This is a genomic window from Alteraurantiacibacter buctensis, assembly GCF_009827655.1.
In the GTDB taxonomy this organism is placed as follows: Bacteria; Pseudomonadota; Alphaproteobacteria; order Sphingomonadales; family Sphingomonadaceae; genus Alteraurantiacibacter; species Alteraurantiacibacter buctensis.
Genome location: NZ_WTYV01000004.1, coordinates 225,403 through 338,198, shown reverse-complemented (window position 1 = coordinate 338,198; position 112,796 = coordinate 225,403). Strand labels below are relative to the sequence as shown.

Genomic DNA, 112,796 nt, shown 5'->3' with positions numbered 1-112,796 from the left:
AGGCGGCGGCGGGGATCGCCACGGCCACGGCGGCGACGGGTGCAGCGGCAAGTAGGCTGCGGCGGGTGATTGTGGTATTGGTCATTGTCGTGTCCCTCTCATACAGGGTTGCGATAAGGGCCGGGTGGCAAGTCCTACGTTGCTGCTCGGCCCGCCTTGGCTTCGTGCCTTGGCTGATAGGTTTCTATCAGTGATGCAGGGCTTGCGTCAAGCCAGTTTCTGACATATTTCTATCAGCATGAACGCAAGGCAATGTAGGATGGCCCGCTGTGGCCTAGGCTGGAAGTCGCAGGAACTCGCAGACCGCGCGGGGGTGTCTTATCCCTCGGTCCATCGGTTTGAGGCTGGGCAGACGGTGGCCGCTGATACGCGCGACAAGCTGGTGAAGGCTCTAGCCGATGCCGGGGCCACGTTTACCGCTGGCAAGGGCCGCGTGGGCGTGTCGGTGCCGGAATGATCCCGCTGCCATCCACCTTGACGCTGGTTCAACTGCGGGAACGTCTCAGCCTCGCCAACAGCTACAACCGCCTGCCGATCCTGCTCGATCTGGCTTGGCAAGCTGAATGGGCGGACTGGCTAACCGTGCTGGGAGAGGAATGGCAAAGCTGCGATAACATCGGGCTGCACCTTGATGAACTCCTAGAGCAAACGCCGCTGGCCGATGTGATTGATCAACCCAAGGCACTCCGCCAATGGTTGATGACTGCGGACGAAGTCGCGGCGCTCGACGCGCTGCCGGAAGTCGTTACGGTTTGGCGGGGCTGCTATCAGTCGAACAAGTGGGGTCTGTCGTGGTCATTGGATCGTGACAAGGCGGCGGCCTTTCCCTCTTTCAATCGCTACCGGCAAGACGGGCAACCCCTATTGGTAAAGGCCCGCATTGCTCGCGATGACATATTGGCGCTCAAGCTAGAGCGGAACGAAGCGGAAGTGATTGCTGTTCGACCAAAGCACGTCTCCACCTCCCACTTGCCCTTAGATTGACCTAGGGCGCTTCCTGCGCGATATTCGGGCCATGGATGACTGGTCCACCCAGATAGCAGATCCCGCCGCTGTCATGGTCGGGCTTGCCGCCCTTATCGGTCTTGTCGCGGCGCGTAGCTGGTGGAAGGTGTCTCAATCCTTCGGGGTTCAGGGCAAGAACGTCGTCAAGGCACGGGCCACAAGTCACATGCGCGAGGCGGCTTTCCTGACTGCTGGCGCTATCGGCCTTGCGTCGGCGGGCTACCTGTTCCGCATCTTCTTTATGTCCGCTGCGTAAATACGCGCCGGTTACGTTTGATCCGCGCGCCCTAGCGCCAGGACGATTTCGGGGGCCATGTTGCGCAATTCGATTAGCGCTAGGTAGGCATCGCCGCGCACCATGAAGTAACCGCCCCGCGCGCCTGCCTCGGGGAACTCCTTGCAGCGGTCAAAGGCCAACTGCACCCGTTCGGCCAGATAGGCGCTCACAGGGCGGTTTCCGGGCAATCTAGGGCTACTCTGCCGCCGTTGTCCCAATCTCTGCGATAGACCGCATGGCCAGCCGCAATCATGGCGCAAGAGGCGTTGGCCCCATCGGCATAGACGACGGCAAGGGTTCGCCCGTAGCTGTCGTGCCCTACGCGCCCTATCCGTAGCGCTGCGCCTCCGATCAGGCGGGCTATGGCCTGCCGTGCTGCCTCTCCATCACCCACCACGCATTGCCGCCCCTGTCGGCACCCGTGCAGATCTGGCGCGTCGATCCCCAGCAGGCGCACCCGTTCGCCGCCGCAATTGAGCGTGTCACCGTCTGTCGCGGTGCAGGCAAGCAGGATGGCGAGGGCGAGGGGCATGGCCACCAGATGCCAGCCGGGTTGCGAGTCTGGCAAGGGCTTTGTTCTTGTTGCGTTCTGGCAACATGACGGGCCTTGTCCCTGTTCCGCGCGGGGCGGTCGTGTCTCAGTTTGAATTTAGTTTCGAGCGTTGGTGAGAAACTTGAACAGGGTGAGCGCCGCTCCCATGAGCGCCCCAAAGGTGGACCAAGCCAAGGGGTTGCCTTGTGAAAATTCGGTCAGGGAGTATTGGAGATACGTGCCGAACGCCTGGTAGCTGCCTGTGTCGGTTCCAATAGTAAAATAGCCAAAGACAAAGCCAAGCGCCGCACCAGTGACCACGGCGATTGTCAATGCTGCGGTATATCCGCCATCCCACTTAGGCATCTTGCTTAGCCTTCCATGCCTTGAAGTTAGCAGTGCGGATTTGGTCCGAAAGCTGTTGCAGTCGTTTCCAGCCAAATGGAACCTTCTGCGCACAGGTATGGCAAACCATCGCTATCACTGCACCGCGATCAATGTGGGCGACACCCGACAGAAACTTGCGGTTGCACTCTGCGCACACGCGGTCGGATTGTTCAGTCGGTCTTGCCATCCCTACCCCCTTTAATACCGCTACGCATATAGGATGCGCGCGGCTGGCGCAAAGGGCGCTTCAAGCGGGGCTAATATGAAACTGAGACGCTACCCGCGCGGGGCAGTGGCATTGACTTTGTGTTACAAATGTGCTAGCGACGGCCCATCCATCGTCGTGATGACCGAAGGACCGAACATGCACACTGAACACCTGTCTTTTCGTGCCTCGCCTGTTCTCGCTGCCGCGCTCTATTCGCACGCGCGGGAAAACGGCTATTCCGTCTCCGAATATCTGCGCGCCATCGCCCGCGAACGTGTCGGCCTGAAATGACGGCTGGCCATCAATCCGGCCTGTTGGGTGACATACTGGCGGCAGCGCTTTGTGCTGAGCCTGTGCCTGTCTCTGCGCCTTCGTTCGATCCGCAATGGATCGCGGGGCGGGCGCTGGTGGCCGATGTGGCTGGCGCTACCGGCCTGCCATTCGAGGCGCTGCTGGATGAATTGACGCGCGTTCCCGACTCCATGCTTGATCTGCTGGCGGCCCCCGATGGCTGGGCGCGCCTTGCTGATACCGTTGCGGCCCGTTTCGGGGCCTATCCCACCCACTACGCGCCCACTGTGCATTGAGAGGCCCCCTATGGCTATCAACTGGTCCTTGCTGAACGAACCCAACGCCTTTGAGCGGAACTTTGAACAGGGCCGGGCTGCGGCTGAACTGATGCGCCAGCGCCGCCAGCAGGAAGCGGCGCAGAACGCCCTGGCATCGTTCGCCATGAAGCCCAATGAAGCCTCGTTCAACGCGCTGGCGCAGGCGGCACCGCAGTATGCCATGCAGGCGCGCCAGCAGATGCAGGACGCGCAATTTCGCTCCGCGCTGGGTGACTATGCCTCGGCTGGGATGCCCGCCACTGGTGGCCGATCCTCTGTCAATGCGCTGGCACCCTCGCAGCCGGTTACTGCGCCCACGGGCCAGCCGATGCAGGGCTCGCCCGACCCTGCCACCGGTGCCGATCCGTCCACGCCTGCCCCGTTCGGTCCCCCCGATCAGGAGGGGGACAAGTTCGACCTGTCGTTCCTTGGTGAGCCGCAATCTGGCCGTGACCGGGCCTTTGCCCGCATGATGCAGATTGACCCCCTGCGGGCCATGCAGATTGAGAGCGACTTTCGCGAACGGACGGTTGAGCGGCTGCGCGCTGAGCGGGAGATTTACGGCTTTGCCGTGGAAGCTCTGGGCCGCGTGAATGATGAAGCCGGGTGGCAGGAAGCCATGAGCCGGTTCTTGCCGATGGTGCAGGAGTTCGGCGGCGACCTGTCGCAAATCCCTGCCAACTATCCCGGCCCCGAAGCCGTGCGGGAGATCATGGCGGAAGCGCTGCCCATCAAGGAGCAGCTAGACAACTTCATGCAGCAGGCGAACATTGATGCGGACAACGCCCGCGCTGACCGCAACACCAACAGCCTGATAAGCAACCGCGATGCACGGCTGGAAGAAACCCGCCGAAGCAATCGCACGCGGGAAGGTATCAGCGCCAGCCGGGAAGAACGCATTTCCAGCAATCAGGGGCGGGGTGGCAGTCGTCGCGGGTCAAGATCCACGGGCGGGGGTTCGGGCGGCAACATTCCAACCATCGCTTCTCCTCGCGCTGCCAGCAACCTTGCACCTGGCACCCAATTCCGCACCCCTGACGGGCGCGTGTTCCGGGTTCCGCAACGGTGAGGGGGGCGGATGCCTTTTGCCTGATGCGCGATGCCGGGACCGGTAGCATTGAGGCGCAACGGGCCTTGGCTGAGCGTGCCTTGGCGCTTGCCTGCGATCCGCCTGCCGGTGTCGATCCCTGCACGGCCCTGATTGAAGGGGCGGTATTTGCCCGCATGGCTGCCAGCCGTGGCGCGGTGAGCGATCACGAACTTTGCATCGCTATCGCCGGGGAGATGTTCCGCCTCGATGACGGCATGGTCAGCGATGACCTGCTGGCCGAAGCGCTGGCCCGCTGCGAACTGATGGCCGATGCCGGTTCAGAGGAAGCGGCCCAATTTCTCGCCACCCGCCTGCAAGATACCAGCCCCGCCGTGGTGGTGCTGGCCCAGCAATTCCGCGCCCGCCTGACCAACGTAGAGGAAACCAAGTAATGATTGCCACCGCTCCCCCGCAAGTGTCGGGCCTGTTCGGCGTGCCGCCGCAAGTGTTCAGTCGCTCGCCCGCTTCGCGTCGGCCCGCTGCCACGGGTCCGGCCTCGGCTGCCCCTTCTCCCGTCGCTGGCCGCATGGGTGGCCCCTTGGGTGGTTCGATGCGCGCCCCGTTCGATTATGCCGCTGCTTTGCGTGCTATGGCAGGCAATCAGGGGCAGCCCAGCCGCACGCAGATGATTGCGGGAACTGTGGGCGATATCCTGGCGACTGCCGGGGGTGGCCGTGCGTCCTTCCTGCCCGGTCTGCAAGCACAGCGCCATGAACAGGCCCAGCGCCTCAATGCGGCCAACCGGCAAGTGTTGGATTGGCAACAGGCCGATTGGGCGCGCCAGAACGCGGCTGATCTGTCTGCGTCTGCTCCCTTCACGATTGGCCGTTCGCGCCTGCAATTCGATCCCGCCACTGGCCAGACTGACGCGCTCTACACCGGGCCGGAAGATTTCGACCTCTACGCGGCTGGCCTTGGCTTGCAGCCGGGGACGGAGGACTATTTCAACGCGGTGGAGGATTACGTGCTGCGGTCTAACGGGCCGTCCGCCTTCACGCGCGATGTGCAACTGGACGATCACCGCACCGGCAACGATCTGCGGCTTGAAGGTGTGCGCCAGTCCAACCGTATCGGTCTGGAAGATCACCGCCAGGGCAATCGCATTGAGCTTCGGGGCGTTCCTCAGGCCCGTTCTGCTCCTGCGCCTCGCGCGTCTCGGCGTGCCGATGACATTCCCACGGTCAACAGCCCCGATGAAGCCCGCCGCCTGCCGCCGGGTTCGCAGTTCCGCACCCGTGACGGGCGCACCATGCGGGTGCCTGCGCGCTGATATGGCTCGCCGCGTCATCGACCTCCTGAGGGCCGCATGGGAGCGGTTGGGCGGTAGCTGGCGCGTGCGTGCCTTCTACGTGGCTGCTTGCGCCTTGGCGGTGCTGGTGGCCCTTCTTTTCGATCCTGACGCTGGGCTGTTGCTGCTGGCCGCTGCGTTCATCACCCGCGCTACGTGGGTCAATGCAGACTTTACGGGGGCCAAGTGATGCCGGGACAGGATTGGAGCGCGTTTGAGGAAGTCGGCCCTGCCGATCCGTGGGCGGGGTTTGAGGAAGTCACGCCCCGCGAACGGCGCACCCCTTCGCCCACCCCAACGCCGCGTCCGTCCATGCCCTCGATGCAGGGGCGGCAGGTAACCGGCCCGGTCGATGGCGATACGGTGCGGCTGGATCGCGGCCCCAATTTCCGTCTGTGGGGCATTGATGCGCCTGAACTGGCGCAACAGGGCTGGGACAGGCAGGGAGTTGCGGTGCCGGTCGGCCAGCAGTCACGGGACGCGCTGGGCAACTATCTCGATCAGGGAACTATCACCTTCGGGCGGGTGCAGGATCGTTCTTGGGCTCGGCCCGTGGGGCCTCTGGCCGTGGATGGTGTGGACCTTGGGCAATCAATGGCCGCGTCCGGTAACGCCTTCGTGGCTCCGCAATACCTCGCCAGCGATCCGGCGCGCCGCTACGACTACATGCAGGCCGAACGTCTGGCCCGTCTCAACGGGCTGGGGCTGCATGATCTGACGGTCCAGGCCCCGCAAGACTTTCGGCGCGATGTGCCGTTTGTCGCCCCCCGCCAGAACGCAGCGCAGGCATGGGACACGCCCACGCCGTTTGCAGGCATGACGGCACAGGCCGAGCAGGACTATGCCAGGCTGCTGGAAACGGGGTCCAAGCAAGAGATCATGGACTTTGTGGAAGCGCAGGGTTTCCGTCTCGATCCGGCAGACGTTGATAGCTGGATCAGGGGCCGCGAACAGTTTGCCGCCGCTGGCCAGCCGCTCCGTGGTTCGGTGGTCTATGCCGAGGAAGCGCCCCAACCGCTGACCAACCTTGGCGACGGGGCCGAGGGTGCAGGCATTCGTGGCACAGCTTCGGGCCTGCTGGCCAGTGGCCTTGATGAAGCGGGCGCACTGGTCGATGCGCTGGGCGCAACGCCCAACCGCGAAAACGTGTGGAACAGCGACCGCCGGTTCGCAGATATATTCGTCAACAATCAGCGCCAGAACGCGGCGATCCTTGGCTATGATGAAGCCTACCACCCTTACGCCTCGTATGGGGGGCAGGTGGCCGGTAGCCTCGTGGGCGGCGTGCTGATGCCCTATGCGGGGGGCCTTCGGACCACTGGCCAGCTTGCCCGCGTCGGCGCTGGCTTCGGCGCTGCAACGGGCTTTCTCGACACTGACGGGAGCCTTGCAGACCGCGCGACGGGGGCGGCGATTGGTGCCGCTGCTGGCGCTATTCTCGATCCGGCCTTGGTGCGGGGCGCGGAAGCTGCTGCACCTATCCTCTCGCGGGGTGTTGCGGCTGGGCGTGAACGCCTGTCGGGCCTTGGTCAGCGGCTCCGGGGGCCTGCCAATGACGTTGCGCCGGAAGCCGCTGCAATGCCGCGTGTGGTCGCTCCTGACGGCCTAGGGGGCAATTCGCGCAACATTGCCGATCTCCCACCTTCGGAAAGGGCTGCGCTCGATGCGGAAGCCGCGAAGGCGCAAGAGCCATTGGTCTATGATGAGGCGCTAGGCGACTGGCGGAACGAAACCCCTGCGGAACGGCTGGCGCGTCACGCTGAGATTGACCGCGCGCGTGATGCCTCAATCCGGCTGGATAGCCCCTTGGACGGTTCGTCTGCCGCTAGTGCCGATCCGTGGGCTGGGTTTGAGGAAGTGGCCCCTGCGCCTTCTGCCGCAATGGCAATGGACGGTGAGGCAATGCCTTCTGTCTCTCAAGCCATGCCCCAGCCGGTCGGTGCAGCCCGTCCTGCGGGTCTGACCGATCCGTTGACGCAGGCCCAGCGCGAAGCGGCGGCTGCTAACCTATCGCCGGGTGATGTGCTGCCGATTGCCAGCAATGAGATTGGCAGCGCTGCGGAAGCGGCGGCGCGGGACGCTGGCCGGTTCGAGCCGGTGCGCGTGCCGAATGAACGCGGGGAACTGACGCGGCGCACGTTCCGCACCTACAACGGCGGCGAAGTCAAAACCGTTGGCCCTGTCGATCTGGTGGGCTGGCTGCGCCTGAATGGCGGTCTGGTCGATCAGGGTGGCGAACTCGCCAAGATGGGCATTCGCAACAATCGCGCCCGCACCGGCATGGACTTTGTTGGGCAGGAAAGCCGCTTTGGCCCGATGGTCAACGATAACGGTATGCTGCTGGATGATGCGGCGCTGCGGGCTTGGGAAGAAGGCTATTTCCCCGAACTGACAGACCGGCCCACGCTCAACCAATTCCTTGACGCGCTGAATGACACTTACAACGGGCGCACCGGGCGGCGCTTTCTGGCTGACGATCTGCCGGAAATTGAGAACTACTATAACCGGCAATACGATAGGCGGGCGATTGCGCGGCAGGAGTCCGAGACGGGCGCGCCGGTCTATCGGGATATTTCCGAGCCTGCCGATGAACCTCAGCCTTTTGCCCCGCCTGAAGCCTATGAGGAATGGCCCGCTGGTGGTCCTGACCTTGCAGGGAATATCCGTCTGGACCGGCTGGAAAGCCCGCAGGACATCAAGCGCGCACTGGCCCAGACAGAGGCCCGCTTTGGCTTCGATGCTGCCACCCGTGGCCGTGTGACGCAGGCCGAAACCGAACGCCTTGCGGGCGAACTGAACATGACTGCGGACCAACTGCTTTCCCGTCGCCGGGGGCAAGCGCTCAACGCAGAGGAAGCGCTTGCCGCGCGCCAGATACTCGCCAAGTCGGGGAACGATCTGGTCAACGCAGCGCGGCGCATTGCTGGCCGCACCGATCCAGATGGCGAGCTTATGGCGGACTTCCGGCGCAAGCTAATGCGCCACGCGGCTATTCAGGAACAGGTGTCTGGTGCCACGGCGGAAGCTGGGCGGGCCTTGCAGCAATTCCGTATGATGGCATCCAGCCGGGTTGTGCGCGATGACGTGCTGACTGCCATTGTCGAAGGCGGCGGAGGCAAGAGGCGCTTGACCGACGCGGCGCAAGCTGTCCTCGATGCGGCGGAAGTTGGGCCGGGGGTGTTTAACGCGGTAGTGGACAAGACCACTGACCCGCGCTTTCGAGACAAGCTGGCCGAACTCTATATCAATATGCTGCTGAGCGGGCCACAGACGCACGCGGTCAACATCGTGTCGAACACTCTTACGGCAATGGCCCAAATTCCCGAATTTGCGGGCGCGGCGCTGATTGGACGGGCGCGGCAAGCTGTTACCCGCCAAGCGCTTGATCGCGTGCTTGGCAGCGAAGTTGGCGCGCGGGCATTCGGGCTGTTGCAGGGGGCAAGAGAAGGGGCGCGTATGTTCGCCCAGGGCCTTCGCACGGGCGAGCCTGCGGACTTTGTTAGCAAGGTGGAAGGCCAGCAATTCCGGGCCATCTCGGGGTTGAAGGGCGAAGTCATCCGCGTGCCTACTCGCCTGCTCACGGCGGAAGATGAATTTTTCAAGGGCGTTGCCCGCCGCATGGAACTGAACGCGCAAGCTGTTCGGGTGGCCCGTGGCGAGGGGCTGGCGGGCGATGCCCTGCGGGCGCGCATTGCGGAACTGTCGGCCAATCCGACCGATGAAATGCTGGCCCGTGCATTGGACTATGGGCGGTATCTGACCTTCCAGCGCCAGCTTGGCGACTTCGGTTCCAGCGTATCGCGGATCACCACGAACAACCTTGTTGCCAAGGTGTTTGTGCCGTTCGTTCGCACGCCGATCAACCTGCTCAAGTTTGCAATCGAGCGTTCGCCAGCCGCCCCCGTGCTGCGGGAGTGGCGCAAGGAATTTGCCGCTGGTGGTGCCAGCCGGGATTTGGCGATTGCGCGGGCCACCATCGGGACGGGCATGGGAATGCTGGTTTACGAGGCGGCATTGCAGGGCCACATCACCGGATCGCCGCCCACCGATCAGGCCAAGGCCCGCCTGCTCTATGCCGATGGCTGGAAGCCCTATTCAATCCGCATTGGTGACACATACTATTCGTATCGGCGCCTAGACCCGTTCTCGACCACGCTGGGCATGGGTGCCGATATGGCCCTGATGCCGGAAGGCATGAGCGAAACGCAGAGGGAGAATGAGGCGGTTATCCTGACCGCTTCCATTATGGGCAACCTTGCCAGCAAAACGTGGCTGTCGGGTATCTCCGATCTGCTGGAAGCCCTGTCGGACCCGCAACGCAATGCCGAAAGGCTGCTGGAACGTCTGGCAGGCTCGTTCACGGTGCCCACGGGTGTCAATCAGGTGGCCCGCGTCATGGACCCCACGCAGCGGGAAACGGACGGGGTTAGAGATGCCGTGCAGAACCGCATTCCCGGCCTGTCCGATAACCTGCTGCCGCGCCGGAATATCTGGGGCGCGCCGATCACCGATCAGGGCGGGGTGGGGCCTGATATTGTCTCGCCCATCTGGCAATCGGAAGCGGCCCGCGATCCGGTCAACCTTGAACTGATGCGGCTGGACTATGCCCCCGGCTATCCGCAGCGCAAGGTTGGCGGGGTGGAACTCACGCCGGAAGAATATGACCGCTACCTAGCGCTGTCGGGGCAGGCCGCACATGATGAACTGGCGCGGCTGGTGCGCTCGCAGGAATGGCGGGCGATGCCGGATGATGACCGGATCGACGCGGCGCAACGGATTGTGCGGGAAGCGCGGGCCGATGCACGGGCGCAACTGTTTGGTGGATCGCCTGCGGCTGACGAGTGGGCGGATTTCGAGATGGTGGAATGATTGCGGCGCTCGAAAATTTGAGTCGAATATGGGGGATTCAAATCAAGCTTTTTCTGCTATGCGCGCTGGAGGAGCAGGCCATGGTTGTATTTGCGAAAGCTGTAGCGGCGGACAAACGCCCTTTTGATGTGGCTGATTACCTCATCGCAGAATGCCGTGAGCGCGGCGAAATCCTCACGAATTTGAAGCTTCAAAAGCTGCTCTATTACGCTGACGCGTGGAACCTTGCGCTTCGCGATGAGCCACTGTTCGACGAAGAGTTCAAGGCGTGGGTCCATGGCCCCGTTCTGCTTTCGCAATATCACCGCTTCAAAGATTACCGCTGGCACCCAATCACCGAGGAAATAGAGAAGCCCGCGATTGGAGATGTTCTGGCAGGCTTCTTAGATGAGATAATTGAGGTTTTCGGCTCCGAAACAGCAGTTTCGCTTGAATTGATGACCCATCGAGAGGCTCCGTGGATTGAAGCGCGTGGCGATACCCCACCCACCGAGCCATCCACGGCCACAATATCGAAAGAGACGATGAAGCACTTTTATCGCGGCTTCGCCGCCAATGGTTAGAAAGTCAGACGTTCCAGAGAAAGGACGATCCGGCGTAACCAAAATTGGCAAGAACGATGCTCCCTTGCGGTTTTCGTTTGGGATGTTTGATTCCACTGACGAAGAACTTTGCCCAAGAGTTTTTCGCGATGGCTACGTGCAGACCCTCATGGAAAGACTTAAGTCCATGTCCAGTTGGACAGTGCTCGAGTTCGTGACGCCAAGAGGAAAAGCGGCGCGCAATCACCCTATCGCATGGGAGCAAACATCAAGGCCGAAGGGATTCGCCCATTTGCCAGAGCAATTGCGCGATTCGCCCGCGTTTCAATTCACACTCACGGCCAATGCACACGGACGCGTTCATGGGCTTCTCATCGATGATACATTTCACGTGGTGTGGCTAGACCATGACCACCGCTTGTATCCATGACAATACGACGGCTTGGCTGACACTCAATTCCCAACAAAAATTGCTTCATGTGGGAGCGTTTGTGGGAGCGATTTTGCCCCAGCGCAGAAAAAACTAGATTTCTCAATGCGCTATTAGGATGAAGTGGCTCCCCGAGTAGGATTCGAACCTACGGCCATTCGATTAACAGTCGAATGCTCTACCGCTGAGCTATCGGGGAGCAGCCCGAAGGCAGGGGTGCGCCTATATGGGCGGCAAAACCCTTTGGCAACCCCGCTTTTGGCTCAAACCACGAACTGTTCGGCCACGATCCGTTCGTCCAGCGCGTGGCCGGGATCGAACAGCAGCGTCATGGCCATGTCGCGGGCGATTTCCACGTGCACTTCGGCCACGTCGCGGAATTCCTTCTGGTCCGCCACCACCATCACCGGGCGCTTGGCCGGCTCGCGAATCCGGAAGCTCACCTTGCTGCGATCGGGCAGGATTGCGCCCCGCCAGCGGCGCGGGCGGAAGGGGCTGATCGGGGTGAGGGCAAGCATCTGCGAATCGAGCGGCAGGATGGGCCCGTGGGCCGAGAGGTTGTAGGCCGTGGAGCCCACCGGCGTGGCCAGCAGCACTCCGTCGCCCGCCAGTTCGGGCACGCGGACCTTGCCGTTCACGCTGATCTCGATCTTGGCGGTCTGGCGGGTTTCACGCAGCAGGCTCACCTCGTTGATCGCGCAACTGGCGTGGCTGACGCCGTCCTGGTCAACCGCTTCCATCTTGAGGGGGCAGACCTGCATCGGCCGCGCCTTCGCGATCCGCTTCAGCAGCCCGTCGCACCCGCGATGGCGGTTCATCAGGAAGCCCACGGTGCCCAGGTTCAGGCCATAGACCGGCAGCACCCGTTCGTTGTCCAGCATCTGGTGCAGCACGTCGAGCAGGTAGCCGTCGCCACCCAGCACCACGGCGGCCTGCGCTTCCTCAAGCGGCACCCACGGGTGGCAGTCGGCCAGTTGCCCGGCCGCTGCGCGGGCCCGGTCGCTGGGCGAGGCAAGCAGCGCCAGGCGGGCCGTGTCGAGGGTGAAGGTCGGGTCGCTCATGGCGGCGGAACCTAGCGCCAGCGTCCCGATTTGCAACGCGCGGTTTGCGGGGGGAGTGACGCGCGGCCCGCCATGCGTCATAGACCGGACATGACCGTTGCCGTTTCTCCTTCCGACCGCCGCCAGCGGCGCGACCGGCGCGCTGCCAGCCACCCGCTGGCGAGCGAGCTGGCCGGTGCGCTGGAGCGGGATGAGGTGACGCTGCTGTTCCAGCCGCAGTTCGCCGCCGACGGGGCGCTCTACGGAGCCGAAGCGCTGGTGCGCTGGGACCATGGCGAACTGGGCAAGCTGGCAGGTGACGAACTGGTGCTGATCGCACAGGGCTCGCACGGCCTCAGCGAACTGGCGCGCGGGCTGACCGATCACGTGCTGCGCCGGGCCCTGGCGGCGGCGGGGGCGTGGCCGGATCACCTGAGCCTGTCGCTGAACGTGACTGCGGCGGACCTGGCCGCGGCAGACTTCACCGCGGCGGTTACTGCGGCCCTGGCGGATACGGGCTTCGATCCCGCGCGCCTGACGCTGGAGATCACCGAGCAGGCGATGGTGGCCGAACTGGACCGTTCGGCTATGCGGCTGGAGGAACTGGTGGCGCTGGGCGTGCGGGTGGCGCTGGATGATTTCGGCGCGGGCTTCTGCAACTTCCGCTACCTCAAGAAGCTGCCGCTGCACTACCTCAAGCTGGACCGCAGCATGGTGCAGGGCATTGCCGAGGACCGTCGCGACCTGGAGGTGCTGCGCGGCATCGTGGCCATGGCCAATGCGCTGGACCTGAAGGTGATCGCCGAGGGGATCGAGAGCGAGGCCCAGCGCGACGCCGTGGTGCGCGAAGGGTGCGCAGCGTGGCAGGGCTACCTGGGAGGCAAGCCGATGGCCGCAGGGGATTTCGCCGCGCTCTAGGTTGCCGCCTGCTTCCCCGCCTTCCGCGCAATCGCGCTGAGGCCCTTGGTCAACTGGAACAGCCCGTTCATCCGGCTTTCCGGATCGCCCCACGCGCGCTCGATCACCAGCTTCATGTCCGGCCGCAGGCGAGCAGTGCCCTTCAGCCGTTCGACATAGGCGATGAGGCCCGCGGGGTCGGGGAAATCGTCGTTGTGGAAGGTGACCAGCGTGCCCTTCGCGCCCACGTCGATCTTGGCGATGTTGGCCTCGATCGCCTGCTGCTTCACCTCGATCAGGCGGACAAGGTTCTTCGTGGCAGCGGGCAGGGGGCCGAAGCGGTCGATCATCTCGGCGGCCAGCGCCTCCACCTCGGCCTTGCCGCTGCAATCGTTGAGGCGGCGGTAGAGTGCCATGCGCACGGCCAGGTCGGGCACGTAATCGTCCGGGATCATGATCGGGGCATCAACGGTGATCTGCGGGCTGACGCTTTCGGCCTTGCGTTCCAGCCCCATCTGCCCTGCCTTGGCGGCCAGGATCGCATCTTCCAGCATCGACTGGTAGAGCTCGAAACCGACCTCGCGGATGTGGCCGCTCTGCTCGTCGCCCAGCAGGTTGCCCGCGCCGCGAATGTCGAGGTCATGGCTGGCAAGCTGGAAGCCGGCCCCCAGCGAATCGAGGTCACCCAGCACCTTCAGGCGCTTTTCCGCCACCTCGCTCAGCGCGGTGCCGGGCGGGGTGGTGAGATAGGCATAGGCGCGGATCTTGCTGCGCCCCACGCGCCCGCGAAGCTGGTAGAGCTGGGCCAGGCCAAAGCGGTCCGCGCGGTGGATGATGATGGTGTTGGCCGATGGAATATCCAGCCCGCTCTCGACGATCGTGGTGGAGAGCAACACCTCGTACTTCTTCTCGTAGAAGGCGCTCATCCTTTCTTCCACCTCGCTCGGGCTCATCTGCCCGTGCGCGGCGACGAAGCGGATTTCCGGCACCTGTTCGTGCAGCCAGTCGCTCACCTGCTCCATGTCGGAAATGCGCGGCACCACGATGAAGCTCTGCCCGCCGCGATGGTGTTCGCGCAGCAGGGCCTCGCGCATCACCATGTCATCCCACTCCATCACATAGGTCCGCGTGGCCAGCCGGTCGACCGGCGGGGTCTGGATGGTGCTGAGTTCGCGCAAGCCGCTCATCGCCATCTGCAGGGTGCGCGGGATCGGCGTGGCGGTGAGGGTGAGGACGTGGACATCGGCGCGCAGCTGCTTCAGCCGTTCCTTGTGGTTGACGCCGAAGCGCTGCTCCTCGTCCACGATCACCAGGCCCAGGTCCTTGAACCTGGTAGTCTTGGACAGGATTGCGTGGGTGCCCACCACCACGTCCATCGTGCCTGCTTCCAGCTCCTCGCGGGTGGTCTTCATCTCGGCCGCAGGGACCAGGCGGGAGAGGCGGCCAACCTTTAACGGAAAACCTGCAAACCGTTCCGCAAACCCCTGGTAATGCTGGCGGGCCAGCAGGGTGGTGGGGGCCACCACGGCCACCTGCTGCCCGGCCATAGCGGCCACGAAGGCGGCGCGCAGGGCCACTTCGGTCTTGCCGAAGCCCACGTCGCCGCAGACCAGCCGGTCCATCGGCTTGCCGCTGGACAGATCGCCCAGCACGTCGGCAATCGCGGCGTCCTGGTCATCCGTTTCCTGCCAGGGGAACCGGTCGACGAACTGGTTGAAGCTGGCGGCATCAGGCTCCAGCACCGGGGCCACCTTCAGCGCGCGCAGGGCGGCCACCTGCATCAGTTCGCCCGCGATCTCGCGGATACGTTCCTTCAGGCGGGCCTTGCGCCTTTGCCAGCCTTCGCCGCCCAGCTTGTCGAGCACGGCGCCGTCCTCGCCGCTGCCATAGCGGGAGAGGACATCGATATTCTCAACCGGGATGTAGAGCTTGTCGCCCCCGGCGTATTCCAGCATCACGCAATCGTGCTGGCTCTTGCCCACGGTGACGGGTTCAAGGCCCAGGTACTTGCCGATGCCGTGGTCCAGATGGACCACCAGATCACCCCGGCGCAGCGCCTGCAATTCGGCCAGGAAGGCGTCTGCGTCCTTCTTCTTCTTGCGGCGGCGGACCAGCCGGTCGCCCAGCAGGTCCTGCTCGGTGACCAGTTCCAGGTCATCGTTGGCAAAGCCGGTGTCCAGCGGCAGCACCATGGCCACCGGCTTGCCCTTGGCTGCCAGGCCCAGCGCTTCCTGCCAGGTGGTGGCGCTGGCCATTGTGCAGCCCGCTTCCCCGATGATGCTGGCAATGCGGCTGCGGCTGCCTTCGGAATAGGCGGCCAGCAAGGCGCGCTTGCCGTTCTTCGCCAAGGTGGAGAAATGCCTGGCCGCCGCTTCATAGGCGTTCTGCCCGGCGGAGCGTTCGGGGGTGAAATCGCGCGCCGAACGCATGCCGAAATCCAGCACCTTGTCGCTCTCCGGCTCGGCAAATATCACCGCGCGGTGGATGGGGAGGGCGGCAATCGCCTGGTCCAGCTCCGCGCGCTTCAGGTACAGTTCGGCCGGGTCGAGCGGGCGGTACGAGCCCTTGGCCTGCCCGGCCACGTCCTTCCTCTGCCGGTGATAGTCGGCAATGTCGGCCAGTCGTTCTTCAGCCGCCTGTAGCGCCGCCCCGTCGATCACTACGGTGTCCTTGGGCCCAAGGTGATCGAACAAGGTGGCCAGCTTGTCTTCCAGCAGCGGCAGCCAGTGTTCCATCCCGGCCAGCCGCCGCCCGTCGCTCACCGCTTCGTACAGCGGGTCCTGCGTGGCGGTGGCGCCGAAGCGTTCGCGATAGCGGGTGCGGAAGCGCTTGATGGCGGCATCGTCGATCTGCGCCTCGCTGGCGGGCAGCAGCAGGAAGCCGTCCATCGTGCCGGTGGTGAGCTGGGTCGCGGGATCGAACAGGCGCAGGCTCTCCAGCTCGTCCCCGAAGAAATCGAGCCGCAAGCCACCCTCCAGCCCGCTGGGGTGGATATCGAAGATCGAGCCGCGCACGGCGAACTCGCCGGTATCTGCCACGGTATCGGTGCGGCTGTAGCCCTGCCGCTGGAGCAGCGCGATCAGGCTTTCGCGGCCGATCTCGGTCCCCGGCTTCAGCTCGCGCACGGCCTCGCGCACGCGGAACGGGGTCAGCACGCGTTGCAGCGCGGCGTTGATGGTGGTGACCAGGAGCTGCGTTTTCTGCCCGCCCGCCTGCAGGCGATAGAGCGCAGACAAGCGCCGGGCTGAAACGCTGAGCGCAGGGCTGGCGCGGTCGAATGGCAGGCAGTCCCAGGCGGGGAATTCCAGCACCTCCAGCTCCGGCGCAAAGAACTGCGCGGCATCGGTGATCGAGCGCATCGCCGCATCGTCGGGCGCAATGAACACGGCCCGTCCCGTGCTGGCCCGCGCCAGGTCGGCCAGCACCAGCGGCTGGCTGCCGCGCGCCACGCTGGCCAGCGTCAGCGGTTGGCGGGCGGATAGCAGGCGGTTCAAATCGGGCATCGGCGATCCTTGGCGGCGCAAACGCGATCGCCCCCTGCCCGGATGGGAAGGGGGTGCGCGGCTGGCGGCGAAATAGGGATCGGCGGGCCTTTTGGCTACCCTCAGATCGAAACGTAATCGATCCGCTGCATGGCCGCCATTTGCGGGCCGGCAAAGCGGGCGGGCACCGGCGCGGTTTGCAGCGCCCAAGCCAGCACGTCCACGTCATCCTCGTCCAGCAGCGCCTCGAACCAGGCGAGCGCGCCTTCGTCCCATTCGGCGTGATAGCGGTCAAAGAAGCCGCCCAGCATGTAATCCGCCTCGCGCGTGCCGCGATGCCAGGCGCGGAACTTCATGCGGGCCAGACGGATGTCACGGGAAGGGGGATTGCTCATGCTCGCCTCCTACCGCCGCCGTTCGCGATCCGCTAGAGCCAAGCCATGCGTCCCGAAGTCCTCAACGACCTGTTTGCGGAAGTCCAAAGCCTGGAAGGCGTGGGGCCGAAGCTGAAGAAGCCGCTCGACCGGCTGGGCCTGACGCGCCTGCGCGACGTGATCTATCACCTGCCGATGCGCTTCGTGCAGCGGCGCAGCGTGTCCGATGTGGACCAGGCGGTGGAGGGTGAGCAGATCGTGGTGGCCCTGACCCCCACCGAGCACCGCAGCCCCTTTTCCGGCCGCGGCCCCTATCGCGTGCTGGCGCAGGACAATGCCGGCAACTTGATCGCGCTGACCTTCTTCGGCAAGGCCAGTTACACCGCCAAGAAGACGCTGCCGGTGGGCGAAAAACGCTGGGTGGCGGGGAAGCTGGAACGCTATGGCGACATGCTGCAGATCGTCCACCCTGACCACGTGGCAACGGACAGCGCCGGGCTGGTGGGCCATCTGGTGGAGCCGGTCTATGCCCTGGCCGAGGGACTGACCCAGCCGCGCATCCTGTCGATGGCGGAACAGGCCCTCGTCAAAGCGCCCGAACTTGCCGAATGGATCGAACCCAGCGTACTGGCGCAGCAGAAATGGCCCGCCTGGCGCGATGCGCTGCACCTGGCTCACCGGGGCGAGAACGAGCCCGCGCGCGATCGCTTGGCTTATGACGAACTGTTCGCCAACGCCCTGGCGCTCACCCTGGTCCGCCAGAGCAACCGCAAGCGGCGCGGACAGGCATTGGCGGGGGACGGGCGCTTCCGCGACAGGCTGCAACTGCCGTTCCCGCTGACCGGGGCGCAGCGCCGCTCCATTGCCGAGATCGCCGGCGACATGGCGCAGGATGCCCCCATGCTCCGCCTGCTGCAGGGCGATGTGGGTGCGGGCAAGACCGTGGTGGCGCTGGAAGCCATGCTGTTGGCGGTGGAGGGCGGGGCCCAGGCCGCGCTTCTTGCCCCGACCGAGATCCTCGCCCGCCAGCACTATGAGACGCTGCGCCGGATGCTGGCCCCGACCGGGGTGGAAATCGCGCTGCTGACCGGCCGTGACAAGGGGCGCCCGCGCGAGGCGACGCTGATGGGCCTGTTGGATGGCTCGATCCCGCTGGTGGTGGGCACCCATGCAATCTTCCAGGACGCGGTGCAGTATCGCAACCTGGGCCTTGTGGTGATCGACGAGCAGCACCGCTTCGGCGTGGGCCAGCGGCTGCTGCTGACACAGAAGGGCCGCGTGACCCCGCATACCCTGGCGATGACCGCCACGCCGATCCCGCGCACACTGGTGCTGGCCCAATATGGCGAGATGGACGTCAGCCGGCTGGACGAGATGCCGCCCGGCCGCCAGCCGATCGACACCCGTGTCGTGTCTGCCCAGCGGCTGGCCGACGTGGTGGCGGGGGTGGAGCGGCACGTGGCCAGCGGCCAGCAGGCCTACTGGGTCTGCCCGATGGTGCGCGACCACGAGAGCGAGGACATTGCCGCCGCCGAGCAGCGCTATGCCAGCCTGAAGGATCGGTTCGGTGACAGGGTGGTGCTGGTCCACGGCCAGCTTGCCCCCGAACTGAAAGACGCTGCAATGGAGCGTTTCGCCAGCGGCGCGGCCAGCCTGCTGGTCGCCACCACGGTAATCGAGGTGGGGGTGGACGTGCCCAACGCCACGCTGATGGTGATCGAGCAGGCCGAGCGCTTCGGCCTTGCCCAGCTCCACCAGTTGCGGGGCCGGGTGGGGCGGGGCAGCGAGAAGAGCACCTGCCTGCTGCTGCGCGGCGAGGAGCTGTCTGAAACTGGGCGCGAACGGCTGGCCCTGATGCGCGAGACGCAGGATGGGTTCCTGCTGGCCGAGGAAGACCTGCGCCTACGCGGCGGGGGTGAACTGCTGGGCACCCGGCAGAGCGGGGAAAGCGCCTTCAACGTCGCCACGCTGGAACAGGCTGCGCGGCTGGGCCAGATGGCCAACGATGATGCGCGGATGCTGGTTGATGCCGATGCGGACCTGGCCAGCCCGCGCGGCCAGGCGGCGCGGGTGCTGCTTTACCTGATGGAACGCGATTACGGGGTAAGCCTGCTGCGCGGCGGCTAACCCGTCTCAATCGCAACTAATCCACAGCCCCATTGCCGCTTGCGGCAATTGCGTTACAACCTGCCGCCAAAGGGATAGCTCGGGGATCGAGAACATATGCTGCTGGACAGGATCAAGCCGCTGGATGCCATTCTGGCAACGGCAGAAAAGAAGTCGCTCCACCGCTCGCTGGGGGCCGTGCAACTGACCCTGCTGGGCATCGGCAGCGTGATCGGCACGGGCATTTTCGTGTTGACGGCCAGCGGCGCGCAAAAGGCGGGCCCGGGCCTGATGCTGGCCTTCATTATCGCCGGCCTGATCTGTATCGTGGCCGCGCTGTGCTATGCCGAGATCGCCTCGATGATCCCGGTGGCCGGCAGCGCCTACACCTATTCCTATGCCTCGGTGGGCGAATTGCTGGCCTGGACGGTCGGCTGGGCTCTGATCATGGAATACGCCATTGCCGCCGCCGCCGTGTCGGTCGGCTGGTCAGGGTATTTCACCGGCACGATATTGAACGGGTTCCTGGGCATAGAACTGCCCGCCTGGCTGGCGGCCGGACCGCTGGCTTTCGGCGGTGCGGAAGGCGGCCTGATCAACCTGCCGGCCCTGGTCATTGCCCTGCTGGTTACCGGCCTGCTGATAGTGGGCACCAGTGAGAGCGCCAAGGTCAATGCCGTGCTGGTGGCCATCAAGATCGCCGCGCTGCTGGCTTTCATCGCGCTGACTTTCACCAGCCCGGAATTCTCGGCCGAGAAGTTCAACCCCTTCCTGCCAGCAGGCGTGTTCGGCGGCTTTGGCACGGGCGTTGGCGCGGTGGGCGCGGCGGCGACAATCTTCTTCGCCTATGTCGGCTTCGATTCGGTGTCGACTGCGGCAGAGGAAACCAAGAACCCGCAGCGCAACGTGCCCATTGGCCTGATCGGATCGCTGCTGATCTGCACCGTTTTCTATATCGTGGTGGCGGCAGGTGCCGTGGGCACGCTGGGCGGCCAGCCGATCATGGGCCCCAACGGCGTGCCTTTTGCCGCCGGTTCGGCCGAACTGGCGCGCCAGTGCGCCATGCCCGAACATGCCGGGGCACTGGTCTGTTCTGACGAGGCATTGGCCCACGTGCTGCGCGAGATCGGCTTTTCCGGAATCGGCAACATGCTGGGCATTGCCGCCTTCCTGGCGCTGCCTTCGGTGATCCTGGTGCTGCTTTACGGCCAGACCCGCATCTTCTTCGTGATGAGCCGCGACGGCCTGCTGCCCGAAAGGCTCAGCACTGTGCACCCCAAGTTCAAGACCCCCTACATCGTCACCGCTATCACTGGAGTGGGCGTGGCCATTGCCGCCGCCTTCTTCCCGGTGGGGCAGTTGGCCGACATCTCCAACGCGGGCACGCTCTACGCCTTCATGTGGGTCGCCATCGCCCTGCTGGTGCTGCGCAAGAAGGATGCCGGCCGCCATCGCCACTTCCGTGTTCCCGCCGCCTGGCTGGTGGCCCCGCTGACCATCGCGGGCTGCATGTTCCTGTTCTTCAACCTGCCGGCCCAGGCCATGCTGTTCCTGCCGATCTGGGGCGCAATCGGGCTGGTGATCTATTTCGGCTACAGCCGCCGGGCCAGCCACCTGGGCCGTGGCCTGGTGGAAGTGCACGAGGCGGAGATCGGCGAGATCGAACCCGATATCCCCGGCGTGTCGGATCGCGGCCGGCCGTAACTCCGGACAAAATCAACCTACGGACCATCTGCCCGCTTCCCTAGGGAGGCGGGCAGTCCTATCTGGGGCACACGAAATTGCACCAGACAGGACCAGCCATGACCGTCGAAAATCCGTCGCAAGCCGAAATTGCCCGCGTATTCGCCCTGCAACAGGCCAACCAGTGGAACGTGAAGGCCACCGGCGTTGAGGAGCGCAAAGCCAAGCTGGCAAAGCTGAAGGCCAGCATCGAAGCCCACGCCGACGACATCGTGGCCGCCGTGCTGAAGGACACGCGCAAGCCCGAAAGCGAGATCCGCGTGACCGAGGTGCTCAACATCCTGGGCAACATCCAGCTCAATATCGACAGCCTGGACGAGTGGATGGCCCCCACCATGGTCACGCCCACCCGCGTGCAGACCGACAAGGCGATGATCGTCTACGAAGCGCGCGGCGTGTGCCTGATCCTGGGGCCGTGGAACTTCCCACTGGGCCTCGTTTTCGGCCCGCTTGCCGCTGCGGTCGCTGCCGGCAACTGCTGCATCCTGAAGCTGACCGACCTGTGCCCCAACGTGGCGAAGATCGCCAAGGTGATCGTGGACGAGGTGTTCGAGGAGAACGAGGTCGCCGTGTTCGAGGGCGATGTCTCGGTGGCCGAAGCGCTGCTGGAACTGCCGTTCAACCACATCTTCTTCACCGGCAGCACCCGCGTGGGCAAGATCGTGATGGCCGCCGCCGCCAAGCACCTGGCCACGGTAACGCTGGAACTGGGCGGCAAGAGTCCCGTGATCATCGACGAGGGCGCCGATATCGATGCCATTGCCGCGGCCCTTGCCGGGGCCAAGCAGTTCAACGGCGGCCAGGCCTGCATCTGCCCGGATTACGTGTTCGTGAAGGAGCAGGACAAGGCAAAGCTGGTGGATGGCTTCCGCGCCAACGTGGAAAAGAATCTCTACGCCGGCGGCGCAATTGACAAGAGCGCCATCGCCCAGGTGGTGAACGAAGGAAACTTCGCCCGCGTGAAGGGCATGGTGGACGATGCGATCGCGCAAGGGGCCACCGTGGCCGTGGGCGGCACGCTGGAGGCGGATGACCTGACCATCCACCCCACCATGCTGACCGACGTGACCCCGCAGATGAAGATCCTGCAGGACGAGATTTTCGCCCCCGTGCTGCCGGTGATGACCTATGACACGCTGGACCAGGTAATCGAATACATCGAGGAGCGCGACAAGCCGTTGGCGCTCTACGTGTTCAGCCCCAGCCAGGAAAATATCGACAAGGTGCTGGCGCGCACCAGCTCAGGCGGCGTCACGGTCAACGGCGTATTCAGCCACTACCTTGAAAACCGCCTGCCGTTCGGCGGCGTCAACGGCAGCGGCATGGGCAGCTATCACGGCTATTTCGGCTTCAAGGCCTTCAGCCATGAGCGGGCGGTCTATATCCACCAGCCAGCTGCGGCCTGAGACGAGCCCCGCTGCCTTAAGCGGCCAGCCGCACCTGGTCGCGTCCGCCTTTCTTGGCCCGGTAAAGTGCCTCGTCGGCCCGAGAGATCACCGTCTTGCGGTCGTCGCTCGGGTCGAACTGGGCTACGCCGGTGCTGACCGTGACCGACAGGCCCACGCCGCTGGGCAGCAGTACGGGCAGGGCGGCAATGCCCTGGCGCAGGCGCTCGCAGGCGGCCACGGCCTCGTGCGCGGGACAGTCCGGGAAGGCGATCAGGAATTCCTCTCCGCCCAGCCGGCCCACCAGGTCTTGCTGGCGCAGCAGCAGCCGGGCCATCTCCGCCACGCGGCGCAGCACCTCGTCCCCCGCCGGGTGGCCGTGGGTATCGTTGACCTGCTTGAAGCGGTCGAGATCGAGGATGGCCACCGATAACGGCCGCCCGCTGCGCCGCGCGGTGGCGATCATCCGGTCGAGCGATGTGAACATCTCGCGCCGGTTGGCCAGGCCGGTCAGCTCGTCGGTGGTGGCAATCCGGTCCAGCTCGGCGCGGATCGCCTGCTCGCGCTGGATCGCCAGGCGCAGGGCCTGGCTGGAATAGGCGCCGATGGCCAGCAGGGCCAGGCCCGAGACCATCAGCATGCCCTGGAAATCGTCTGACCGGCGGGCCGCCGTAGCCGCACCGTTCTCGCGTTGCTCCATCAACTGGCGTTCCACTGCCTCGATCTGGTCGAGCATGGCCATGACGCGGTTGGTCAGTTGCCGGCCACGGGTAAGCTGCGATGCCGCGACCGCTTCTTCGTGCCGGCCCGCGCGTTGCAGGGCCACCGTCCGCTGTGCCTGGCTGACGAAGGTTGCGGCAATAACCGTAAGCTGATCCACCCGTTCGGCCTGCTGCCGGCTTTCGGCCAGCAGCTCGCGCATTTCCGGCACCTCGCGATCCAGCGTCTCGATGCCGGCTGTATAGGGATCGAGGAAGGCCGGATCGCCGGTCAGCAGGAAGCCGCGCTCGCCCCGGCGGATCGACAGCACGGCCACGCGCACGCTGCTGAGGTTGTCGATCACGGCAAAGGTGCGCTCCTGCCACTTTTCCGCCTGGCGCTGCTGCTCGGTCGCCTCGCGCGCCAGATAGCCCGATCCCGCCAGCATCGCGCCGAGCAATACCATGGTCACCAGTAGCAGCCGCGCGCTGCCGAGCGTGGAGCGGCGGTCGACCAGCTTGCGGGCCCAGGTGGCCAGGCGAAGAAATGTGGTTTTCACGCGGTTTACCTAGGTCCGGCATGGTAAGGATCGGGTTAACGCCGTGCCCACACCGCCAAACCGGTTGCCAGTGCCCGCCACCCGCCCTAAGCCCCGCGACACACCTTTCCATACATGGGTCTGGCCTTGTTTCTCTCCCCTTTCGAATGGACCATCGCCAAGCGCTACATGATGCCTGGCCGCAGCGAGGCGGTGATCGCGCTGGTGGCTGGGATTTCCATCACCGTGGTCATGCTGTCGGTCGCCATGCTGATCATCGTGATGAGCGTGATGAACGGCTTTCGCGCCGAGTTGCTTGACCGGATTACCGAACTGAACGGCCACGCCGTGGTCCAGCCCTATGGCGGGCGGATGGACGACTGGGAGCAGGTGCTGGAGCAGACCCGCGCCACTCCCGGCGTCACCCAGGCCGTGCCGCTGGTGGAGCAGCCGCTGCTGGCCACCTATGGCGGGCGGGCCGAGGCCGTGCTGGTGCGCGGCAACCAGCAGGAAGAAATCGACCAGTTGAAGCGCGACGTGGTGATCGGCAGCTTCGACGGGCTGCAGCCGGGCACGCGCAACATCGCCATCGGCAGCCGCCTGGCGCTGAAGATGGGCGTGCAGGTGGGCGATACGCTGACCGTGATCAACCCGCAGGGCCGCACCACGCCGTTCGGCACGGTGCCCCGTCAGGTGGGCTATACCGTGGTCGCCATCTTCGAGGTTGGGGTTTACGACTTCGACGACACGATGGTGATCATGCCGATGAAGAACGCGCAGACGCTGCTGCTGTTCGGCGATGCCATCAGCGCGATCGAGGTGACCACCCGCGATGCCGACGAGGCGCGCGAGATCATGGCCCCGCTGGCCCAGGCGCTGGAAGGCCGCGCCGTGGTAACCATCTGGCAGGAAATGAACGCTTCGCTGTTCGAGGCGCTGCAGGTGGAGCGGGTGGCGATGGCCTTTGCCCTGTCGATCATCGTGCTGGTGGCGGCGTTCAACATCCTGTCCTCACTGGTCATGCTGGTGCGGTCCAAAAGCCGCGACATCGCCATCCTGCGTACCATGGGCGCGCGGCGCAAAAGCCTGCTCAAGATTTTCGTAACGACCGGCTCCGCCGTGGGTGTTCTGGGGACAGTGGCGGGGCTGGTGCTGGGCTTCCTGGTGCTGCTGTTCCGCCAGCCGATCGTGAACGGCTTGGAATACTTCATGGGCGTGACCCTGTGGGATCCGCAGATCCGCTTCCTCACCGAACTGCCGGCCAAGGTGGACCCGGTGGACGTGATGGGCATTGCCGGCATGGCCATGGGGATGAGCTTCCTGGCCACGCTCTATCCCGCCTGGCGGGCTGCGAATACCGATCCGGTGGAGGTGCTGCGCTATGAATAACGGGGCGGTGATTTCGCTGCGCAACCTGTCGCGCAGCTTCGAGCAGGGCGGCGAAACCATCGAGGTGCTGCGCGGCGTGGACCTGGACGTGATGCCGGGCGAGATCGTGGCCCTGCTGGGCCAGTCGGGCAGCGGCAAGAGCACCCTGTTGCAGGCCGTGGGGCTGCTGGAAGGCGGTTTTGGCGGATCGATCACCATGGCCGGCACCGATGCCAGCACGGCCGATGCCGCGGAACGGACGACGCTGCGGCGCGACAACCTGGGCTTTGTCTACCAGTTCCACCACCTGCTGCCCGATTTCACCGCGATCGAGAACGTCATCATCCCGCAGATGCTGGTAGGCAAGACGCGGGCCGAGGCTGCGGTGCGGGCCGAGGAGCTGCTCGGCGCCCTGGGGCTGGGCCATCGCCTGACCCACCGGCCCAGCCAGCTTTCCGGCGGTGAGCAGCAGCGCGTGGCCGTGGCCCGCGCTCTGGCGAACAGCCCCAAGCTGGTGCTGGCCGACGAGCCGACCGGCAACCTTGACGAAAAGACGTCTGACCGGGTGTTCGACGAATTCATCGCCCTGGTCCGCACCCAGGGCAGCGCCGCGCTGGTGGCCACCCACAATGAGCGGCTTGCCTCGCGCATGGACCGCGTGGTGCGTTTGGCGGAAGGCAAGCTGGTCTGATGCTGGACGCGGCGATGGACTGGTTCCTGTCGCTGGGCGCCAACTATGGCGTCAACCCGTGGATCTTCGGCGCGATCTACGTGGGCGCGATCCCGTTCTTCTTCGCCTCCATCGCTTGGCTGGTGAAGCGGGCGCGGGCGCATCGCAGCACCGTGGTGCCGGCCATGTGTGCAGGGTTCTGTTTCGTCTCCGCCTACCTCTACCTCGCCATTGCGGGCCGCAACATCCCGCTGTGGGTGTGGATCTTCCTGGCCGTGCTGGTGCTCTACGGCGCGGTATCCACCGTGCGTGATACGCGCCGCAAGATTGCCAGGGCCCGAGAAGAAGCCGGGGAATAGGTTGTTGAAACGCGGGGCCGCAGCTTGCTCCGCCCGGCCAATCGCCTACCTAGGTTGGCATGGCCTATGCTCCTTTCGTTCCCCTGCGCGTGCTGTCCAGCTATTCGATGCTGGAAGGGGCGATAGAGCCCAAGGCGCTGGCCAAGTTGGCCAGGGAACGCGGCTTTCCCGCCATCGCCATCTGCGACCGGAACGGACTTTACGGGGCCACCATGTTCGCCGGATACTGCAAGGGCGAGGGCGTGCAGCCGATCGTCGGCGCGCTGCTGGGGGTGTGCCGGGAGAGCGGCGGGCCGATCGACTACCTGCCGCTGTATGTGCAGGACGAGGCGGGCTGGCTGAACCTGTGCCACCTGGTCAGCAAGGCGCACCTGGATCGCCCGCTGGAGCAGGATCCGCACGTTACCCTGACAGACCTGCAGGGCCACACCGACGGCCTGATCGCGCTCACCGGCGGGGGCGAGGGGGCTCTGGCCCGGCTGCTTGCCGCCGGCAAGGCTGACCGGGCGGACGAGATGGCGGACACGCTCTCCGCGCTGTTCCCCGGCCGGCTTTACGTGGAACTCTCCCGCCGGGGTGATCCGGTGGAGGATGCAGCGGAAGAGGGCCTGATCGACCTCGCTTATCGCCGCGACCTGCCGCTGGTGGCCACCAACCCGGCCAACTTCGCCAATCCGCATGAGCATTCCGCGCACGATGCCATGCTGTGCATCGCCAGTTCCACCCACGTGGACAGCGCCGACCGGCCGCGCAGTTCGCCGCAGGCCTATGTGAAGTCCGACAAGATGATGGCGGAAATCTTCGCCGACCTGCCCGAGGCGTTGGCCAATACCCTTGTGGTGGCCCAGCGCTGCGCCTTCGCCCCGCCCAAGCGCAAGCCGATCCTGCCCAGCCTGGCAGGCGACAAGGATGGCGAGGCGCGGATGCTGGCGGAAGACGCGCGGCGCGGGCTGGCGGCCCGTCTCGAACCCTATGGGGTGATGTCGGACGAGGAACTGAAGGTCTATACCGATCGCCTGGATTTCGAGGTGGACGTGATCACCCGCATGGGGTTCCCCGGCTACTTCCTGATCGTGGCCGACTTCATCAAGTGGGCCAAATCGCAGGGGATTCCGGTGGGGCCGGGCCGTGGCTCGGGCGCGGGCAGCCTGGTGGCCTGGGCGCTGACCATCACCGATCTTGATCCGATCAGGCTGGGCCTGCTGTTCGAACGCTTCCTGAACCCCGAACGCGTCTCCATGCCGGACTTCGATATCGACTTCTGCGAAACACGGCGGGGCGAGGTGATCCGCTATGTCCAGCGCAAGTACGGGCACGATCACGTGGCCCAGATCATCACCTTCGGCAAGATGAAGGCCCGCGCCGTGCTGCGCGATTGCGGGCGCATCCTGCAGATGCCCTATGGCCAGGTGGACCGCCTGACCAAGATGATCCCCAACCACCCCACCGATCCGTGGACTCTGCCGCGATCACTGAACGGGGTGTCCGAGTTCAAGCGCGAGTACGAGAACGACAACGAGGTGAAGCGTCTGGTTGACCTGGCGCTGCAACTGGAAGGCTTCCCGCGCAACAGTTCCACCCACGCGGCGGGCGTGGTGATCGGGGACCGGCCGCTGGCGCAGCTTGTGCCGCTATACCGCGATCCCCGGTCGGACATGCCGGTGACGCAGTTCGACATGAAGCATGTGGAGGACACCGGCCTCGTCAAGTTCGACTTCCTGGGTCTGAAGACGCTCTCGGTGCTGCGCAAGGCGGTGGACCTGCTGGCCCGCCGGGGCGTGCAGATTTCGCTGGAAGAGCTGCCGCTGGATGATCCCGCCGTCTACGACCTGATGAAACGCGGCGACACGGTGGGCGTGTTCCAGCTTGAATCCGAAGGGATGCGCCGCACGCTGACCGCGGTGAAGCCGACCAAGTTCGAGGATATTATCGCCCTCGTCTCGCTCTACCGCCCGGGCCCGATGGACAACATCCCGCTGTTCGGCAAGCGCAAGGCGGGGGAGGAGCCGATCGAGTTCCCGCATCCCAAGCTGGAAGGTATTCTGGCCGAGACCTACGGCATTTTCGTGTACCAGGAACAGGTGATGCAGGCCGCCCAGATCCTGGCAGGCTATTCGCTGGGCGATGCCGACCTGCTGCGCCGTGCAATGGGCAAGAAGGTGCAGGCCGAGATGGACGCGCAGCGCCAGCGCTTCGTTGATGGCTGTCTGGAGATTTCGCAAATCCCCGAGGCCGAGGCGAACACCCTGTTCGACCTGATCGACAAGTTCGCCGGCTATGGCTTCAACAAGAGCCACGCGGCCGCCTATGCCTTGCTCAGCTATCAGACCGCCTGGCTGAAGACGCATTATCCAGAGGAATTCTACGCCGCTTCGATGTGCTTCGACATGCACCAGTCGGAAAAGCTGGCGGTGTTCGTGGACGATGCGCGGCGCTGCGGGGTCAATGTGCTGGGCCCTGACGTGAACGCCAGCGAAGCCGAGTTCATGGTGGAGCCGACCGAGGTGGGCCACGCGGTGCGCTATGCCCTGGCCGGCATCCGCAACGTGGGCGAAAAGGCGATGGAGCAACTGGTGGCCGAGCGCGAGGCGAATGGCCGGTTCGAAAGCCTGGAAGACCTGTTCCGCCGCTGCCCTGCCGGCAGCATGAACCGCCGCCAACTGGAAGGGCTGGCCGGGGCTGGGGCCTTCGACAGCCTCGATGCCAACCGCGCCCGCGTGCTTGCCAGTGCCGACATGCTACTGGCCGTGGCCGATGCCGCCAGCAGGGAGCGCAGCAGCGGGCAGGGCGGCCTGTTCGGCGGGGATGACCACGCCGAACCGTCCTTGCGGCTGGTGGAGGCCACGCCCTGGACCCGGTCGGAACAGATGGCGGCGGAGCGGGAGAATTTCGGCTTTTACTTCGCAGCGCACCCGGTGGCGGAATTCCGGACAGTCGCCTCGGCGCAGGGCGCGCGTTCCTATGCCTCGCTGATGGGCGGGGAAGTGGCCGGCGGGCGCACCCAGGCGGTGATGGCGGCGATGGTGGAGAAGGTGTCCAAGGGCCGCACCAAGCGCGGGGCGGAGTTCGTGCGGGCGGATTTCTCCGACGCGTCGGGCCAGTTTTCCGCCGCCTGTTTCGAGGAAGGGCTGGTTGACAGCTTCCAGCGCTGGGCCGCCGATGGCACCTGCCTTCTGCTCAACGTGGAACTGGACAAGCCCGGCCCGGACGATCCCCCGCGCGTGACCGTGCGCGGGGCGCGGCCGCTGGCGGAAGTCTCCGGCGAAGCGCGGATGCGGCTGGACGTGGAAGTGCTCGACATGGAAGGGCTGCATGGCCTCGCCGGCTTGCTGATGCCGGGCAAGGCCGGATACGGTGAAGTGGTCGTTCACCTGGCGATCGGTGAGGAAGAGGAGCCGCTGGTGCGCCTGGGCCGCGACTTTACGCTGAATGGCGAACTGGTGGACCAGCTCGCCCAGATGCCTGGTCTTGGCAGGGTGTCCTTGCGTCCTGTGACAGGAGCAGCCAGACTGCGCCTGGTCGCCTGAGGAGGCAATTCTTCCGGGCCAAGTGGGAGGAAGGCCAATCATGATCGCCACCATGCAGGACTGGGACATGGTCCTGACCCACGTGATTGACCACGGCGCGCGGGAACATGGGAACCGCGAGATCGTGACCCGCTGGTCCGATGGCCGCATCACCCGGTCGAACTATGCCAATGTCCGCCACGATGCGGTGCGCCTGGCGGAAGCCCTGCGGGCAATGGGCATCGCGCCGGGGGACCGGGTGGGGGTGATGGCGATGAACCACGTCCACCAGCTTTCCGCCTGGTACGGCATCATCGGGGCGGGGGCGGTGATCCACACCATCAACCCGCGCCTGTTTGCCGACCAGTTGGCCTTCATCGTCACCCATGCCGATGACCGGGTGCTGTTCTATGATGCCGCTTTTGCCCCGCTGGTGGAGGCGCTGAAGCCGCGCTGGCCCAGCGTGGAGCGCTATGTGTGCCTGGATAACGGCGAGTACGAGGCGCTGCTGGCGGGCTATGCCGGCAATGCCCGCTGGACCCCGGTGGACGAGCGTGATCCCGCGCTGCTGTGCTATACCAGCGGTACCACGGGCGATCCCAAGGGCGTGCTATACACCCACCGCTCCAACATGCTGCACCTGCTGTCTGGCATGCAGCCGATCGTGTTCGGCTATGGCCCGCGCACCGTGGCCCTGCCGATCGTGCCGCTGTTTCACGCCAACGGCTGGGGCCTGGCCTGGGTCAGCCCGGCGGTGGGGGCCAAGCTGGTGCTGAGCACGCTGAACGATCCCGCCATCTGGTGCGAGCTGATGGAGGCCGAGAAAGTTACCGATATCGGCGGCGTGCCCACGGTATTTATCGCCCTTTTCCAGTACCTGGATGCCACCGGCCGCGCCATGCCGCCCACGCTGAAGCGGGCGGTGATCGGCGGCTCCGCTCCGCCACCGGCCATGGTCCGGCGGCTGCTGGAAATGGGCATCGATCCAGCCCACGCCTGGGGGATGACGGAAACCAGCCCCATCGGCACCACCAGCCACCATCCCGCAAACTGGGACGAAATGGACCTGGACCAGCGCGTGGCGAGCAAGGTGCAGCAGGGTCGCCCGCCGTTCGGCGTGGAAATCCGCTGCGTAGACCTGGATGATCCCGCCCGCGTGCTGCCGCGTGACGGCACCACGCCCGGCGCGCTGGAAGTGCGGGGGCCGTGGGTGGTGCGCCGCTATTTTCGGGCCGAGGCCGATTGCGTGAACCCCGACCAGTGGTTCGCCACCGGAGACGTGGCGGTGATCCACCTCGATGGCAGCCTGCAATTGACCGACCGGACCAAGGACCTGATCAAGAGCGGCGGCGAATGGATCAGTTCGGTGGAGCTGGAGAACGCCGCCATGGGCCACCCTGCCGTGGCCGAGGCCGCCGCGATCGGTGTGCCGCATCCCAAGTGGGACGAGCGGCCCGTGCTGGTGGTGGTGCTGAAGCCGGGCCAGGCGGCCAGCGCCGAGGACCTGCGTGAGTTCCTGCGCGGCCGGGTGGCCAACTGGTGGCTGCCCGACGCGGTGCATTTCGTGGACGAAATCCCCCACACGGCGACCGGCAAGATCAGCAAGCTGGCCTTGCGGGCGATGTTCGCTGCGCAATAGGGTTGGCCGCGCCAGCTCCGGGTGGGCCAGAGATGGCGCGGCCAGGGTGGAACGGCCCGTCGCGTGGCCGTTTGCTAGCGGGTAGGCCGATTAGCGGCTGGCCAGCGACGCATCGTCCTGGATGCCGTCCACGGCCTTGCTGACGAGGATGTTCACGGCCACGCGGCGGTTGGCGGCGCGACCGGCCTCGGTGGTGTTATCCGCCGTGGGATCGCTTTCCGACATGCCGGTGGGCGTCATCATCCGCCACGGCTGCCAGCCGCAGCGCTGTTGCAGGAAGTTGGTGACGCGGGCGGCGCGGCGCTCGCTCAACTGCTGGTTGAAGTCCTCGTCACCAACGTCATCGGTGTAGCCGACCACCAGCAGCAGCGCATTGGGAGTCTGCTGGGCTTGCTGGGCCGTGCGGCACAGCTCTGCCTCGGCAGCCGGGGTCAGGTTCCACTTGCCGGTGTCGAAGTTGACGTTGGTGGTGCCGTGGATGTTGTACTGGTCGATGTTCGCCACGCGGCCGCGCAGTGCCTCGGTCGCCGCTTCATTGCGGGCGAAGCGCTGGTTGGTCCCGTGCTGGATCATCTGCGCGGTGCGGGCATCGCGGTTGCTCATGCGCACGCTGCTGGCAATCAGGCCGTTGGTCCAATTGAGCGTTTCCACTTCCACGTTCATGCCGTTGATCAACTGGTCACGAGTCAGGTCGGTGCGGTTGGTGCCCAGAAAGCCACCGGTCGAACGGATTCGCGTGGACGAGCTGAGCCACACTTCCTGCGTGGAGCCATCCGGCGAGGTAATCTGCACCCTGTCGCCGTCGCGGGCCGAAACGATGCCTTCGATATCCGGGCCGGCGGAGAGGCCGTCGATATTGCTCGGCACGTCAGCCGTCACGGTCACGTTGACGCCTTCGTTGGCGTTGTAGCTCTGCGCGCCAGCCGGGGCGGTGAGCGCCACGCCGGCCACGGCGGCCAGCAACAGCGCGGGGGACTTGGTGAACTTCTGCATGGTTACTTCTCCTTTGCGACCCGCCCGATCGACTTTCCTTGTCGGGCGAAATTTCGGTGCCCTGTGGTACGAAGCGACTGTCGCGCTCCGTCATTTGCACTGGATGAACGACCCGCACGCGGGTTCCCTCGGCGCAGGCGATAAGAGGCTGGCTTGCGGCGAAGCGAGGATTTCGGGAGCAGGGCGTGCGGTGTAGGGCGTTGAAACGAGTCTTTCGCGGGAAGTCAAAGCAGGCGCAACTGGCCTTCGGGAGAAGGCGGAATGAAGCCGCTGCAATCCAGTTCGAACCGCTGGCGCTGCAGCCCCGCGCGCTTGCAGGCGAGGCGAAACCGGGCGCGGAAAAGGTCGGCCCAAACGCCGCTGGGGCGCATGCGGTGGAAGAAGCGCGCGTCGTTATCCTTGCCCTGCCGCACCGACTGGACGATGCCCATCACCTTGCCAGCGCGATCGGGGAAATGGACGTCCAGCCATTCGCGAAACAGCGGGGCGACTTCATGCGGCAGGCGCAGCATGATCCAACCCGCGCTGGTGACGCCGGCAGCGGCCGCCTCAGCAACGATCTCCTCCAGAAAGCTGTCGGTGATGGCGGGGATAACGGGGGCGATGGACACGTGCGCCGGCACCCCTGCTGCCGCCAGAGTGCCCAGCGCGGCAATGCGCTTGGCCGGGCTGGCGGCGCGCGGCTCAAGCTTGCCCGAGAGCACCGGATCAAGCGAGGTGACCGAAATGCTCACCGCCACCAGGTTGCGCGCTGCCAGCCCGGCCAGCAGGTCCAGATCATCCAGTACGCGGTCGCTCTTGGTGGTGATGGTCACGGGGTGCCGCGTTTCGAGGCATAGTTCGAGAATGCTGCGGGTAATGCGATAGCGCCGCTCGATCGGTTGATAGGGATCGGTGTTGGTGCCCATCGCGATCGGCCGGGGCTGGTAGCGGGGCTGGGCCAGCGTCTTGCGCAACAGGCGCGCGGCCTGTGGCTTGGCGAAGAGCCGGCTTTCGAAGTCCAGCCCCGGGGAGAGATCCAGATAGGCGTGGGTAGGGCGGGCGAAACAGTAGACACAGCCATGCTCGCAGCCACGATAGGCATTGATCGACCGGTCGAAGCCGATGTCGGGTGACTGGTTGAAGGTGAGGATCGAGCGCGGGTGCTCCTCCGTCACCGTGGTACGCAGCCTGGGCGGATTGCCGTCCAGCGCACGCATGGAGTCACGCCAGTCGTCATCCACTTCGCGCTGGGGCAGGGCGAAGCGGGTGGAGGCAGCCCCGCTCTGCGCGCCGCGCCCGCCAATTCTGTCCCGCTGTTCTGCCATTTATAGAACATACAGGGAACAGCGCTGGAGCGAAACCTATTTCTCGCGCAGGCGGGGCATCAGTTCCACGAAGTTGCAGGGCCGGTTGCGGCTGTCCAATTGCTCGGCCAGGATCCTGTCCCACCCGTCGCGCACCGCGCCGTTGGAGCCTGGCAGGGCGAAGATATAAGTGCCATCCGCCACCACCGCGCAGGCGCGCGATTGCACAGTGCTGGTACCGATCGACTGGTAGCTGACCCAGCGGAACAGCTCGCCAAAGCCGGGAATATCGCGCGTCTTCACCTGGTCCAGCGCCTCGGGCGTCACGTCGCGCCCGGTCAGGCCGGTGCCGCCGGTGGAGACCACCGCGTCGATCCCCTCATCGGCTATCCAGCGGCGCAACTGGTCGGCGATCAGGCCCGCATCGTCCTTCAGGATGGTGCGCGCGGCCAGCACGTGGCCGGCATCGGTTATCCGCTGGGCCAGGATATCGCCCGAGGTATCTTCGTCCGGCCCGCGCGTGTCGCTGACGGTCAGCAGCGCGATGCGGATGGGCTTGAACTGGCGGCTCTCGTCAATCGCCATCACTGGCCTCCGGCGGAAAACAGCACCCGATTGGGATCGTTGGGATCGCCCGTGGTGCCGGGGAAGGCGGGCCAGCGGTTCTGCGCCAGCGCCATGCGGCTGGGCGATGGGGCAGCGGCCTGCCGTTCGTACATCCAGTAGTTGCGCATCACGATCGCCACATAGCTGCGCGTCTCCCAATAGGGGATGGCCTCCATGTACAGCAGCGGATCGTCGAAATCGCGCACCTCGCTCTCCCACCGGCGTATCGGGGCAAGCCCCGCGTTATAGGCTGCCATGATCTTGGGCAGCCGGTCGCGCGTGGCCGCGTCTTCCTGCAGCATCTGCAGGTTGCGCTGGCCGAAGGCCAGGTTGGTGCGCGGCTCGTAAATGTCCACCTGGTCCGGACCCATTTCCAGCCGGGGGGCGTGCTGGCGCACGGTGATCGGGGTGATCTGCATCAGGCCCTGGGCATTGGCGGGGCTGCGCGCATTGGCGCGGAAGTTCGATTCCTGCAGGATGTGGGCATAGGCCAGTGCCGGGTCCACCTGCCAGCCGGTCAGCGGCGTCCAGCGCGGGGTGGGATAGAAACTGGTGGGATCGGCCTGGGTGCCCGGCGGCGCGTTGTAGGCCATGTAGAGCTGGGTCTGCGGGAAGCCAAGGTCGCGCGCCAGGCGTGACAGGGCGGGATAGTCTGCCGGGTCGCCGATGCGGGCCTGGTGCAGCAGCACCTCGCTGGCCAGTTCATCCTCGCCCACCTCGGTCAGGGCAATGGCGACCTGGACGTTCTCGTAGCGGCCCAGGCGCTGCCAATCCTCCGCCGACAGGTCAGCCTGGGCCACCCGGTCGGGTGCGCGGCGGCCAAGCTGTTCGGCGGCCAGCATGCCGTAAAGCGTCTGGTCCTCGCCCGCCGCCAGGGCCAGCAGGGCATTGGCATCGGACGGGCGGCGGCAGCGGGTGGCGGCGCGGGCTGCCCAGTAGAGCGAGGCGCTGCGCAGTTCCACGTTCTCGGCCTTCTCGGCGGCGAGGCGGAAGGCCTGGTCGGCCTCGGCACAGTCGCTCAGGCGGAAGGCGGCCAGGCCGCGGGTGAACTCGCCCTCGGCCACCCACGGCCCGGCGCCTTCGGCCACGGTGCGGGCGGTAAACAGGGCTTCCTGGTCGAAATTCTCGATGAAATAGGACCAGGCAACGCGCTGGCGCCATTCGGCCCGCGCTTCGGGGCTGAGCGTGGGGTCGACCGCCGCCAGCAGGCTGAATGCGCCCTGCGGATCGTCATTGGTGATCCGGTCCTGGATGGCGGCGGCGGTCCCTTCCGGCATCGTCGTATCCTCGATCGATGCGGGACGGGTGCGGCGCGGGAAGCTGCCCACGTTGCGGAACGGCTGCTGGTAAGGCAGGTCCGGCATCTGCGTCATCCCGCGCGTCATGCCCAGCCGCGCGATCTGCGGGGCCTGCGGCAGGTTGCGCCCGCGCGGCAGCCAGGCGGTGATCTGCTCCAGCGAAATACGCGGGCTGCGCGGGTGGACGAAGTATTCCGCCGTGGCCACCGCCTGCAGCAGCCCGTCCTGACGCTGGGCCAGCATCGCCTGCACATCGCCCCACCGCTCAGACCGGATCGCCTGGAACAGGCCGCGGTAATAGGCCGTATCGGCGTCGTTCAACTGCCGCGGTGCGCGGTTCTGGGCGCTGTGGGCCACGAAATAGTCGCGTGACCCGGCCGCCTGGGCGGCGGCAGCGGTTGGCAGTGTCAGCAAGGCGGCAGCGGCGGCCAGTGCGGCAAGTTTCATGCGGTTCCCGTCCAGTCGAGCCAGCGCCGCCACAGGTCGGCGCGCGCACGCGGGGTGCCTAGCAGAATGTCCGGCGCAAGCGATGCCAGCAGCGGCAAAGCGGACTCGGCCAGCGGCAGATTGCAAACGCCTCGTCGCTTTTCCAGGCCCAGCAGGGGCAGCACGTCCTGCCCCAGCACAAGCACGCGGCGCGGCGCGGCCAGCGCCAGGTGGTGCAGCAGCACATCGCCCAGGCCGGCGGCCTTCAGGCCCTCCCAATCGGGCACGGGGGTATGGCGTGGCAGGGCGGCGGCGATGTAGGCGGCATCGGGCGCAATGCCCATGGCGCGCAACATGGCGCTGACAAGCTGGCCGTGCTTGCCGGAGAGGAGCTGCTCGGTATCTCCCGCTTCTGGCATGGGCACCAGCACCAGCAGTTGGGCCCCCGCAACGCCGCGTGGCGGCACGCGGGTGCCGGCGGGGGCGGGGTCAAGGCTGGGTTCGCCCAGCCACCAGGGCGCGAAGTCCGCCAGCGCTGCAGGCCAGCCTCCCCGATCGCCGCCGATGCGCGCAACGGGAGGTGGCGGCGGCTCCTCGCGCGCGGCCTTTGCTGCCACCGGCGCGGGTGGCGGCGGGGCGACGGGCTCCGCCAGCAGGTTGGCGGGTTCCTCCACATAGTCACTGTCCACGCCCGCATCGCGCCACCAGTCGAGGGCGGCGGCGAACTGGTCGGCCAGGGTGGGGGCGGGCTGTCTGTCCATCGGCGGTGCGGGCTGCGGTCTTGACCTGCTGGCGGCCAGCGATCAAGTGCTTTGGCATGATCCGGATAGCAGGAAAGACGAAGGCATGAGCGAACGGGAATCCATGCCGGTTGACGTGGTCATCGTTGGCGGCGGCCCCGCCGGGCTGGCAGCCGCGATCCGCCTGAAGCAGCTTAACGCCGATCTTGAGGTGGTCGTGCTGGAAAAGGGCGCCGAGATCGGTGCCCACATCCTGTCCGGTGCGGTGGTCGATCCGCGCGCGCTGGACGAACTGCTGCCCGATTGGCGCGCTACCTGCTCGCTGGCGAAAACGCCCGTTACCGAGAACCTCCACTGGGTGCTGAGCCGCACCGGCAAGTGGGAGATGCCGCACCTGGCCCTGCCGCCGCTGATGAGCAACAAGGGCAATTACACCGGCTCGCTGGGCAACCTCACCCGCTGGCTGGCCGAACAGGCCGAGGCATTGGGCGTGCAGGTGTTCCCCGGCTTCCCCGCCAGCGAGGTGCTGTTTGACGAGGCCGGCAACGTGATGGGCGTGGCCACGCAGGACATGGGCGTGGCGCACGATGGCAGCCACAAGCCCGATTACCAGCCGGGCATGGAACTGCACGCGAAGTACACCCTGTTTGCCGAAGGCGCGCGCGGCCACCTGACCAGGCAGATGAAGGCCCGCTTCGACCTTGAGGCGGAGTGCGAGCCACAGGTCTATGGCCTGGGCATCAAGGAACTGTGGGATATCGAGCCTTCGAAGCACGAACCCGGCAAGGTGATCCACACCCAAGGCTGGCCCCTGTCGGAAAGCGACACCTGGGGCGGCGGGTTCCTTTACCACCAGGAAGGCGGGCAGGTGGCGCTGGGTTTCGTCACCGCGCTCGATTACGCCAACCCTTGGGTCTACCCCTTCGAGGAATTCCAGCGCTGGAAGCAGCACCCGGCGATCCGCGAAGTGCTGGAAGGCGGACGGCGCGTGGCCTATGGCGCGCGGGCGATCAACGAAGGCGGCTGGCAAAGCGTGCCGAAGCTGGCCTTCCCCGGGGCTGCGCTGGTCGGCTGCGCGGCGGGTTTCGTCAACGTGCCGCGCATCAAGGGCAGCCACACCGCGATGAAGAGCGGGATGCTGGCGGCGGAAAGCATTGCGGCGGCGCTGGCTGCGGGCCGTTCCAACGATTCGCTGGCCGATTATGACGATGCCGTGCGTTCAAGCTGGATTGCCGATGAACTGAAGGCCGTCCGCAACGCGCAGCCGTTCGTGGCCAAGTTCGGCGAAGGGCTGGGCACGGCGCTGGCGGGCGTGGACATGTGGATGCGCACGCTGAAGATCGGCCTGCCGTTCACCCTGGGCCACCACAAGGACAGCGAGACGCTGGGCCGCGCGGACCTGTACCAGCCGATCAAGTACCCCAAGCCCGACGGCAAGATCAGCTTTGATCGCCTGTCCTCGGTGTTCGTCAGCGGCACCAACCATGTTGAGGACCAGCCGTGCCACCTGAAGGTGGCGGACATGGAACTGCAAAAGGTTAGCGAACTGGGCGTCTATGGCGGCCCCTCCACCCGTTATTGCCCGGCAGGGGTCTACGAGTGGCTGGGGGTGGAGGAAGGTCAGCCGCGCTACCAGATCAACGCGCAGAACTGCGTCCACTGCAAGACCTGCGACATCAAGGACCCGAACGAGAACATCACCTGGGTGACGCCCGAGGGCGGCGGCGGGCCGACCTATCCGAACATGTGATGGCCGACCGGTGAAGGAAACCGCCTACGCCAAGATCAACCTTGCCCTGCATGTGCGGCGGCGGCGGGATGACGGCTATCACGAGCTGGAGACGCTGTTCGCCTTCGTCGATGCAGGCGACATGCTGGTGGCGCACCCGGCCGCTCAGGACAGCGTGGCGGTGGTGGGCGAATTTGCTGGCGGGTTGGACAACCCGTTCGACAACCTTGTTGCCAAGGCGCTGAACACTCTGCCGCGCGCGCAAGGGCTGGCGGTGACGCTGGAGAAGAACCTGCCCGTCGCGGCGGGGCTGGGCGGTGGTTCGGCCGATGCTGGCGCGGTGTTTCGCATGGTTCGCGACAGCTATGGCCTGCCCGATAACTGGCGCGACAAGGCCGCGCGGCTGGGGGCGGATGTGCCTGCCTGTGTGGAGAGCCTTACCTGCATTGGGCGCGGGACGGGGACTGAACTCGAGCCGGTGGAAAACGATCTCGCTGGAACCCCGGTCCTGCTGGTCAACCCGCGCGTGCCGCTCAGCACTGGCCCGGTATTCAATGCATGGGACGGGCTGGATCGCGGCCCAATGCCGGAAGGCACCGCGCGCGAAATCGCGCTGGCGGGGAGGAATGATCTGGAAAAGGCTGCAATCGCGATTTGTCCGCAGGTTGCCGACGTGCTGGGAGCGTTCGACGCCACCGAGCCTTGGTTGACCCGCATGTCAGGTTCGGGCACCACGTGTTTTGCACTCTACGAAACAACCGAGTTGCGGGATAAAGTGGCGCGATGGCTGGCAGGGTGGAAGCCCAATTGGTGGCAACTTTCGGGAAAGCTTCGTTGACTACAAGCGAAGCCTTCCGCCTGATCGGCACACCAGTTCCCGGCGGCATTCTTGTCGTCTCCGACCACGCCAGCAACCGCGTGCCGGATGACATCGACCTCGGCGTCGATCCCGCCTTGCTGACCCAGCACGTGGCTATCGATATCGGCGTGGATCCCATCGGCCAGATCATGGCCGAAGTGGAGGGCGTCGCCACCTTTCAGGGCAACGTCAGTCGCCTTGTGTGCGACTTCAACCGCGATCGCGACAGCGCAGGCGTGGTCCCCTTGGCCAGTGACGGCCACGCCATACCCGGCAACGATCTGTCGCCTGAAGACCGCGAAGCCCGCATCGCCCGCTACTTCGATCCGTACCACACAGCGCTGGCAGCGCTGCTGGAGGAGGCGAACCCCGCACTGGTCGTCTCGCTGCACAGCTTCACCCCCGCGCTCGCCACCTGCGAGAAGCCGCGCCCATGGCAGGTCGGCGTGCTGTACAATCAGGATGACCGCGCCGCCCGCGTCGCCATCCGGCAACTGGAAATGGAAGGGTTGGTGGTGGGTGACCAGGAACCCTATTCGGGCGTCCTCCTGAATGCGACGATGAACCGCCACTGCGAGTCGTTTGGCCGCCCCTACGTGGGCATCGAACTGCGGCAGGACATGGCCGGGCGGGAAAGCTGGCAGCCGGGGCTGGCGCGGATGCTGGTGCAGATCGCCCGCCAGGCCGTTCGGGAACTGGAATAGCCGCACTTCGGGCGGCCCAACCGCAAACCGCTTGATTCCTGCCGCCACAGTCGCAAGAGCATGCGGCCAAGGAGTATACCCATGCCTGCCTATCGTTCCCGTACCACCACCCACGGCCGCAACATGGCCGGTGCCCGCGGCCTGTGGCGCGCGACCGGCATGAAGGACGAGGATTTCGGCAAACCGATCATCGCCATCGTCAACAGCTTCACCCAGTTCGTGCCGGGCCATGTGCATCTGAAGGACCTGGGCCAGCTGGTCGCGCGCGAGGTGGAGGCCGCCGGCGGCGTGGCCAAGGAATTCAACACCATCGCGGTGGATGATGGCATCGCCATGGGCCACGACGGGATGCTCTATTCGCTGCCCAGCCGTGACCTGATCGCCGACAGCGTGGAATACATGGTCAACGCCCATTGCGCCGATGCCATGGTGTGCATCTCCAACTGCGACAAGATCACGCCGGGCATGCTGATGGCTGCCATGCGGATCAACATCCCCGTCGTCTTCGTGTCCGGCGGACCGATGGAAGCGGGCAAGGTGGTGATCGATGGCAAGGAGCACGCGCTGGACCTGATCGACGCGATGGTTGCCGCCGCCGACGACAGTTATACCGACGAGCAGGTGACCGCCATCGAGCGCAGCGCCTGCCCCACCTGCGGATCGTGCAGCGGCATGTTCACCGCCAATTCGATGAACTGCCTGACCGAGGCGCTGGGTCTCTCCCTGCCCGGCAACGGCAGCCAGCTTGCCACCCATGCCGACCGCAAGGGCCTGTTCGAGCGGGCAGGCCGCCTGGTCGTCACCCTGGCCAAGCGCTATTACGAGGAGGACGACGAGAGCGTGCTCCCCCGCCAGATCGCCAGCTTCGAGGCCTTCGAGAACGCGATGAGCCTGGACATCGCCATGGGCGGTTCGTCCAACACCGTGCTTCACCTGCTGGCCGCCGCGCACGAGGCGGGCGTGGACTTCACCATGCAGGACATCGACCGGCTGAGCCGCCAGGTGCCGTGCCTGTCCAAGGTGGCCCCGGCCAAGAACGACGTGCACATGGAAGACGTCCACCGCGCCGGTGGCATCATGGCAATCCTTGGCGAGCTCGATCGCGCGGGCCTGCTGCACACCGCGCTGCCCACGGTGCACAGTCCCACGCTGGGCGATGCCATTGCCGATTGGGACATCCGCCTGACCAACAATCCCAAGGTGCAGGAATTCTACAAGGCCGCGCCGGGCGGGGTGCCCACGCAAGTAGCCTTCAGCCAGAACCGCCGTTGGGCCGAACTGGACATGGACCGGCAGAACGGCGTGATCCGCAGCAAGGAACACGCCTTTTCGCAGGACGGCGGGCTGGCCGTGCTGTTCGGCAACATCGCCCGCGATGGCTGCATCGTGAAGACCGCCGGCGTGGATGAAAGCATCCTGAGGTTCACCGGTCCGGCCAAGGTCTATGAAAGCCAGGATGCCGCCGTGGCCGCGATCCTGACCGACCAGGTGGTGGCGGGTGACGTGGTGGTGATCCGTTACGAAGGGCCCAAGGGCGGCCCCGGCATGCAGGAAATGCTCTATCCAACCAGCTACCTGAAGTCGAAAGGGTTGGGCAAGGCCTGCGCCCTGCTGACCGACGGGCGCTTCTCCGGCGGCACCAGCGGCCTGTCTATCGGCCATGCCAGCCCCGAAGCGGCGGAAGGCGGCGAAATCGGGCTGGTGCAGGACGGTGACATGATCGCCATCGACATCCCCAACCGCACCATCAACCTGCTGGTGTCCGACGAGGAGCTGGCCACCCGCCGCGCCGCGCAGGATGCCGCCGGCTGGCACCCGGCCAAGGAACGGCCGCGCAAGGTCTCGGCCGCGCTGCAGGCCTATGCCGCGATGACCACCAGTGCCGCCCGCGGCGCAGTGCGCGATGTGTCGCAGTTGAAGCGTGGCTGACAGCCGCCCGCTGATCGCCGCGCTGCTGGCGGGGCTGGCCGCGGCCTGCTCCGGCGGCGAGGGCGCACCGGTGCCCGAAGGCAGCAACGTGGCTTGCGCCGTGGCCGGGGCGGCAGACTTTGTCGACGAATGCGTGGTTGAGCAGGTGCACGAGGGCGGGGGCGATGTCTTCGTCATCCATCATACCGACGGCGGGTTCCGCCGCTTGGTGGTGCTGCCCAGCGGCGGCCTGATCGCTGCCGACGGGGCCGATCAGGCCGTGGTGAGCGAAGAGCAGGGCCTGCTTGCCGTAACCTTGGGGCAGGACCGCTATCGCATCCCGCGTGCGCTGCTGGCGGGTGAGGGTCAGGACACCGATGGCGAGTAACCAGATCCTCACCGTCAGCCAGATGCAGGCAGCCGAACAGGCGCTGGTCGACGCGGGCGAGACGGTCTCGACCCTGATGGAGCGCGCCGGTGCCGGTGCGGCGGACTGGATCTGGCGCGTAGCGGCCGGGCGAGCCGTCACCATCCTGTGCGGCCCCGGCAACAACGGCGGCGATGGCTATGTGATCGCCCGCGTGCTGGCGGCGCGTGGCCTGACGGTTCGGGTCATCGCGCCGTTCTCGCCCAAGACGCCTGCCGCCCGCGCGGCGCGTGAAGCCTGGGGCGGGGAGCCGGTGGAAACGGCAAAGGGTGGCGTGTTCGTCGATTGCCTGTTCGGCAGCGGCCTTGCCCGCGCGCTGGACCAGGTGCTGGAAACCCGCCTGTGCGAACTGGCCGCCGCGCATGACCTGTGCGTGGCGGTAGACGTGCCCAGCGGCATCGACTGCGACAGCGGCGAGGTGCTGAACGACACCCTGCCGATCTATGACCTGACTATTGCCCTGGGCGCGTGGAAGTTCGCCCACTGGATGATGCCCGCGATGCAATTGATGGGCGAGCGGCGCCTGGTGGATATCGGCGTGGCTTTCGACTGGGACGCGGCGCAACTGGCCGAACGGCCGGTCCTGTCGCCGCCCGAGGCCGATGCCCACAAGTACAGCCGCGGCCTGCTGGCCGTGGTTGGCGGAGAGATGCCGGGGGCGGGCGTGCTGGCCGCCAGCGCCGCCATGCGCGGCGGAGCCGGCTATGTGAAGCTTTATGCCGGGGCCGAACCCGGCCTTGTCCCGCCCGACCTTGTGGTGGTGCATGACGGGCTGGACGAGCTGCTGGCCGACGAGCGCATCGCCGCCCTGCTGGTGGGCCCCGGCCTAGGTCGCAGCGAGGAGGCCCGGGCGCGCCTGGCCTTCGTGCTCGGCTGCGACCTGCCTACCGTGTGCGATGCCGATGCACTGCACCTGCTGACGGCGGACATGCTGGAAGGCCGCCTCAGCCCGCTGATCGTCACCCCGCACGCAGGCGAACTGGACGCGCTGGGCCACACCTTCGGCAGCGTGGGGCTGGACCGGGTGGAACAGGTGAGCGACCTGGCCGAAGCGCTGGAGGCGGTGGTGGTTGCCAAGGGCCCCGATACGATGCTGGGCGCGCCGGGAACGCCGGTGGTGGTCATGCCCCCGGCCTCGGCCTGGCTGAGCACGGCAGGCACGGGGGATGTCCTGGCGGGCCTGATTGCCAGCCGCTTGGCCGTGGGAATGGACAGCCCGCTGGGCATTGCGCTGGAAGGCTGCTGGCTGCACCGCGAGGCTGCGCGCCTGGCCGGGCCTGCTTTCTCTGCCGGTGATCTGCTTGACCATATTCCAGACGCTTACGGGGTATTATTGTGAGCGAACCCGAAGAGGTGATCCGCCTCGCCGCCAAGGGTGACGGGGTGACGGCGAGCGGTCGTCATGTTCCTCTTTCCGCGCCGGGTGACCTGGTGCTGGCCGATGGTACCACGCAACCGGGCCCGCACCGCGTCGTTCCGCCGTGCCGCCATTTTGGCCGTTGCGGGGGCTGCCAGCTCCAGCATTGCGACGAAGATGCGCTGGCAGATTTCGTAACCGGGCGCGTGGTCCACGCCGCCCGATCGCAGGGGCTGGAGCCGGAAACGGTGGCTCCCGTCCATCTCTCTCCGCCGCGCAGTCGCCGGCGGGCCACGCTGCACGCGGTGAACGGCGGGGCGCGCGCCGTCGTCGGCTTCAGCGAGGGCGGATCCCACCGCCTGGTCGACATCAGGGAATGCCACGTGCTGGCCCCGGAACTGTTCGCGCTGGTCGAACCGATGCGCGCCTGGCTCAGCCAGCGGCGCGACAGGTATGCCGCGCAGATTGACCTGACGCTGGCCGACCAGGGCATCGATTGCGCCATCCGCAACATCAAGGTGGAAGGGTTGCACCAGGTCGAGAGCCTGCTTGACTTCTGCCGTGACCAGAAGCTGGCGCGCCTGATGCTGGACCAGGGCTTCGGACCGGAAGCCTTCTGGGAGCCGGAGCCGGTGACCATCACCCTGGGCAATGTGCCGGTGCCGCTGCCACCGGGGGCGTTCCTGCAGGCCACCCCCGATGGCGAGCAGGCGCTGGTTGGCGCCGTGCGCGAGTGGCTGGGCGGGGCAGGGCAGGTAGCCGACCTGTTCAGCGGGCTTGGCACCTTCGCCTTCGCACTGGCCGGACCCGCGCAGGTGCTGGCGGCAGAGGCGGGGCGCGATGCCGTGCTGGCCTGCAAGGCCGCCGCGCTACGGGCCCGCGCGCCGGTGGAGGCCGTGCATCGCGACCTGTTCCGCAATCCCCTGCGACCAGACGAGCTGGCGCGGTTCGACCTGGTGGTCCTGGATCCGCCGCGTGCCGGGACGCGCAGCCAGGTGGAGCAACTGGCGCAAAGCCAGGTACCGCGCATCGCCTATGTCAGTTGCAACCCGTCAAGCTGGGCGCGTGACTGCGCCCTGCTGGCGGAGCGTGGCTACCGCCTGGCGGACCTGAGGCCCGTGGGCCAGTTCCGCTGGTCAACCCATGTCGAGCTGGCGAGCCTGTTCGTCAGGTAGGGCTGCTTCCGGGTCAGCCCTGCAGCATCGCCATCACCTGCGCCTCAAGCCATTCGGCCGCGTGCGGCTCGAGATAGGCGTGGCTGGCGCCCGGGCAGCGGTAAACGGGGCCTTGCTGCAGGTTCCCGTGGGTGGTCCAGAACCGGTCGAACGCCAGGCCGGTGCGGTCATTTCCGGCAATCAGGATGGCATAGGGCTTTGTCGCCCCATCAAGGCCCTTGGCCATTTCCTGCGCCAACCCGGTCGGCCCGGCGGAGCGGGCAGCAGCCGCGCCAAGCCCCTGCCGCAGACGGGACAGGTTGACCTGGCCCCGCAGCAACCGAAGCCATTCCGCAGGATTGCGCAGCTTCGCCCAATAGCGCGCCCGAATCGCCTCCGGCGGGGGCAGGGCATACGCGTCATCCGCCTCGTCCTCGAAGGTCCAGGGGTTCGATAGCACCAGCGCATCGCACCCGTCACCGCGCATCAGCATCAGGGCGCTTGCCGCGTCACAGTTGCCGAAGGCGACGATCCGGCTGACGTTCGGACACTGATCGCGAAAGGCGGCGAGGGCGGCAAGAATGTCCTCGCGGCTCTCGCGAAAGCCGCGGTTCTGGCCGCTGCTGTCGCCTACCCCGCGCCGGTCAAAACGCAGCACGGGATAGCCCTTTGCCGCGATCCGCGCAGCCAGGTGCGATTGGCCTGAAAAGGCCCCGGCGCGGGTTTCGTTGCCGCCGCTGACAATGAGCAGGCCGTCCGTGCCGGAAGCTTCGTCCAGCGTGGCAGCAAGAATGTCGCCCTCGCAATGGAACGTCAGGTGCCGCCGGGTCATGTCGAAAGCCTCCCGGCAACCAGCGCAGCGAGGGTTTCCGCTTGCGCGGCATCGTGGTCAGGCTCGGCGCGCAGCCACAGGCCCGCACCGCCGATCTCATTTTGCGCGATGATGGTGAAAGTGGATGGCGCCAGTTCGCCGTCGGCCAGGTCAGCCACCATTTGCGCCCCCAGGCGGTAACCGGCCAGGTCCAGCCCGTTGGCGAGACCACTGGCAAGCAGGGCCTCGCTCGTCTCCTGCCTGCCCGCCTCCCGGGCGGACAGCACCCGTGCCCGCAGCAGGCCGCGCAGAACGCTTTTGCCGGCGACGGGAGCATAGGCCCAGCCCGGCAGCGAAGGTGCAATGGCCACCGCTGCGCGCATGGCAAGAACGTGCGTCGCTCCAAGCTGTTCAGCGGACGACTGGGCGGCGGCCCGCCACGTGGCCATCGATTGGCTTTCGAACGGGGCCAGGCTTTCGTTGCAGCCCGGCAGGTCGGGCAGCACGCTGGCCACGCCCGCATCGGCCAGGTGCCGCATCACGGCTTGCGTGAAGTGCCGCGTCTTATTCGCTTCGTCGAACCAGGCTGGCAGGACCAGCAGGCGCTGCGCGGCATCGGCCGGGCCGTGGGCGACCACCAGTTCGGTGCTGCCGCCGGGGGCTGTCCAGCCGAGCAGCCGCATGGCCGGTTCAGGCGCCGCCGCGCTTGGCGGTGACGAAGGCCAGCAGGCTGCCATAGGTCTCCAGCAGGTCGCCGTCGATCTCGTCATCCTCGAGAACGATGTCCAGCCGGTCTTCGATCTCGGTGAGCAGCGAGACGACAGCCATCGAATCGAGCTCTGGCAGGTGGCCGAACAGGCCGGTATCGGCATCGAACGCGGCAACGCGCGCATCGTCCAGGCCCAGCACGTCGCGCAGTACGCCGCGCAGGATGGCATCGATGGAGGTGGTTTCGGTCATGACAGTGGCCCTAGGCAGCGTGGCGGTTGGAGACAAGACGGCGGAGCGCCCATTTGCCCAGTTCGGGCCAGTTGGCGGGCGAGGCAGGACGCAGGCAGGTGAGCCGCCAGCGCGGGCGCACGGCTTCCATCCAGTCCCTTTTGTAGCCATCGTCCCCGGTGCCGAAATCGACTTCGGCTACGCCGTCACGGTCGATCACCAGTTCCATCAGGGCGGCAGTCAGCGTGGTGCCGGGTGACAGGCTTTCGGCAGAAGGCAGGTGGGCCAGCTTGTGGATGTAGGCCTTGCCGCCTTCCACCGTCCAGAACTGGGCGGCAACGGGTTGGCCATCGGCCAGGGCCAGGGCAAAGCGATAGTGGCCCAGGTCGCTTTCCAGCATGGCGAACTGGCGCAGGAGGGCGGGATCGCCCTCGGCGGGTTTCCAGCTCTGGCGGTAAATCTCCTCGTAGGCGGCCCAGTCGGCGGCCTCGAACCGGTGCGAGAGGCGCACCTCGACCTTCTTCGCCTTGCGTTTCAGCGTGGTCCGCAGCGGGCCGGGGCGGGCTGCAAGGTAATCGGCATAGGTGCGGCCCTGCACCGGCAGGTAGCGGTTGGTGTCGCACACCTCGCGGCGGACCAGCCAGCCGGCGGCGCTGAAGGTGCCTTCGAGCAGGGTGGCGGTGCCATCCTCGTCGGGCAGCTTGACCAGTTCGATGCGATTGGCTGCTCGCGTCAGGTCGCTGGCCAGTTCGGTCAGCAGCGGCGAAAGCGATGACGGGGCCCAGGTGAACGCATACCAGTTGGTAAGCGCTGTCAGCCCGCGTGGGCCTCTCGTCATGGCGATGCTCACCTGCTCGCGCCCATCATCGGCCAGGGCAACCAGCGGCCTGTGTCCGGCCCGTTCCAGCAGGGCGAACCATTCGCGGCGCGCAAACGGCCCGGTGCCCCCGGGGAACCGCCCTTGCAGATCGTTAACCGTGTCGTGATAGGTAATTGCGGCCACAGTTTTTCCTGCCCGGAGCTCCAACTTGCCAATGCCCGATCCTACCCCGCTGCCGCTGGACCACCTGGCCCTGCGTGGAAGCGACGAGGATGCGGCGCTGGTCCTGCGCGGCGAAACCCTTAGCTGGAAGGACTTAAGAAGCCGTGTCGCTGCCCTGTCGGGGTGGCTGGCGGCGCAGGTGCCGCAGGCCGGCGCACGTGTGGCCACCTGGGCGGCCAAGGGCGAACTGACCTGCCTGATGCCGCTGGCGGCGGCGCGTGCCGGGCTGGTCCACGTGCCGATCAACCCGCTGCTGAAGCGCGGGCAGGTAAAGCATATCCTGGCCGATAGCGGGGCCGCGCTGCTGCTGGGCACGCCCGCGCGGCTCGATACTCTGGAGGTGGGCGATGTGCCCGCCGGGTGCCGTGTATTGGGCGAGGGGGAAGCGCTGGCCCTGGCCGCTGAAGCCGAACCGCTGGGTGAGCCATCGGCGCACAATCCTGCAAGCACTTCCGCCATCCTCTACACCAGCGGCTCCACCGGCAAGCCCAAGGGCGTGGTGCTGAGCCATGCCAACATGTGGCTGGGCGCGGTCAGCGTGGCGCATTATCTGGGGCTGGCAGCAGACGACGTGACACTGGCGGTGCTGCCGCTCAGCTTCGACTATGGGCAGAACCAGTTGCTCAGCACCTGGTATGCGGGCGGGGCGGTGGTGCCGTTGGACTACCTGCTGCCGCGTGACGTTGTGCGCGCCTGCGAGAAGCATGGCGTGACCACGCTGGCCGCCGTGCCACCGCTGTGGGTGCAGCTTGTCGGGCTGGACTGGCCGCCGACGGTGGCTGAGCGAATGCGGCGGGTGACCAACAGTGGCGGGGCGCTGACTTCCGACTTGTCATCAGCCTTGCGGTGCAAACTGCCGCAAACACGCATTTTTGCCATGTACGGTCTTACCGAGGCTTTCCGCTCCACCTACCTCGATCCGGCGTTGCTGGCAGGCAATCCCACCAGCATGGGCAAGGCCATTCCCTTTGCCGAAGTGCTGGTGATCAACGATGCCGGCCAGCTTGCCGCCGACGGGGAGGAGGGCGAACTGGTTCATTGCGGGCCGCTGGTGGCGCAGGGCTACTGGAACGATCCCGTCCGCACTGCCGAGCGGTTCAAGCCTGCTCCGGCGGCAAGCCGGTATGGCGGCACCGCAGTCTGGTCGGGCGACCGGGTGCGGCGCGATGCCGACGGGTTGCTCTATTTCGCCGGCCGGCGCGACGCGATGATTAAAAGCGCGGGCAACCGCATCAGCCCGCTGGAGATCGAGGAAGCCGCGCTCGCCAGCGGCCATGTGGCCGAGGCTGTGGCGCTGGGCGTGCCCGATCCGGCACTGGGCCAGGCCATCCTGCTTGTGGTGCGCGGCAGCGGCGACGAGGCGGCCCTGCGCGCCGTGCTGAAGCGCGAGCTGCCCAATTTCATGCAGCCGCAGGTCATTATTTGGCGGGAGACCATGCCGGTCAATCCCAACGGCAAGCTTGACCGGGCGGCGCTGGTGGCGGAAGTGGCCGCCGCATGAAACCGCACGGTCCCATTCCCGCCGGCTATACCGCGATCGATGGCGAACTGGCCGTAGGCGGTCGCAAGGCCAGCGCGCTGGTGAAGGAGGCGGGCGGCACCCCGCTGTTCGTCTATTCGCGCAGCCTCCTGGAGCAGCGCATGGCCGACCTGCGCGCCGCGATGCCGCCGGCGCTGAAGATCCACTATGCCATGAAGGCCAACCCGCACCCCGCCGTGCTGGAAGTGATGGCCGACCTGGTGGACGGGCTGGACGTGGCCTCTGGCGGGGAACTGGCGATGGCGCGGGCCGCAGGGTTCCTGCCGCGCGAAATCAGCTTTGCCGGCCCGGGCAAGCGTGATGCGGAACTGCTGGCAGCGGTGAAGGCGGGCGTTACGCTGAACCTTGAATCCGCCGCCGAGGCGCGCCGCGCGCTGGAGGCGGGCCTTGCCTGCGGCACCGCGCCGCGCCTGGCGATCCGCGTCAATCCGGAGTTCGAGCTGCGCGGATCAGGCATGAAGATGGGCGGCGGGGCCAAGCCGTTCGGCGTAGACGAGGACCAGGTGGCAAGCCTTGCCCGCACGATCATTGCCGAAGGGTGCGACTGGCGCGGCTTGCATATCTACGCCGGCAGCCAGGCGCTCGACGCCGCGGCAATCAGTGATGCGCAAGGCAATGCCCTGGCCACGGCGGCCCGGTTGACTGCTGAAATCTGCACCCCGCTGCCGCACCTCAACCTTGGCGGCGGCTATGGCATTCCCTATTTCGACAAAGACAAGCCGCTTGATATCGCCGCCGTCGGCGCGCGCCTGCAAGACTTGCTGGATGACCACAGAAATGACCTGCAAGGCACGGAATTCGCGATAGAACTGGGTCGCTATCTTGTGGGGGGGGCGGGCGTTTATCTCACCCGCATAGTCGACATCAAGACCAGCAAGGGGGTTACCTTCTGGGTCACCGATGGCGGGATGCACCACCAGTTGGCTGCCTCGGGCAACTTCGGCGCCGTGGTGCGCCGCAACTATCCGGTGGCGCTGGCCAGCCGCTTCGATGCGCCGGGCGAGGTGGAGGTCAATGTGGTCGGCTGCCTGTGTACCCCGCTCGACCGCCTGGCCGATGATGTGCTGCTGCCGCAGGCGCAAGTGGGAGACGTGGTCGCCGTGTTCTGTGCCGGTGCCTATGGCGCCAGTGCCAGCCCCGCGCAGTTCCTGGGCCAGGGCCCCGCGCGCGAGATGCTCGTCTGAGAATCGCCTGCTGACAGGACGTTAACGGCTGGGCGGCTACCCTGTCCCAATGCGGGACGGCGCTGCTTAAGTGCCGCAGATGGGCCGGAAATAGGCCCAAGGCTAACGCAATATTCACCCTTTCTGGCCACAAGGCACGCTGGACCAGCCGGTCAAGCGGGCAGCTCGTGCACGGATGCCCCGTCCCCGACCGGCCTGCCAGACGATGAGGACGCAAGAACCGATGCCAGTCTCCAAAGCAGCCCGCCTGATGGCCACCTGTGCCACTGCCTCGCTGGTGCTGACCGGCTGCGCATCGGGCAGCAATGCGCCGCAACTGGAACCGGCAACCTTCGTGGCCATGCAGGAAGGCCCGGGCGAGGAATATGTCATCGGCCCGCTGGACGAGCTGACCATCCACGTCTGGCGCAACGACGAACTGGGGGCCGACGTTCAGGTGCGCCCCGATGGCCGCATCACCACGCCGCTGGTGGCCGACATGCCCGCCGTGGGCAAGACGCCGACCATGCTGGCCGAAGATATCCGCCTGCAGCTTTCGCAGTACATTTCCGATCCGCTGGTGACGGTGATCGTGAAGCGCTTTGCCGGTACCTACAGCCAGCAGGTGCGCATCGTGGGCGCGACCGAGCAGCCCGCATCGCTGCCCTATCGCGCCAACATGACGCTGCTGGATGCGATGATCGCGGTCGGCGGCCTGTCCGAATATGCCAGCGGCAACCAGGCCAAGCTGATCCGCTTCGATCGCACCACCGGCCGCCAGCAGGAGTATTCTCTGCGCCTGGGTGACTTGCTGCGCCGGGGCGAAAGCGAAGCCAACGTGATGCTGATGCCGGGTGATGTGATCATCATCCCGGAAAGCATGTTCTGAGCGGCGAGGGGGCGATCCGTTGAACCAGCTCGTCGAGGAAATCCGCGCAGCGCTCTGGTCGGTGTGGAACCGCCGCTGGCTGGCCCTGGGCATTGCCTGGGGCCTGTGCCTGGCCGGGTGGCTGGTGGTGGCGCTGTTCCCCAACACCTATGAATCCGAAGCGCGCATCTACGTGGAACTGGATGACGTGCTGGCCGACCAGATCGGCATCGCCCAGGGCAGCCGCGAGCGCCAGGTAGAGCGCGTGCGCCAGACGCTGGTGAGCGCGGTGAATCTGGAAAAGGTCGTCCGCTCCACCCGCTTGGGCGAGGAGGTGACCACTTCTGCCGCGATGGAACGCGCCGTCGAGCGCCTGGGCGAGGACGTGAAGGTTGTCGCCGACGGCGAGAACGTGTTCGAGATTACCGCCGTCAGCGGCCGCAGCGACCTGTCCGACAGCGAGAACGCGCAACTGGCGCAGACCATTGTCCAGCGCATGATCGACATCTTCCGCGAGGAAAACCTTGGCGGGGCACGCGGCGAGATGGCCTCCTCGCTCGACTTCATCAACCAGCAGCTGGTCGCCCGCCAGCGCGAGTTGGAGGAAGCCGAGCAGCGCCGCCTGGAGTTCGAGGCCTTGCATCCCGAGCTGATCGGCGGCTCCGCCTCGCTTCAGCAGAGCCTGGCCGCGACCCGCAGCGAACTGCGCGGGGTGGAGGCGGACCTGGCCGCGGCGCAAACGTCGCTGGCCGGAATCGAAGGCCAGATCGCCGGCACCCCGCGCACCCTGATCGTGCCGGGCGCCGGCGGCCCGCAGGCCGCGCTGCTGCAGGCGGAGGCGACCATGGCCCAGTACCGGGCCCAGGGCCTTACCGATTCGCACCCCGACGTGGCCGCGCTGACCCGCCAGATCGCCACCCTGCGCGAGCGGGCATCGGCAGACAACGGCACCTCGGGCCAGTCCAACCCCACCTATACTTCGCTGGTCACCATGCGCTCGCAGAGCATGGCGGCCGTGCAGGCGCTGCAATCGCGCGCTGCAGCGCTGCGGTCCGAGCTGGCGGCGACCATGGCCAGCCAGGCGCGCGAGCCGGGTGCGGCGGCCGAGGCCACCCGTATCAGCCGCGACTACGAAGTGCTGCGCCAGCAGTATGACGATCTGCTGCAGGACCGCGAGCAGTTGCGCCTGCGCGGCCAGGTGGAAACCGAGCGCAGCGCGATCCAGTTCGAGGTGGTCGATCCGCCGACGACCCCGCGCGTTCCCGCCGCCCCCAACCGGCCGCTGCTGCTGGCGGGCGTGCTGCTCCTGGGCCTGGGTGCCGGGGCGGGCATCGCCTTTGCGCTGAGCAAGCTGGGCTCCACCTATTCCACCGCCAGCCAGCTTGAGCGCAGCTTCAACCTGCCCGTCGTGGGCACGATCTCGCACACCATGAACAGTGCCGCGCGCGAACTGCGTCGCAAGCACCTGAAATATTTCGCCGGGGCAACGGGCGCGCTGTGCCTGCTGTTCATTGTCCTGCTGGGGCTGGAATTCGTCCAGCGCGGCCTGCTGGCGTGAGGGATAGGCCATGACCGAGCACCGTCGCATCCCCGTTCCCCGCCGCCCGCAACAGGGCCTTTCGCTGTTCGAGCGGGCGGAAAGCCTGTTTGGCGACCAGGGCTTCGTGCCCGCGCCGGTGCCGGGCAACCTGGCCCCGCCAGTCAACAGGATGGCCCCTTCGCGCAGCCAGCCGGTCAAGCGCCTGCCAACCGCGCCGGATGACGAGCCGTTCCGCTTCCCGCCGATGGCCCCGCGCGCTCCGCTGCCGGAAGCAAGCCTGCAAGCCGATCCCGTGGCGGACCCAGCGGTTCAGCCGGTCACCGACCATGGACATCTTACCACTCCGCCCCAGACAGCGCCGGTGGTTTTCGATGCCGTGGCGCTGCCCGATCACCGCTATCCGGTGGACCGGGGCTTGCTGGCCCATCACGGCCTGATCGATCCAGAAGGTCCGGTGACCGGGCTGATGGAGGAGTTCCGCATCGTCAAGCGCCAGCTCCTGAAGGCGGCCCGGGCTGACAGCACCGGCCGCTCGCGCCGCATCCTCGTCACCTCGCCGCTGCCCAACGAGGGCAAGACCTTCTGCGCCATCAATCTGGCGCTGGCCATGGCTGCCGAGCGCGATTGCGAGGTGGTGCTGGTGGATGCGGACGTGGCCAAGCCCTCGATCCTCTCGATGCTGGGCCTGCCCAAGGGCCTCGGCCTGATGGATGCGCTGGCCAATCCGTCGATCCGGGTGGAAGACTGCGTGATCGGCACCGATATCGACGGGCTGCACGTGCTTCCCGCCGGCAACCAGACCAATGCCGACAGCGAATACCTGGCCGCCGCCGAAACCGCCGGCATCCTCGACCGTCTGACGCTGGGCGCGCGGGGGCGGGTGCTGGTGTTCGACAGCCCGCCCACGCTGGCCGCTTCGCCCGCGGCGGACCTGGCCAACCTTGTCGGCCAGGCCGTGGTGGTGACGCGCGCCGACCAGACCGGCCAGAGCGCGCTGGAAGATGCCCTGACGCTGCTGTCCAACTGCCCGGACATCAAGCTGCTGCTCAACGATGCCCACTTCAGCCCCAGCGGTCGCCGCTTCGGGGGCTATTACGGATATGGAGGGTGAGGCGATGACCATTTCGCTCAGCCGCACAGTCATGCTTGCCGCCACGGGCCTCGCCGCCCTGGCCGCCATTCCCGCCGCCGCCCAGCAGGCATCCGCTCCCGTCCAGGCGGGCGCTGAGAGTGAACGCCCGCAGCGCACCGGCGGGGTCGAGATCGTCCCCTATATCGAGGCCGCACAGGTCCTGTCCGCCGAGCTTTCGCCCGGTGATGACGTGGTAACCTACACCCGCCTGGCCGCCGGGCTTGATGCCGGGTTCACCACCCGCAATTCGGCCGCGTCGATCGGCGTGCGCTATGAACGGCGCATCGGCTATGGCGATGTGGAGGACGGCGACACGATCAGCGGCATCGCCCGCGCCAGCCTGTCGCTGGTGCCGCGGCAACTGACCTTCGAGGCTGGGGCCCTGGCCGCCCGCAGCCGCGTAGAAGGCGGCGGCGCGACCACGCTGGGCGGATCGACCATCGACAACGACAGCTCCAGCCAGATCTACGCGGTCTATGCCGGGCCCACCCTGCAGACCCGCGTGGGTGACCTGGAGGTCAGCGGCGCCTACCGCATCGGCTATTCCCGTGTGGAAGCGCCCGATGGCGTGGTGCTGGCCCCGGGTGACCAGCCGGTCGACTATTTCGACGATAGCGTTTCGCAGATGGCCGCCGCGCGCGTGGGCATCGCCCCCAACACGGTGCTGCCCATCGGCGTGGGCGTGGGCGGCGGGTGGAACCGGCAGGACGTATCCAACCTGGACCAGCGGATCGACGACCGCCATGTGCGGGCCGATGTGGTGGTGCCCGTGTCGCCCACCCTGGCCGTGATCGGCGGCGTGGGTTACGAGGACGTTGAAGTGTCCAACCGCGATGCGGTGCGCGATGTGAACGGCCAGCCGGTGCGCGACGCGGCCGGGCGCTATGTCACCGACACCAGCTCTCCCCGGCGCATTTCTTACCAGACCGACGGCCTGATCTGGGACGTGGGCGTGATGTGGCGCCCCAGCGACCGCACGGCGCTGCAGGCGGTCTATGGCCGGCGCTATGGCGGCAGCACCTACTATGGCTCGTTCTCGTGGGCGGCCAGTCCGCGCACCAGCTTCAACGTAGGTGTCTATGACAACCTGAGCGGTTTTGGCGGTAACCTCGTCAACAACCTGGCCAACCTGCCGACCGAGTTCCAGGCCTTCCGCAACCCGCTGTCGGGTGACCTGGGGGCCTGCGTGGCGGCGCTGGAAGGGGGCACCTGCTCGTTGGCCAACATCGGCTCGCTGAGGAGTTCGGTGTTCCGCAGCCGGGGCATCAACGCCAGCGTCAGCCGCGCGGTGGGTCGCACCAGCTATGGCCTGGCCGCAGGCTATGACCGGCGCACCTATATCGCCGCCGCCAACACCGCGCTGGCCGCCGTGGATGGCCTGCTGGACGAGAACTACTGGGCCGGGGCCTACCTCAGCCAGCAGCTCGATGCCCGCAGCGGCATTTCCGGCAACGGCTTCGTCAACTGGTTCGATAGCGGATTTGACAGTGCTTCCAACGGCACCGGCTATGCCGCATCCGTTTCCTATTACCGCAACCTGCTGGCCGGGCTCACCGGCACGGCGGCTGTGGGCGTCGACGGGATCATGCGCGACGCGCTGCCCGATTACACCAATGCATCGGCCCTCGTGGGCCTGCGCTATTCGTTCTGACCGGACTTTTGGGGAGTTTGTGACCCATGTTTGATGACTATTACGGCCTAACCGGCAAGCCCTTCCAGCTCACGCCCGATCCGGAATTCTATTTCCGCTCGGTTACGCACAGGAAGGCCCTGTCCTACCTGGGCTATGGCCTGGCGCAGGGCGAGGGCTTCATCGTCATCACCGGCGAGGTGGGGGCGGGCAAGTCCACCCTGGTCGCGCACATGATGGCCAGCATCGATCCCAATCAGGTAACTGTGGCCCAGGTGGTCACCAGCAAGCTGGATGGCGAAGAGATCGTCCACGTGGTGGCGCAGGCCTTTGGCCTGGACATCGAGGGGCATGACAAGGCCAGCGCGCTGGGTTCGATCGAGAGCTTCCTGCACGAGGAAGCCCGCGCCGGCCGCCGCTGCCTGCTGGTGGTGGACGAAAGCCAGAACCTGACGGTCGCCGCGCTGGAAGAGCTGCGGATGCTGTCGAACTTCCAGCTTGGCAGCCATCCGCTGTTGCAGACGCTGCTGCTGGGCCAGCCGGAATTCCGCGCCACGCTGCAAAGCCACCCTGACCTGGAGCAGTTGCGCCAGCGGGTGATCGCCGCGCATCACCTTGACCCGATGCAGAAGGGCGAGATCGAGCCTTACATCGTCCACCGCCTGCAAAAGGTGGGCTGGAACGGCAACCCGGCGTTTGACCAGCGCGTATTCACCGAGATCTTTGACGCCAGCGGCGGCATTCCGCGCCGGGTCAACCAGATCGCCAACCGGCTGATGCTGCTGGGTGCGGTGGAGGAACGCGGACGGATCGATGCAGCCATGCTGCACAACGTGCTGGCCGAGATGGATGCCGAGCGCGCTTTTCCCGCCGCCGCGCCCGCGCCGATGCCTTCGCCCGAGCCGCAGCCCGCGCCGCTGCTCGATCCGCTGACCCGCAATGGCGAGCCGCGCCAGTATGTCGATGCGCAACTGGTGGAAGACCTGCTGGCCGAGCGCGACGCGCAGATTGCCGAGCTGCAGCAGGCCGTGGTGGAACTGTCCACCCAGTCCGAAGCGCGCCTGGTGGCTGCCGTGCAGCCCGATCTCGCCGCGCTGCAGGAGAAGATGGCCCGCCTGGAAGCCAAGGCTTTCGAACAGGAGCGCACCATCCGCCACACGCTGACCATGCTGATCGAGTGGATCGAAGGCGAAATGGACGAGAGCAAGGCGGCCTGATCGCCGCCGCCACGGGAGTGTCCGCAACGTGAATGCCGTTTCTCCGCCGTTGCCGGCCGCCATTGCTGATGGCGACGCGGCGCGCATCGTCAACGGCCTGTCGGTCGATGTGGAAGACTGGTTCCATGTCGGCGCGTTCGAGGACGTGATCGCGCGCGATGCCTGGGCCACGTTGGACGACCGGGTGGACCGCAACGTGCGCGAAATCCTCGACCTGTTCGACGAGGCAGGGGCTTCCGCCACCTTCTTCACCCTTGGCTGGGTGGCCCAGCGCCACGGCGCGTTGCTGCGCGAGGTGGCGGAGCGGGGGCACGAGGTGGCCAGCCACGGCTGGGACCATGCCCGCGTCCACACCATGACCCGCGAGCAGTTCGGCCAGGACATCCGCCGCGCCCGCCAGGTGATCGAGGATGCCACCGGCCACCCGGTGACCGGCTATCGTGCACCCAGCTTCTCGATCGACCAGCGCACTCCGTGGGCTTTCGCCGAGCTGGTGGAGCAGGGCTATGCCTATTCCTCCAGCGTGGCCCCGGTGGCGCATGACCATTACGGCTGGGCCGATGCACCGCGCTTTGCCTTCAAGCCGCTGCCCTGGGCCGACATGGTGGAAATCCCCGTGACCACGGCGATGTTTGCTGGCCGCAGGCTGGCGGCGGGCGGGGGCGGGTTCTTCCGCGTGCTGCCCTATGCCTTCAGCCGCTGGGCGATCCGTCAGGTCAACCGCGTGGATGAACGCCCGGCAATCTTCTATTTCCACCCGTGGGAAATCGATCCCGGCCAGCCGCGAGTGGCCGGCGCGCCGCTGAAATCGCGACTGCGCCACTATACCAGGCTTGACCAGATGGCCGGCAAGCTGCGTCTGCTGGTGCACGAATTCGCCTTTGGCCGGATGGATGTGCTGGCCCACCGCGAACGGGCGCGGATCGAGGCGGAGGACCAGTTGGCCTGGCGGGCCCAGCGGGCGCTGGCGGGATGAACGCGCCCTTCGCCGTGGCCGGCACCGGCGTGCGCCGCGCTGCGCTTGACCAGCCGGACGAGGTGGCGCGGATCGAGGCCTTCGTATGCGCTGCCGGCGGATCGCTGTTCCACCGGCCCGCGTGGCTGGCGGCAGTTGAACGCGGCACCGGAAACCGCGCGCATGGCCTGGTGGCGGAGCGGGGCGGGGCGATCACCGGGTGGCTGCCGCTGAGTGAGGTCCATTCCCCCATCTTCGGCCGAGTGCTCGCCTCCAGCGGCTTTGCCGTGGATGGGGGCGTGCTGGCGACCGTCGCGGCCGCCGGCCCCGCGCTGTGCCGCGCGGCGGAGGAACTGGCGCAGCGCCTGTCCTGCCCCACCATCGAGGTGCGCGGCGGGCCGGTGCCGCGCCATTGGCATGTGCGGACCGACAGCCACTGCGGCTTCGTGACCGAACTGGCCGCCGATGACGAGGCGCAACTCCTCGCCATCCCGCGCAAGCAGCGCGCCGAGGTGCGCCGGGGGCTGGGCAACGGCCTGACAGTGCGCGTGGGGCGTGATGAGGCTGATCGGGCAGCGCACTATGCGGTTTATGCCCAAAGCGTCCGCAACCTGGGCACCCCGGTCTACCCGCGCGCGCTGTTCGACGCGGCGCTGGATGCGCTGGACGGCGATATCCTGACTGTCAGCCGCGACGGCGAGGCGCTGGCCAGTGTCCTGTCATTCTATCACGATGGCGCTGTCATGCCCTATTGGGGTGGCGGTACGCAGGCGGCCCGCCACTGGCGCGCCAACGATGTGATGTATTATGCGCTGATGAACCACGCGCGCGGGCGCGGGGCCAGCCGGTTCGATTTCGGGCGCAGCAAGACCGGCAGCGGAGCCTTTCACTTCAAGCGCAACTGGGGGTTCGAGCCGCAGCCGCTCGCCTATGCTTCGTGGCACGCGCCGGGGGCCGAGCCGCGCGATGCCGATCCCACCAGCGCGAAGCACGCCGCCCGCATCGCCCTGTGGCAGCGCTTGCCGCTGGGTGTGGCCAACCGCCTCGGCCCCTGGATCGCCCGGGGGCTGGGATGAGCGGCAGTGAAATCCTGTTCCTGGCCCATCGCCTGCCGTTCCCGCCCGACCGGGGGGACCGGATTCGCGCCCATCACCTGTTGCAGGCCGTGGCCGCGCTGGCCCCGGTCCATGTCGGCTGCCTGGTAGATAGCGAGGCGGACCGGGTGGGCGAGGGTGCCCTTGCCGCGCTGGCCACAAGCCACTGCGTCGTCACCCGCAGCAAGCCGCTGCCGCTGGCCGGGCTGGAAGCGCTGGCGGCGAACAAACCGGTCAGCCTGACCGCCTTCCATCACCGCAAGCTTGAAGCCTGGGTGCGACAGGTGCTGGCAGAGCGACCGATTGCCGCCATCGTGGTCTTCTCAGGGCAGATGGGCCAGTATGTGCCGGCAGACTTTGCCGGGCGGGTGGTGGTGGACCTGTGCGACGTCGATAGCGCCAAGTTCGCAGCCTACGCCGAAGCCGGCGAACGCCCCTGGCTCAACCGTCGCGAAGCGCGCTTGCTGGCCGAAGTGGAGGAGGCACTGGGCCACCGGGCCACGGCCACGGTGCTGATCAGCGAGGCCGAGGCGCAGCTTTACGCCAGTCGCCTGCGCAATCCGACCGGGGTCAATGTGCAGGTGATCGGCAACGGGGTGGATGCCGCCTTTTTCGATCCGCAGGAGGTTGTCCCGCTTCCCGCCATCGCCGCCCGGCCGGGGCCGCATTTCGTGTTCACCGGGCAGATGGACTATCGCCCCAACGAACAGGCCGCGCTGTGGGTTGCCGGTGCGGTGCTGCCAGAGGTGCGCGCGGTTCATCGCCAAGCGGAGTTTCACATCGTCGGGCGCAGTCCCACGCCCCTGCTGCGCCGTTGTGCCGACGAGCCCGGGGTGACGGTATGGGGCGAGGTGCCCGATGTGCGCCCGTTCCTGGCTGCTGCCACCTGCGTGCTCGCTCCCCTTACCGTGGCGCGCGGGGTGCAGAACAAGGTGCTGGAGGCGATGGCCATGGCCCGCCCGGTGCTGCTGACCCCGGAAGCCGCGACCGGCATCGCCGCCATCGACGGCGAGCACTGGCTGGTCGAAAAGAACGAGGGCAAGGCCTTCGCCCAGCGTGCCCTGGACCTGGTGGAAAACGCTGCCGGGGGCGAACGGCTAGGAGAGGCCGCGCGCCGCTTTGTGCTGGCGAACCAAGCCTGGCCCGCCATGATGGCTCCCCTTGCCACGCTGCTGGGCTTTGCGGTGGAGGGGCAGCGCCATGCCGCTTGATCTGGCCCTGCACGGCCGCGCGCCGCTAACTGACGCCATCCCCGCGCAATGGCGCAAGCCGCTGCTCCACCTCGCCTTGGGGTGGGCCGTGCTGCTGGTGCTGCTGTGGCCGGTGCTGGCCGATATGATGCGCCAGTTCTGGAACAGCTCCACCTACAACCACAACCTGTTCGTGCCGGTTATCTGTGGCTGGCTGGTCTGGCTGCGCTCGCCCGAACTGCTGCGGATCACCCCGCAAGGCTGGTGGCCGGGCCTGGTGCTGCTGGCGGGCGCGCTGGTGCTGTGGCTGCTGGGCGATGTCTCGGGCACCGCCATCATCACCCATTTCGCGCTGGTCTTTGCCATGCAGGCGATGGTGCTTGTCACCCTGGGGCCGCGGGTGGTGTGGGCGCTGCTGTTCCCGCTGGCCTATGCCCTGTTTCTGGTGCCAGTGGGTGACGAGTTGGTGCCCACCTTGCAGATGATCACCGCCGACCTGACCATCGCCCTGACCCACTGGAGCGGCATCCCCGCGGTGATAGACGGGGTGTTCATCGATACCCCGGCGGGGTTGTTCGAGGTGGCCGAGGCCTGTTCCGGGGTGAAATTCCTGGTCGCCATGGCGGCGCTCGGCTCGCTGGCGGCGCATGTCTGCTTTACCAGCGCCACGCGCCGCGCGGTGTTCATGGTGGTGGCCCTGGTGCTGCCGATCCTGGCCAATGGCGTGCGCGCATGGGGCACGATCTACATCGCCCAGTCGCAAGGCCTGGAGTTTGCCGCCGGGTTCGATCACGTGTTCTATGGCTGGATCTTCTTTGCCCTGGTGATGGCGCTGCTGCTCGCCTGTGCCTGGCCCTTCTTCGACCGCCCGCGTGACGATGCCTTCATCGATGGCGCGGCTATCCAGGGCCGGCCGGGGTTTGCCCTGCTGGATGCCTTTGCTGCCCCGTCCGGCCGCTGCCTGGCTGCAGGCGCCTTGCTGGCCTTCGCCGTGTTCGCCTGGGCCGTGCAGGCCCGGCAGGTGGAGGCCGTGGTGCCCGAACGGATCGACCTGCCGCAGGTGCCGGGCTGGCAGCTCGCGCCGATGGCTGATGGCCCCTGGTGGGAACCGCGCGCTGCGGGGGCGGACCACCGGCTGCTCGGCTCTTACGTCGCTCCCGATGGCGCGCGGGTGGAGGTGTTCTATGCCTTCTACCGCAACCAGCAGGACGGGCGCGAGGCGACGGCCTTTGGCGAAGGCGCCCTGATGCCCGATACCGGGTGGAGCTGGCTGCAAGCTGCGCCTTCGCTGGCCGGTGGGCGGGGCGAATGGATGCTGACCAGCGTGACGGTGCGCCGCCTGGCGATGACCTTCTACCGCCACCGCGACATGACCACACCCAGCGCTCCGCGCATAAAGTTGGGCAACATGGCCGACCGGCTGAGCGGGGATGCCCACCCCACGATGATGCTCATCCTGTCCTCGCAAGCCGGTGGCCCGGTGGATCCGGAAACCGCCATAATCCGGTTCGCCGCCGCGACGGGCGGGCTGCCTGCGTGGATGGACCGCATCGGCCAGGTAAGGTAACGCGCCCGGCATGTGCGGGATCGCGGGCATCTTCCATTGCGGCACCATCAAGCCGGTCGATCCCCAGCGGGTGCAGGCGATGTGCGATGCCCTGGCCCATCGCGGGCCGGACGGGCACGGCGTGTGGACCGCGCCGGGCGTGGGGCTGGGCCACCGCCGCCTGTCGATCATCGACCTGGCCGGATCGCCCCAGCCAATGCATTCGGCAGATGATCGCCATGTCATCAGCTTCAACGGCGAAGTGTACAATTTCAAGGAATTGCGCCGCGAACTTGAGGCGGAAGGGGCGCAGTTCAACACCCACGGCGATACCGAGGTGATCCTGGCCGCCTACCAGCGCTGGGGCACGGACTGCGTGGGGCGGCTGAACGGCATGTTCGTCTTCGCCATCTACGACAAGGCGCAGCGCACACTGTTCCTGGCGCGCGACCGGTTCGGGGTGAAGCCACTCTACACCGCCATGCTCAGCGATGGCTCGATAGCGTTTGCCAGCGAACTGAAAGGTTTGCTGGCCCATCCTCTGTTGCGGCGCGAAGTCGATCCGCAGGCGGTGGAAGACTACATGGCCTGGGGCTATGTCCCCGATCACCGCAGCATCCTGAAGGGCGTGGGCAAGCTGCCTGCGGGCCACTGGCAACTGCTGCGCCACGACACGCCGCCCGCCGCGCCACAGCAATACTGGGACCTGTCCTTCGCCGAGCGGCGGAAGGGCAAGGTGGCCGACCTGGAGGCGGAGCTGCTGCACCACCTGGGCCAGGCGGTATCCAGCCGCATGGTGGCCGATGTGCCGCTGGGCGCGTTCCTTTCGGGCGGGGTGGACAGCTCCAGCGTGGTTGCCCTGATGGCAGAACAGAGCCGCGAGCCTGTGCGCACCTGCTCGATCGGCTTCGATGTCGCCGCCGTGGACGAGACGGGATATGCCGCGCGGGTGGCCGAACTGTTCGGCACCAATCACCAGAGCCGCCGCGTCAGCGCCGACCAGTTCGACGCCATCGACCAGCTCGCCACCATGTTCGACGAGCCGTTTGCCGATGCATCCGCGCTGCCCACCTGGCGGGTGTGCCAGCTTGCCCGCGAAAGCGTGACCGTGGCCTTGAGCGGCGACGGGGCGGACGAGGCTTTTGCCGGGTATCGCCGCCAGGTGTTCCACCACCGCGAGGAACAGGCCCGCCGCCTGCTGCCGGCACCCTTGCGCCGCTCGGTCATCGGGCCGCTGGGGCGCGTCTGGCCCAAGGCCGACTGGGCCCCGCGCCCCCTGCGGTTCAAGAGCACGCTGCAGGCGCTCGCTGCTTCTGGCGCTGAAGGCTATGCCCGCGCGCTGGGCACGGTGCCGCCGGAGGTGCGCGCCACGCTCTATGCCGACGGGTTCCTGCGCGAACTGGGCGATTACCGCGCGGAACAGCCGTTCGTGGCGTTGATGGAAGGCGCACCGGCCCGCTCGGGCCTGGACGCTGCGCAGTATGCCGATTGCAAGTTCTGGCTGCCGGGCGATATCCTGACCAAGGTGGACCGCACCAGCATGGCCGTATCGCTGGAGGCGCGCGAGCCCCTGCTCGATCACCGCTTGGTGGAATTTGCCGCCACCCTGCCCGAAGGGCTGCGGGTGAAGGGCGTGCAGGGCAAGTGGCTGCTGAAGAAGGCGATGGAACGCTACCTGCCGCAGGACATCCTCTACCGGCCCAAGCAGGGTTTCGTGACCCCGATTGCCCAGTGGCTGCGTGGACCGCTGGCGGCGCAGGCGCGCGGGGTGGCAACGGGGTCCACGGTGGCGGCCACGGGCTGGTTCGACAAGGCCCAGCTCGCCCGCATGGCGGAAAGCCACATCGCCGGCCGCAGCGACCATTCGCGGCTGCTGTGGCAACTGATCATGCTCGACAAGTCGCTGGGAAGGCTCGGGGTCTCGACCTAGCCGTCCTCGCCATGCCCCAGCGCCATGTAGTCGGCGCTCTGCATTTCATTCAGGCGGCTGACGGTGCGTTCGAACTCGAAGGCCCCGTCACCCCGGGTATAAAGCTCCTCCGGTGCGGCAGCCGCCGTGGCGAACAGCTTCACCTTGTGTTCGTACAGCGCGTCGATCAGCGTCACGAAGCGCGCCGCCTCGTTGCGGTTTTCCGGGCCCAGCAGCGGGATGCCCACCAGGATCACAGTGTGATAGGCGCGGGCGATGGCCAGGTAGTCGCTGGCTCCGCGCGCTTCGGCGCACAGGCGCTTGAAGCTGAAAACGGCCACGCCCTTCAGGCTCTTGGGCACATGCAGCACGCGCCCGCCGCCCACGTCGAGATCGGCGGAGGGAACGTGCGCGGCATCTTCCGGCGCAAAGTCGGTCAGGCGGAAGAAGGCCTCGCGCACCTGCGCGGTTGCGGCATCGCCCAGCGGGCTGTGCCACGTGGCCAGGCCGGCGATGCGGTCCAGCCGGTAATCGGTCGGGCCGTTCAGTTCGACCACGTCCAGCCGCTCGTTAATCAGGGCGATGAACGGCAGGAAATGCTCGCGGTTGAGGCCATCCTTGTACAGATCTTTGGGCGGGCGGTTGCTGGTGGTGACCACGGTTACCTCGTGATCCACGATCAGCGCGCGGAACAGCCGGCTCATGATCATGGCATCTGCGCTGTTATTGACCACCATCTCGTCAAACGCCAGGCAGCGCACATCGGCTGCAAGCGCGGCGGCGACAGGCGCGATGGGATCGCCTGCTTCCTTGGCCCGTTCTGCCCGGATGCGCTGATGGACTTCCAGCATGAAGGCATGGAAATGCACCCGGCGCTTGGCATCGATGGCCAGCGTGTCGTGGAACAGGTCCATCAGCATCGACTTGCCACGCCCCACGCCGCCCCACAGGTAGGCGCCGCGCACCGGGGCAGCTTTGCTACCCAGCAGCTTGCCCAGGATACCTGTGGCGGGCTTCGCCTCCAGCCCATCCTGCACCTGCGCCAGCACCTGCGCCGCCGACCGCTGCTCCGGGTCGGGCCGCAGCTCGCCACTTGCCAGCAGGTCCTCGTAACGGGCGAGGAGGCCGCTCATAGCTTGCGTGGTTGGCGGGCCTCGAACCGGGGCAGGGCGGGGTCGAACACGTCCCAGGCCACGGCATCCTTGGTGTAGATCACGCTTTCGGGGCTGACCAGGTTGGGATCGTCCAGCGATCCCGCCTGCATGATGACGATCGTATCGCCCGGCAAGTCACCCGTGGTGTAGAGCCGTCCGCCGCAGGTGCCGCAGAAGTGGCGGGTGACGCTGCCACCCGATTCACCCGCATTGGTGTAGGTCTTCGGGGTGCCCTGCATCTGCAACTGGTGGCTGCGCAAGCCGAAGATGGTGGTGTGGCCGGTGCCGGTGGCCTTCTGGCAATCCTTGCAGCAGCACTGGCTGACGAACAGCGTGGGGCCGGTTACCGTGTAACGGATATCGCCGCACAGGCACCCGCCGACCGCGCTTTCGTCTTCCCCCAGCATCGCGATCAGGCCCGCTCGGCCGCCATCTTCTTGATTTCCGCGATCGCCTTGGCGGGGCTGAGGCCCTTGGGACACACGTTGGCGCAGTTCATGATGGTGTGGCAGCGATAGAGGCGGAAGGGATCCTCCAGCTCGTCCAGCCGCTCACCCGTCATCTCGTCGCGGCTGTCGGCCAGCCAGCGATAGGCCTGCAGCAGGATGGCCGGGCCCAGGAACTTGTCGCTGTTCCACCAATAGCTGGGGCAGCTCGTTGAACAGCAGGCGCACAGGATGCACTCATACAGGCCGTCCAGCTTGGCGCGCTGTTCGGGCGATTGCAGGCGCTCCTTGCCGCTCGGCTCGGTGCTGACGGTCTGCAGCCAGGGGCGGATGCTGGCATACTGGGCGTAGAAGTGGGTGAAATCGGGGACCAGGTCCTTGATCACTTCCATGTGCGGCAGGGGGGTGATGCGCACCTCGCCCTTCAGGTCTTCGATCGCGGTGGTACAGGCGAGGCCGTTCTTGCCGTTGATGTTCATCGAGCACGAGCCGCAGATCCCCTCGCGGCACGACCGGCGGAAGGTGAGCGTGGGGTCGATCTCGTTCTTGATCTTGATGAGCGCGTCCAGCACCATCGGCCCGGTCTGGTCCAGGTCCAGCTCGAACGTGTCATAACGCGGGTTCTCGCCGCTGTCCGGGTTCCAGCGATAGATGCGGAAAGTACGGCTGCGCGCGGCGCCATCGGCCTTGTAGGCCTGGCCCTGGCCCGTGATCCGGCTGTTCTTCGGCAGCGTGAGTGTCGCCATGGTCCCTGTCGTTTCCTGCTGGTTCGGATTGGCCCCTATCTAGACCTTCGCGCACGCAGGGCAAGCCAGACCTTGGGCCAAATGCGCAGCTTTTCTATGCCGGTCCGGACCATGGCGGAAAGGCCATGTTTGCAATTGCCCGTGCGACACTAGTTTACGCGCAATGGAGAGGAACAAGCCTGCCTGGCCGCGGCGTGCGGCAATCTTCGGCGCAAGCGGCGGGATTGGCGCGGCCGTGGCGCGCGTGCTGGCCGATCGCGGCGTGCCGGTGCTGGGCGGATCGCGCGGCGGGGCCGTGCCGCGCCACCACCTCGTCACGCCCTTCACCTTCGACCTGACCGACGAGGCATCGATTGCTGCCGCCGCCGCGCTGATGGCTGATGACGTGCCCGACCTGGTGCTGGTTGCCACCGGCGCGCTGACGCTGGACGATGGCACCGCGCCGGAAAAAGGCTTCAAGGCGCTGGACCCCGCTGCCATGGCGCAGGCGCTGGCGGTCAACACCATCGGCCCGGCGCTGGTTGCCAAGCATGTGCTGCCGCTGATGCCGCGTGACGGGCGATGGACCTTTGCTGCGCTGTCGGCCCGCGTGGGTTCGGTATCGGACAACCGGCTGGGTGGCTGGCATTCCTACCGCGCCGGCAAGGCTGCGCTCAACATGCTGGTGAAGAACTTCGCCATCGAGATGGCCCGCACCCACCCGCAGGGCACCGTACTGGCGTTGCACCCGGGCACGGTGGATACGGCCCTGTCTGCCCCGTTCCAGAAGGGCCTGCCCGAAGGCCAGCTGAGGAAGCGGCGCGAGGCGGCCGTGGCGCTGGTCGACGTATTGCTGGCCGCAACGCCGCAGCAGAGCGGCGCGCTGCTGGGCTGGGACGGGCAGGAAATCGCCCCCTAGTTGCGCCGGAACCGCCGCACGATTAGAGCGGCCCGCGTGACTGCCAATCCTCTCGACATCTACGGCGCCTGGATCGCCGAAACGCCCGATGCCTGGCCCGCCGATGCGCGTGACTGGGCGCACCGCGAATTCGTGGACACGATCGCCGTGATGATCCCCGGCGCGATGGAACCCGTGGCGCAAAAGCTGTTGCCCGTGGTCGCCGCATGGGGGCCAGAGTCGGATAGGGCGGCGTGCAGCGTGTTCGGCTCCGCGCAAAAGCTGGCTGCGCCCTGGGCCGCGATGGTCAACGGCACCATCGCCCATGCGCTGGATTTCGACGACAATTTCGATCCGCCCAAGGCGCACCCCACCACGGTGCTGTTCCCGGCGATCATGGCCGTGGCGGAGGAGCGCAAGCTCTCCGGCGCGGCTTGTGTGGATGCCTATATCGTGGGCCTGCAGATCCTCGGCCGGATCGGCCAGGGCCTCAACCCCGCGCACCGCAACCGGGGCTGGCACGCCACCGCCACGGTGGGCGTGATGGGGGCCACCGCCGCCGTGAGCCGCCTGCTGAAGCTGGATGCCGAAACCTGCGCCCGCGCGCTCTCCATCGCCACCAGCATGTCAGCCGGGTTCATGAGCCAGTTCGGCACCGAGATGAAGCCGGTCCACGCCGGGCTCGCCGCCAAGGGCGGGATCATGGCCGCCACGATGGCCGCAGCCGGGATCACCGCCGGGCGCGAGACGCTGGACGGGCGCACCGGCATGAACCGCCTGATGGTGGGGCCGGATTACGAGGACCTGCGTGACACGATCACCCATATCGAGCACGGCCAGAACCTGCGCTACGAGCTGGAGAGCGTGGGCCAGCCGCTGCTGATCACCGAGCACAAGTTCCGCGTGAAGCGCTTCCCCACCTGCGGGGCGATCCACCGGGCGATGGACGGGGTGCTGGACCTGCGGGGCGCGCACGGCTTCACCGCAGACGATGTGGCGCGGGTGGACCTGCACATGCCGCGCGTCCACTTCAACAACGTGTTCTACACCGATCCGCAAAGCCCGCTGGAGGCCAAGTTCTCCGCCGAATACGCGGTTGGCTGCGTGCTGGCGCGGGGCGATTGCACCTTGAGCGATTTCACCGAGGAGAAGGTGTGGGGCGATGACGTGCGCTCGCTCTTCCCGATCATCCACCGCCACCCGGTGGACAAGCTGGAAGGCGAATTCCCCACCGAAGTCCACCTGACGTTGAAGGACGGGCGCCAATTCGTCTCGATCCACGAATGGCCCAAGGGCAGCAAGGCCGCGCCGTTCACCTGGGCCGAATACTGGGCCAAGTTCGACGGCTGCTGCATCGGCGTGCTGGAAGGTGAGCAATTCGCCACCCTGCGCGACCTGTCCGAACGTCTCCCCGATCTTGCCGACGCGGGCGACCTGATGCGTGGCGCCGCTTTCACCCCGGCTTCCTGAAAGACCCGACGATGACCAAACTGACGACCAACCTATCCTGCCTCGTCATGGCCGCCAGCCGCCGCGGGGTGGATGACCCGGTGGCGAAGATCCAGGGCCTGTCGCACAAGTGCCTGGTGACGCTGGACGGGCAGGTGATGCTGGAACGGGTCTTGGAAGCGCTGGTGGATTCGGGCTGCTTCGGCAAGATCCACGTCTCGGTCGACCGGGCCGATATCCTCACCGCCACGCCGAAGATGGCTGGCTGGGTAGACGAAGGGCAGGTGGTGTTCGTGCAGTCGCACGGCAACCTGGCGGACAGCGTGCTGAAGGCCGTGGACGAGATCGACAGCCCGCTGCCGATGATCATAACCACTGGTGACAATGCGTTGCATACACCAGAAATCATTCGTGATTTCGTGCGCGATACCCTTGCCAGCAGTAAGGATACCGTGGTCGGCTTCACCAGCGAGGACGTTGTCCTGCAGGACTATGCCAATTCCGGCCTGGCCTTCCACCGGCTGAAGGATGGCGGCTTTTCCAGTTGCAACCTCTATGCCCTGAAGACGCCCAATGCGCTGAAGGCGGTGAAGGTGTTCGAGGGCGGCGGCCAGTTCGGCAAGCGCCATATCCGCATCCTCAAGGCCTTCGGCGTGTGGCCGTTCATCATCTACAAGCTGAAGCTGAAGGGCCTGCCGGGCCTGATGGATGCCATCGGCCGGCGGATGAAGGTGACGGTCGATGTCTCCTGGCTCGACTATCCGTGGGGCCCGATCGACGTGGACCACAAGCACAGCTTCGACCTGACCGAGGCGACGCTGATCAAGCGGCGCGAGGCGGCGGGCGGGTAAGGCTTGTCTCCTCTCAAGGGAGAGAGCCTTTGGCGAGAAAACACTTTCCTACAGCCCATGAAATGGTGCAGCCCGATTCGCGTCCGATGCGTCTGGCCAGAGCAGCGGATGGGCCGTCCTTTGGCTTTCGGGTGCAAGGGAAATGACCGGCGCGGGCGTCCCGGCTTTATGTCGAACGTTCGCACGAGGCATGGCCGCCACGCGAGTGCTGCCCTCCGTCGCGTCAGTAGCTGGAGGATGGCCGCGGGCCGGCGGCAACAAATCTCGACGCGAATGCTGAGTACCTAAACTACCCAAAAGCGTCGTCGAGTCCGGGCACAGAATGCGGCAACCCCGCGCCGGTCATTTGCTCTCCTGGTTGTACCCGGTGGCCTGTGGCCAGCCGGGTTACAGCCGCTGGTCGCTGGCGTCTGCGGGCAGGGCGCTCTTCACGTCATAGATCGCCGCGCCGGGCTTGCCCAATGCGCGGATCCCGTCCGGCCCCAGCGCGATGATATCGTCATGCGCCACGGCCAGGATGATCCCGTCATACTTGCCCTGTTCCAGCGTCGGGATCGGCCGGATGCCGTATTCGTGTTCGCATTCGTCGGCATCGACCCAGGGGTCGTAAACGTCGGCGGCAATGTCGAATTCGTTCAGGTGGTGGACGATGCTGGCCACCTTGGTGTTGCGGTGGTCGGGGCAGTTTTCCTTGAAGGCAAAGCCCAGCACCAGCACGCGGATATCGCCCGTCAACAGGCCCTTGCGGCCCATAAGACGCACGAACTGGTTGACCACGTACTTGCCCACGCGATCATTGATGCGGCGGCCGGCCAGGATCACTTCCGGATGGTGACCGATCTCCTCGGCCTTGTGTGTCAGGTAATAGGGATCGACGCCGATGCAGTGCCCGCCGACGAGGCCGGGGCGAACGGGCATGAAGTTCCACTTGGTGCCGGCGGCTTCCAGCACCTCCACCGTATCGATGCCGATCAGGTTGCAGATCATCGCCAGTTCGTTGGCCAGCGCGATATTGAGGTCGCGTTGGGTGTTTTCCATCACCTTGGCGGCCTCGGCCACGCGGATTGAGCTGGCGCGGTGGGTGCCGGCATGAACCACGCTGCGGTAGAAGGCATCCACGAAATCGGCCACTTGCGGAGTGGAGCCGCTGGTGATCTTGAGGATATCGGGCAGCTTGCGGTGCTTGTCGCCCGGATTGATCCGTTCCGGGCTGTAGCCGCAGAAGAAATCCACGTTGAACGTCAGGCCCGATTCCGCCTCCAGGATCGGCACGCAGAATTCCTCGGTGCAGCCGGGGTAGACGGTGCTTTCATAGACCACCACGTCGCCGCGCTTCAGCACCTTGCCGATGGCGGTGGTGGCACTTTTCAGCGGGTAGAGATCGGGGTGGTTGTGGTCGTTCAGCGGCGTGGGCACGGTGACGATGAAGACGTTGCAGTCCGCCACATCGGCCCAGTCTGTGGTGAAGGTAAGCTGCGTTGCCGCCGCCAGTTCCTCTGCCGTCGCTTCCTTGGTCTCGTCAATCCTGCGCTGCAGCTGGGCGACCCGCTCGGCCTTGATGTCGATGCCCACGGTGGGGTACTTCTGGCCGAAGGCGACAGCCACCGGCAGGCCCACATAGCCCAGGCCCACCACGCCCACGCGGGCGGTCTCCAGCGTCAGCGAAAAGCCGCTCATGGTCGCGCTCAGCGCTCGGTGGTCTGCAGCGGCCAGTAGCCCGACAGGATGCGTTCCCCGCCGATGCCGCTTTCCACTTCCGCCGTTACCCGCTTGCCGATACCGGACAGGTTGGCATCGTGCATGCGATAGCAGAACAGCGGTTCGGCCAGGTGGCGGCCGTTCCAGCCATTGGCCACGATCTTCTTCCACTTGTGGTGCTTGGTGCCCTTGCGGATCGCCTCATCATAAGGCGCGGCTTCCAGCACCGGCGCGGCCAGGCACAGGGCGGGTTCGGGCACGAAGGAATAGCGCTCCAGCAGGGCCGGATCCCAAGCGGCGGACTTGCCGCGATCCAGCTCCTCGCCGGCGGCGTTGATCAGCATGCAATCGGTATAGAGGAAAGCGATCGAGGGATCCTCGGTGCGGGCCTTCTCAAGTTCGACAATCGTGCGTTCCACATACTCGGGCTTCAGCACGTCATCGCTGTCGAGGATGATGAAGTAATGGCCCTTCACATGCTCCAGCGCGCGGTTGAGCGCGCCCAGCTTGCCCACGTTCTCGGCCAGGGCCAGGAACTTGGTGCCCGCCAGGTTCTTCGCCCCGGCCAGCGCCTGCTCGATCTGCGCCACCGAATCGTCGGTGCTGGCATCGTCCACCACGATCACCTCGATCGGGCGGTGGGTCTGCGCGTCAAGGCTGGCGATGGCGGCGCCCACGAAGCGGCCGTAATTGTGGTTGGGGATCACCACGGAGAGCAGGTTGGCGGAAGCGGTCACGCAAAATCTCCAGAAACGTCTGTCTAAACTAGTGGGCGCAGCGGCGGCGGCAAGTGTGGCCTGCGCCTTATACCAAAGCTGAACGCGGGAACAGGTTGGCGGGCGAGCTATCCAGCCGCGCCATCGCCGGTCCGCACAGGCGGGCGGTCAGGGCCTTGTCCGCCTCCGAAATCTCGGACTGCTTGGCCGCGCTGTCGTCCTTGAAGGTCTGGCTGTCGCTGTCATCCTTGGAATGGAAGCGGAACTGCTCGCACATCAGCGCCAGCTCGTCCTCGCCCGGATCGAACTTCAGGCCGCGGCTGAGCATCGCGGGGAAATTGTCCGGGTTGATGCTGCGATAGTTGATATCGGCCACCCGCGCGCCGGCATCGTCCGCCAGTTCCAGGTAGCGGGCGAAAATGCGGGCGAGGTATTCCACATCACCCATCGCCACTGTGTCCTGCCACGGCAGCCCGGTGAGGAAGCCCGCCTGCCGCCGGCCCTTGGCCCACATCACCGCGCTGGTCTCGCGCAGCACGGATGCGATCACTTCCACCGGGTCGCGGTAGAGGAATACGCTGGGCACCTGCGGGAAAGCCTGCATGGCAAAGTCCATGTACAGCGTATTCCAGCTGATGAACTTGACGAAGGAATAGAGCTCGTCCGCATTGCGGCGACGGGCCATCGCCAGCACCAGGTTGCGGAAGGCGTGGAGGTTTTCGGGCGTTGCTTCCAGCGGCTGCTGCCAGTCGCGCGTCAGCTTCGCCCAGAAGCCGCGCTGCAAGGGCCCGCCCTGGTTGATCACCACATGGCGGGGGCTGCGGGCGAGGGCCTTGGCGCTGAGCGTGGAGCCGCAGCGGCTGATATGGAACATGAACCCGCTGGGGCTGATCGGATCGGCCAGGATCCGGTCATCCAGCAGGATGTCGAAATCGGTCTTGAACGCCTCGCCAATGCCGCCATCGCGGGCGAGCGCCTGCACGGTGTACATGTACTGCCATTCGCGGAAGCGGTGCTGGCCGATATCGGCCCACAGCACTGCGCCGGGGCCGGTGGGCTGGCCGTCCTCGCCAATCTCCGGATCGATCGCGAGGGGCACCATGCCGGGAACCGCACGAATCCGCTCCACGCCTGCGTCGTTCGACAGGCGGGTGTGGCCGATGGTCGGAACCAGGGCCTCGACCACTTCGTGGTCCGGCAGGGCATAGAGCGCCGTCAATGCAGCATCCGTGTTGGCAAGGGCTGCGCCTTTGGTTCTGCGGGGGCGAAAAGTCAACCGGGCAGGGCAGCGCGGCCCTTGGCAAACGGCGGGGAAGGGGGCACATCGCGGCCAATTCCATTTCCAGCAGGACCATTCCCTCATGTCGCAACTGCCCACCCATCTCCTCGAACACGGTCTTGCCGATGGCGGCCTCCCGGTTTTCAACCCGGCCACGGGGGAGCAGCTGTGCACCGTGCGCAACTATGCGGCGGATGAGCTGGACGGCATCATCGCCAAGGCTGAAGCCGCCCGCCATGCCTGGGCGGCAGAAACCGCGCGGGTGCGTGCCACGGTGCTGCGCCGGTGGTTCGACCTGATCATCCAGCACCGCGAGGAGTTGGCGCTGATCTGCACGCTGGAGGCGGGCAAGCCGCTGTACGAGGCGCGGGGCGAGCTCGACTATGCCGCCAGCTTCGTCGAATGGTTCGGCGAGGAAGCGCGCCGTGCCTATGGCGAGACGGTCCCCGGCTTTGCTCCCGGCAAGGAAATCGTCGTCACCAAGGAGCCGGTGGGCACCTGCGCAGCGATCACCCCGTGGAACTTCCCCCTGACCATGATCACCCGCAAGGCCGCCCCGGCGCTGGCGGCAGGCTGCGCGATGATCATGAAGCCCAGCGAGGCGACGCCGCTGTGCGCCCTGGCGCTCGAGAAGCTGGCGCGCGATGCCGGCGTGCCGCAAGACGTGTTCCGCATCGTCCCCAGCGATGATGCGCGCGGGGTGGGGGAAGTGTTCTGCACCCATCCCACGATCCGCAAGATCAGCTTCACCGGCTCCACTGCCGTGGGCAAGATCCTGCTGACCCAGGCGGGCTCCACCGTGAAGCGGGCCAGCATGGAACTGGGCGGCAACGCGCCCTTCATCGTCTTTGCCGATGCCGATCTGGACGCGGCTGTGGACGGGGCCATGATCGCCAAGTTCCGCAATGCAGGCCAAGCCTGCATCGGCACCAACCGCCTGCTGATCCAGCGCGAGGTGCATGACGAATTCGTCGATCGGTTCGTGGCGAAAACGCGCGCGCTGAAGGTGGGCAACGGGCTTGATCCCGAAAGCCAGATCGGCCCGCTGATCACCGAAAAGGCCCTGCTGGGCGTGCAGAGCCTGGTTGATGGCGCGCTGGCCGAGGGCGCCACGCTGGCCTGCGGGGGCAGCCGCCACAACGCCGGGGCGCAGTTCTACACCCCCACGGTGCTGACCGGGGTGACGCAGGACATGGACATCGCCCGGAAGGAGATCTTCGGGCCGGTGGCATCGGTGATGAGCTTCTCGGACGAGGCCGAGGCACTGCGGATCGCCAACGATACCCGCTATGGCCTGGCGAGCTATTTCTACACCCGCGATGTGGCCCGCGCCGCGCGCGTGTTCCGGGGGCTGGAATATGGCATGGTGGCGCTGAACGAGGGCCTGCTGGGCACCGAGGTGGCGCCCTTCGGCGGGGTCAAGGAAAGCGGCCTGGGGCGCGAGGGATCGCACCACGGGATGGATGAATACATGGAGCTGAAGTACCGCCTGATCGGCGGGCTGGGCTGACATAGCCGACAACGGGGGAGGGAGCATCGATGGGACTGGGCCGGTGGTACGAGGAAAAGGTGCTGCCCCGGATCATCGGCGCCGGCTGCGGATCGGCCGAGGTGACCGAACTGCGCCGCAAGGTTGTGCCACTGGCACGCGGCGCGGTGTTCGAGATCGGTTGCGGCGGCGGGTTCAACCAGCAGCTCTATGATCCGCAGGCGGTCAGCAGTTTCGCCGGGCTCGATCCCAATCCGGCGCTGCTGGACGCCGCGCGTGCCCGGGCGGCGGAGAAGGGTTGGGCGGCCGACATCCGTCAGGGCGCGGCAGAGGCCATCCCCTTTGCCGATGCCAGCTTCGACACGGTGGTCTGCACCTATACCCTGTGTTCGGTGGACGATCAGGCGCGGGCCCTGGCGGAGATGCGCCGGGTACTGAAGCCGGGTGGCGCCCTGCTTTACCTGGAGCACGGGCGCGCGCCCGATGCCGGCCCGCGCAAGTGGCAGCAACGGATCGAACCCGCCTGGAAGAAGCTGATGGGCAACTGCCACCTGACCCGCGAGGTGGGTGGCGCCATCGCCCCGGCCGGGTTCACGCTACATCCGGCGGGGCAGGACTATTTCGCCGGTGCCCCGCGCTGGGCGAGCTGGATGGAATGGGGCACGGCGGTGAAGGCGGGCGACTGACAGCAGAATAGCAAAAGGGCCGGATCGCTGGGTGGCGATCCGGCCCTTTTTTGTTGCCAGCTTGCGGCCTTACTGGCCGAAGGTGCGCTGCCACCAGCCCCCGCGACGGGGCTGTTCCTCGCCGCCGGCGGCTTCCGTTTCGGCAGCAGTCGCAGGGGTCTGGTCTGCCGGTTCGGCAGCAGCGGCTTCGGCTTCCGCTTCCGCCCCTTCGGCCTCGCTCAGGGCAGGCTTCTTCTTGCGCGGCGCGCGCTTGGGCTTGGCGGGTGCTTCCTCGGCCGCTGCAGGCGCTTCCTCGACCGCAGGCGCTTCCGCGGCGGGGGCTTCCGCAGCGGGGGCCTCCTCGGCAGGAGCTTCCTCAGCCTTCTTAGCCCGGCTGCGGCGCTTGGGCCTGGGAGCTTCCTCCTCGGCCACCGGAGCGGCCTCAGCCACCGGAGCGGCTTCTGCCTCGGCCTCCGGAGCTGCTTCGGCCGGAGCCTCGGCATCGCTCACGGCAGGCTTCCTGGCGCGGCTGCGACGCTTCGGCTTGGGAGCTTCCTCTTCAGCAGCAGGAGCTACCTCGACCACCGGTTCGGCGGCTTCAGCTTCAGCCTCACCCTCGGGAGCTTCGGCATTCTCGCCGTTCTCGCCCTCGGTGCCTTCGCCGTTCTCGCGGCGGCGGCCACGGCCACGGCCACCCCGGCGGCGGCGCTTCTTGGGGCGGTCGCCATTCGCGGCTTCGTCCTCGCCCTCGGCGGCGGGAGCGCGTTCGCTGCCCGCATCGTCGCCGGAGGCTTCGGCCCCGTTGCTGTCGCCATCCTCGCGGTCACGATCGCGGTCACGGCCACGACCGCCACGGCGGCGGCGCTTGCTGCGGCCACGCCCGCCACGCTCGCCATCTTCGTCCTCGTCGCGGCGCGAGGATCGGCCGCGCGGCTCGTCATCCTCTTCGTCGGCCTCGTCCTCGAACTCCTCGGGATAGTCGTCCTCGATCTCATCCACGATCGGCTCGAACTTGGGCGGTTCGGTCGGGCGCGGGCCGGACGATGCGACGCGCATCTTGGCGCCCTCGTTCTCGCCTTCGGGCACAACCTGCACGGTCACGCCATAGCGGTGCTCGATCTCGGCCAGGTCGGCGCGCTTGGCGTTGAGCAGGTAGATCGACGCCTCGGTGGAGGCGTAGAGCGTAATGATCGTGCCCTTGCCCTTGGCGGCCTCGTCCTCGATCAGGCGCAGGGCGCTGAGGCCGGCCGACGAGGCGGTGCGGACCAGGCCGGTGCCGTCGCAGTGTGGGCACTGGCGGGTGGTCGCCTCCAGCACGCCGGTGCGCAGGCGCTGGCGGCTCATCTCCATCAGGCCGAAGCCGGAAATGCGGCCCACCTGGATGCGCGCCCGGTCGTTCTTGAGCGAATCCTTCATCGCCCGCTCGACCTTGCGGATGTTGCCGCTGTGCTCCATGTCGATGAAGTCGATCACCACCAGGCCGGCCATGTCGCGCAGGCGCAACTGGCGGGCGATTTCGCGGGCGGCTTCAAGGTTGGTGTTGAGGGCTGTCGCCTCGATCCCGTGTTCCTTGGTGGAACGGCCGGAGTTGATGTCGATCGACACCAGCGCCTCGGTGGGGTTGATCACCAGGTAGCCACCGCTCTTCAACTGCACGACCGGGTCGTACATGGCGGAGAGCTGGTCTTCCGCGCCATAGCGCTGGAACAGCGGCACCGGATCGGCATAGGCCTTCACCCGGCGCACGTGGCTGGGCATCAGCAGCTTCATGAAGTCGCGCGCGGCCCGGTAGCCGGCTTCGCCTTCCACCACCACTTCCTCGATCTCGCGGTTATAGATGTCGCGGATGGCGCGCTTGATCAGGTCGCTGTCCGAATGGATCGCGGCAGGGGCAGAGGACTTCAGCGTGTTCTCGCGGATCTCGTCCCACAGGCGGGCGAGGTAGTCGAAGTCACGCTTGATCTCGGTCTTGTTGCGCTGGAGGCCCGCGGTGCGCACGATCAGGCCCATCGACTTGGGCAGGGTCAGCTCGGACACGATCTGCTTCAGGCGCTTGCGGTCAGCCCCGCTGGAGATCTTGCGGGAAATACCGCCGCCGTGGCTGGAATTGGGCATCAGCACGCAATAGCGGCCGGCCAGCGACAGATAGGTGGTGAGGGCGGCGCCCTTGTTGCCGCGCTCTTCCTTCACGACCTGGACCAGCAGCACCTGGCGGCGCTGGATCACGTCCTGGATCTTGTAGCGGCGGCGCAGCGCCTGGCGCTTGGCGCGCACGTCGTCGATTTCCTTGGCGCGGCTGCCGCCACCCTGGCGACCGCCCTGGCCACGGCCCTGGCGGCGGCCACGACCGCGATCGTTGCCACGGCCACGGCGGGGGCGGTCTTCGCCTTCGGCATCCTCGGCAGAGTCTTCCCCGGCTTCGGCGGCATCCTCGTCGGAGGCTTCGGCTTCCTCGCCGTCCTCGTCGCCATTGTCATCGCCGTTGGCCACGTGGCCGTCCTCGATGGTGGCAACGTCGTCCTTCTCGGAGGTGTCGATTTCCTCGACGCCGGTGGCATCGTCGTCATCGTCGTCGTCGTGACGGCTCTCGAAGTCGCCCTCGTCCTCGTCGTCGTCTTCCTCGGCGCGGAGTGCTGCCTCTTCCTCGGCCGCTGCCTGTTCCTCGGCGAGCAGCCGGGCGCGATCCTCGGCCGGGATCTGGTAGTAGTCCGGGTGGATTTCGCTGAAGGCCAGGAAGCCGTGCCGGTTGCCGCCGAAATCGACGAAAGCCGCCTGCAGCGACGGCTCGACCCGCGTAACCTTGGCTAGATAGATGTTGCCCTTGATCTGCTTGTGTTCGGCAGATTCAAAGTCGAATTCCTCAATCCGGTTTCCCTTGAGCACCGCCACCCGCGTTTCTTCCGGGTGGCGCGCATCGATAAGCATGCGCGTTGCCATTCAAATTTCTCCTGGCATGTGATCCTCGGGGTGCGTGAAGCACCCGCTGAGCATGCCGATATGTGTGGGATCCCCTGATGGCGCGGACCGTGCCGAAAAGGACGGGACGATGCCTGGCGGGGAAGGGGTTCTTGGCGCGTCCGATTTCCACGAAAGCGGAAATGGCGGAGGCGCTGCGGAATGTGTCTGCAGCGGCGGCGAGTCGCAGGAATGTGTTCTGCGGCGGGGTGACGTAGGACAGCACGCGGGCGGTTGCCCCCTGGCCGTCAATTTCACCCCTGCTCGTCATCGTTGCATCAACCTGTAAGCGTGCCCGGCGGCCCTTTGGCCATGGCCTGATAGAGTGCCGGAGCAGGCCGGAGCAGAAAAATGTCCGGCACGTCCAGTTGGCTAGCAGTTGAGAACGGCCACGGCAACCATGTTGCAATTACGCGGCAGAATTCCCTTGGCTCTTGTGCGCCATGATGGTGAATAGCACCCTAATGGTCGCGCAGGGACAAAGTGGGTGAACCTGTACCGGTTGCAGATACTGGCGCTGTTCATGGTCCCGCTGCTGGTGCTGGCGGGGGCTTTAGCCCTGGGCCGCGTGATCCCGGTGCCGGTGCTGGGCCGCGCCTATGTGGTGCAGGTGCCCCTACCGGAACCAGGTGCAGAGATTGACCTGCCCGAGGTGCTGGGCCCGCCCGATTCCACGCGGCCGCTGGTGGTGATCGACCCCGGGCACGGCGGCCACGATCCGGGTGCCAGCGGGGCGGGGCAGACCGAGAAGACGCTGGTGCTGGCCCTGGCCCGCGCCCTGCGCGACCGGCTGCTGGAGGAAGGCGGCATCCGCGTGGCCATGACCCGCAGCGACGATCGCTTCCTGGCCCTGACCGAGCGGGTGGAGGTGACGAGGCGCCTCAATGCCGACCTGTTCGTCTCGATCCACGCCGATTCCGCCGGCGAGCGGCAGGAGGTGTCCGGGGCAAGTATCTACACCCTGTCCGATGTCGCCTCGTCCGAAGCCGCTGCCCGCTTTGCCGCGCGCGAGAACCAGGCCGACGTGATCAACGGGGTGGACATTTCCGGCGGTGACGACGCGGTGAATGCGATCCTGGTGGAACTCTCGCAGCGGCGCGCCTCGCAGGCTTCCACCGAGTTTGCCGGACTGATCGTGCGCGAGGGAGGCGAGGCGCTGGACTTCCACGAACAGCCCCTGCGCAGCGCCGCCCTGGCCGTGCTGCGCGCGCCGGACGTGCCATCGGTGCTGTTCGAAAGCGGCTATATTACCAACGAAGCCGAAGCGGCGCGGCTATCCTCGGCAAAGGGACAGCAGGCCTTTGCCGAAGCCCTGGCGCGGGCGATCCGCGTGTTCTTCGCCAGGGCCAGCGTGGCGGGGTAAGGGCCGCTTTTGCGTCTTTCGCCAAGTCACCCCGCCATGCTAAGCGCCCCCCATGTCCGAATTTGACGATACCACCACCCCGCCGTTGCATTACCGGATCACGCGCGAGGCGGGCGGGCGTCTGGCCCAGGGGCGGGACTGGTTCATGGGGCGCTGGCGGGAGAGCGTGTGGTTCCGCCGGGGCGGCTATACCATCGGCGGCGGGCTGCTGGTGGCGATCGTGGGCTGGTTCGTGATCCTGGCGGGCCTGCCGGACGCGCGCAGCCTGCTGACCTACCAGCCCAAGCTGCCTTCGGTGGTGCGCGGTGACGATGGCGAGATCGTCCACCGGTACGAGCGCGAGCGGCGCGTGGCGCTGCAGTTCCAGGATTTCCCCACCCAGCTCATCAACGCCTATACCAGCGCCGAGGACGAGACCTTCTGGACCCACAACGGCATCGATGCCGGCGGCCTGATCGGCGCGGTGATCGACTATGCCACCAAGATCGGTTCGGGTGAACGGGCGGTGGGCGGCTCCACCATCACCCAGCAGGTGGCCAAGAACATCCTGCTATCCAACGAATACTCGATCACCCGCAAGATCCGCGAAATGGTGATGGCCACCCGCATCGAGCAGGTGCTGAGCAAGCAGGACATCATCACCCTCTACCTCAACGAGATTCCGCTGGGCCGCCGCAGCTTTGGCGTGCAGGCGGCGGCGCGGGCCTATTTCAACAAGGACGTGGCCGATCTCGAACTGCACGAGATGGCCTTTCTGGCCATCCTGCCCAAAGCGCCCGAAACCTACAGCCGCGCGCGCAACGCCGATGTGGCGCTGGAACGGCGCAACTTCGTGCTCGATTCGATGGAGGACAACGGCCACATCACCGCTGCCCAGCGCGATGCGGCCAAGGCCATGCCGCTGGGGCTGGTGACCAATCCGGCGCGCGAGGAAACGGTCGATGCCGGCTACTTCATGGAGGAGGTGCGCCGCGAACTGATCCAGCGCTTCGGCGAGGAGGCCGAGGACGGCCCCAACAGCGTCTATGCCGGCGGCCTGTGGATCCGCACTTCGCTGGATGCCGAACTGCAGGAAGCCGCCCGCGAAGCCCTGCGCGGCGCGCTGCTGCGCTATCACGGCAGCCGCGGGTGGACCGGGCCCATCGCCACGCTCAACCCCGGCAACGGCGACCTGCAAAGCCAGCTCGACAGTTCCAACCTGGCCATCGATTACGAGGACTGGCGCGTCGCCGTGGTGACCGAGCGGGCCGGGGCTTCCGCCCGCATCGCCTTTGCCAGCGGGGATCCCAGCCAGTTGACCGGCGCGGTGCCCGATGCCCTGAAGGCGGGTGACGTGATTGCCGTTTCGCCCAGCGGCAATGCCTGGCGGCTGCGCGCCGTGCCCGAGGTATCGGGCGGCTTCGTGGCGCAGGAGCCAAGCAGCGGCCGCGTGCTGGCCATGCAGGGCGGGTTCGACAGCCGCCTGTCCGATTTCAACCGCGCCACCCAGGCGCTGCGCCAGCCGGGTTCGACCATCAAGCCGTTCGTCTATGCCGCAGGACTGGACAACGGGATGACGCCCAGCACCTTGGTGCCGGATAGCCAGTATTGCTATTACCAGGGCTCCAACCTGGGCGAAAAGTGCTTCACCAACTTCGGCGGCAGCCGGGGTGGGGGTGAGTATCCGATGCGCTATGGGCTGGAGCAGTCCAAGAACCTGATGACCGTGCACATCGCCATGGACAGCGGGATGGACAACGTTCTGCGCGTGTTCCGTGCTGCCGGGATTGAGCCTGAGGAAGGTGCCTACCAGCCTTATCCCGCCTTTGCCCTGGGTGCGGGTGACACCACAGTGCTGCGGATGGTCAACGCCTATTCCACGCTGGTCAACCACGGGCGGCTGAACCAGCCGACGCTGGTGGACTATGTGCAGGACCGCGATGGCAAGGTGATCTATCGCACCGACAACCGCGAATGCCCCAAGTGCAACATGGCCGAATGGGACGGGTCGCCCATGCCCCGCCTGGCCCCGCGTGGGCGGCAGGCACTGGATGCGCGTACTTCATTCCAGATCGTCAACATGCTGACCGGCGTGGTCCAGCGCGGCACGGCCACGCGCCTGCGCGACCTGGACCTGCCGCTGTTCGGCAAGACCGGCACCTCCAGCGGCCCCACCAACGCTTGGTTCGTCGGCGGATCGCCGGACATTGTCAGCGGCATGTACATCGGTTTCGACCGGCCGCGGAATCTGGGCGGCTATGTCCAGGGCGGCAATACTGCCGTGCCGATCATGAGGGATTTTATCACCGCCTCGCGTGACAGGTGGAATGGCCGCCCGTTCGTGGCCCCCGCCGGGGTGCGGATGGTGCGGGTGGACCGGCGCAGCGGCAACAGGGTGTTCGAAGGCTGGCCCAGCGATGACCCGATGGGCTCGGTAATCTGGGAGGCGTTCAAGCCCGATACCGAACCGCGCCGCACCCAGCGGCAGGACGATATCGACCAGATGCGCGAACTGATCCTGGCCCAGCTCCGCCGTCGCGAGCGCGGCCCCCAAGCAGACAGTGTGGGCGAGAACAGCGAGACGCCCCCGGCCGACTTCGCCGAGGAGCAGGGCGGCATCTATTGAGGCAACAGGGAAGGGCAGGTCCGATGAAGAGCACCATCCGCAAGACACTGGCAGCCCTGCTGCTGGCCGCACCGCTGGCGCTGGTCACGGCCGCGCCGGCCTTCGCCTCGCTGGAGCGGGGCGCCAGCGCGCCGCGTTTCACCACCACGGCGGCGCTGGCCGGCCGCACTTTCAGCTTCGACCTGGCAGCGAAGCTGCGCCAGGGGCCGGTGGTGCTCTACTTCTTCCCGCGCGCCTTCACGCAAGGCTGCACACTGGAAGCGCGCGCCTTTGCCGAGGCCATGCCCCAGTTCACCGCCGCCGGGGCTACCGTGCTGGGCATGTCGGGTGACGATATCGCCACCCTGCAACGCTTCAGCACCGAGGAATGCCGCGATGCCTTTCCCGTGGGCCGGGCCACGGCGGATATCATCCGCCAGTATGACGTGGCACTGGGCACCAGCGGGATGACCAGCCGCACATCCTATGTCATCGCTGCCGATGGCCGGGTGACCATGGTCCATTCCGACATGGACTGGCGCGAACACGTGAACATGACGCTGGCTGCCGTGCGCGCGCTGCGCTGAGCGCGGCGGGCTGGTCTGCCCCAATCCCTTTGCTAACTCGGGCTGCCTGCGCTAGGCGGCCCCCCGTCCATTCTTGGGCAAATTCATTTTGGAGAGTTCCCATGCGTGCCGAAGGGCAGGCCCATATCGACCGGATCGAGGCAGCCGTGGCGCTGGTCAAGAAAAGCCTCGACTGGGACCGCGCGCTGCGCCGGCTCGACGAGCTGGATGCCCGCGTGCAGGACCCCAACCTGTGGAACGATCCCAAGAAGGCCCAGGCGATCACCCGCGAGCAGAAGCTGCTGAAGGACGCGGTGGGCACGGTGCAGGACATCTCCACCCAGATGGCCGACGCGATCGAGTTCATCGAACTGGGCGAGATGGAAGGTGATGACAGCGTGGTGGCCGACGGGCTGGACGCGCTGAAGAAGCTGGCCGACCGGGCCGACGCCGACAAGGTCAAGGCGCTGCTGTCCGGCGAGGCGGACGCCAACGATACCTACATCGAAATCCACGCCGGGGCAGGCGGCACCGAAAGCCAGGACTGGGCCGAGATGCTGTTCCGCATGTACACCCGCTGGGCCGAAAAGCGCGGCTACAAGGTGGAGACGATGGAATATGCCGCCGGCGACCAGGCCGGCATCAAGGGCGCGACCATCCTGGTGAAGGGCGAGAACGCCTATGGCTATGCCAAGACCGAAAGCGGCGTGCACCGCCTGGTCCGCATCAGCCCCTACGATTCCAGCGCCCGGCGCCACACCAGCTTCAGCTCGGTCTGGGTCTATCCCGTGGTCGATGACAATATCGAGATCGAGGTCAACGAAGGCGACCTTAGGATCGACACCTACCGCGCCAGCGGCGCGGGCGGCCAGCACATCAACACCACGGACTCGGCCGTGCGCATCACCCACATCCCCACCGGGATCGTGGTGGCCAGCCAGGGGGACCGCAGCCAGCACAAGAACCGCGCCACCGCCATGAACATGCTGAAGGCCCGCCTCTACGAAGCCGAACTGGCAAAGCGCGAGGCGGCGGCAGCAGGTGAATACCAGGAAAAAACCGAGATCGGCTGGGGCCGGCAGATCCGCAGCTATGTCCTGCAGCCCTACCAGATGGTCAAGGACCTGCGCACCGGCACGGTCTCCACCGCCCCGGGCGATGTGCTGGACGGTGACCTTGATGCCTTCATCGCCGCCGCCCTGGCCGCCCGCGTGACCGGCGAGGCCGAGGTGGAGGACGTGGAGTAAGCTGCGACAACAGCCGGCTTTGCGGGGCAAATCCGCAAGGCCCGTTTTGCCAAGCGCCGCTTGCTTCGCTAGACCCGCCATCGAGATGGATCGCCTGCCAAGACCGTTGCTTGCTTGCCTGACGGCCGCCATGCTGGCGCTGCCGCTAACCGCGTGCGACCGGGCGCACCCCGACCGGCCAGACATGGCGCAGGATTTTCCGCTGCCTGATCGGCCCGTTTCGGGCCTTGGCTCAAACTCCTTTTCCACCGAGGAAGCCCGCGATGACCGGCGCGAGGCGGAGACGGTGATGGCCAAGGCCTCGGTCGCTCCCGGCATGACCGTGGCCGATATCGGTGCGGGCGAGGGCTATTACACGGTGCGCCTGGCCGCCGTGGTGGGCAGCGAAGGGCGCGTGCTGGCGCAGGATATCGACCAGGCCGCCCTGGCCCGCCTGGCCGAACGCGTGGAACGCGAACGGCTGGACAACGTTTCCGTCACGCTGGGGGCCGAAGCCGATCCCCATCTGCCGGCGGGCAGTTTCGACCGGGTGTTCATGGTCCACATGTACCACGAGGTGACCGAGCCCTATGCCTTCCTGTGGCACCTGCGGCCGTCGCTCAGCCCCGGCGGGCAGGTGATCGTGGTGGACGTGGACCGGCCCACCGACCAGCACGGCATACCGCCGCAATTATTGTTCTGCGAATTCCAGCAAGTCGGCTATCGGCTTGTTGAATTTGACCGTAAGCCGGAAATCGCCGGCTATTACGCACAGTTCGAGGCCGTGGGCGAACGCCCGCAGCCGGATGCAATCAGGCCGTGCGCAGCGCCCGGTGAGGATGAGACGGCGACCACCCGCTAAACGGGAAATGCCTTTTGAGGTTGTGATGGAATTCAAGGGACTGAAGCCGATTATCTATGGCGGGCGCGAGGTGTGGCCGCTGGTTGAAGGTGGCAAGGGCGTTTCCGCCACAAACCACATGAGCAGCGGCGCCTGGGCCGCCGCCGGGGGCATCGGCACGGTCAGCGCGGTGAACGCGGACAGCTATGATTCGGATGGCAACCCGATCCCGCAGGTCTACCCGCAGCGCACCCGCGAGGAACGCCACCGGCAACTGATCCAGTACGGCATCGATGGCGCGGTGGAACAGGTCCGCCGCGCGCACGAGATCGCGGGTGGCAAGGGCGCCATCAACATCAACGTGCTGTGGGAAATGGGCGGCGCGCAGGAAATCCTGGAAGGCGTGCTGTCGCAGACCAAGGGCATGGTGACCGGCGTCACCTGCGGCGCGGGCATGCCCTACAAGCTGTCGGAAATCGCCGAGCGGCACAACGTCTATTACCTGCCCATCGTCAGTTCGGGCCGCGCCTTCCGCGCGCTGTGGAAGCGGGCCTATCACAAGGTGCCGCACCTGCTGGGCGCGGTGGTCTATGAAGACCCGTGGCTGGCCGGCGGGCACAATGGCCTGTCGAACGCGGAAGACCCGCTGAAGCCGGAAGATCCGTATCCCCGCGTCAAGGCTCTGCGCGAAGTGATGAGGGCCGCGGGCATCGCCGACACTCTGCCGATCGTCATGGCCGGCGGCGTGTGGGCGCTGCGCGAATGGAACGACTGGATCGACAACCCCGAACTGGGCCAGATCATCTTCCAGTTCGGTACGCGCCCTCTGCTGACGCAGGAAAGCCCGCTACCGCAGGCGTGGAAGGATGCCCTGCGCGAGATCGAGCCGGGTGACGTGCTGCTGCACCGCTTCAGCCCCACCGGTTTCTATTCCAGCGCCGTGCGTAATCCGTTCCTGCGCAGCCTTGAAGCGCGCTCGGCGCGGCAGATTCCCTATTCCAAGGTCCAGGCGGGTGAACACACCGTGCAGCTTGACGTGGGCGTGAAGGGCAAGAACTTTTGGGTCACCCCGGCCGACCTGCAGCGCGCCCATGAATGGGTGGCGCAAGGGCACACCGATGCCCTGCGGACGCCGGACGACACCGTGGTTTTCGTCTCTCCCGCAGAGCGTGACGATATTCGCACCGACCAGGCCGCCTGCATGGGCTGCCTGTCGCACTGCGGGTTCTCCAGCTGGAAGGACCACGACGATTTCACCACCGGCCGCCTGGCCGATCCGCGCAGCTTCTGCATCCAGAAGAAGCTGCAGGGCGCGATCCACGGTGAGCCGCTTGACGAGAACCTGATCTTCGCCGGCCACGCCGCCTACCGCTTCAAGCAGGACCCGTTCTATTCGAACAACTACACCCCCACGGTGAAGGAACTGGTCGAGCGGATCCTGACGGGGGATTGACCAACCGCCATGTCACCCCGGACCTTGTCCGGGGATGACATTGGCCGTCCTGCTCAATCAAACTCCCACGCCCGCTCACCATGGCTGGTGATGTCGAGGCCCTGCTGCTCGTCGTCCTCTGAGACCCGCATCGGCAGGAACAGGTTCACGGCAATGGCAATGAGGGCACTGGCCACCGCGCTGAACACGGCGATCACCGCCACGGCCAGCGCCTGCACGCCGATCTGGCCGCCCATGCTGCCCGCGCCCGCGCTGTCATAACCCGCGCCGCCGAACCCGGCGGACAGGAACACGCCCAGCAGCAGGCTGCCCAGCATCCCGCCCACGCCGTGGACGGCGAACACGTCGAGCGAATCGTCGATCTTCAGGCGGATCTTGATGAGCTGGATGGCGTAGTAGCACACCACCGAGGCGGCCACGCCTATCACGATGGCGGCACCGGGAGAGATGAAGCCCGCTGCCGGGGTCACCGTGGCCAGGCCCGCAATCGCGCCAGTGGCAAAGCCCACGCTGGTCGGCTTGCCGAAGCTGATCCGCTCGATCAGCAGCCAGACGAGCGCGGCCACGCTGGCCGCAACGTGGGTGTTGATGATCGCATTGGAGGCGGCACCGGTGGCCGCGACGGCCGAGCCGCCGTTGAAGCCGAACCAGCCTACCCACAGCAGCACCGCGCCCAGCATCGTCATGCCCGGGGCGTGGGGGAGGAGGGGAGTGCCGGGGAAGCCCTGCCGCTTGCCCAGCAGCAGCGCCACCACCAGCGCCGATGCGCCTGCCGTGGTGTGCACCACCAGGCCGCCGGCGAAATCGAGCACGCCCATGCTGGCCAGCCAGCCGCCGCCCCACACCCAGTGGGCCACCGGGGCATAGACGACGAGGCCCCAGATCGCGCAGAAGGCGACGACCCAACCGAACCGCGCCCGGTCCACCCAGGCGCCAACCATCAGCGCGGGAGTGATGGCGGCAAAGGTCAATTGGAACAGCGCAAAGGTGCTTTCCGGAATGGCATAGGTGCCAGCCAGGGCATCCATGTTGTACAGCATCCAGTGCTGTCCGCCGCCCAGCCAGCCGCCCAGCGAGGTATCGCCGAAGGCCAGGGTATAGCCAACCACGATCCAGAGCGTGCTGGCGACAGCTGTGATCGCGCCGATCTGGACGAAGACCGAGAGAAAGTTCTTGGCCCGCACCAGACCGCCGTAGAACAGGCCAAGGCCCGGCAGGCACATCAGCAGCACCAAGGCGGAAGCGGTGAGGATCCAGGCGGTATCGCCCGAGTTCTCGGCCACCTCGACCGTCTCCTGCGCGCGGGCGAGGGCGGGCATCAGGGCAAGGGCGGCGGCGCCACCGGCGGCTGTAATCCTGCGAAACATCTGTATTTCCCCCCTCAGCCCGCTCTGCCGGCGGGATCGCGTCCGCCAGCCTGTTAGGACAGGACGGGGCCGCTGGGCAAGGCCCGCCCACGGGAGCTGCCCACAAGACAGTACGAACAACGGCTTGCCGCGAATCCGGACGGACCGTTAGGAGGTAGCGATGATCCGTCGCCTGCTGTCCTCCTGCCTGCCTGCCTGCGCGCTCTTGCTGTCCCATCCCGCCAGCGCCCAGCAGCGCGAGGTACCCTACTGGGGCAGCCTGGCCGCGGAGGAGGTGAACATGCGCGTGGGCCCCAGCGAGCGCTATCGCATTGAGTGGGTCTATCACCGCCAGGGCATGCCGGTGAAAGTTCTGCGTATCCAGCAGGGCTGGTGGCTGATCGAGGAGATCGACGGCACCCGGGGATGGGTCTATTCCAGCCTGATGTCGCGCCAGCGCACCGCGATCGTCACCGGCGAGGGGTTGGCCGCAATCCGCGAACAGCCGCAAGCTGGCGCGCGCCTGCTGTGGCATGCGGAGTCCGGGGTGATCGGCAAGCTGGGCGAGTGCGAGGCTGGCTGGTGCCAGTTCGATGCCGACGGCCACGCTGGCTGGGTGGAGGCAGACCGCCTGTGGGGCGCGGGCGAGCCCTGAGCGGCCTTACTGCTGCGGTTGGTCGGCCAGCCGCGGGGCGATCGTTTCCTGCCCGCCGGCATCGCGCACCACCAGGCTGCCATCGTCATTGACGTTCAGCAGCGTCTGGCAGGTCTGCGCCTGGGCCTGTTCGGCGACGGGCATGGGGGTGAAGCAGATGGAAGCGCCGGACCTGGTCCAGGTGCCGCTCTCGGTCAGTTCGCCACCCACCGTGTTGCGGTAAGTGCCGTCTGCTGCCAGCGCGGTGGTCCAGGGGCGGCCATCCGCCCCTTGCGCACCGTAAGTGCCGACCAGTTCGGTGGGAACGGGGGCAGGGGTGGCGCTTGGTGCCGGCGCGGCACTGGCGGAATCGCCTTCTCCGGTTCCGTTGCCACAAGCGGCGAGTGCCAGTGCACCTGCCAGAACCATTACGCGCTTCATCATAGAGTCCCCAAACGTCTACGCGCGCCTAACTATCACTTGAAGTTGGTCAGGCAACCCACACTGTCGATAAATTTGACAGGTGTTCAATTTGCAACGGTATCAGCATGATATGTGGCAGCGTGACGTACTTTATTCGCTCGCATTACCACCTGTAGCTGTGGTTGACGCGGACCCGTCTGCGGGGCGAACCGTGGCAATCGCGCCGGCGTCGGAGGTCGTCTGCATCGAACCGTCAGGCTGTACGGGACCGTCGGTAAAACAATTCTGCCCGTCTACGCCTTCCACCACGAAGCAGGTCTTGCCGTCCTGCATGAAGATCGTCCCGCCCGTTGCCGTACCGTCCGCAGCTACGCGGGAATATGTCATGCCCGGATGGATAGTGATGGTGTCTATCTCACCGTTTGCGCGCTCCACAGTGTAATCGCCGGGGGCAACGGCCTCAAATCCGGGGGCATCCCCCGTCAGCGGCAGGTCGGCAGAGGCCTGAGTTTCGGGCCCGTTGGCAGGTGCATCGGTCTGGTTGCACGCAGCCACCGCCAGAAGTGCGGTTGCCAGGAATACCGTCTTCATGCCTCATCTCCCTTGGAACTCTCCAAGGCAAGAATGATGCTCCCGCCTTGCCGTTCCCCCGGATGCGGAATCAGGCCAGTTCGATGGCCAGCGCGGTCGCCTCGCCGCCGCCGATGCACAGGCTCGCCACGCCGCGCTTCTTGCCTGCGGCCTTCAGAGCGGCGATCAGGGTGACGACGATGCGCGTGCCGCTGGCGCCGATGGGGTGGCCCAGCGCGGTGCCACCGCCGTTGATGTTCACCTTGTCGTGCGGGATGCCGATGTCCTTCATGGCGAACATGGTGACGCAGGCGAAGGCCTCGTTCACTTCCCACAGGTCCACATCGTCCACGCTCCACCCGGCCTTGGCCAGCACCTTCTGGATCGCGCCGACGGGGGCGGTGGTGAAGGCGGCGGGTTCCTGCGCATGGGCGGCAGTGGCGATCACGGTGGCAACGGGGATGAGGCCCTTTTCCGCCGCCACGCTGGCGCGGGTGAGGACCACGGCGGCCGCACCGTCGCTGATCGAGGAGGAAGAGGCGGCGGTGATCGTGCCGTCCCTGGCGAAAGCGGGCTTCAACGCCGGGATCTTGTCCGGACGGCCCTTGCCGGGTGCCTCGTCCTTGTCGACTACCACTTCACCCGCGCGGGTGGCGATGGTGACGGGTATGATCTCGTCGGCAAAGGCGCCGCTGTTGACGGCGGCATTGGCGCGCGACAGCGATTCAATGGAGTAGGCGTCCATATCCTCGCGGGTCAGCTGGTAATTGTCGGCCATTTCCTGGGCATAGACGCCCATCGCCGTGCCGGCCTTGTAGGCATCTTCCAGCCCGTCGAGGAACATGTGGTCATAGGCCGTGTCATGCCCCAGCCGCGCGCCGCCGCGGTGCTTCTTGAGCAGGTAGGGGGCGTTGGTCATGCTTTCCATGCCGCCGGCCACGATCACGTCGGCCCCGCCGCTGGCGAGCGCTTCGCTGGCCATGATGATGGTCTGCATGCCGCTGCCGCAGACCTTGTTGACCGTGGTCGCCTCGGCGTTGCGCGGCAGGCCAGCCTTCAGTGCCGCCTGGCGGGCAGGGGCCTGCCCCAGGCCGGCGGGCAGCACGCAGCCCATGTAGACCCTCTCCACGTCCTCACCGTTCACCCCGGCGCGCTCCACGGCGGCCTTGATTGCGGTGGCACCAAGGTCGGTCGCGGCGACATCGGCCAGCGAACCCTGCATCGCACCCATCGGGGTGCGCGCATAGGACAGGATGACAATGGGATCGCGGGGATGCAGGGATGTCATGGGGTGCTTGCCTTCGCTTGGGAGTGTGGGAATGATGTCGCGAGTTTAATTAGAAGGTCCGCGGGTCATGCGCAAGTTTGTGCGGCGCAGCATGGTATGGGGCGCCGTGTCGGCGCTGGGCCTGGCCGCGGTGCCCATTGCGGCCGCAGCGCAGGAATCTACCCGGTGGCGTGCCGTCGATGCCTCGACCGGGCAGATTGCCGATGTGGACGGACTGGCGCAACTGGCAGCCGATTTTCCGGACAGCGGTTCGGTGCGGCTGCGACTTCTCAACGCGCTGCTGGAGGCCGGGGATCTTGAAGGCGCATGGCGGGAGTTGACCTGGCTGCTCGACCGGGGCCATCGCTTCGGTCCCGGGGGGCAGGCGCAGTTGCAGGACCTGTTTGCCGGCCCCTATGCCGCTGAGCTGATCCGGCGGTTCGCAGTCCCGGTAACGCCGGTCATGGCCAGCGAAGTTGTGGGAGAAGTCCCTGCTGAGGCACACTTATTGGAAGGCTTGTCTGTGGTTCGGGCAACAGGCAATCAGTACCTGACCAGTGTGGTTTCACGCGAACTATGGGTCAGGCACGATGGCGGCTGGTTAAACACTGGCCTTCACGCAGGTGGCAATCCCAGCGGCATTGCCTTTGATCGCCGCCACGGCGTTTGGGTGGCTGTCGGCGACCTTGGAATGCTTCCAGCAGGGATCCCGTCTTTCGGCGGCCTAGTCCTGTTGGGGCCGTCGCAACCCGATGTTCCGTCTCAAGTCAGCTTTCCAGCCCCGACGGGCGTCAATCTTTCTGACCTTGCGCTCGGCACAGCGAGCGTTGTCTACGCCAGCGATCCACTGGCTGGTGGGATCTATCGCTTGCCCAGCACTGCTTCTGCAATCACCCCGCTAGTTGCGCCGGGCACCCTGCGCTCGCCACAAGGGCTGGCCGAGAGCGCGGACGGGCACCTGCTCTATGCCAGCGACTATCGCTATGGCCTGGCCATGATCGATCTGGCGAGCGGCACCGTGTCGCGTCTGCCGGCAGATGTGCCCATGCTGCTCGACGGGATCGACGGCCTGTGGTTGCATGAAGGCGAACTGATCGCGATCCAGAACGGCACCAGCCCCATGCGGATCGTGGCGCTGCGCCTGTCGGCTGACGGGCGGCGGATTGTCGGACGCAGAGTGCTGGAACAGGACCACCCCGATTGGACCGAACCGCTCGGCGGATCGATCGCCAACGGCATGCTCTATTACATCGCCAACGGCCAGTGGGACCGGTTCGCGCCAGGCGGCACATTGGTGGAGGGCGCCTTGCCGGAACCCACCCTGATACGCACAGTTCCGCTTGACGGGCCACCACAGGTGGAAAGTCCCTGATTTCGGCCCCTATCGGCCTTGCAGTATGGCTGGCCTTTGCCTAGACGCGCGCCAATAGCGAACCAATCATACCTCCCAGCCAGTGAGTCTGCCTTGGTCGACCTGACACAATATCTGCCGATCCTGCTGTTCCTGGCAGTTGCCCTCGGCCTTTCCGCCCTGTTCGTGTTCCTGCCGATGGGCGTGGCGCGGCTGACCGGCGCACACAAGCCCGACGCCGAGAAGCTCTCCGAGTACGAGTGCGGCTTCCCCGCCTTCGAGGAGCCGCGTGACCGGTTTGACGTGCGCTTCTACCTGATCGCGATCCTGTTCATCGTGTTCGACCTGGAAGCGGCCTTCCTGTTCCCCTGGGCGGTCAGCCTTGACCTGACGGGGTGGACCGGATGGGCCACGATGATGACGTTCCTGGCCGAACTGGTGATCGGCCTTGCCTATGCCTGGAAGATGGGAGCGCTGGATTGGGAATGACAAACGCAGCCCCCCCTTATTACCCGACGACGGTTGGCAACGCCCGCAATCTCCCGACTGCGCAAGGCGGCCAGGTCCTGCAGCCCGACGCGGACTATTTCCGCGCACTGCAGACCGAGGTGAACGACAAGGGCTTCCTGGTCACCAGCACCGAGGACCTGTTCACCTGGGCGCGCACCGGCTCGCTCTGGTGGATGACCTTTGGCCTGGCCTGCTGCGCGGTGGAGATGATTCACGTGAACATGCCGCGCTATGACATGGAGCGCTTCGGCGTGGCCCCGCGCGCCAGCCCGCGCCAGAGCGACGTGATGATCGTTGCCGGCACGCTGTGCAACAAGATGGCCCCGGCGCTGCGCAAGGTCTATGACCAGATGAGCGAGCCGAAGTACGTCATCTCCATGGGCAGCTGCGCCAATGGCGGCGGCTACTATCACTACAGCTATTCGGTGGTGCGCGGGTGCGACCGCATCGTGCCGGTGGACATTTACGTGCCCGGCTGCCCGCCCACGGCCGAGGCGCTGCTTTACGGCGTGATGCAGTTGCAGCGGAAGATCCGTCGTTCGGGGACGATCGAGCGATGAGCGTGCTCCACTCCGCCCCCCGCTACGCGCCGTTCGCTGGCGCGCGGGAAACCCTGTCCGCCGCCCTTGGCGATATGCTCGTGGCCGCGAAGGAGGAGCATGGCGAGATCGTGCTGACCGTCCAGCGTGACCGGATCGAGGATGCCCTGCGCCTGCTGCGCGATACGCAGGACTACCAGCAATTGATGGAAATGGCCGGGGTGGACTTCCCCGACCGCGCGGAGCGGTTCGAGGTGGTCTACATGCTCCTCAGCCTTACGCGGAACCATCGCATCATGGTGAAGGTCAGCACGGACGAGGCGAACCCGGTGCCCACGGTCACCACCCTATGGCCCAACGCCGGGTGGCTGGAGCGCGAGATCTACGACATGTACGGCGTGCTCTTCGCCGGCAACACCGACCTGCGCCGCATCCTGACCGATTACGGCTTTGAAGGGCACCCGTTCCGCAAGGACTTCCCGCTGACCGGTTACCAGGAACTGCGCTACTCCGAGGAGGAGAAGCGCGTGGTCTATGAACCGGTGAAGCTGGCACAGGATTTCCGCCAGTTCGATTTCATGAGCCCATGGGAAGGGGCCGACTACATCCTGCCGGGTGACGAGAAGGCCGCGCAGGCCCCCGCGCCGCCGCCCGTGGCCGAGCCGAAGACAACCGAGAAGCCGTCGCAGACCGGCGCCGGCGAAAAGGCCAATGCCGAGGCGGCCAAGCACGTGGCCACGCCGCCTGATGGCAAGGATGGCGGTGCAGCTCCCGCTGCGCCCGCACCTACTGAAAGCCGGCCCGACAAGAAGCCGCGCAAGGCCAAGAGCGCCGACACCACCGGCTCTACCGAAACCGCGAAGAAGCCCGCCGCCAAGCGGGTTCGCAAGCCCAAGACGGAGGGTGAGGCATGAGCGGCATGATGCTCGAGGAATCGCCCACCACCACGGGCGAGAACATCGCGAACTACACGATCAACTTCGGCCCCCAGCACCCTGCGGCGCACGGCGTGCTGCGCATGGTGATGGAGCTGGATGGCGAGATCATCGAACGGATCGATCCTCACGTCGGCCTGCTCCACCGCGGCACCGAGAAGCTGATCGAGCACAAGACCTACCTGCAGGCGCTGCCGTACTTCGACCGGCTGGATTACTGCTCGCCGCTGTGCATGGAGCACTCCTACATCCTGGCGGTGGAAAAGCTGCTGAACGTGGAAGTGCCGATCCGCGCGCAATACCTGCGGGTGCTGTTTGCCGAGTTGACGCGCATCTGCAACCACATGCTCAACATCGGCAGCCACGTGATGGACGTGGGCGCGATGACGCCCAACCTGTGGGTGTTCGAGATCCGCGAAGACTGCATGAACTTCTTCGAGCGGATGAGCGGCGCGCGGATGCACCACGCCTACCTGCGCCCCGGCGGCGTGCACCAGGACGTGCCGCTGAAGCTGCTGACCGACATTGCCGAGTGGGTCGATACCCGCCTGCCGCAGCTGTTCGGCGATGCCATGTCCCTCGTCATGGACAACCGCATCTTCAAGCAGCGCAATGTCGATATCGCCATTGTCAGCAAGGAAGATGCGATTGCCTGGGGCTTCTCCGGCCCGATGATCCGCGCTGCCGGCATCCCGTGGGATATCCGCAAGAGCCAGCCTTACGAAGTGTATGACCGGATGGATTTCGACATCCCCGTCGGTACCAATTCGGACTGCTATGACCGCTTCATGGTGCGCGTGCAGGAAGTCTATCAGAGCGCCCGCATCATCAAGCAGTGCATTGCCGAAATCCCGGAAGGCCCGGTGGCCAGCCTCGACCGCAAGATTTCTCCGCCGAAGCGCGGCGAGATGAAGCAGAGCATGGAAGCGCTGATCCACCACTTCAAGCTCTACACCGAAGGTTTCCATGTGCCCGCGGGCGAGGTTTACGTGGCGACCGAAAGCCCCAAGGGCGAATTCGGCGTCTACCTGGTCAGCGACGGGTCGAACAAGCCCTACCGCTGCAAGATCCGCCCTACGGCGTTCAGCCACCTCCAGGCGATGGACTTCATGTGCAAGGGCCACATGCTGCCCGACGCGACCGCCATCCTGGGCGCGATCGACGTGGTGTTCGGGGAGTGTGACCGGTGACCAACCTCGCCACCGCCGAAGCCATGATCGCGGCCTACAACGCGCAGGACGTGGACCTCTACGTCTCGTACATGACCGATGACGCCTGCGAGGCAAACTATCGCGGGGCCGTGGTGCGTGAAGGTAAGGAGGGCACCCGTTCGGGCCTCGCCGCCGCATTCGCGAAGTGGCCGCAGAACCATGCCGAGATCGTCGAAAAGCAGGCCATCGGCAGCTACGTGATCTTCCGCGAGCACGTGACGCGCGGCCCGGCCAGCGATGGCTCCGAACTGGTCGAGCCGTTCGACGTGATCGCGGTTTACAGCTTCCAAGGCGATAAGTGCAGCCGCGTGGAGTTCATCCGGTGATCCTGCGCGAGCTGTTCATCATCATCGCCGCCTTCGCGGCTTTCGCCTCGGCCGTGGCTACCTATTCGGTGGCGTTCCACGGTACGGCGAGCCTGAAGGAAGTGCTATCCACGGCCTTTGCCGCCGTCGTCGGCCTCTATGCCGGCCGCCATCTCGAACGGAGACTGACCCGTGGCTAATCGTCACCTCGCCCCGGACACCCCCGAACTGCGCGCTGAATGGGGAGACTTTGCCTTCACGCCCGAGTGGGACGCCAAGGCCAAGGCCGCCATTGCGCGTTATCCCGAAGGCCGCCAGCGTTCCGCCGTGATGGCGCTGCTCGACTATGCCCAGCGGCAGGTGGGCGAAGTGACCGGCACGCAAGGCTGGCTGCCGATTCCGGTGATGGAATACGTGGCCCGCTATCTCGACATGCCGGTGATCCGCGTGGTCGAGGTGGCGACCTTCTATTTCATGTACAACCTGGTGCCCGTGGGCAAATTCCACGTGCAGGTGTGCGGCACCACGCCGTGCATGCTGCGCGGGTCTGATGACATCATTGCAGCCTGCAAGAAGCGCGGGATGAGCAAGGGCCACACCACTGCTGACGGCATGTGGACGCTGACCGAGGTGGAGTGCATGGGCAACTGCGCCACCGCGCCGATGGTGCAGATCAACGATGACAACTACGAGGATCTGACCTCCGAACGGCTCGACGCCGTGCTCGATGCGCTGGCCCGGGGCGAGCAGCCCAAGACCGGCACGCAGGAACCCGGCCGCCACACCAGCGAGCCGGCCAATGCCTTGTCGTCGCTGAAGGACATGGTCCGCGAAAACCACGATTACCGGGGTGAATGGTGATGGAAGGGATTGTCCCGCTCCTCATCGCACTGGTGCTGATCGTCGTCGCCTGGAAGGTGCTGACCGGCATCGTCAAGACGGTGGCCCTGCTGGTGATCGTCGCTGCGGCGGCGTGGTTTGTTTTTGGTTCGGGGATGATGGGATGACCCTCGCAGACAAGGATCGCATCTTCACCAACGTCTATGGCTTCCAGCCGTGGACCCTGTCGGCTGCGCAGAAGCGCGGTGACTGGGACAATACGAAGAAGCTGATGGAAGTGGGCCAGGACGCCATCATCGAGGAGATCAAGGCATCCGGCCTGCGCGGGCGAGGCGGGGCAGGGTTCCCCACCGGCATGAAGTGGTCGTTCATGCCCAAGGAAAGCCGCGACGGCCGCCCCAGCTTCCTCGTCATCAACGCCGACGAATCCGAGCCGGGTTCGTGCAAGGACCGCGAGATCATCCGCCACGATCCGCACAAGTTGATCGAAGGCGCGCTGATCGCCGGTTTCGCCATGCGCGCGCGGGCGGCTTACATCTACATTCGCGGCGAATATATCCGCGAGGCGGAAACACTGTTTGCCGCCGTGCAGGAAGCCTACGACGCAGGGTTCCTGGGCAAGAACGCCGCCGGTTCGGGCTATGACTTCGACGTCTACGTCCATCGCGGGGCAGGGGCCTACATCTGCGGTGAAGAAACCGCGATGATCGAGAGCCTTGAAGGCAAGAAGGGCCAGCCGCGCCTGAAGCCGCCGTTCCCGGCGGGTGCCGGTCTTTATGGCTGCCCGACCACGGTCAACAATGTGGAATCGATCGCCGTGGTGCCCACCATCCTGCGGCGGGGGGCCTCGTGGTTCGCCAGCTTCGGGCGTGACAACAACAAGGGCACCAAGCTGTTCCAGATCAGCGGGCACGTGAACAAGCCCTGCGTGGTCGAGGAAGCGATGAGCATCACCTTCGAGGAGCTGATCGAGAAGCACTGCGGTGGCATTCGCGGCGGGTGGGACAACCTGCTGGCGGTGATCCCCGGTGGCTCGTCCGTGCCGCTGGTGCCGGGCGAGCAGATCCGCAATGCCTTCATGGATTTTGACGGCCTGCGTGAACTGGGCTCTGGCCTGGGCACCGCTGGCGTGATCGTGATGGACAAGAGCACCGACGTGGTGCGTGCGATCAGCCGCCTGTCCTACTTCTACAAGCACGAAAGCTGCGGCCAGTGCACTCCCTGCCGCGAAGGCACCGGGTGGATGTGGCGCATGATGACCCGCCTGGAAACCGGCGATGCCACAGTCGACGAGATCGACATGCTGCAGCAGGTGACCAAGCAGGTGGAAGGCCACACCATCTGCGCGCTGGGCGATGCTGCCGCATGGCCGATCCAGGGCCTGATCAAGCACTTCCGCCCCGAACTGGAGCGCCGCATCAACGAACGCGCCGCTGCCATGCGCGAGGCGGCCGAATGATCCGCCCCGCCTCGCTCGCCCTCGTTGCGTTTCTCGGTTCCATCGCCGGTTCCGCACAGGCGCAGAACACGCAGAATGTATACCGCCCCACCGGTACGCGCATCATTTCGCAGACCGAGCAGGCCGATCTGCAGGACGGACGCCGCCTCCTCAAGCTGGTCGGCGCGTGCGTCGTTGGGCGGTTTCCTGCCGAGGCGGTCGCTCTGCTGCGTACAGGCAATCCCGAGGCGGTAGCTTATGCTGAAGCCGGCGTGCGCGATCAGGACACGCAATCGCCGATTGCGTTGGCACAGTGCCTGCACGAAGCGCTGAACGGCACGCAGGTAACGATGACCATGCGCATTCCCGAGCGCAACCTGCGCCTGACGCTGGCCGAGGCGGCTTACCTGCGCCGCCATTCGGCTCCGCTCGGTCTGTCGGCCGACTCGCCGGTGGTGCTGGCCGGGCGGCCGGTGCTGATCGGCTCGACGCCCGAACAGTCGACCGCGATGGGCCAGTTCGCCGATTGCCTGGTATTCCACGCCCCGGCCGAGGCTGATGCCCTGCTGCGAGGCCCCACGGGCGGCGATAGCGAACGCGACAACGCCCGCGCCCTGGCGCCGGCCATCGGTCAGTGCCTGGCAGAGGGCCAGGAAGTGAATTTCACCCCTGCCATCCTGCGCGAATACGCTGCCGACGGCTTGTGGGCGCGCAGTGAGGCAATGCAGGCCGCCCAGCCTTCCGAGGAAACCGAGTAATGCCCAAGGTCACCGTAGACGGACAGGAAATCGAGGTTCCCGCCGGCGCCACCGTGCTGCAGGCGTGCGAGCTGGCGGGCAAGGAAATCCCCCGCTTCTGCTATCACGAGCGGCTGTCCATCGCCGGCAATTGCCGCATGTGCCTGGTGGAAGTGAAGCCCGGGCCGCCCAAGCCGCAGGCGAGCTGCGCGCTGCCTGCCACCGAAGGCCAGGAAATCCGCACTGACAGCGAGATGGTGAAGAAGGCGCGCGAGGGGGTGATGGAGTTCCTCCTGATCAACCACCCGCTCGATTGCCCGATCTGCGACCAGGGCGGCGAATGCGACCTGCAGGACCAGTCGGTTGCCTATGGCCGGGGTGCCTCGCGCTATCACGAGCACAAGCGTGCGGTGACCGAAAAGTACATGGGCCCGCTGATCAAGACCACGATGACGCGGTGCATCCATTGCACACGCTGCGTGCGCTTCAGCGAGGAAATCGCCGGAGTGGACGAAATCGGCGCGCTCTATCGCGGCGAGGACATGCAGATCACCACCTACCTTGAGCAGGCGGCGAAGCACGAACTGTCGGCCAACGTGATCGACCTGTGCCCGGTGGGCGCGCTGACCAGCGGCCCCTATGCCTATGAGGCGCGGCCGTGGGAGCTGAAGAAGACCCTCTCCATCGACGTGTCCGACGCGGTGGGCAGCAACATCCGCATCGACAGCCGCGGACGCGAAGTGCTTCGCGCCCTGCCGCGCAACAACGATGACGTGAACGAGGAGTGGATCAGCGACAAGGCGCGCTACCAGGTGGAAGGCCTGACCCGCCGCCGCCTGGACCGCGTGTTCATCCGGAAGGGGGGGAAGCTGGCCGAGGCGAGCTGGGACGAGGCGTTCAAGGCCATCGCCGCTGCCAAGCCGGGTGCGTCGATTGCGGCGGTCGCGGGTGACCTGCTCGATTGCGAGACCATGTTCGCCGCCAAGGCGCTGCTGAAGGCCAGCAGCTCCACGCTGCTGGAAAGCCGCCAGGGCGGGATGGATTACGACTGCTCGAACCTGGCAGCGGTCAACTTCAACTCGACCTTCGCGGGGATCGAGGAAGCCGATGCGATCCTGATCATCGGCAGCAACGTCCGCATGGAAGCCCCGCTGGTCAACGTGCGCCTGCGCAAGGCCGCCAAAAAGGGCGCCAAGGTGTTCATCCTGGGCCCGCAGTGGGACCCGACCTATCCGGCCGAATTCCTGGGCGAGGACCTGGCGGTCCTGTCCAACCTGCCGCAGGCCGTGGCGGATGCATTGAAGGGCGCGCAGCGTCCGGCGGTGATCCTGGGCGGGGCGGGCTTTGCCCGTGGTGCCCACGCCGCCGCGGTCAAGATCGCGCACGATTTCGGCATGGTGAAGGATGGCTGGAACGGCTTCAACGCCCTGCACATGGCCGCCGCGCGCATGGGCGCGGTGATGCTTGGTTTCGTCTCCAAGGGTGGCCTGTCCGACCTGGTGGAAGCCAAGCCCAAGGTGCTGCTGGCGCTGGGCGCGGACGAGGTGGATTTCAGCCGCTTCCCGGATAGCCTGAAGGTCTACATCGGCCACCACGGTGACAAGGGCGCTCATTCCGCCGACATCGTGCTGCCCGCCGCTGCCTATACCGAAAAGCCCGGCACCTATGTGAACACCGAAGGCCGCGTGCAGCGGGCCGACAAGGCGGTGTTCGCCCCGGGTGACGCGCGCGAGGACTGGACCGTGCTGCGGGCGCTGGCCGATGCACTGGGCGTGTCCGTAGGCTTCAACAGCTTCCATGAGCTGCGCGCTGCGATGGTGGCCGAAGTGCCCGCGCTGGGCAATGAAGGCGAACTTGCCGATTACGGTGCGCTGCCCAAGTCGGTGGCTGGCAACGCCATGCCCGAAGGCAGCATCAGTGCCTATCCGATCAGCGATTTCTACCTCACCAACCCCATCGCTCGCGCAAGCGCGGTGATGCAGCGCTGTTCGGAAGAACTGACGCACGGGGCAACCTTTGCGGAGGCAGCGGAATGACCGCGTTCTTCCAATCGCTCGGCATGACCTATGAATGGGCGTGGTTTCTCGCCACTTTCGCGGGCATCCTGCTGATTGCGCTCCCGCTGATGCTGGGCGTGGCGATGATCATCTATGCCGATCGCAAGATCTGGGCGGCGATGGCGCTGCGCAGGGGACCCAACGTGGTCGGCCCCTTCGGCCTGCTGCAAAGCTTTGCCGACGGCCTGAAGGTGTTCCTGCAGGAAACGATCATCCCCAGCGCCTCCAACAAGGGCCTGTTCCTGATCGCGCCGATTATCACCTTCACCGTCACGCTGATGGCCTGGGCGGTGATCCCGTTCAATTCGGGCGCGATCCTGGCCGATATCAACGTGGGCCTGCTCTACATTCTCGCGATCAGCTCGCTGGGGGTTTACGGCACCGTGATCGCGGGCTGGGCGTCGAACTCGAAGTACCCGTTCTTTTCCGCCATGCGTGCCAGCGCCCAGATGATCAGCTATGAAGTTTCGATCGGCTTCATCCTCGTCTGCGTGGTGCTGTGGGCCGACAGCTTCAACCTGAAAGCGATTGTCGAGGCGCAGGAAGGCCACGTGTTCGGCCTCCTCAACGGCTTCGTGTTCAACCCGCTGCTGTTCCCGATGTGGGTGATGTTCCTCATCTCCAGCATGGCCGAAACCCAGCGCGCGCCGTTCGACCTGACCGAGGCCGAAAGCGAGCTGGTGGCCGGTTACCAGACCGAATACTCGAGCATGGCCTTCGCGCTCTACTGGCTGGGCGAATACGGCAACGTGCTGCTGATGTGCGCGCTGAACGCCGTGCTGTTCTGGGGCGGCTACCTGCCGCCGCTGAACGTGGACCTGATCCCGTGGTTCGACGTGCCGGGGATCGTGTGGCTGCTGCTGAAGATCCTGTTCTTCTTCTTCATCTTCAGCTGGGTGAAGGCCACCGTGCCGCGCTATCGCTATGACCAGCTGATGCGCCTGGGCTGGAAGGTGTTCCTGCCGCTGAGCCTGTTCTTCGTCTTCGCTGTCAGCTTCTATCTTATGCTTACGAGGTATGGCGCATGACCGCCGCGCAACTCATCAAGTCGTTCACCCTGTGGGAGTTCGTCAAGGCCCACTGGCTGACCTTGAAGTACTTCTTCAAGCCCAAGGCGACGATCAACTATCCGTTCGAGAAGAACCCGCTGTCGCCCCGCTTCCGGGGCGAGCACGCGCTGCGCCGATATCCCAACGGCGAGGAACGCTGTATTGCCTGCAAGCTGTGCGAGGCGGTGTGTCCGGCGCAGGCGATCACCATCGAGGCGGAGCCGCGCGAGGACGGCAGCCGGCGCACCACGCGCTATGATATCGACATGACCAAATGCATCTACTGCGGTTTCTGCCAGGAAGCCTGCCCGGTGGATGCCATCGTCGAGGGGCCGAACTTCGAATACGCGACCGAAACGCGCGAGGAGCTGCTCTACGACAAGGCGAAACTGCTGGCCAACGGGGACAAGTGGGAGCGGGCGATTGCCGCGAACCTTGAAGCCGATGCGCCGTATCGGTAGGGGCGCGGCACAATGATCCAGGTTCTTGCCTTCTATCTGTTCGCCTGCCTCGCCGTCCTCTCGGGCGCGCTGGTGGTGCTGAGCCGCAACCCGGTGCATTCGGTGCTGTGGCTGATCCTCGCCTTCTTCAACGCCGCGGGCCTGATGGTGCTGGCGGGGGCCGAGTTCATCGCCATGCTGCTGGTGATCGTCTACGTGGGTGCAGTGGCCGTGCTGTTCCTGTTCGTGGTCATGATGCTGAACATCGACTTTGCCGAACTGCGCGCCGGCTTCATCAAGAACGCCCCGCTGGGCGCGCTGGTGGCGGTGGTGCTGCTGGTGGAACTGCTGGTGGTGGTGATCCTGGGCCAGGCCGGTCCGGTCACGCTGGGCACGCCCGATGGCAGCGCCGCGCCGCTGCTGGGCGAGGGCAACACCGAGAACATCGGTGCGCTGCTCTACACCCGCTACATCTTCCTGTTCGAACTGGCGGGCATCGTGCTGCTGGTCTCGCTGATCGGCGCCGTGGTGCTGACCCACCGCGAAAGCCGCGCGATCCGCGCCCACCAGAACATCGCCAGGCAGAACGCGCGCCGTCCGGAAGACGCGACCGAACTGAAGCAGCCTGAGTCGGGCAAGGGGGTCTCGCTGTGATCGGCATCGAACATTACCTGGTGGTCAGCTCGATCCTGTTCGTGCTGGGCGTGCTGGGCATCTTCCTCAACCGCAAGAACGTGATCATCATCCTGATGGCGATCGAGCTGATCCTGCTGGCGGTGAACATCAACCTGGTGGCCTTCAGCGCCGCGCTGGGTGACCTGACGGGGCAGGTGTTCGCCATGTTCGTGCTGACCGTCGCTGCGGCAGAAGCAGCGATCGGCCTCGCCATCCTGGTCATCTACTTCCGCCGCCGTGGCACCATTGCCGTTGACGACGTCAACCGGATGAAGGGGTAAACCGCCTTGTCGTCGCTGATCCCCTTTATCGTTTTCGGACCGCTGCTGGCCGCGATCATCGCCGGGCTGGGCAACCGCGCGATCGGCAATGTGCCGGCCAAGCTGGTGACCACGGTTGCGCTGTTCGCCTCGTGTGCCATGTCGTGGCCGATCTTCCTGGGCTTCCTTGCCGGAACAGAGACCGCCACGGTCGTTCCGGTGCTCGACTGGGTGCGGTCCGGCGCGATGGAGTTCGACTGGGCCCTGCGGGTGGACACGCTGACTGCCGTGATGCTGGTGGTGATCACCAGCGTCTCCGCGCTCGTCCACTTGTACTCTTGGGGCTACATGGACGAGGATCCGGACCAGCCGCGCTTCTTCGCCTACCTGTCGCTGTTCACCTTCGCCATGCTGATGCTGGTGACGGCGGACAACCTGGTGCAGATGTTCTTCGGTTGGGAAGGCGTGGGCCTGGCGTCTTACCTGCTGATCGGTTTCTGGTTCCGCAAGCCCAGCGCCAACGCCGCCGCGATCAAGGCATTCGTGGTCAACCGCGTGGGTGACCTTGGCTTCATGCTGGGCATCTTCGGCACCTTCCTGGTGTTCCAGACCACCAGCATTCCGGACATCCTGGCCGCCGCGCCGGCAATGCAGGGTGCCAGCCACATCACCTTCATGGGTATGCGGCTCGATACGATGACCATCCTGTGCCTGCTGCTGTTCATCGGCGCGATGGGCAAGAGCGCGCAGCTGGGCCTGCACACCTGGCTGCCGGACGCGATGGAAGGCCCGACCCCGGTGTCCGCGCTGATCCACGCCGCCACCATGGTGACTGCGGGCGTGTTCATGGTCTGCCGCCTGTCGCCGATGTTCGAGGCTGCCCCGGTGGCACTGGGCGTGGTGACTTTCGTGGGCGCGGCAACCTGCTTGTTTGCCGCCACGGTGGGCACCACCCAGTGGGACATCAAGCGGGTGATCGCTTATTCCACCTGTTCGCAGCTGGGCTACATGTTCTTCGCCGCTGGCGTTGGCGCTTATGGCGCGGCCATGTTCCACCTGTTCACTCACGCTTTCTTCAAGGCGCTGCTGTTCCTTGGCGCCGGCTCGGTTATCCATGCCATGCACCACGAGCAGGACATGCGCTTCTATGGCGGCCTGCGGAAGGAAATCCCGATCACCTTCTGGGCGATGATGGCCGGCACCCTGGCGATCACCGGCGTGGGCGTGTACCATCTGGGCCTGGGCTTTGCGGGCTTCTTCTCGAAGGACGCGATCATCGAGGTCGCCTATGCCAGCGGCACCGAAGTGGGCCTCTTCGCCTTCTGGGTGGGCGTGTTCGCCGCGCTGCTGACCAGCTTCTATTCCTGGCGGCTGATGTTTCTCACCTTCTGGGGCAAGCCGCGCTGGGTGGAGAGCGAGCATATCCAGCACGCCCTGCATGACTCCCACGGCCATGGCGATCATGGCGACCACCACGATGCGCCTGCGCATGAAGACGGTGCGCATGGTGCTGACAGTCACGCCCATGCCCACGACGATCACGGTCCGCACGCGGCATCGGGCGATGGCACGGGCGGCTACCACCCGCACGAGAGCCCGTGGGTGATGCTGACCCCGCTGGTGCTGCTGTCCATCGGCGCGGTGGCGGCGGGCTATGTCTTCAAGACCGCCTTCCTCGATACCGAAGCCTTCTGGAACGGCTCCATCGCCTACAACGAGCACCTGATGCACGCGATGCACGAGGTGCCGATGCTGGTGAAGTACGCAGCCTTCATCGTGATGGTGCTGGGCCTGCTGACCGCGTGGTACGGCTATATCAAGAACACCAGCTTCCCGGCTCAGGTGGCCGCGCAACTGGGGCCCATCTACCGCTTCGTCTATCGCAAGTGGATGTTTGATGAGCTGTACCACTACCTGTTCGTGGTGCCCGCCTTCTGGTTTGGCCGCGTGTTCTGGAACAAGGTTGATGTCGGCGTGATCGACCGCTTCGGGCCCGATGGCGCGGCCTGGGTGGTGGTGAAGGGCGCTGTCGTCGCCAAGAAGGTCCAGTCGGGCTACCTCTATTCCTATGCTCTGGTGATGCTGCTCGGCCTTGTCGCCGCGATCAGCTGGGTGATTTTCGCATGAGCGGCTTTCCCATCCTTTCCGTGATGCTGCTGGTGCCGCTGCTGGGCGCAGTGGCTTGCTTCAAGGCCAGTGCCTCCGCCGCGCGCACCATCGCGCTGGTGGCCACGCTGGTGGACCTGGCGCTGGGCATCGTCCTGTGGGCCAATTTCGACATTGGCGGCGACCAGTGGCAGTTCACCGAACGCGCCAGCCTGTTCGCCGGCTTCCAGTGGGCATTGGGCATCGATGGCATCGCCCTGATGCTGATCATGCTGAGCGTGTTCCTGATGCCGATCTGCATCCTGGCCAGCCACTCGATCGAAAAGCGGGTGGGCGAGTACATGGCCGCCTTCCTGTTCATGGAAGTGCTGATGATCGGCACCTTCGCGGCGCAGGACCTGTTCCTGTTCTACATCCTGTTCGAAGCCGGCCTGATCCCGATGTACCTGATCATCGGCATCTGGGGCGGGGTTGACCGGATTTACGCCAGCTACAAGTTCTTCCTTTATACCCTGCTGGGTTCGGTGCTGATGTTCATCGCCATGCTGTGGATGGCGAACACGGCGGGTACTACCGACATTCCCACGCTGATGGCCTATGACTTTGCGCCGAGCGCGCAGACCTGGCTGTGGCTGGCCTTCTTCGCCAGCTTCGCGGTGAAGATGCCGATGTGGCCGGTGCATACCTGGCTGCCGGCAGCACACGTGCAGGCTCCCACCGCGGGGTCGGTGATCCTGGCGGGCGTGCTGCTGAAGCTGGGCGGCTACGGCTTCATCCGCTTCAGCCTGCCGATGTTCCCGGAAGCCTCCGCACAGTTCGTGTGGCTGGTGTGGGGCCTTTCCATGGCGGCAGTAGTGATCACCAGCCTTATCGCGCTGGTGCAGCACGACATGAAGAAGCTGATCGCCTATTCCTCGGTGGCGCACATGGCCATCGTGACCATCGGCCTGTTCAGCTTCAACACGCAGGGGCTGGACGGGGCGATGATCGTGATGCTCAGCCACGGGCTCGTGTCCGGCGCACTGTTCCTGTGCGTGGGCGTGATCTACGACCGGCTGCACACCCGCGAGATCGACCGTTATGGCGGCCTTTCCATCAACATGCCCAAGTATGCGCTGTTCTTCCTGCTGTTCACCATGGCCAGCATCGGCCTGCCGGGCACCAGCGGGTTTGTGGGAGAGTTCCTGTCGCTGGGCGGGATCTACCAGGTGAATAGCTGGGTGGCCTTCGTCTGCACCACCGGCATCATTCTTGGCGCGGCCTACATGCTGTACCTCTACCGCCGGATCGCGTTCGGCGAGCAGAAGAACGCCGATGCCGCGGCCATGCCGGACCTGAACGCCCGCGAATGGGCCATGCTGGCCCCCATCGCCGCCGCCGTGCTGTGGATGGGTGTCTATCCGGAGAGCTTCATGGCGCCGATGCGCAATGACATCGCCCTGCTGGAAGCCCGTATCAGCCGCGCCCAGCCGGCAAGTGATGCCCGCCTGGTGACGGGAGAGGCCGCGCCTGCCGCTGCCGAGGAAGAAGCCGCAGCGCACGGGGGGGCGCACTGATGGAATACCTGCACTCCCTTTCGCTGGTCGTGCCCGAACTGATCCTGACCGTATCGGGCCTGATCATGGTGCTGTTTGCCGCCTGGGGCGGGGCTGCTGCTTCGCGTGCCGTGTCCATCGCCTGCTGCGTGGCGCTGGGCGGGGCTTTTGCCCTGGTCGCCCCCAGCGTATGCGCCGGAGCCTCGGGCCTGGAGACGATCGCCTTCTTCGGCCAGGTCCGCGCCGATGCCTTTGCCGGGTTTGCCAAGCTGCTGATCTATGCCGCAGCCGGTGCCGCGCTGGTGGTGTCGTCGGCCTATTTCGAGAAGCGCGGGGCGATGCGACCGGAATTCCCGGTGCTGATCCTGTTCTCGGCGCTGGGTGCCAGCGTGATGGTGTCCGCCACCGACCTGATAGCTCTGTACATCGGTCTGGAGCTGCAATCGCTCGCCGCCTATGTGCTGGCGGCTTACCTGCGCGATGATGACAAGAGCGCGGAAGCCGGCCTGAAGTACTTCGTGCTCGGCGCGCTGGCTTCGGGCATCCTGCTGTTCGGCATCAGCCTGATCTACGGCTTCACCGGCTCCACCGCGTTCGATGCGATCAACGTGGCGATGGCCGACGGCCTTTCGGGCGGGGAGCTGTTCGGCCTGGTCTTCGTGCTGTCGGCCATGGCCTTCAAGATCAGCGCAGTGCCGTTCCACATGTGGACGCCCGACGTGTACGAAGGCGCGCCCACGCCGGTCACCATGTTCTTCGCCAGCGCGCCCAAGGTGGCCGCCGTTGCCCTGCTTGCCCGCCTGTCGCTGGAAGCTTTCGGCAGCCAGACCGCCGCGTGGCAGCAGATCGTCACCTTCGCCGCGCTCGCCTCCATCGTGGTGGGTGCGCTGGGTGCGATCGGGCAGGAGAACCTGAAGCGGCTGCTGGCCTATTCGTCGATCAACAATGTCGGCTTCATCCTGATCGGCCTGGCCACGGCCAGTGCGGCGGGTGCGGCTTCGATGCTGCTGTACCTGCTGTTCTACGTGGCGATGACCGTGGGCAGCTTCGTGGGGCTGCTGCTGCTGCGCGATGCTGACGGCAACCAGCTTGAGACCTTCGGCGATATCAAGGGCCTGTCCACCACCCGCCCGGCGCTGGCCTGGTGCCTGCTGGCGATCATGTTCAGCCTGGCGGGCATTCCGCCGCTGATGGGTTTCTATGCCAAGCTGGTGGTGTTCCAGGCCGCGGTGGAGGCAGACCTGCTGCCACTGGCCGCCATCGGCATCGCCGCCAGCGTGATCGGCGCGTTCTACTATCTGAAGTTCATCAAGGTGATGTTCTTCGATGAGCCGGTGGACCGCGTGCAGGGCAAGGCGGATACCTGGCACTGGGTGCTGCTGGCGCTGTCGGTGCTGGTGATCTCGCCGCTGGCATGGCTGGCGACGGGCTGGTTGGGCAACCTGGCAGACCTGGCGGCAGCCTCACTGTTCATCGCGGGCTAGATTGGTCTTCCGGCGCGACATCGTAGCCGAGACCGGTTCCACCAACGCGGACCTGCTGACGCGGCTTGCTTCGGGCGAAGCGCTGCCGGAAGGCTTCTGGCTGATCGCCGACCGGCAGACCGCCGGGCGGGGGCGGCAGGGCAGGCCGTGGCTGGACGCGCCGGGAAACTTCATGGGCTCCACCCTGGTGCGCCTTTCGCCCGATGATCCGCCTGCCGCCAGCCTGTCGTTCGTCACCGCGCTGGCAGTATATGCCTGCGTGTCCGGGCAGATTGCCGCGCCGGCCAGCCTGCAACTGAAGTGGCCCAACGATGTGCTGCTGGCCGGCAGAAAGTTTTGCGGCATCCTGCTGGAACGCGAGGGGCCGTTCGCGGTGATTGGCGTGGGCGTGAACCTGGCCGCTGCCCCGCCATTGGCCGACCGCAGCACGCTGGCCCTGGCTGAGCGCGGTGCGCGGCCCGACCGTGACCTGTTCGCGGCAGACCTGGCCGCCCGCTTTGCCATCGAGCTTGCCCGCTGGCGCAAGCAAGGAACCGGCCCGATGTTCAGCCGCTGGCAGGCTGCCGCGCACCCTCCCGGCACTCGTCTGAGCGTTCACGACGGCGCCGGGACGCGGGTAGCCGGGACTTACGACGGGCTTGAACCCGACGGCGCTTTGCGCTTGGTGCGCGATGATGGCACGCTGGCGCGCATCCACGCGGGTGACGTGTCGCACGAAGGATCGGATTGAAATGCTGCTCGCGGTCGATGTCGGCAACACCAACGTGGTCTTCGCCCTGTTCGACCCCGGATCAGGTCCGGGGCAAACGGGCGAGATGCGCACCCGCTGGCGCATCGCCACCGATCCGCGCCGCACGGGTGATGAATATGCCGTGTGGCTGGTGCAACTGATGCAGCTTGAAGGCTTTGCCCGCAGCGATGTGACCGCCATGATCGTCTCCAGCGTGGTGCCGCGCGCACGGCACAACCTGGAAGTGCTGGCCCGCAAGTATTTCGGCGTGGAGCCGCTGTTCGCGGGCGAGGGGGCCGCCGCCTGGTCCATCACCATCGATGTCGACCAGCCCAAGAGCCTGGGCGCCGACCGGGCCGTGAATGCCGAGGCCGCCCACGCCAAGTATCCCGGCAACCTGGTGGTGATCGATTTCGGCACCGCCACCACCTTCGATGTCGTCTCGGCGGAAGGGGCCTACAAGGGCGGCATCATCGCCCCCGGCATCAACTTGTCGCTCGACGCCCTGGTCAGCAACACTGCCAAGCTGCCGCGCATCGCCATCGAAAGCCCGCGCGGCACCTCGGTTATCGGGCGCAATACCGAAGACCAGATGCTGATCGGCGTGTTCTGGGGTTATGTGGCCATGATGGAGGGGCTGGTTGCACGCATGAAGGCCGAGATCGGCGGGGTGGTAACGGTGGTCGCCACCGGGGGCCTGGCCGTGCTATTCGACAACCACACCAAGATTTTCGACGCGGTTGACGGGGACCTGACCCTGCAGGGCCTGGCGATGATCGCAGACCGCGCAAGGACCGCATGAAACCCGACTACACTCCTGAAGACGAACTGCTGTTCCTGGCCCTCGGCGGCTCGGGCGAGATCGGCATGAACGTCAACCTCTACGGCTGCCAGGGCAAGTGGCTGATGGTGGACCTGGGCATGAGCTTCGGCGCCCAGGAATACCCCGGCACCGAGCTGATGTTTGCCGATCCCGCCTTTATCGAGGACCGGGCGGATGACTTGCTGGGCATTGTCCTGACCCACGCGCACGAGGACCACATCGGCGCGATCCCCTATTTCGCCGCCGACCTGGGCGTGCCGCTCTATGCCACGCCGTTCACTGCCGAACTGATCCTGCGCAAGCTGGAGGAAGCAGGCAACGCCGACCAGATCGAGATGACGATCATCGACGATACAGAGCCGTTCGACCTGGGACCTTTCTCCATTCGCTACGTGCCGCTGGCCCACTCGATCGCCGAGGGCAACGCGCTGCTGATCGAAACCCCGCACGGTCGGATATTCCACACCGGCGACTGGAAGCTGGACGAGGAGCCGATCATCGGTGAGCCCGCCACCGAAGAGGAGCTGTGCGCCATCGGTGACGAGGGCGTGCTGGCGCTGGTGTGCGATTCCACCAACGTGTTCAACCCCTCCGCCTCCGGTTCCGAAGGGGCCGTTTACCAGGGGCTGCTGGAGGAGATCCGCAAGCACAAGGGCAAGCGGGTGGTGGTCACCACATTCGCCAGCAATGTCGCTCGCCTGCAGACCCTGGCCGAAGTGGCCGAGGAAACCGGGCGCAAGCTGTGCGTGGCGGGCCGCTCGCTCGACCGGATTATCGAAGTGGCACAGGCCAACGGCTACCTCACCCACATCGCTCCGCCGGTCGATTTCGACACGGCCATGCGGCTTGACCGTGGGGAGGTGCTGATCGTAGCCACCGGCGGGCAGGGCGAGCCGCGCGCGGCCCTGGCCCGTATTGCCGAGGGCAACCATCCGCTGGAACTGGTGGAGGGGGATGTGATCCTGTTCTCCAGCCGCGTGATCCCCGGCAATGACCTCGCCATCGGGGCAATCCAGAACCGCCTGGCCGAACGCGGCATCGTGATGGTGACCGACCGGCAGAGCCACATCCATGTTTCCGGCCACCCTGGCCGGCCCGAACTGGAAGCGCTTTACAGCTGGATCCGGCCGGAAATCCTGGTTCCGGTCCACGGCGAGATCCGCCACATGAAGGAGCAGTGCCGTCTGGGCAAATCGCGCGGCATCCCGCAGGCCGTGTTCCAGAAGAACGGCGACATCGTGCGCCTGGCTCCCGGCAAGCCCGGCAAGCTGGCCGAAGTGGGCGCGGGCCGCCTGGTGCTGGATGGCGAGATCATCGTCCCCGCCGACGGCGAGGCGATCACCATGCGCCGCCGCATGGCACGCGACGGGCTGCTGATCGTGGTGCTGGAGCGCGGCGGCGGTGTGCAGATCGAGGGCATCGGCCTGCCGCTGGATGAAGACTATCCCGCTTTCGTGGCAGAAGCGGTGGAGGACGTGAAGAAGACCCTGTCTGCCCTGCGCGGCGCAGCGGCGCGTGATCGCGAAACGATCATGGAGGCGGCCCGCCTGGCAGCCCGTCGCGCGGCCCAGCGCTGGAGCGGCAAGAAGCCGCAGACCCGCGTGATCCTGCCGCTGGAACCGGCGCAAGGCGCTGAAGGGAGGCGCAAGTGAAGCTGACCAGCATGATCGCCATCTATGCCCTGTTCTGGGTGATGACGGCTTTCGTGATGCTGCCCTTCGGGGTGAAGACGCATGACGAGGCGGGCATCCCAAAGGTACCGGGCCAAGCGGACAGCGCGCCGGCCCACTTCCGCCCCGGCAGGCTGGCGCTGCGGGCCAGCGTGATCGCGCTGGCTTTGACCGCGCTCTACATCGTGAATTACACCCAGGGCTGGCTGACCGTTTCGGACCTGGATTTCACCGCGGGTCGCGGCCCCGGCCAATAGGTCGCCAGCCTTAATCGCGCAGCCGCTCGATCGCCTGGGCCAGCACCACATAGAGCTTGCCGATATCGGACGAGATCAGCGTGACCCCCATGGCATTGCCATCGCGGGTGGACAGGATCGGCCGCAGCAGCGCCTCGAAGTCGTGGATGTAGCGGTTCACCGCCAGCCGCAGTTCCTCGTCCGCATCATAGGCTTCGGCAATGGCGCGCACCTCCTGGTTGTCGAGCAGGCGCACCGCGCGGCGGGTGAAGATGCCGCGATCACCCTTCAGGTAGCTGGCCCAGGCCGTATCGGCCACTTCGGCATCCAGCGCGCGGGCAATATCGATTGAACACGAATTCAGGCTTTCGGTAATCAGCGCCATGCGGCGGGTGAAGTCGTTGTTCACCTGCTCCTCGGCCTGGGCGCGGGCCTGGGCCACGCGCTGTTCCAGGTTGCCGGCCAGCTGGTTCACCTTGGCAAGCTGGTCACGCAGGGCCACCGCCGTGGATCGGCCCTGTTCGGTTGCCTCCTCGGTCGCGCGGCGCAGGTCGGCTATCGCGGACGATCCGCTGGCGGCCAGCGTTTCCGACAGGATGGTGCTGGCGGTCTCGCCCAGTTCCTCCGCGATGGCGCGGACGGCGTCGGCCTGGCCACCCTGCAAGCGCGCAAGGGTGGTAGTGGCCGCTTCGTCCAGGGCGGCGATGGCCGCCTGCAGGTCTGCGGCGGAAGTGCTGGCCACGACCTCGGCGCGGGCCTTCAGCCCGCCCAACCGGTCTTCCAGCGTGGCCAGGGTGGCGAGCAGTTCCACCGATTCCGACTTGCTGGCGGTGATCTCGACCAGCAGAGAGCTGCCCCGGCTCTCCACCTGGCCAAGCGTGGCGCTCAACTGGGTGAGCCGCTCTCCGAACGAGGACAGGCGCGCATCGGCTTGGCCGATGCCGCGCGCCAGGGTGCCTTCCGAATGCTCGCCGGCGGCGCGGATCAGTTCCAGCAGGCGCACGCTGCTGTCGGTGAGCCCGGTGACTTGGGCGGTCGTCCGTTCAAGCGTGCTGCGCCCCTCTTCAAGGTTGCGGGTAAAGGCTGCGCAGGCCTCCGCCAACTGCGCGCTTTCGGCGCTTCCGGCCTGGGCCAGGCGGGCCAGTTCGGCATCGATCTCGGCCAGGCGTGCGGCAAGCTCCTCGCCCTTCTCGGCCATCGCAGCCACGTGGGTTGCGTGTTCCTGCTGACGGAGGATGGCCGCCTGGTCGAACTCGGCCAAGCGCTGCTCCAGCGCAGACAGGGCTTCGCGCTGGGCGGCCTCCATGGCGGCAGCCCGCTCGGCCTGGGCCTCGGCGAACAGGGCATCGCTTTCGGCCACGGCTTCGCGCACCTTGCGCTCTGCCTCACCCAGGGCTTCCACCCGCAGGCGCGAGTTGGTGATGGCGCTTTCGTCAATCTGCTGGATGTCGGCAATGGCCTGGGCCACCCGGTCCTTCATCTCCTGCGTGGCGGTGGCAAAGCGCTGGTGCGCGGCCGACTGGGCTGCTTGCAACGCGCCGAGGCGTTCCTCGAAGGCGGCGAGCGTTGCCGTGGTGTTTTCCCGCAGCGTATCAACCTGCCGCCCGCTGGCCTCACCAAAGGCATTGAGGCGTTCGAAGGCGGCGATCATCTCCTCCAGTCGGTCCTGCGCCACGTTGCCGGCGTGGCCGATCTGGCTCGTCAGGTCGCGGGCGGAATTGGCCACCACGGGCAGCCGGTCGCGCAGCTTGTCCATGTTGGCGAGGGCCGTATCGCTGACTTCGCCAATGGCGTTCACCTGCGCGCCGTTGTCGCGGATCAGGTCCTGCAACTGGGCGGCGTTCGCGGAAATCCGCTCTGCCGCCAGCCGCCCCAGCGATTCGAGATCGCGGGACTGGGCAGCGATGAAATCGCGCGCCAGGCTCAATTCCGCATTCACCGATGCCAGACGCCGCTCAAGTACCTGCGATTCGCCGGCCAGCATCTGCGCCATGGCGCCAAATCGCGCAGCCTCGCGGGTGGAGTGGCGCATGGCCAGCAGCCACAGGCCTACCACCAGCACCACCGGCACGGCCCAGGCCGAGACCAGGGCGGAGCCTTCCGCAGGTGTCACGCCGACAGAGAAATCCGCCAGGTGGCTCCACGCGAAGAACCCCGTCCAC

The 112,796-nt window shown here is 66.3% G+C and carries 103 protein-coding genes and 1 tRNA gene (1 of these 104 running past the window's edge); 75 read left to right on the top strand and 29 right to left on the bottom strand.

Features of this window, described 5'->3' with window-relative positions; genetic code table 11:
• Positions 1-238: 238 nt before the first annotated feature.
• The 3 genes from GRI99_RS18875 to GRI99_RS12085 are packed head-to-tail and all read left to right on the top strand — an operon-like array spanning position 239 to position 1,261.
• Complete coding sequence (locus GRI99_RS18875) at positions 239-457, top strand: helix-turn-helix domain-containing protein (RefSeq protein ID WP_337192916.1); 219 nt, start codon at positions 239-241, stop codon at positions 455-457.
• Complete coding sequence (locus GRI99_RS12090; RefSeq protein ID WP_160772283.1) at positions 454-984, top strand: hypothetical protein; 531 nt, start codon at positions 454-456, stop codon at positions 982-984. Before GRI99_RS18875 ends, GRI99_RS12090 begins: the two co-directional genes overlap by 4 nt.
• A gap of 31 nt (positions 985-1,015) precedes the next feature.
• On the top strand, positions 1,016-1,261 hold the full coding sequence (locus GRI99_RS12085; RefSeq protein ID WP_160772282.1) for a hypothetical protein: 246 nt from the start codon (positions 1,016-1,018) through the stop codon (positions 1,259-1,261).
• 11 nt (positions 1,262-1,272) lie between these two features.
• On the opposite strand, the gene GRI99_RS12080 is transcribed toward GRI99_RS12085, so the two are convergent.
• From GRI99_RS12080 to GRI99_RS12070, 3 genes are all read right to left on the bottom strand, one after another.
• Complete coding sequence (locus GRI99_RS12080) at positions 1,273-1,452, bottom strand: hypothetical protein (RefSeq protein ID WP_160772281.1); 180 nt, start codon at positions 1,450-1,452, stop codon at positions 1,273-1,275.
• Positions 1,449-1,814 (bottom strand): thermonuclease family protein, encoded by a 366-nt coding sequence (locus GRI99_RS12075; protein WP_202393065.1) that lies wholly within the window; start codon positions 1,812-1,814, stop codon positions 1,449-1,451. The genes GRI99_RS12080 and GRI99_RS12075 overlap by 4 nt, the downstream gene beginning before the upstream one ends.
• A 117-nt stretch (positions 1,815-1,931) precedes the next feature.
• Positions 1,932-2,180: a hypothetical protein gene (locus GRI99_RS12070; protein ID WP_160772279.1), complete on the bottom strand. Its 249-nt coding sequence runs from the start codon at positions 2,178-2,180 to the stop codon at positions 1,932-1,934.
• 385 nt (positions 2,181-2,565) lie between these two features.
• On the opposite strand from GRI99_RS12070, the gene GRI99_RS18870 reads away from it, so the two are divergent.
• The 9 genes from GRI99_RS18870 (at position 2,566) to GRI99_RS12025 (ending at position 11,236) form a co-directional block, all read left to right on the top strand.
• Positions 2,566-2,700 (top strand): hypothetical protein, encoded by a 135-nt coding sequence (locus tag GRI99_RS18870; protein WP_272917406.1) that lies wholly within the window; start codon positions 2,566-2,568, stop codon positions 2,698-2,700.
• 62 nt (positions 2,701-2,762) lie between these two features.
• Positions 2,763-2,996, top strand: a complete 234-nt coding sequence (locus tag GRI99_RS12060) for a hypothetical protein (protein ID WP_160772277.1) — start codon at positions 2,763-2,765, stop codon at positions 2,994-2,996.
• A gap of 10 nt (positions 2,997-3,006) precedes the next feature.
• Positions 3,007-4,086, top strand: a complete 1,080-nt coding sequence (locus GRI99_RS12055) for a hypothetical protein (RefSeq protein WP_160772276.1) — start codon at positions 3,007-3,009, stop codon at positions 4,084-4,086.
• Between the two features lie 65 nt (positions 4,087-4,151).
• Positions 4,152-4,499, top strand: a complete 348-nt coding sequence (locus tag GRI99_RS12050; protein WP_160772275.1) for a hypothetical protein — start codon at positions 4,152-4,154, stop codon at positions 4,497-4,499.
• Entirely contained in the window at positions 4,499-5,377 is an 879-nt protein-coding gene (locus GRI99_RS12045; RefSeq protein WP_160772274.1) for a hypothetical protein, read from the top strand. Before GRI99_RS12050 ends, GRI99_RS12045 begins: the two co-directional genes overlap by 1 nt.
• 1 nt (position 5,378) lies before the next feature.
• Positions 5,379-5,585, top strand: a complete 207-nt coding sequence (locus tag GRI99_RS12040) for a hypothetical protein (protein WP_160772273.1) — start codon at positions 5,379-5,381, stop codon at positions 5,583-5,585.
• Positions 5,585-10,264, top strand: a complete 4,680-nt coding sequence (locus GRI99_RS12035) for a thermonuclease family protein (protein WP_160772272.1) — start codon at positions 5,585-5,587, stop codon at positions 10,262-10,264. The genes GRI99_RS12040 and GRI99_RS12035 overlap by 1 nt, the downstream gene beginning before the upstream one ends.
• Positions 10,261-10,827: a Panacea domain-containing protein gene (locus GRI99_RS12030; protein WP_202393064.1), complete on the top strand. Its 567-nt coding sequence runs from the start codon at positions 10,261-10,263 to the stop codon at positions 10,825-10,827. The genes GRI99_RS12035 and GRI99_RS12030 overlap by 4 nt, the downstream gene beginning before the upstream one ends.
• An 82-nt stretch (positions 10,828-10,909) precedes the next feature.
• Complete coding sequence (locus GRI99_RS12025; RefSeq protein WP_202393063.1) at positions 10,910-11,236, top strand: hypothetical protein; 327 nt, start codon at positions 10,910-10,912, stop codon at positions 11,234-11,236.
• A gap of 124 nt (positions 11,237-11,360) precedes the next feature.
• Here GRI99_RS12025 and GRI99_RS12020 read toward each other — a convergent pair.
• Both GRI99_RS12020 and GRI99_RS12015 read right to left on the bottom strand, forming a co-directional pair.
• Positions 11,361-11,435: transfer RNA gene (locus GRI99_RS12020), tRNA-Asn, on the bottom strand.
• A 64-nt stretch (positions 11,436-11,499) separates the two neighbouring features.
• The gene (locus GRI99_RS12015) at positions 11,500-12,297 is read right to left on the bottom strand and encodes an NAD kinase (protein WP_160772271.1); all 798 of its coding nucleotides are present in this window, start codon (positions 12,295-12,297) and stop codon (positions 11,500-11,502) included.
• 90 nt (positions 12,298-12,387) lie between these two features.
• Here GRI99_RS12015 and GRI99_RS12010 point away from each other — a divergent pair, with 90 nt between their 5' ends.
• Positions 12,388-13,194 (top strand): EAL domain-containing protein, encoded by an 807-nt coding sequence (locus tag GRI99_RS12010; RefSeq protein ID WP_160772270.1) that lies wholly within the window; start codon positions 12,388-12,390, stop codon positions 13,192-13,194.
• On the opposite strand, the gene mfd is transcribed toward GRI99_RS12010, so the two are convergent.
• Together mfd and GRI99_RS12000 are read right to left on the bottom strand one after the other, a co-directional pair.
• Positions 13,191-16,676 carry a transcription-repair coupling factor gene (gene mfd, locus GRI99_RS12005; RefSeq protein WP_160772269.1) on the bottom strand — a complete coding sequence of 1,162 codons (3,486 nt, stop codon included), beginning with the start codon at positions 16,674-16,676 and terminating at the stop codon, positions 13,191-13,193. The two genes, GRI99_RS12010 and mfd, sit on opposite strands and share 4 nt — an antisense overlap.
• A 101-nt stretch (positions 16,677-16,777) precedes the next feature.
• Positions 16,778-17,050, bottom strand: coding sequence for an FAD assembly factor SdhE (locus GRI99_RS12000; RefSeq protein ID WP_160772268.1), 273 nt, complete (start codon positions 17,048-17,050; stop codon positions 16,778-16,780).
• 45 nt (positions 17,051-17,095) lie between these two features.
• Here GRI99_RS12000 and recG point away from each other — a divergent pair, with 45 nt between their 5' ends.
• From recG to GRI99_RS11985, 3 genes are all read left to right on the top strand, one after another.
• Positions 17,096-19,156, top strand: a complete 2,061-nt coding sequence (gene recG / locus GRI99_RS11995; protein ID WP_160772267.1) for an ATP-dependent DNA helicase RecG — start codon at positions 17,096-17,098, stop codon at positions 19,154-19,156.
• A gap of 96 nt (positions 19,157-19,252) precedes the next feature.
• Entirely contained in the window at positions 19,253-20,839 is a 1,587-nt protein-coding gene (locus GRI99_RS11990; RefSeq protein WP_160772266.1) for an amino acid permease, read from the top strand.
• Between the two features lie 98 nt (positions 20,840-20,937).
• Entirely contained in the window at positions 20,938-22,284 is a 1,347-nt protein-coding gene (locus GRI99_RS11985) for an aldehyde dehydrogenase family protein (RefSeq protein WP_160772265.1), read from the top strand.
• A gap of 16 nt (positions 22,285-22,300) precedes the next feature.
• Here the strand turns inward: GRI99_RS11985 and GRI99_RS11980 are convergent, their stop codons facing one another.
• Positions 22,301-23,521 carry a diguanylate cyclase gene (locus tag GRI99_RS11980; protein ID WP_160772264.1) on the bottom strand — a complete coding sequence of 407 codons (1,221 nt, stop codon included), beginning with the start codon at positions 23,519-23,521 and terminating at the stop codon, positions 22,301-22,303.
• A 126-nt stretch (positions 23,522-23,647) separates the two neighbouring features.
• Here GRI99_RS11980 and GRI99_RS11975 point away from each other — a divergent pair, with 126 nt between their 5' ends.
• From GRI99_RS11975 to GRI99_RS11955, 5 genes are read left to right on the top strand one after another with little or no spacing between them, the layout of a single operon-like run.
• Positions 23,648-24,889 carry a lipoprotein-releasing ABC transporter permease subunit gene (locus GRI99_RS11975; protein WP_160772263.1) on the top strand — a complete coding sequence of 414 codons (1,242 nt, stop codon included), beginning with the start codon at positions 23,648-23,650 and terminating at the stop codon, positions 24,887-24,889.
• Positions 24,882-25,559, top strand: a complete 678-nt coding sequence (locus tag GRI99_RS11970; RefSeq protein ID WP_160772262.1) for an ABC transporter ATP-binding protein — start codon at positions 24,882-24,884, stop codon at positions 25,557-25,559. The genes GRI99_RS11975 and GRI99_RS11970 overlap by 8 nt, the downstream gene beginning before the upstream one ends.
• The gene (locus GRI99_RS11965) at positions 25,559-25,897 is read left to right on the top strand and encodes a hypothetical protein (protein WP_160772261.1); all 339 of its coding nucleotides are present in this window, start codon (positions 25,559-25,561) and stop codon (positions 25,895-25,897) included. Before GRI99_RS11970 ends, GRI99_RS11965 begins: the two co-directional genes overlap by 1 nt.
• Before the next feature lie 59 nt (positions 25,898-25,956).
• A complete protein-coding gene (gene dnaE / locus GRI99_RS11960) occupies positions 25,957-29,424 on the top strand; it encodes a DNA polymerase III subunit alpha (RefSeq protein ID WP_160772260.1) in 3,468 nt (1,155 codons plus the stop codon).
• Positions 29,425-29,464: 40 nt separating this feature from the next.
• Positions 29,465-31,042 (top strand): long-chain fatty acid--CoA ligase, encoded by a 1,578-nt coding sequence (locus GRI99_RS11955; RefSeq protein WP_160772259.1) that lies wholly within the window; start codon positions 29,465-29,467, stop codon positions 31,040-31,042.
• 90 nt (positions 31,043-31,132) lie between these two features.
• On the opposite strand, the gene GRI99_RS11950 is transcribed toward GRI99_RS11955, so the two are convergent.
• The 5 genes from GRI99_RS11950 to GRI99_RS11930 form a co-directional block, all read right to left on the bottom strand.
• Positions 31,133-32,035 carry an OmpA family protein gene (locus tag GRI99_RS11950; protein ID WP_160772258.1) on the bottom strand — a complete coding sequence of 301 codons (903 nt, stop codon included), beginning with the start codon at positions 32,033-32,035 and terminating at the stop codon, positions 31,133-31,135.
• A gap of 224 nt (positions 32,036-32,259) precedes the next feature.
• Positions 32,260-33,342 (bottom strand): PA0069 family radical SAM protein, encoded by a 1,083-nt coding sequence (locus GRI99_RS11945; RefSeq protein ID WP_160772257.1) that lies wholly within the window; start codon positions 33,340-33,342, stop codon positions 32,260-32,262.
• Between the two features lie 36 nt (positions 33,343-33,378).
• Positions 33,379-33,906, bottom strand: a complete 528-nt coding sequence (moaB, locus tag GRI99_RS11940) for a molybdenum cofactor biosynthesis protein B (RefSeq protein ID WP_160772256.1) — start codon at positions 33,904-33,906, stop codon at positions 33,379-33,381.
• Positions 33,906-35,672, bottom strand: coding sequence for a lytic transglycosylase domain-containing protein (locus GRI99_RS11935; protein WP_160772255.1), 1,767 nt, complete (start codon positions 35,670-35,672; stop codon positions 33,906-33,908). The genes moaB and GRI99_RS11935 overlap by 1 nt, the downstream gene beginning before the upstream one ends.
• Complete coding sequence (locus GRI99_RS11930; protein WP_160772254.1) at positions 35,669-36,412, bottom strand: hypothetical protein; 744 nt, start codon at positions 36,410-36,412, stop codon at positions 35,669-35,671. The genes GRI99_RS11935 and GRI99_RS11930 overlap by 4 nt, the downstream gene beginning before the upstream one ends.
• Before the next feature lie 85 nt (positions 36,413-36,497).
• On the opposite strand from GRI99_RS11930, the gene GRI99_RS11925 reads away from it, so the two are divergent.
• The 7 genes from GRI99_RS11925 (at position 36,498) to GRI99_RS11895 (ending at position 44,550) form a co-directional block, all read left to right on the top strand.
• Positions 36,498-38,141 (top strand): electron transfer flavoprotein-ubiquinone oxidoreductase, encoded by a 1,644-nt coding sequence (locus GRI99_RS11925; RefSeq protein WP_160772253.1) that lies wholly within the window; start codon positions 36,498-36,500, stop codon positions 38,139-38,141.
• Positions 38,142-38,151: 10 nt separating this feature from the next.
• Positions 38,152-38,958: a 4-(cytidine 5'-diphospho)-2-C-methyl-D-erythritol kinase gene (locus GRI99_RS11920; protein WP_160772252.1), complete on the top strand. Its 807-nt coding sequence runs from the start codon at positions 38,152-38,154 to the stop codon at positions 38,956-38,958.
• Positions 38,955-39,683 carry an N-formylglutamate amidohydrolase gene (locus GRI99_RS11915; protein WP_237438309.1) on the top strand — a complete coding sequence of 243 codons (729 nt, stop codon included), beginning with the start codon at positions 38,955-38,957 and terminating at the stop codon, positions 39,681-39,683. The genes GRI99_RS11920 and GRI99_RS11915 overlap by 4 nt, the downstream gene beginning before the upstream one ends.
• Positions 39,684-39,764: 81 nt before the next feature.
• A complete protein-coding gene (ilvD, locus tag GRI99_RS11910) occupies positions 39,765-41,612 on the top strand; it encodes a dihydroxy-acid dehydratase (RefSeq protein WP_160772250.1) in 1,848 nt (615 codons plus the stop codon).
• Positions 41,605-41,979: a hypothetical protein gene (locus GRI99_RS11905; RefSeq protein WP_160772249.1), complete on the top strand. Its 375-nt coding sequence runs from the start codon at positions 41,605-41,607 to the stop codon at positions 41,977-41,979. Before ilvD ends, GRI99_RS11905 begins: the two co-directional genes overlap by 8 nt.
• Positions 41,969-43,357: an NAD(P)H-hydrate dehydratase gene (locus tag GRI99_RS11900; protein WP_160772248.1), complete on the top strand. Its 1,389-nt coding sequence runs from the start codon at positions 41,969-41,971 to the stop codon at positions 43,355-43,357. The genes GRI99_RS11905 and GRI99_RS11900 overlap by 11 nt, the downstream gene beginning before the upstream one ends.
• Positions 43,354-44,550, top strand: a complete 1,197-nt coding sequence (locus GRI99_RS11895) for a class I SAM-dependent RNA methyltransferase (RefSeq protein ID WP_160772247.1) — start codon at positions 43,354-43,356, stop codon at positions 44,548-44,550. Before GRI99_RS11900 ends, GRI99_RS11895 begins: the two co-directional genes overlap by 4 nt.
• A 13-nt stretch (positions 44,551-44,563) precedes the next feature.
• Here GRI99_RS11895 and GRI99_RS11890 read toward each other — a convergent pair whose 3' ends face one another.
• The 4 genes from GRI99_RS11890 to GRI99_RS11875 are packed head-to-tail and all read right to left on the bottom strand — an operon-like array spanning position 44,564 to position 47,282.
• On the bottom strand, positions 44,564-45,361 hold the full coding sequence (locus GRI99_RS11890) for a hydrolase 1, exosortase A system-associated (RefSeq protein WP_160772246.1): 798 nt from the start codon (positions 45,359-45,361) through the stop codon (positions 44,564-44,566).
• Positions 45,358-46,023: an alpha/beta hydrolase family protein gene (locus GRI99_RS11885; RefSeq protein WP_237438308.1), complete on the bottom strand. Its 666-nt coding sequence runs from the start codon at positions 46,021-46,023 to the stop codon at positions 45,358-45,360. The genes GRI99_RS11890 and GRI99_RS11885 overlap by 4 nt, the downstream gene beginning before the upstream one ends.
• A gap of 7 nt (positions 46,024-46,030) precedes the next feature.
• Entirely contained in the window at positions 46,031-46,300 is a 270-nt protein-coding gene (locus GRI99_RS11880; RefSeq protein ID WP_160772244.1) for an acyl carrier protein, read from the bottom strand.
• A gap of 10 nt (positions 46,301-46,310) precedes the next feature.
• Entirely contained in the window at positions 46,311-47,282 is a 972-nt protein-coding gene (locus GRI99_RS11875; protein WP_337192915.1) for a GNAT family N-acetyltransferase, read from the bottom strand.
• A 31-nt stretch (positions 47,283-47,313) separates the two neighbouring features.
• Between GRI99_RS11875 and GRI99_RS11870 the strand changes: the two genes are divergently transcribed.
• From GRI99_RS11870 to GRI99_RS11815, 12 genes are all read left to right on the top strand, one after another.
• Complete coding sequence (locus GRI99_RS11870) at positions 47,314-48,822, top strand: acyl-CoA ligase (AMP-forming), exosortase A system-associated (protein WP_160772243.1); 1,509 nt, start codon at positions 47,314-47,316, stop codon at positions 48,820-48,822.
• Positions 48,819-50,045 carry a pyridoxal-dependent decarboxylase, exosortase A system-associated gene (locus tag GRI99_RS11865; protein WP_160772242.1) on the top strand — a complete coding sequence of 409 codons (1,227 nt, stop codon included), beginning with the start codon at positions 48,819-48,821 and terminating at the stop codon, positions 50,043-50,045. The genes GRI99_RS11870 and GRI99_RS11865 overlap by 4 nt, the downstream gene beginning before the upstream one ends.
• A 223-nt stretch (positions 50,046-50,268) precedes the next feature.
• Entirely contained in the window at positions 50,269-50,913 is a 645-nt protein-coding gene (locus GRI99_RS11860; RefSeq protein ID WP_160772241.1) for an XrtA/PEP-CTERM system exopolysaccharide export protein, read from the top strand.
• A 19-nt stretch (positions 50,914-50,932) separates the two neighbouring features.
• Positions 50,933-52,450 (top strand): XrtA system polysaccharide chain length determinant, encoded by a 1,518-nt coding sequence (locus GRI99_RS11855; RefSeq protein WP_160772240.1) that lies wholly within the window; start codon positions 50,933-50,935, stop codon positions 52,448-52,450.
• A gap of 10 nt (positions 52,451-52,460) precedes the next feature.
• A complete protein-coding gene (locus tag GRI99_RS11850; protein WP_160772239.1) occupies positions 52,461-53,543 on the top strand; it encodes a P-loop NTPase family protein in 1,083 nt (360 codons plus the stop codon).
• Positions 53,544-53,547: 4 nt separating this feature from the next.
• Positions 53,548-55,215: a preprotein translocase subunit YajC gene (locus tag GRI99_RS11845; RefSeq protein WP_160772238.1), complete on the top strand. Its 1,668-nt coding sequence runs from the start codon at positions 53,548-53,550 to the stop codon at positions 55,213-55,215.
• 26 nt (positions 55,216-55,241) lie between these two features.
• Positions 55,242-56,411, top strand: coding sequence for an XrtA/PEP-CTERM system-associated ATPase (locus tag GRI99_RS11840; RefSeq protein WP_160772237.1), 1,170 nt, complete (start codon positions 55,242-55,244; stop codon positions 56,409-56,411).
• Between the two features lie 28 nt (positions 56,412-56,439).
• Positions 56,440-57,387 carry an XrtA system polysaccharide deacetylase gene (locus GRI99_RS11835; protein WP_337192914.1) on the top strand — a complete coding sequence of 316 codons (948 nt, stop codon included), beginning with the start codon at positions 56,440-56,442 and terminating at the stop codon, positions 57,385-57,387.
• The gene (locus GRI99_RS11830; RefSeq protein ID WP_160772236.1) at positions 57,384-58,442 is read left to right on the top strand and encodes a FemAB family XrtA/PEP-CTERM system-associated protein; all 1,059 of its coding nucleotides are present in this window, start codon (positions 57,384-57,386) and stop codon (positions 58,440-58,442) included. Before GRI99_RS11835 ends, GRI99_RS11830 begins: the two co-directional genes overlap by 4 nt.
• Positions 58,439-59,671: a TIGR03087 family PEP-CTERM/XrtA system glycosyltransferase gene (locus GRI99_RS11825; RefSeq protein WP_160772235.1), complete on the top strand. Its 1,233-nt coding sequence runs from the start codon at positions 58,439-58,441 to the stop codon at positions 59,669-59,671. Before GRI99_RS11830 ends, GRI99_RS11825 begins: the two co-directional genes overlap by 4 nt.
• On the top strand, positions 59,661-61,217 hold the full coding sequence (gene xrtA / locus GRI99_RS11820) for an exosortase A (protein ID WP_160772234.1): 1,557 nt from the start codon (positions 59,661-59,663) through the stop codon (positions 61,215-61,217). The genes GRI99_RS11825 and xrtA overlap by 11 nt, the downstream gene beginning before the upstream one ends.
• A gap of 10 nt (positions 61,218-61,227) precedes the next feature.
• Positions 61,228-63,126 carry an XrtA/PEP-CTERM system amidotransferase gene (locus GRI99_RS11815; protein ID WP_160772233.1) on the top strand — a complete coding sequence of 633 codons (1,899 nt, stop codon included), beginning with the start codon at positions 61,228-61,230 and terminating at the stop codon, positions 63,124-63,126.
• On the opposite strand, the gene zapE is transcribed toward GRI99_RS11815, so the two are convergent.
• Genes zapE through GRI99_RS11800 form a run of 3 tightly spaced genes read right to left on the bottom strand, consistent with a single transcriptional unit; the run spans position 63,123 to position 65,451 of the window.
• Positions 63,123-64,238 (bottom strand): cell division protein ZapE, encoded by a 1,116-nt coding sequence (zapE, locus tag GRI99_RS11810; RefSeq protein WP_160772232.1) that lies wholly within the window; start codon positions 64,236-64,238, stop codon positions 63,123-63,125. The two genes, GRI99_RS11815 and zapE, sit on opposite strands and share 4 nt — an antisense overlap.
• The gene (locus tag GRI99_RS11805) at positions 64,235-64,666 is read right to left on the bottom strand and encodes a GFA family protein (RefSeq protein WP_160772231.1); all 432 of its coding nucleotides are present in this window, start codon (positions 64,664-64,666) and stop codon (positions 64,235-64,237) included. The genes zapE and GRI99_RS11805 overlap by 4 nt, the downstream gene beginning before the upstream one ends.
• Before the next feature lie 5 nt (positions 64,667-64,671).
• Positions 64,672-65,451 (bottom strand): succinate dehydrogenase iron-sulfur subunit, encoded by a 780-nt coding sequence (locus GRI99_RS11800; RefSeq protein ID WP_160772230.1) that lies wholly within the window; start codon positions 65,449-65,451, stop codon positions 64,672-64,674.
• A 163-nt stretch (positions 65,452-65,614) separates the two neighbouring features.
• Here GRI99_RS11800 and GRI99_RS11795 point away from each other — a divergent pair, with 163 nt between their 5' ends.
• Genes GRI99_RS11795 through GRI99_RS11785 form a run of 3 tightly spaced genes read left to right on the top strand, consistent with a single transcriptional unit; the run spans position 65,615 to position 68,628 of the window.
• Positions 65,615-66,349 (top strand): SDR family NAD(P)-dependent oxidoreductase, encoded by a 735-nt coding sequence (locus tag GRI99_RS11795; RefSeq protein ID WP_160772229.1) that lies wholly within the window; start codon positions 65,615-65,617, stop codon positions 66,347-66,349.
• A 36-nt stretch (positions 66,350-66,385) separates the two neighbouring features.
• The gene (locus GRI99_RS11790) at positions 66,386-67,798 is read left to right on the top strand and encodes an MmgE/PrpD family protein (RefSeq protein WP_160772228.1); all 1,413 of its coding nucleotides are present in this window, start codon (positions 66,386-66,388) and stop codon (positions 67,796-67,798) included.
• An 11-nt stretch (positions 67,799-67,809) separates the two neighbouring features.
• Positions 67,810-68,628 carry a cytidylyltransferase domain-containing protein gene (locus GRI99_RS11785; RefSeq protein ID WP_160772227.1) on the top strand — a complete coding sequence of 273 codons (819 nt, stop codon included), beginning with the start codon at positions 67,810-67,812 and terminating at the stop codon, positions 68,626-68,628.
• Positions 68,629-69,015: 387 nt separating this feature from the next.
• On the opposite strand, the gene GRI99_RS11780 is transcribed toward GRI99_RS11785, so the two are convergent.
• From GRI99_RS11780 to GRI99_RS11770, 3 genes are all read right to left on the bottom strand, one after another.
• Positions 69,016-70,305 (bottom strand): nucleotide sugar dehydrogenase, encoded by a 1,290-nt coding sequence (locus tag GRI99_RS11780; protein WP_160772226.1) that lies wholly within the window; start codon positions 70,303-70,305, stop codon positions 69,016-69,018.
• Between the two features lie 8 nt (positions 70,306-70,313).
• Entirely contained in the window at positions 70,314-71,063 is a 750-nt protein-coding gene (locus tag GRI99_RS11775; protein ID WP_160772225.1) for a glycosyltransferase, read from the bottom strand.
• Positions 71,064-71,130: 67 nt separating this feature from the next.
• Positions 71,131-72,261, bottom strand: a complete 1,131-nt coding sequence (locus GRI99_RS11770; RefSeq protein ID WP_160772224.1) for a sulfotransferase — start codon at positions 72,259-72,261, stop codon at positions 71,131-71,133.
• A gap of 142 nt (positions 72,262-72,403) precedes the next feature.
• Between GRI99_RS11770 and GRI99_RS11765 the strand changes: the two genes are divergently transcribed.
• Complete coding sequence (locus tag GRI99_RS11765) at positions 72,404-73,831, top strand: NAD-dependent succinate-semialdehyde dehydrogenase (RefSeq protein ID WP_160772223.1); 1,428 nt, start codon at positions 72,404-72,406, stop codon at positions 73,829-73,831.
• 29 nt (positions 73,832-73,860) lie between these two features.
• Entirely contained in the window at positions 73,861-74,496 is a 636-nt protein-coding gene (locus tag GRI99_RS11760; RefSeq protein WP_160772222.1) for a class I SAM-dependent methyltransferase, read from the top strand.
• A gap of 69 nt (positions 74,497-74,565) precedes the next feature.
• On the opposite strand, the gene GRI99_RS11755 is transcribed toward GRI99_RS11760, so the two are convergent.
• The gene (locus GRI99_RS11755; protein WP_160772221.1) at positions 74,566-77,412 is read right to left on the bottom strand and encodes an Rne/Rng family ribonuclease; all 2,847 of its coding nucleotides are present in this window, start codon (positions 77,410-77,412) and stop codon (positions 74,566-74,568) included.
• Positions 77,413-77,917: 505 nt separating this feature from the next.
• Here GRI99_RS11755 and GRI99_RS11750 point away from each other — a divergent pair.
• The 6 genes from GRI99_RS11750 (at position 77,918) to GRI99_RS11725 (ending at position 85,463) form a co-directional block, all read left to right on the top strand.
• Positions 77,918-78,793, top strand: coding sequence for an N-acetylmuramoyl-L-alanine amidase family protein (locus tag GRI99_RS11750; RefSeq protein ID WP_337192913.1), 876 nt, complete (start codon positions 77,918-77,920; stop codon positions 78,791-78,793).
• Positions 78,794-78,845: 52 nt separating this feature from the next.
• The gene (locus tag GRI99_RS11745; protein WP_202393062.1) at positions 78,846-81,398 is read left to right on the top strand and encodes a penicillin-binding protein 1A; all 2,553 of its coding nucleotides are present in this window, start codon (positions 78,846-78,848) and stop codon (positions 81,396-81,398) included.
• A 23-nt stretch (positions 81,399-81,421) separates the two neighbouring features.
• Complete coding sequence (locus GRI99_RS11740) at positions 81,422-81,964, top strand: peroxiredoxin (RefSeq protein ID WP_160772220.1); 543 nt, start codon at positions 81,422-81,424, stop codon at positions 81,962-81,964.
• A gap of 101 nt (positions 81,965-82,065) precedes the next feature.
• Complete coding sequence (gene prfB / locus GRI99_RS11735; RefSeq protein WP_160772219.1) at positions 82,066-83,190, top strand: peptide chain release factor 2; 1,125 nt, start codon at positions 82,066-82,068, stop codon at positions 83,188-83,190.
• A gap of 85 nt (positions 83,191-83,275) precedes the next feature.
• The gene (locus GRI99_RS11730; RefSeq protein WP_439098432.1) at positions 83,276-84,031 is read left to right on the top strand and encodes a class I SAM-dependent methyltransferase; all 756 of its coding nucleotides are present in this window, start codon (positions 83,276-83,278) and stop codon (positions 84,029-84,031) included.
• A 25-nt stretch (positions 84,032-84,056) separates the two neighbouring features.
• The gene (locus GRI99_RS11725; protein WP_160772218.1) at positions 84,057-85,463 is read left to right on the top strand and encodes an NAD(P)H-dependent flavin oxidoreductase; all 1,407 of its coding nucleotides are present in this window, start codon (positions 84,057-84,059) and stop codon (positions 85,461-85,463) included.
• A gap of 53 nt (positions 85,464-85,516) precedes the next feature.
• On the opposite strand, the gene GRI99_RS11720 is transcribed toward GRI99_RS11725, so the two are convergent.
• Complete coding sequence (locus GRI99_RS11720; protein ID WP_160772217.1) at positions 85,517-86,830, bottom strand: ammonium transporter; 1,314 nt, start codon at positions 86,828-86,830, stop codon at positions 85,517-85,519.
• A 160-nt stretch (positions 86,831-86,990) separates the two neighbouring features.
• Here GRI99_RS11720 and GRI99_RS11715 point away from each other — a divergent pair, with 160 nt between their 5' ends.
• Positions 86,991-87,464, top strand: a complete 474-nt coding sequence (locus tag GRI99_RS11715) for an SH3 domain-containing protein (RefSeq protein ID WP_160772216.1) — start codon at positions 86,991-86,993, stop codon at positions 87,462-87,464.
• A gap of 6 nt (positions 87,465-87,470) precedes the next feature.
• On the opposite strand, the gene GRI99_RS11710 is transcribed toward GRI99_RS11715, so the two are convergent.
• The 3 genes from GRI99_RS11710 to GRI99_RS11700 all read right to left on the bottom strand — a co-directional run bounded on the left by GRI99_RS11710 (position 87,471) and on the right by GRI99_RS11700 (position 89,724).
• Positions 87,471-87,884 (bottom strand): hypothetical protein, encoded by a 414-nt coding sequence (locus tag GRI99_RS11710; RefSeq protein WP_160772215.1) that lies wholly within the window; start codon positions 87,882-87,884, stop codon positions 87,471-87,473.
• Positions 87,885-88,016: 132 nt separating this feature from the next.
• On the bottom strand, positions 88,017-88,457 hold the full coding sequence (locus GRI99_RS11705; protein ID WP_160772214.1) for a hypothetical protein: 441 nt from the start codon (positions 88,455-88,457) through the stop codon (positions 88,017-88,019).
• Positions 88,458-88,527: 70 nt separating this feature from the next.
• Positions 88,528-89,724: an acetyl-CoA C-acyltransferase gene (locus GRI99_RS11700; protein WP_160772213.1), complete on the bottom strand. Its 1,197-nt coding sequence runs from the start codon at positions 89,722-89,724 to the stop codon at positions 88,528-88,530.
• A gap of 67 nt (positions 89,725-89,791) precedes the next feature.
• Here GRI99_RS11700 and GRI99_RS11695 point away from each other — a divergent pair, with 67 nt between their 5' ends.
• From GRI99_RS11695 to GRI99_RS11590, 23 genes are all read left to right on the top strand, one after another.
• Positions 89,792-91,075, top strand: coding sequence for an SMP-30/gluconolactonase/LRE family protein (locus GRI99_RS11695; RefSeq protein WP_237438306.1), 1,284 nt, complete (start codon positions 89,792-89,794; stop codon positions 91,073-91,075).
• 93 nt (positions 91,076-91,168) lie between these two features.
• Positions 91,169-91,543, top strand: a complete 375-nt coding sequence (gene ndhC / locus GRI99_RS11690) for an NADH-quinone oxidoreductase subunit A (RefSeq protein ID WP_160772212.1) — start codon at positions 91,169-91,171, stop codon at positions 91,541-91,543.
• Positions 91,540-92,124 carry a NuoB/complex I 20 kDa subunit family protein gene (locus GRI99_RS11685; RefSeq protein ID WP_237438305.1) on the top strand — a complete coding sequence of 195 codons (585 nt, stop codon included), beginning with the start codon at positions 91,540-91,542 and terminating at the stop codon, positions 92,122-92,124. Before ndhC ends, GRI99_RS11685 begins: the two co-directional genes overlap by 4 nt.
• Positions 92,121-93,017, top strand: a complete 897-nt coding sequence (locus GRI99_RS11680; protein ID WP_160772211.1) for an NADH-quinone oxidoreductase subunit C — start codon at positions 92,121-92,123, stop codon at positions 93,015-93,017. Before GRI99_RS11685 ends, GRI99_RS11680 begins: the two co-directional genes overlap by 4 nt.
• A gap of 5 nt (positions 93,018-93,022) precedes the next feature.
• A complete protein-coding gene (locus GRI99_RS11675) occupies positions 93,023-94,228 on the top strand; it encodes an NADH-quinone oxidoreductase subunit D (protein ID WP_160772310.1) in 1,206 nt (401 codons plus the stop codon).
• A complete protein-coding gene (locus GRI99_RS11670) occupies positions 94,225-94,575 on the top strand; it encodes a nuclear transport factor 2 family protein (RefSeq protein WP_160772210.1) in 351 nt (116 codons plus the stop codon). The genes GRI99_RS11675 and GRI99_RS11670 overlap by 4 nt, the downstream gene beginning before the upstream one ends.
• Complete coding sequence (locus GRI99_RS11665; protein WP_160772209.1) at positions 94,548-94,754, top strand: hypothetical protein; 207 nt, start codon at positions 94,548-94,550, stop codon at positions 94,752-94,754. Before GRI99_RS11670 ends, GRI99_RS11665 begins: the two co-directional genes overlap by 28 nt.
• The gene (locus GRI99_RS11660; RefSeq protein WP_160772208.1) at positions 94,747-95,415 is read left to right on the top strand and encodes an NADH-quinone oxidoreductase subunit NuoE; all 669 of its coding nucleotides are present in this window, start codon (positions 94,747-94,749) and stop codon (positions 95,413-95,415) included. The genes GRI99_RS11665 and GRI99_RS11660 overlap by 8 nt, the downstream gene beginning before the upstream one ends.
• A complete protein-coding gene (locus tag GRI99_RS18505) occupies positions 95,415-95,561 on the top strand; it encodes a hypothetical protein (protein WP_202393061.1) in 147 nt (48 codons plus the stop codon). The genes GRI99_RS11660 and GRI99_RS18505 overlap by 1 nt, the downstream gene beginning before the upstream one ends.
• Entirely contained in the window at positions 95,558-96,853 is a 1,296-nt protein-coding gene (nuoF, locus tag GRI99_RS11655) for an NADH-quinone oxidoreductase subunit NuoF (RefSeq protein ID WP_160772207.1), read from the top strand. Before GRI99_RS18505 ends, nuoF begins: the two co-directional genes overlap by 4 nt.
• Complete coding sequence (locus tag GRI99_RS11650) at positions 96,850-97,590, top strand: hypothetical protein (RefSeq protein ID WP_160772206.1); 741 nt, start codon at positions 96,850-96,852, stop codon at positions 97,588-97,590. The genes nuoF and GRI99_RS11650 overlap by 4 nt, the downstream gene beginning before the upstream one ends.
• Positions 97,590-99,605, top strand: coding sequence for an NADH-quinone oxidoreductase subunit NuoG (gene nuoG / locus GRI99_RS11645; protein ID WP_160772205.1), 2,016 nt, complete (start codon positions 97,590-97,592; stop codon positions 99,603-99,605). Before GRI99_RS11650 ends, nuoG begins: the two co-directional genes overlap by 1 nt.
• Positions 99,602-100,654 carry an NADH-quinone oxidoreductase subunit NuoH gene (gene nuoH, locus GRI99_RS11640; protein ID WP_160772204.1) on the top strand — a complete coding sequence of 351 codons (1,053 nt, stop codon included), beginning with the start codon at positions 99,602-99,604 and terminating at the stop codon, positions 100,652-100,654. The genes nuoG and nuoH overlap by 4 nt, the downstream gene beginning before the upstream one ends.
• The gene (gene nuoI, locus GRI99_RS11635) at positions 100,651-101,136 is read left to right on the top strand and encodes an NADH-quinone oxidoreductase subunit NuoI (RefSeq protein WP_160772203.1); all 486 of its coding nucleotides are present in this window, start codon (positions 100,651-100,653) and stop codon (positions 101,134-101,136) included. The genes nuoH and nuoI overlap by 4 nt, the downstream gene beginning before the upstream one ends.
• Before the next feature lie 12 nt (positions 101,137-101,148).
• Complete coding sequence (locus GRI99_RS11630; protein WP_160772202.1) at positions 101,149-101,769, top strand: NADH-quinone oxidoreductase subunit J; 621 nt, start codon at positions 101,149-101,151, stop codon at positions 101,767-101,769.
• Entirely contained in the window at positions 101,766-102,071 is a 306-nt protein-coding gene (nuoK, locus tag GRI99_RS11625) for an NADH-quinone oxidoreductase subunit NuoK (protein WP_160772201.1), read from the top strand. Before GRI99_RS11630 ends, nuoK begins: the two co-directional genes overlap by 4 nt.
• 6 nt (positions 102,072-102,077) lie before the next feature.
• Positions 102,078-104,177, top strand: coding sequence for an NADH-quinone oxidoreductase subunit L (nuoL, locus tag GRI99_RS11620; RefSeq protein ID WP_160772200.1), 2,100 nt, complete (start codon positions 102,078-102,080; stop codon positions 104,175-104,177).
• Positions 104,174-105,712: an NADH-quinone oxidoreductase subunit M gene (locus tag GRI99_RS11615; RefSeq protein WP_160772199.1), complete on the top strand. Its 1,539-nt coding sequence runs from the start codon at positions 104,174-104,176 to the stop codon at positions 105,710-105,712. The genes nuoL and GRI99_RS11615 overlap by 4 nt, the downstream gene beginning before the upstream one ends.
• Entirely contained in the window at positions 105,712-107,175 is a 1,464-nt protein-coding gene (nuoN, locus tag GRI99_RS11610) for an NADH-quinone oxidoreductase subunit NuoN (RefSeq protein ID WP_160772198.1), read from the top strand. The genes GRI99_RS11615 and nuoN overlap by 1 nt, the downstream gene beginning before the upstream one ends.
• Position 107,176: 1 nt before the next feature.
• Positions 107,177-107,905 (top strand): biotin--[acetyl-CoA-carboxylase] ligase, encoded by a 729-nt coding sequence (locus GRI99_RS11605; protein ID WP_202393060.1) that lies wholly within the window; start codon positions 107,177-107,179, stop codon positions 107,903-107,905.
• A 1-nt stretch (position 107,906) separates the two neighbouring features.
• Positions 107,907-108,707 carry a type III pantothenate kinase gene (locus GRI99_RS11600; protein WP_160772197.1) on the top strand — a complete coding sequence of 267 codons (801 nt, stop codon included), beginning with the start codon at positions 107,907-107,909 and terminating at the stop codon, positions 108,705-108,707.
• Positions 108,704-110,380, top strand: a complete 1,677-nt coding sequence (locus tag GRI99_RS11595; protein WP_160772196.1) for a ribonuclease J — start codon at positions 108,704-108,706, stop codon at positions 110,378-110,380. Before GRI99_RS11600 ends, GRI99_RS11595 begins: the two co-directional genes overlap by 4 nt.
• Positions 110,377-110,655 (top strand): DUF1467 family protein, encoded by a 279-nt coding sequence (locus GRI99_RS11590; RefSeq protein ID WP_160772195.1) that lies wholly within the window; start codon positions 110,377-110,379, stop codon positions 110,653-110,655. Before GRI99_RS11595 ends, GRI99_RS11590 begins: the two co-directional genes overlap by 4 nt.
• 10 nt (positions 110,656-110,665) lie before the next feature.
• Here GRI99_RS11590 and GRI99_RS11585 read toward each other — a convergent pair whose 3' ends face one another.
• Positions 110,666-112,796 carry the 3' portion of a coiled-coil domain-containing protein gene (locus GRI99_RS11585; protein WP_160772194.1) on the bottom strand. It continues 194 nt past the right edge of the window, so the window shows 2,131 of its 2,325 coding nt (coding positions 195-2,325); its start codon lies off the right edge, out of view — the gene reads right to left on this strand; it ends in the stop codon at positions 110,666-110,668.

What these genes read in the sequence shown, in the direction of transcription:
- GRI99_RS18875 (WP_337192916.1), top strand. Translation starts at nt 239, where the DNA reads ATGAACGCAAGGCAATGTAGGATGGCCCGCTGTGGCCTAGGCTGGAAG.
- GRI99_RS12090 (WP_160772283.1), top strand. Translation starts at nt 454, where the DNA reads ATGATCCCGCTGCCATCCACCTTGACGCTGGTTCAACTGCGGGAACGT.
- GRI99_RS12085 (WP_160772282.1), top strand. Translation starts at nt 1,016, where the DNA reads ATGGATGACTGGTCCACCCAGATAGCAGATCCCGCCGCTGTCATGGTC.
- GRI99_RS12075 (WP_202393065.1), bottom strand. Translation starts at nt 1,814, where the DNA reads ATGCCCCTCGCCCTCGCCATCCTGCTTGCCTGCACCGCGACAGACGGT.
- GRI99_RS12070 (WP_160772279.1), bottom strand. Translation starts at nt 2,180, where the DNA reads ATGCCTAAGTGGGATGGCGGATATACCGCAGCATTGACAATCGCCGTG.
- GRI99_RS18870 (WP_272917406.1), top strand. Translation starts at nt 2,566, where the DNA reads ATGCACACTGAACACCTGTCTTTTCGTGCCTCGCCTGTTCTCGCTGCC.
- GRI99_RS12055 (WP_160772276.1), top strand. Translation starts at nt 3,007, where the DNA reads ATGGCTATCAACTGGTCCTTGCTGAACGAACCCAACGCCTTTGAGCGG.
- GRI99_RS12045 (WP_160772274.1), top strand. Translation starts at nt 4,499, where the DNA reads ATGATTGCCACCGCTCCCCCGCAAGTGTCGGGCCTGTTCGGCGTGCCG.
- GRI99_RS12040 (WP_160772273.1), top strand. Translation starts at nt 5,379, where the DNA reads ATGGCTCGCCGCGTCATCGACCTCCTGAGGGCCGCATGGGAGCGGTTG.
- GRI99_RS12035 (WP_160772272.1), top strand. Translation starts at nt 5,585, where the DNA reads ATGCCGGGACAGGATTGGAGCGCGTTTGAGGAAGTCGGCCCTGCCGAT.
- GRI99_RS12030 (WP_202393064.1), top strand. Translation starts at nt 10,261, where the DNA reads ATGATTGCGGCGCTCGAAAATTTGAGTCGAATATGGGGGATTCAAATC.
- GRI99_RS12025 (WP_202393063.1), top strand. Translation starts at nt 10,910, where the DNA reads ATGTTTGATTCCACTGACGAAGAACTTTGCCCAAGAGTTTTTCGCGAT.
- GRI99_RS12015 (WP_160772271.1), bottom strand. Translation starts at nt 12,297, where the DNA reads ATGAGCGACCCGACCTTCACCCTCGACACGGCCCGCCTGGCGCTGCTT.
- GRI99_RS12010 (WP_160772270.1), top strand. Translation starts at nt 12,388, where the DNA reads ATGACCGTTGCCGTTTCTCCTTCCGACCGCCGCCAGCGGCGCGACCGG.
- mfd (WP_160772269.1), bottom strand. Translation starts at nt 16,676, where the DNA reads ATGCCCGATTTGAACCGCCTGCTATCCGCCCGCCAACCGCTGACGCTG.
- GRI99_RS12000 (WP_160772268.1), bottom strand. Translation starts at nt 17,050, where the DNA reads ATGAGCAATCCCCCTTCCCGTGACATCCGTCTGGCCCGCATGAAGTTC.
- recG (WP_160772267.1), top strand. Translation starts at nt 17,096, where the DNA reads ATGCGTCCCGAAGTCCTCAACGACCTGTTTGCGGAAGTCCAAAGCCTG.
- GRI99_RS11990 (WP_160772266.1), top strand. Translation starts at nt 19,253, where the DNA reads ATGCTGCTGGACAGGATCAAGCCGCTGGATGCCATTCTGGCAACGGCA.
- GRI99_RS11985 (WP_160772265.1), top strand. Translation starts at nt 20,938, where the DNA reads ATGACCGTCGAAAATCCGTCGCAAGCCGAAATTGCCCGCGTATTCGCC.
- GRI99_RS11970 (WP_160772262.1), top strand. Translation starts at nt 24,882, where the DNA reads ATGAATAACGGGGCGGTGATTTCGCTGCGCAACCTGTCGCGCAGCTTC.
- GRI99_RS11965 (WP_160772261.1), top strand. Translation starts at nt 25,559, where the DNA reads ATGCTGGACGCGGCGATGGACTGGTTCCTGTCGCTGGGCGCCAACTAT.
- dnaE (WP_160772260.1), top strand. Translation starts at nt 25,957, where the DNA reads ATGGCCTATGCTCCTTTCGTTCCCCTGCGCGTGCTGTCCAGCTATTCG.
- GRI99_RS11955 (WP_160772259.1), top strand. Translation starts at nt 29,465, where the DNA reads ATGATCGCCACCATGCAGGACTGGGACATGGTCCTGACCCACGTGATT.
- GRI99_RS11950 (WP_160772258.1), bottom strand. Translation starts at nt 32,035, where the DNA reads ATGCAGAAGTTCACCAAGTCCCCCGCGCTGTTGCTGGCCGCCGTGGCC.
- GRI99_RS11945 (WP_160772257.1), bottom strand. Translation starts at nt 33,342, where the DNA reads ATGGCAGAACAGCGGGACAGAATTGGCGGGCGCGGCGCGCAGAGCGGG.
- moaB (WP_160772256.1), bottom strand. Translation starts at nt 33,906, where the DNA reads ATGGCGATTGACGAGAGCCGCCAGTTCAAGCCCATCCGCATCGCGCTG.
- GRI99_RS11935 (WP_160772255.1), bottom strand. Translation starts at nt 35,672, where the DNA reads ATGAAACTTGCCGCACTGGCCGCCGCTGCCGCCTTGCTGACACTGCCA.
- GRI99_RS11930 (WP_160772254.1), bottom strand. Translation starts at nt 36,412, where the DNA reads ATGGACAGACAGCCCGCCCCCACCCTGGCCGACCAGTTCGCCGCCGCC.
- GRI99_RS11925 (WP_160772253.1), top strand. Translation starts at nt 36,498, where the DNA reads ATGAGCGAACGGGAATCCATGCCGGTTGACGTGGTCATCGTTGGCGGC.
- ilvD (WP_160772250.1), top strand. Translation starts at nt 39,765, where the DNA reads ATGCCTGCCTATCGTTCCCGTACCACCACCCACGGCCGCAACATGGCC.
- GRI99_RS11900 (WP_160772248.1), top strand. Translation starts at nt 41,969, where the DNA reads ATGGCGAGTAACCAGATCCTCACCGTCAGCCAGATGCAGGCAGCCGAA.
- GRI99_RS11890 (WP_160772246.1), bottom strand. Translation starts at nt 45,361, where the DNA reads ATGACCCGGCGGCACCTGACGTTCCATTGCGAGGGCGACATTCTTGCT.
- GRI99_RS11885 (WP_237438308.1), bottom strand. Translation starts at nt 46,023, where the DNA reads ATGCGGCTGCTCGGCTGGACAGCCCCCGGCGGCAGCACCGAACTGGTG.
- GRI99_RS11880 (WP_160772244.1), bottom strand. Translation starts at nt 46,300, where the DNA reads ATGACCGAAACCACCTCCATCGATGCCATCCTGCGCGGCGTACTGCGC.
- GRI99_RS11870 (WP_160772243.1), top strand. Translation starts at nt 47,314, where the DNA reads ATGCCCGATCCTACCCCGCTGCCGCTGGACCACCTGGCCCTGCGTGGA.
- GRI99_RS11865 (WP_160772242.1), top strand. Translation starts at nt 48,819, where the DNA reads ATGAAACCGCACGGTCCCATTCCCGCCGGCTATACCGCGATCGATGGC.
- GRI99_RS11860 (WP_160772241.1), top strand. Translation starts at nt 50,269, where the DNA reads ATGCCAGTCTCCAAAGCAGCCCGCCTGATGGCCACCTGTGCCACTGCC.
- GRI99_RS11850 (WP_160772239.1), top strand. Translation starts at nt 52,461, where the DNA reads ATGACCGAGCACCGTCGCATCCCCGTTCCCCGCCGCCCGCAACAGGGC.
- GRI99_RS11845 (WP_160772238.1), top strand. Translation starts at nt 53,548, where the DNA reads ATGACCATTTCGCTCAGCCGCACAGTCATGCTTGCCGCCACGGGCCTC.
- GRI99_RS11840 (WP_160772237.1), top strand. Translation starts at nt 55,242, where the DNA reads ATGTTTGATGACTATTACGGCCTAACCGGCAAGCCCTTCCAGCTCACG.
- GRI99_RS11830 (WP_160772236.1), top strand. Translation starts at nt 57,384, where the DNA reads ATGAACGCGCCCTTCGCCGTGGCCGGCACCGGCGTGCGCCGCGCTGCG.
- GRI99_RS11825 (WP_160772235.1), top strand. Translation starts at nt 58,439, where the DNA reads ATGAGCGGCAGTGAAATCCTGTTCCTGGCCCATCGCCTGCCGTTCCCG.
- xrtA (WP_160772234.1), top strand. Translation starts at nt 59,661, where the DNA reads ATGCCGCTTGATCTGGCCCTGCACGGCCGCGCGCCGCTAACTGACGCC.
- GRI99_RS11815 (WP_160772233.1), top strand. Translation starts at nt 61,228, where the DNA reads ATGTGCGGGATCGCGGGCATCTTCCATTGCGGCACCATCAAGCCGGTC.
- zapE (WP_160772232.1), bottom strand. Translation starts at nt 64,238, where the DNA reads ATGAGCGGCCTCCTCGCCCGTTACGAGGACCTGCTGGCAAGTGGCGAG.
- GRI99_RS11805 (WP_160772231.1), bottom strand. Translation starts at nt 64,666, where the DNA reads ATGCTGGGGGAAGACGAAAGCGCGGTCGGCGGGTGCCTGTGCGGCGAT.
- GRI99_RS11800 (WP_160772230.1), bottom strand. Translation starts at nt 65,451, where the DNA reads ATGGCGACACTCACGCTGCCGAAGAACAGCCGGATCACGGGCCAGGGC.
- GRI99_RS11795 (WP_160772229.1), top strand. Translation starts at nt 65,615, where the DNA reads ATGGAGAGGAACAAGCCTGCCTGGCCGCGGCGTGCGGCAATCTTCGGC.
- GRI99_RS11785 (WP_160772227.1), top strand. Translation starts at nt 67,810, where the DNA reads ATGACCAAACTGACGACCAACCTATCCTGCCTCGTCATGGCCGCCAGC.
- GRI99_RS11780 (WP_160772226.1), bottom strand. Translation starts at nt 70,305, where the DNA reads ATGAGCGGCTTTTCGCTGACGCTGGAGACCGCCCGCGTGGGCGTGGTG.
- GRI99_RS11765 (WP_160772223.1), top strand. Translation starts at nt 72,404, where the DNA reads ATGTCGCAACTGCCCACCCATCTCCTCGAACACGGTCTTGCCGATGGC.
- GRI99_RS11760 (WP_160772222.1), top strand. Translation starts at nt 73,861, where the DNA reads ATGGGACTGGGCCGGTGGTACGAGGAAAAGGTGCTGCCCCGGATCATC.
- GRI99_RS11755 (WP_160772221.1), bottom strand. Translation starts at nt 77,412, where the DNA reads ATGGCAACGCGCATGCTTATCGATGCGCGCCACCCGGAAGAAACGCGG.
- GRI99_RS11745 (WP_202393062.1), top strand. Translation starts at nt 78,846, where the DNA reads ATGTCCGAATTTGACGATACCACCACCCCGCCGTTGCATTACCGGATC.
- GRI99_RS11740 (WP_160772220.1), top strand. Translation starts at nt 81,422, where the DNA reads ATGAAGAGCACCATCCGCAAGACACTGGCAGCCCTGCTGCTGGCCGCA.
- prfB (WP_160772219.1), top strand. Translation starts at nt 82,066, where the DNA reads ATGCGTGCCGAAGGGCAGGCCCATATCGACCGGATCGAGGCAGCCGTG.
- GRI99_RS11730 (WP_439098432.1), top strand. Translation starts at nt 83,276, where the DNA reads ATGGATCGCCTGCCAAGACCGTTGCTTGCTTGCCTGACGGCCGCCATG.
- GRI99_RS11725 (WP_160772218.1), top strand. Translation starts at nt 84,057, where the DNA reads ATGGAATTCAAGGGACTGAAGCCGATTATCTATGGCGGGCGCGAGGTG.
- GRI99_RS11720 (WP_160772217.1), bottom strand. Translation starts at nt 86,830, where the DNA reads ATGTTTCGCAGGATTACAGCCGCCGGTGGCGCCGCCGCCCTTGCCCTG.
- GRI99_RS11715 (WP_160772216.1), top strand. Translation starts at nt 86,991, where the DNA reads ATGATCCGTCGCCTGCTGTCCTCCTGCCTGCCTGCCTGCGCGCTCTTG.
- GRI99_RS11710 (WP_160772215.1), bottom strand. Translation starts at nt 87,884, where the DNA reads ATGAAGCGCGTAATGGTTCTGGCAGGTGCACTGGCACTCGCCGCTTGT.
- GRI99_RS11705 (WP_160772214.1), bottom strand. Translation starts at nt 88,457, where the DNA reads ATGAAGACGGTATTCCTGGCAACCGCACTTCTGGCGGTGGCTGCGTGC.
- GRI99_RS11700 (WP_160772213.1), bottom strand. Translation starts at nt 89,724, where the DNA reads ATGACATCCCTGCATCCCCGCGATCCCATTGTCATCCTGTCCTATGCG.
- GRI99_RS11695 (WP_237438306.1), top strand. Translation starts at nt 89,792, where the DNA reads ATGCGCAAGTTTGTGCGGCGCAGCATGGTATGGGGCGCCGTGTCGGCG.
- GRI99_RS11685 (WP_237438305.1), top strand. Translation starts at nt 91,540, where the DNA reads ATGACAAACGCAGCCCCCCCTTATTACCCGACGACGGTTGGCAACGCC.
- GRI99_RS11680 (WP_160772211.1), top strand. Translation starts at nt 92,121, where the DNA reads ATGAGCGTGCTCCACTCCGCCCCCCGCTACGCGCCGTTCGCTGGCGCG.
- GRI99_RS11675 (WP_160772310.1), top strand. Translation starts at nt 93,023, where the DNA reads ATGATGCTCGAGGAATCGCCCACCACCACGGGCGAGAACATCGCGAAC.
- GRI99_RS18505 (WP_202393061.1), top strand. Translation starts at nt 95,415, where the DNA reads ATGGAAGGGATTGTCCCGCTCCTCATCGCACTGGTGCTGATCGTCGTC.
- nuoF (WP_160772207.1), top strand. Translation starts at nt 95,558, where the DNA reads ATGACCCTCGCAGACAAGGATCGCATCTTCACCAACGTCTATGGCTTC.
- GRI99_RS11650 (WP_160772206.1), top strand. Translation starts at nt 96,850, where the DNA reads ATGATCCGCCCCGCCTCGCTCGCCCTCGTTGCGTTTCTCGGTTCCATC.
- nuoG (WP_160772205.1), top strand. Translation starts at nt 97,590, where the DNA reads ATGCCCAAGGTCACCGTAGACGGACAGGAAATCGAGGTTCCCGCCGGC.
- nuoH (WP_160772204.1), top strand. Translation starts at nt 99,602, where the DNA reads ATGACCGCGTTCTTCCAATCGCTCGGCATGACCTATGAATGGGCGTGG.
- nuoI (WP_160772203.1), top strand. Translation starts at nt 100,651, where the DNA reads ATGACCGCCGCGCAACTCATCAAGTCGTTCACCCTGTGGGAGTTCGTC.
- GRI99_RS11630 (WP_160772202.1), top strand. Translation starts at nt 101,149, where the DNA reads ATGATCCAGGTTCTTGCCTTCTATCTGTTCGCCTGCCTCGCCGTCCTC.
- GRI99_RS11615 (WP_160772199.1), top strand. Translation starts at nt 104,174, where the DNA reads ATGAGCGGCTTTCCCATCCTTTCCGTGATGCTGCTGGTGCCGCTGCTG.
- nuoN (WP_160772198.1), top strand. Translation starts at nt 105,712, where the DNA reads ATGGAATACCTGCACTCCCTTTCGCTGGTCGTGCCCGAACTGATCCTG.
- GRI99_RS11600 (WP_160772197.1), top strand. Translation starts at nt 107,907, where the DNA reads ATGCTGCTCGCGGTCGATGTCGGCAACACCAACGTGGTCTTCGCCCTG.
- GRI99_RS11595 (WP_160772196.1), top strand. Translation starts at nt 108,704, where the DNA reads ATGAAACCCGACTACACTCCTGAAGACGAACTGCTGTTCCTGGCCCTC.